At 73.5% G+C, this 103,436-nt stretch carries 85 protein-coding genes, 3 pseudogenes and 1 riboswitch; of the genes and pseudogenes, 41 read left to right on the top strand and 47 right to left on the bottom strand.

All coding sequences use genetic code 11. From position 1 onward, the window contains the following. Positions 1-67: 67 nt before the first annotated feature. The 5 genes from ACFWMZ_RS07415 to ACFWMZ_RS07395 form a co-directional block, all read right to left on the bottom strand. Complete coding sequence (locus ACFWMZ_RS07415) at positions 68-1,120, bottom strand: ribonucleotide-diphosphate reductase subunit beta (protein WP_383174789.1); 1,053 nt, start codon at positions 1,118-1,120, stop codon at positions 68-70. After that, positions 1,120-3,495 (bottom strand): ribonucleoside-diphosphate reductase subunit alpha, encoded by a 2,376-nt coding sequence (locus ACFWMZ_RS07410; RefSeq protein WP_383174792.1) that lies wholly within the window; start codon positions 3,493-3,495, stop codon positions 1,120-1,122. Before ACFWMZ_RS07410 ends, ACFWMZ_RS07415 begins: the two co-directional genes overlap by 1 nt. Positions 3,496-3,630: 135 nt before the next feature. Further along, a riboswitch (cobalamin riboswitch) is annotated at positions 3,631-3,772 on the bottom strand. 433 nt (positions 3,773-4,205) lie between these two features. Beyond that, complete coding sequence (locus ACFWMZ_RS07405) at positions 4,206-4,445, bottom strand: YbdD/YjiX family protein (protein WP_383174795.1); 240 nt, start codon at positions 4,443-4,445, stop codon at positions 4,206-4,208. Beyond that, positions 4,442-6,667, bottom strand: coding sequence for a carbon starvation CstA family protein (locus ACFWMZ_RS07400; protein ID WP_383199969.1), 2,226 nt, complete (start codon positions 6,665-6,667; stop codon positions 4,442-4,444). Before ACFWMZ_RS07400 ends, ACFWMZ_RS07405 begins: the two co-directional genes overlap by 4 nt. A gap of 538 nt (positions 6,668-7,205) precedes the next feature. Beyond that, positions 7,206-7,994: a GntR family transcriptional regulator gene (locus tag ACFWMZ_RS07395; protein WP_383174801.1), complete on the bottom strand. Its 789-nt coding sequence runs from the start codon at positions 7,992-7,994 to the stop codon at positions 7,206-7,208. 311 nt (positions 7,995-8,305) lie between these two features. Here ACFWMZ_RS07395 and ACFWMZ_RS07390 point away from each other — a divergent pair, with 311 nt between their 5' ends. The 4 genes from ACFWMZ_RS07390 (at position 8,306) to ACFWMZ_RS07375 (ending at position 13,107) form a co-directional block, all read left to right on the top strand. Further along, entirely contained in the window at positions 8,306-9,607 is a 1,302-nt protein-coding gene (locus ACFWMZ_RS07390) for a sugar ABC transporter substrate-binding protein (protein WP_383174804.1), read from the top strand. Between the two features lie 91 nt (positions 9,608-9,698). Then, complete coding sequence (locus ACFWMZ_RS07385; protein WP_383174807.1) at positions 9,699-10,706, top strand: carbohydrate ABC transporter permease; 1,008 nt, start codon at positions 9,699-9,701, stop codon at positions 10,704-10,706. Then, positions 10,703-11,602 (top strand): carbohydrate ABC transporter permease, encoded by a 900-nt coding sequence (locus tag ACFWMZ_RS07380; protein ID WP_383174810.1) that lies wholly within the window; start codon positions 10,703-10,705, stop codon positions 11,600-11,602. The genes ACFWMZ_RS07385 and ACFWMZ_RS07380 overlap by 4 nt, the downstream gene beginning before the upstream one ends. A 5-nt stretch (positions 11,603-11,607) precedes the next feature. After that, positions 11,608-13,107: a glycoside hydrolase family 3 protein gene (locus ACFWMZ_RS07375; RefSeq protein WP_383174812.1), complete on the top strand. Its 1,500-nt coding sequence runs from the start codon at positions 11,608-11,610 to the stop codon at positions 13,105-13,107. 138 nt (positions 13,108-13,245) lie between these two features. Here ACFWMZ_RS07375 and nagB read toward each other — a convergent pair whose 3' ends face one another. Next, positions 13,246-14,028 carry a glucosamine-6-phosphate deaminase gene (gene nagB, locus ACFWMZ_RS07370; protein WP_383174815.1) on the bottom strand — a complete coding sequence of 261 codons (783 nt, stop codon included), beginning with the start codon at positions 14,026-14,028 and terminating at the stop codon, positions 13,246-13,248. 808 nt (positions 14,029-14,836) lie between these two features. On the opposite strand from nagB, the gene ACFWMZ_RS07365 reads away from it, so the two are divergent. Beyond that, entirely contained in the window at positions 14,837-16,303 is a 1,467-nt protein-coding gene (locus ACFWMZ_RS07365; protein ID WP_383174986.1) for a sensor histidine kinase, read from the top strand. A 226-nt stretch (positions 16,304-16,529) separates the two neighbouring features. On the opposite strand, the gene ACFWMZ_RS07360 is transcribed toward ACFWMZ_RS07365, so the two are convergent. Together ACFWMZ_RS07360 and ACFWMZ_RS07355 are read right to left on the bottom strand one after the other, a co-directional pair. After that, the gene (locus tag ACFWMZ_RS07360; RefSeq protein ID WP_003950777.1) at positions 16,530-16,787 is read right to left on the bottom strand and encodes a WhiB family transcriptional regulator; all 258 of its coding nucleotides are present in this window, start codon (positions 16,785-16,787) and stop codon (positions 16,530-16,532) included. Between the two features lie 318 nt (positions 16,788-17,105). Next, positions 17,106-18,074 carry a diacylglycerol/lipid kinase family protein gene (locus ACFWMZ_RS07355; RefSeq protein WP_383174818.1) on the bottom strand — a complete coding sequence of 323 codons (969 nt, stop codon included), beginning with the start codon at positions 18,072-18,074 and terminating at the stop codon, positions 17,106-17,108. A gap of 102 nt (positions 18,075-18,176) precedes the next feature. On the opposite strand from ACFWMZ_RS07355, the gene ACFWMZ_RS07350 reads away from it, so the two are divergent. Then, the gene (locus ACFWMZ_RS07350) at positions 18,177-18,602 is read left to right on the top strand and encodes a hypothetical protein (RefSeq protein WP_383199966.1); all 426 of its coding nucleotides are present in this window, start codon (positions 18,177-18,179) and stop codon (positions 18,600-18,602) included. A 22-nt stretch (positions 18,603-18,624) separates the two neighbouring features. Here the strand turns inward: ACFWMZ_RS07350 and ACFWMZ_RS07345 are convergent, their stop codons facing one another. The 3 genes from ACFWMZ_RS07345 to ACFWMZ_RS07335 all read right to left on the bottom strand — a co-directional run bounded on the left by ACFWMZ_RS07345 (position 18,625) and on the right by ACFWMZ_RS07335 (position 20,621). Next, the gene (locus ACFWMZ_RS07345) at positions 18,625-19,713 is read right to left on the bottom strand and encodes an RNA polymerase sigma factor SigF (protein WP_383174824.1); all 1,089 of its coding nucleotides are present in this window, start codon (positions 19,711-19,713) and stop codon (positions 18,625-18,627) included. Between the two features lie 14 nt (positions 19,714-19,727). After that, on the bottom strand, positions 19,728-20,141 hold the full coding sequence (locus tag ACFWMZ_RS07340) for a hypothetical protein (protein ID WP_003950781.1): 414 nt from the start codon (positions 20,139-20,141) through the stop codon (positions 19,728-19,730). A gap of 219 nt (positions 20,142-20,360) precedes the next feature. Further along, a complete protein-coding gene (locus ACFWMZ_RS07335; RefSeq protein ID WP_383174827.1) occupies positions 20,361-20,621 on the bottom strand; it encodes a UBP-type zinc finger domain-containing protein in 261 nt (86 codons plus the stop codon). Positions 20,622-20,699: 78 nt separating this feature from the next. Here ACFWMZ_RS07335 and ACFWMZ_RS07330 point away from each other — a divergent pair, with 78 nt between their 5' ends. Beyond that, the gene (locus ACFWMZ_RS07330) at positions 20,700-22,295 is read left to right on the top strand and encodes a Na+/H+ antiporter (RefSeq protein WP_383174830.1); all 1,596 of its coding nucleotides are present in this window, start codon (positions 20,700-20,702) and stop codon (positions 22,293-22,295) included. 36 nt (positions 22,296-22,331) lie between these two features. Here the strand turns inward: ACFWMZ_RS07330 and ACFWMZ_RS07325 are convergent, their stop codons facing one another. From ACFWMZ_RS07325 to ACFWMZ_RS07315, 3 genes are all read right to left on the bottom strand, one after another. Further along, positions 22,332-23,306 carry a 1-aminocyclopropane-1-carboxylate deaminase/D-cysteine desulfhydrase gene (locus ACFWMZ_RS07325; protein ID WP_383199963.1) on the bottom strand — a complete coding sequence of 325 codons (975 nt, stop codon included), beginning with the start codon at positions 23,304-23,306 and terminating at the stop codon, positions 22,332-22,334. A gap of 31 nt (positions 23,307-23,337) precedes the next feature. Continuing rightward, positions 23,338-23,931 (bottom strand): N-acetylmuramoyl-L-alanine amidase, encoded by a 594-nt coding sequence (locus tag ACFWMZ_RS07320; RefSeq protein WP_383174835.1) that lies wholly within the window; start codon positions 23,929-23,931, stop codon positions 23,338-23,340. Positions 23,932-24,149: 218 nt separating this feature from the next. Further along, entirely contained in the window at positions 24,150-24,380 is a 231-nt protein-coding gene (locus tag ACFWMZ_RS07315; RefSeq protein WP_003950786.1) for a hypothetical protein, read from the bottom strand. A gap of 152 nt (positions 24,381-24,532) precedes the next feature. On the opposite strand from ACFWMZ_RS07315, the gene ACFWMZ_RS07310 reads away from it, so the two are divergent. Beyond that, positions 24,533-24,913, top strand: coding sequence for a hypothetical protein (locus ACFWMZ_RS07310; protein WP_383199984.1), 381 nt, complete (start codon positions 24,533-24,535; stop codon positions 24,911-24,913). Between the two features lie 153 nt (positions 24,914-25,066). Here ACFWMZ_RS07310 and ACFWMZ_RS07305 read toward each other — a convergent pair. Further along, positions 25,067-25,246: pseudogene (locus ACFWMZ_RS07305) on the bottom strand (transcriptional regulator); the annotation flags it as partial. A gap of 184 nt (positions 25,247-25,430) precedes the next feature. Between ACFWMZ_RS07305 and ACFWMZ_RS07300 the strand changes: the two are divergent. The 3 genes from ACFWMZ_RS07300 to ACFWMZ_RS07290 all read left to right on the top strand — a co-directional run bounded on the left by ACFWMZ_RS07300 (position 25,431) and on the right by ACFWMZ_RS07290 (position 29,996). After that, complete coding sequence (locus tag ACFWMZ_RS07300) at positions 25,431-26,837, top strand: family 2B encapsulin nanocompartment shell protein (protein ID WP_383174839.1); 1,407 nt, start codon at positions 25,431-25,433, stop codon at positions 26,835-26,837. A 1,314-nt stretch (positions 26,838-28,151) separates the two neighbouring features. Then, positions 28,152-29,195, top strand: coding sequence for a family 2 encapsulin nanocompartment cargo protein polyprenyl transferase (locus ACFWMZ_RS07295; protein WP_383199960.1), 1,044 nt, complete (start codon positions 28,152-28,154; stop codon positions 29,193-29,195). Between the two features lie 204 nt (positions 29,196-29,399). Then, positions 29,400-29,996, top strand: coding sequence for a GNAT family N-acetyltransferase (locus tag ACFWMZ_RS07290; RefSeq protein WP_383174845.1), 597 nt, complete (start codon positions 29,400-29,402; stop codon positions 29,994-29,996). A gap of 43 nt (positions 29,997-30,039) precedes the next feature. Here the strand turns inward: ACFWMZ_RS07290 and ACFWMZ_RS07285 are convergent. Both ACFWMZ_RS07285 and sodN read right to left on the bottom strand, forming a co-directional pair. After that, a pseudogene (locus ACFWMZ_RS07285) lies at positions 30,040-30,294 on the bottom strand (DUF5713 family protein); the annotation flags it as partial. 139 nt (positions 30,295-30,433) lie between these two features. Next, positions 30,434-30,829 carry a superoxide dismutase, Ni gene (sodN, locus tag ACFWMZ_RS07280; RefSeq protein ID WP_383174854.1) on the bottom strand — a complete coding sequence of 132 codons (396 nt, stop codon included), beginning with the start codon at positions 30,827-30,829 and terminating at the stop codon, positions 30,434-30,436. Positions 30,830-31,006: 177 nt separating this feature from the next. Between sodN and sodX the strand changes: the two genes are divergently transcribed. Beyond that, positions 31,007-31,477 (top strand): nickel-type superoxide dismutase maturation protease, encoded by a 471-nt coding sequence (gene sodX, locus ACFWMZ_RS07275; protein WP_383174857.1) that lies wholly within the window; start codon positions 31,007-31,009, stop codon positions 31,475-31,477. Here the strand turns inward: sodX and ACFWMZ_RS07270 are convergent. After that, positions 31,414-32,010 carry a CGNR zinc finger domain-containing protein gene (locus tag ACFWMZ_RS07270; RefSeq protein ID WP_383174859.1) on the bottom strand — a complete coding sequence of 199 codons (597 nt, stop codon included), beginning with the start codon at positions 32,008-32,010 and terminating at the stop codon, positions 31,414-31,416. The genes sodX and ACFWMZ_RS07270 overlap by 64 nt on opposite strands. Before the next feature lie 96 nt (positions 32,011-32,106). On the opposite strand from ACFWMZ_RS07270, the gene ACFWMZ_RS07265 reads away from it, so the two are divergent. Then, positions 32,107-32,919: a class I SAM-dependent methyltransferase gene (locus ACFWMZ_RS07265; protein ID WP_383174862.1), complete on the top strand. Its 813-nt coding sequence runs from the start codon at positions 32,107-32,109 to the stop codon at positions 32,917-32,919. Between the two features lie 101 nt (positions 32,920-33,020). Here ACFWMZ_RS07265 and ACFWMZ_RS07260 read toward each other — a convergent pair whose 3' ends face one another. From ACFWMZ_RS07260 to ACFWMZ_RS07250, 3 genes are read right to left on the bottom strand one after another with little or no spacing between them, the layout of a single operon-like run. Beyond that, positions 33,021-33,782 (bottom strand): amino acid ABC transporter ATP-binding protein, encoded by a 762-nt coding sequence (locus ACFWMZ_RS07260; RefSeq protein ID WP_383174865.1) that lies wholly within the window; start codon positions 33,780-33,782, stop codon positions 33,021-33,023. Then, positions 33,779-34,726, bottom strand: a complete 948-nt coding sequence (locus ACFWMZ_RS07255; protein ID WP_383174868.1) for an amino acid ABC transporter permease — start codon at positions 34,724-34,726, stop codon at positions 33,779-33,781. The genes ACFWMZ_RS07260 and ACFWMZ_RS07255 overlap by 4 nt, the downstream gene beginning before the upstream one ends. 30 nt (positions 34,727-34,756) lie before the next feature. Then, on the bottom strand, positions 34,757-35,710 hold the full coding sequence (locus ACFWMZ_RS07250) for an ABC transporter substrate-binding protein (protein ID WP_383199957.1): 954 nt from the start codon (positions 35,708-35,710) through the stop codon (positions 34,757-34,759). Positions 35,711-36,242: 532 nt separating this feature from the next. On the opposite strand from ACFWMZ_RS07250, the gene ACFWMZ_RS07245 reads away from it, so the two are divergent. From ACFWMZ_RS07245 to ACFWMZ_RS07235, 3 genes are all read left to right on the top strand, one after another. Beyond that, positions 36,243-37,466, top strand: coding sequence for an NADP-dependent malic enzyme (locus ACFWMZ_RS07245; RefSeq protein WP_383174874.1), 1,224 nt, complete (start codon positions 36,243-36,245; stop codon positions 37,464-37,466). A gap of 431 nt (positions 37,467-37,897) precedes the next feature. Beyond that, positions 37,898-38,863: a zinc-binding dehydrogenase gene (locus tag ACFWMZ_RS07240; RefSeq protein ID WP_383199954.1), complete on the top strand. Its 966-nt coding sequence runs from the start codon at positions 37,898-37,900 to the stop codon at positions 38,861-38,863. A 58-nt stretch (positions 38,864-38,921) separates the two neighbouring features. After that, the gene (locus ACFWMZ_RS07235; protein WP_383199951.1) at positions 38,922-39,572 is read left to right on the top strand and encodes a GNAT family N-acetyltransferase; all 651 of its coding nucleotides are present in this window, start codon (positions 38,922-38,924) and stop codon (positions 39,570-39,572) included. A gap of 111 nt (positions 39,573-39,683) precedes the next feature. Here the strand turns inward: ACFWMZ_RS07235 and ACFWMZ_RS07230 are convergent, their stop codons facing one another. Together ACFWMZ_RS07230 and ACFWMZ_RS07225 are read right to left on the bottom strand one after the other, a co-directional pair. After that, the gene (locus ACFWMZ_RS07230; RefSeq protein WP_383199948.1) at positions 39,684-40,793 is read right to left on the bottom strand and encodes a helix-turn-helix transcriptional regulator; all 1,110 of its coding nucleotides are present in this window, start codon (positions 40,791-40,793) and stop codon (positions 39,684-39,686) included. Position 40,794: 1 nt separating this feature from the next. Next, the gene (locus ACFWMZ_RS07225; protein WP_383199946.1) at positions 40,795-41,787 is read right to left on the bottom strand and encodes a DUF4097 domain-containing protein; all 993 of its coding nucleotides are present in this window, start codon (positions 41,785-41,787) and stop codon (positions 40,795-40,797) included. A 142-nt stretch (positions 41,788-41,929) separates the two neighbouring features. Here ACFWMZ_RS07225 and ACFWMZ_RS07220 point away from each other — a divergent pair, with 142 nt between their 5' ends. Further along, the gene (locus tag ACFWMZ_RS07220) at positions 41,930-42,769 is read left to right on the top strand and encodes a hypothetical protein (protein WP_383199943.1); all 840 of its coding nucleotides are present in this window, start codon (positions 41,930-41,932) and stop codon (positions 42,767-42,769) included. A 208-nt stretch (positions 42,770-42,977) separates the two neighbouring features. On the opposite strand, the gene ACFWMZ_RS07215 is transcribed toward ACFWMZ_RS07220, so the two are convergent. Beyond that, positions 42,978-43,160, bottom strand: coding sequence for a DUF6104 family protein (locus ACFWMZ_RS07215; RefSeq protein ID WP_003961784.1), 183 nt, complete (start codon positions 43,158-43,160; stop codon positions 42,978-42,980). 292 nt (positions 43,161-43,452) lie between these two features. Between ACFWMZ_RS07215 and ACFWMZ_RS07210 the strand changes: the two genes are divergently transcribed. The 5 genes from ACFWMZ_RS07210 to fxsA all read left to right on the top strand — a co-directional run bounded on the left by ACFWMZ_RS07210 (position 43,453) and on the right by fxsA (position 51,108). Next, the gene (locus ACFWMZ_RS07210) at positions 43,453-43,959 is read left to right on the top strand and encodes a CU044_2847 family protein (protein ID WP_383199941.1); all 507 of its coding nucleotides are present in this window, start codon (positions 43,453-43,455) and stop codon (positions 43,957-43,959) included. Further along, the gene (locus ACFWMZ_RS07205) at positions 43,956-46,244 is read left to right on the top strand and encodes a trypsin-like peptidase domain-containing protein (RefSeq protein WP_383199938.1); all 2,289 of its coding nucleotides are present in this window, start codon (positions 43,956-43,958) and stop codon (positions 46,242-46,244) included. The genes ACFWMZ_RS07210 and ACFWMZ_RS07205 overlap by 4 nt, the downstream gene beginning before the upstream one ends. Positions 46,245-46,365: 121 nt before the next feature. Next, entirely contained in the window at positions 46,366-47,388 is a 1,023-nt protein-coding gene (locus tag ACFWMZ_RS07200; protein WP_383174897.1) for an AAA family ATPase, read from the top strand. Between the two features lie 6 nt (positions 47,389-47,394). Further along, positions 47,395-50,820, top strand: coding sequence for an SAV_2336 N-terminal domain-related protein (locus tag ACFWMZ_RS07195; protein WP_383199935.1), 3,426 nt, complete (start codon positions 47,395-47,397; stop codon positions 50,818-50,820). Between the two features lie 36 nt (positions 50,821-50,856). Further along, a complete protein-coding gene (fxsA, locus tag ACFWMZ_RS07190) occupies positions 50,857-51,108 on the top strand; it encodes an FxSxx-COOH cyclophane-containing RiPP peptide (RefSeq protein WP_383174903.1) in 252 nt (83 codons plus the stop codon). Between the two features lie 339 nt (positions 51,109-51,447). Here the strand turns inward: fxsA and ACFWMZ_RS07185 are convergent, their stop codons facing one another. Continuing rightward, on the bottom strand, positions 51,448-52,197 hold the full coding sequence (locus ACFWMZ_RS07185) for a dienelactone hydrolase family protein (RefSeq protein ID WP_383174906.1): 750 nt from the start codon (positions 52,195-52,197) through the stop codon (positions 51,448-51,450). A gap of 711 nt (positions 52,198-52,908) precedes the next feature. Here ACFWMZ_RS07185 and ACFWMZ_RS07180 point away from each other — a divergent pair. The 3 genes from ACFWMZ_RS07180 (at position 52,909) to fxsT (ending at position 58,806) form a co-directional block, all read left to right on the top strand. Further along, positions 52,909-54,153, top strand: a complete 1,245-nt coding sequence (locus ACFWMZ_RS07180) for an FxsB family cyclophane-forming radical SAM/SPASM peptide maturase (RefSeq protein WP_383174909.1) — start codon at positions 52,909-52,911, stop codon at positions 54,151-54,153. After that, a complete protein-coding gene (locus ACFWMZ_RS07175) occupies positions 54,150-55,565 on the top strand; it encodes an aKG-HExxH-type peptide beta-hydroxylase (protein ID WP_383199932.1) in 1,416 nt (471 codons plus the stop codon). Before ACFWMZ_RS07180 ends, ACFWMZ_RS07175 begins: the two co-directional genes overlap by 4 nt. A gap of 235 nt (positions 55,566-55,800) precedes the next feature. Beyond that, positions 55,801-58,806, top strand: coding sequence for an FxSxx-COOH system tetratricopeptide repeat protein (gene fxsT / locus ACFWMZ_RS07170; RefSeq protein ID WP_383199929.1), 3,006 nt, complete (start codon positions 55,801-55,803; stop codon positions 58,804-58,806). An 87-nt stretch (positions 58,807-58,893) separates the two neighbouring features. Here fxsT and ACFWMZ_RS07165 read toward each other — a convergent pair whose 3' ends face one another. From ACFWMZ_RS07165 to ACFWMZ_RS07130, 8 genes are all read right to left on the bottom strand, one after another. After that, positions 58,894-62,670, bottom strand: coding sequence for a multifunctional oxoglutarate decarboxylase/oxoglutarate dehydrogenase thiamine pyrophosphate-binding subunit/dihydrolipoyllysine-residue succinyltransferase subunit (locus tag ACFWMZ_RS07165; RefSeq protein WP_383174918.1), 3,777 nt, complete (start codon positions 62,668-62,670; stop codon positions 58,894-58,896). A 270-nt stretch (positions 62,671-62,940) separates the two neighbouring features. Continuing rightward, positions 62,941-64,026, bottom strand: a complete 1,086-nt coding sequence (locus ACFWMZ_RS07160) for an ATP-binding protein (protein ID WP_383174921.1) — start codon at positions 64,024-64,026, stop codon at positions 62,941-62,943. Beyond that, positions 64,023-64,763, bottom strand: coding sequence for a response regulator transcription factor (locus ACFWMZ_RS07155; RefSeq protein ID WP_383174924.1), 741 nt, complete (start codon positions 64,761-64,763; stop codon positions 64,023-64,025). Before ACFWMZ_RS07155 ends, ACFWMZ_RS07160 begins: the two co-directional genes overlap by 4 nt. Before the next feature lie 95 nt (positions 64,764-64,858). Continuing rightward, positions 64,859-65,569 carry a spermidine synthase gene (locus tag ACFWMZ_RS07150; RefSeq protein ID WP_383174927.1) on the bottom strand — a complete coding sequence of 237 codons (711 nt, stop codon included), beginning with the start codon at positions 65,567-65,569 and terminating at the stop codon, positions 64,859-64,861. A 175-nt stretch (positions 65,570-65,744) separates the two neighbouring features. Next, positions 65,745-66,350, bottom strand: coding sequence for a hypothetical protein (locus tag ACFWMZ_RS07145; RefSeq protein WP_383199926.1), 606 nt, complete (start codon positions 66,348-66,350; stop codon positions 65,745-65,747). A 104-nt stretch (positions 66,351-66,454) separates the two neighbouring features. Beyond that, the gene (locus ACFWMZ_RS07140; protein WP_383199923.1) at positions 66,455-67,366 is read right to left on the bottom strand and encodes a hypothetical protein; all 912 of its coding nucleotides are present in this window, start codon (positions 67,364-67,366) and stop codon (positions 66,455-66,457) included. 462 nt (positions 67,367-67,828) lie between these two features. Beyond that, positions 67,829-68,602, bottom strand: coding sequence for an ATP-binding cassette domain-containing protein (locus tag ACFWMZ_RS07135; RefSeq protein ID WP_383199920.1), 774 nt, complete (start codon positions 68,600-68,602; stop codon positions 67,829-67,831). Beyond that, complete coding sequence (locus tag ACFWMZ_RS07130; RefSeq protein WP_383199916.1) at positions 68,599-69,333, bottom strand: hypothetical protein; 735 nt, start codon at positions 69,331-69,333, stop codon at positions 68,599-68,601. Before ACFWMZ_RS07130 ends, ACFWMZ_RS07135 begins: the two co-directional genes overlap by 4 nt. A 118-nt stretch (positions 69,334-69,451) precedes the next feature. On the opposite strand from ACFWMZ_RS07130, the gene argG reads away from it, so the two are divergent. Next, a complete protein-coding gene (argG, locus tag ACFWMZ_RS07125; RefSeq protein ID WP_383174941.1) occupies positions 69,452-70,897 on the top strand; it encodes an argininosuccinate synthase in 1,446 nt (481 codons plus the stop codon). A 64-nt stretch (positions 70,898-70,961) separates the two neighbouring features. On the opposite strand, the gene ACFWMZ_RS07120 is transcribed toward argG, so the two are convergent. Together ACFWMZ_RS07120 and ACFWMZ_RS07115 are read right to left on the bottom strand one after the other, a co-directional pair. Then, entirely contained in the window at positions 70,962-71,504 is a 543-nt protein-coding gene (locus tag ACFWMZ_RS07120) for a TetR/AcrR family transcriptional regulator (RefSeq protein ID WP_383174944.1), read from the bottom strand. Between the two features lie 27 nt (positions 71,505-71,531). Further along, positions 71,532-73,040 carry an MFS transporter gene (locus tag ACFWMZ_RS07115; RefSeq protein WP_383199914.1) on the bottom strand — a complete coding sequence of 503 codons (1,509 nt, stop codon included), beginning with the start codon at positions 73,038-73,040 and terminating at the stop codon, positions 71,532-71,534. 345 nt (positions 73,041-73,385) lie between these two features. Here ACFWMZ_RS07115 and lon point away from each other — a divergent pair, with 345 nt between their 5' ends. Together lon and ACFWMZ_RS07105 are read left to right on the top strand one after the other, a co-directional pair. Then, the gene (lon, locus tag ACFWMZ_RS07110; protein WP_383199911.1) at positions 73,386-75,797 is read left to right on the top strand and encodes an endopeptidase La; all 2,412 of its coding nucleotides are present in this window, start codon (positions 73,386-73,388) and stop codon (positions 75,795-75,797) included. 375 nt (positions 75,798-76,172) lie between these two features. Beyond that, positions 76,173-76,640, top strand: a complete 468-nt coding sequence (locus tag ACFWMZ_RS07105) for a MarR family winged helix-turn-helix transcriptional regulator (protein WP_383174953.1) — start codon at positions 76,173-76,175, stop codon at positions 76,638-76,640. 399 nt (positions 76,641-77,039) lie between these two features. Here ACFWMZ_RS07105 and ACFWMZ_RS07100 read toward each other — a convergent pair whose 3' ends face one another. Then, a complete protein-coding gene (locus tag ACFWMZ_RS07100) occupies positions 77,040-77,891 on the bottom strand; it encodes a hypothetical protein (protein ID WP_383199908.1) in 852 nt (283 codons plus the stop codon). A 332-nt stretch (positions 77,892-78,223) separates the two neighbouring features. On the opposite strand from ACFWMZ_RS07100, the gene ACFWMZ_RS07095 reads away from it, so the two are divergent. The 7 genes and pseudogenes from ACFWMZ_RS07095 (at position 78,224) to ACFWMZ_RS07065 (ending at position 84,991) form a co-directional block, all read left to right on the top strand. Continuing rightward, on the top strand, positions 78,224-81,166 hold the full coding sequence (locus ACFWMZ_RS07095) for a nitrate- and nitrite sensing domain-containing protein (RefSeq protein ID WP_383199905.1): 2,943 nt from the start codon (positions 78,224-78,226) through the stop codon (positions 81,164-81,166). Next, positions 81,163-81,663: a roadblock/LC7 domain-containing protein gene (locus ACFWMZ_RS07090; protein WP_383174962.1), complete on the top strand. Its 501-nt coding sequence runs from the start codon at positions 81,163-81,165 to the stop codon at positions 81,661-81,663. Before ACFWMZ_RS07095 ends, ACFWMZ_RS07090 begins: the two co-directional genes overlap by 4 nt. After that, complete coding sequence (locus tag ACFWMZ_RS07085) at positions 81,660-82,061, top strand: DUF742 domain-containing protein (RefSeq protein WP_383174965.1); 402 nt, start codon at positions 81,660-81,662, stop codon at positions 82,059-82,061. The genes ACFWMZ_RS07090 and ACFWMZ_RS07085 overlap by 4 nt, the downstream gene beginning before the upstream one ends. Beyond that, a complete protein-coding gene (locus ACFWMZ_RS07080; RefSeq protein WP_383174968.1) occupies positions 82,042-82,668 on the top strand; it encodes an ATP/GTP-binding protein in 627 nt (208 codons plus the stop codon). The genes ACFWMZ_RS07085 and ACFWMZ_RS07080 overlap by 20 nt, the downstream gene beginning before the upstream one ends. Positions 82,669-82,725: 57 nt before the next feature. Continuing rightward, on the top strand, positions 82,726-83,970 hold the full coding sequence (locus ACFWMZ_RS07075; RefSeq protein WP_383199903.1) for a styrene monooxygenase/indole monooxygenase family protein: 1,245 nt from the start codon (positions 82,726-82,728) through the stop codon (positions 83,968-83,970). Positions 83,971-84,107: 137 nt separating this feature from the next. Then, a pseudogene (locus ACFWMZ_RS07070) lies at positions 84,108-84,197 on the top strand (MBL fold metallo-hydrolase); the annotation flags it as partial. 557 nt (positions 84,198-84,754) lie between these two features. Beyond that, positions 84,755-84,991 (top strand): hypothetical protein, encoded by a 237-nt coding sequence (locus ACFWMZ_RS07065; RefSeq protein ID WP_383199900.1) that lies wholly within the window; start codon positions 84,755-84,757, stop codon positions 84,989-84,991. Between the two features lie 149 nt (positions 84,992-85,140). On the opposite strand, the gene ACFWMZ_RS07060 is transcribed toward ACFWMZ_RS07065, so the two are convergent. Both ACFWMZ_RS07060 and ACFWMZ_RS07055 read right to left on the bottom strand, forming a co-directional pair. Beyond that, complete coding sequence (locus ACFWMZ_RS07060; protein WP_383199981.1) at positions 85,141-86,226, bottom strand: NlpC/P60 family protein; 1,086 nt, start codon at positions 86,224-86,226, stop codon at positions 85,141-85,143. A 176-nt stretch (positions 86,227-86,402) separates the two neighbouring features. Beyond that, the gene (locus ACFWMZ_RS07055; protein ID WP_383174977.1) at positions 86,403-86,666 is read right to left on the bottom strand and encodes a hypothetical protein; all 264 of its coding nucleotides are present in this window, start codon (positions 86,664-86,666) and stop codon (positions 86,403-86,405) included. 159 nt (positions 86,667-86,825) lie between these two features. Between ACFWMZ_RS07055 and ACFWMZ_RS07050 the strand changes: the two genes are divergently transcribed. Together ACFWMZ_RS07050 and ACFWMZ_RS07045 are read left to right on the top strand one after the other, a co-directional pair. Then, the gene (locus tag ACFWMZ_RS07050) at positions 86,826-87,962 is read left to right on the top strand and encodes a hypothetical protein (RefSeq protein WP_383199897.1); all 1,137 of its coding nucleotides are present in this window, start codon (positions 86,826-86,828) and stop codon (positions 87,960-87,962) included. 384 nt (positions 87,963-88,346) lie between these two features. Further along, positions 88,347-89,453, top strand: coding sequence for a ferritin-like domain-containing protein (locus ACFWMZ_RS07045; protein ID WP_383178042.1), 1,107 nt, complete (start codon positions 88,347-88,349; stop codon positions 89,451-89,453). 39 nt (positions 89,454-89,492) lie between these two features. Here the strand turns inward: ACFWMZ_RS07045 and ACFWMZ_RS07040 are convergent, their stop codons facing one another. The 3 genes from ACFWMZ_RS07040 to ligD all read right to left on the bottom strand — a co-directional run bounded on the left by ACFWMZ_RS07040 (position 89,493) and on the right by ligD (position 93,444). Next, positions 89,493-90,950 carry a penicillin-binding transpeptidase domain-containing protein gene (locus tag ACFWMZ_RS07040; RefSeq protein ID WP_383199894.1) on the bottom strand — a complete coding sequence of 486 codons (1,458 nt, stop codon included), beginning with the start codon at positions 90,948-90,950 and terminating at the stop codon, positions 89,493-89,495. Then, positions 90,947-92,350 (bottom strand): FtsW/RodA/SpoVE family cell cycle protein, encoded by a 1,404-nt coding sequence (locus ACFWMZ_RS07035; protein WP_383199891.1) that lies wholly within the window; start codon positions 92,348-92,350, stop codon positions 90,947-90,949. Before ACFWMZ_RS07035 ends, ACFWMZ_RS07040 begins: the two co-directional genes overlap by 4 nt. 188 nt (positions 92,351-92,538) lie before the next feature. Next, positions 92,539-93,444, bottom strand: a complete 906-nt coding sequence (gene ligD, locus ACFWMZ_RS07030) for a non-homologous end-joining DNA ligase (protein ID WP_383199888.1) — start codon at positions 93,442-93,444, stop codon at positions 92,539-92,541. A 74-nt stretch (positions 93,445-93,518) separates the two neighbouring features. Here ligD and ACFWMZ_RS07025 point away from each other — a divergent pair, with 74 nt between their 5' ends. Beyond that, a complete protein-coding gene (locus tag ACFWMZ_RS07025; RefSeq protein WP_383199885.1) occupies positions 93,519-94,646 on the top strand; it encodes a Ku protein in 1,128 nt (375 codons plus the stop codon). Between the two features lie 54 nt (positions 94,647-94,700). On the opposite strand, the gene ACFWMZ_RS07020 is transcribed toward ACFWMZ_RS07025, so the two are convergent. The 3 genes from ACFWMZ_RS07020 to ACFWMZ_RS07010 form a co-directional block, all read right to left on the bottom strand. Next, a complete protein-coding gene (locus ACFWMZ_RS07020) occupies positions 94,701-95,495 on the bottom strand; it encodes a class I SAM-dependent methyltransferase family protein (protein WP_383178057.1) in 795 nt (264 codons plus the stop codon). A 103-nt stretch (positions 95,496-95,598) separates the two neighbouring features. After that, complete coding sequence (locus ACFWMZ_RS07015; RefSeq protein WP_383199882.1) at positions 95,599-96,501, bottom strand: cytochrome c biogenesis CcdA family protein; 903 nt, start codon at positions 96,499-96,501, stop codon at positions 95,599-95,601. Then, positions 96,498-97,304 (bottom strand): DsbA family protein, encoded by an 807-nt coding sequence (locus ACFWMZ_RS07010; RefSeq protein WP_383199879.1) that lies wholly within the window; start codon positions 97,302-97,304, stop codon positions 96,498-96,500. The genes ACFWMZ_RS07015 and ACFWMZ_RS07010 overlap by 4 nt, the downstream gene beginning before the upstream one ends. Positions 97,305-97,802: 498 nt before the next feature. Between ACFWMZ_RS07010 and ACFWMZ_RS07005 the strand changes: the two genes are divergently transcribed. Continuing rightward, positions 97,803-98,708: an RNA polymerase sigma factor SigF gene (locus ACFWMZ_RS07005; RefSeq protein WP_383178065.1), complete on the top strand. Its 906-nt coding sequence runs from the start codon at positions 97,803-97,805 to the stop codon at positions 98,706-98,708. Between the two features lie 77 nt (positions 98,709-98,785). On the opposite strand, the gene ACFWMZ_RS07000 is transcribed toward ACFWMZ_RS07005, so the two are convergent. Beyond that, positions 98,786-99,427, bottom strand: a complete 642-nt coding sequence (locus tag ACFWMZ_RS07000) for a hypothetical protein (RefSeq protein WP_383199876.1) — start codon at positions 99,425-99,427, stop codon at positions 98,786-98,788. Between the two features lie 346 nt (positions 99,428-99,773). Here ACFWMZ_RS07000 and ACFWMZ_RS06995 point away from each other — a divergent pair, with 346 nt between their 5' ends. Continuing rightward, positions 99,774-101,189, top strand: coding sequence for an NAD-dependent succinate-semialdehyde dehydrogenase (locus tag ACFWMZ_RS06995; protein WP_383199873.1), 1,416 nt, complete (start codon positions 99,774-99,776; stop codon positions 101,187-101,189). A 62-nt stretch (positions 101,190-101,251) separates the two neighbouring features. On the opposite strand, the gene ACFWMZ_RS06990 is transcribed toward ACFWMZ_RS06995, so the two are convergent. Then, entirely contained in the window at positions 101,252-101,719 is a 468-nt protein-coding gene (locus tag ACFWMZ_RS06990) for a peptidoglycan-binding protein (protein WP_383178074.1), read from the bottom strand. Between the two features lie 118 nt (positions 101,720-101,837). Then, complete coding sequence (locus tag ACFWMZ_RS06985; protein WP_383199870.1) at positions 101,838-102,230, bottom strand: peptidoglycan-binding protein; 393 nt, start codon at positions 102,228-102,230, stop codon at positions 101,838-101,840. Between the two features lie 301 nt (positions 102,231-102,531). Here ACFWMZ_RS06985 and ACFWMZ_RS06980 point away from each other — a divergent pair, with 301 nt between their 5' ends. Further along, positions 102,532-103,338 carry an SAM-dependent methyltransferase gene (locus tag ACFWMZ_RS06980; protein ID WP_383199867.1) on the top strand — a complete coding sequence of 269 codons (807 nt, stop codon included), beginning with the start codon at positions 102,532-102,534 and terminating at the stop codon, positions 103,336-103,338. The last annotated feature ends 98 nt before the right edge of the window (positions 103,339-103,436 follow it).

Genomic DNA, 103,436 nt, shown 5'->3' with positions numbered 1-103,436 from the left:
CCCGGCGCCCCGCCCTCAGGACGAGGGGCCGGGCGGCGGGCGTTCGTACGCGTGGGGCGCGGGCCGGTCAGAAGTCGTCGTCGAAGGAGACGGTGCCCTCGACCGCGACCTGGTAGGCCGAGACCCGGCGCTCGAAGAAGTTGGTCAGCTCCTGCACGCCCTGGAGCTCCATGAAGGAGAACGGGTTCTGCGAGCCGTACACCGGGGCGAAGCCCAGCCGGGTGAGCCGCTGGTCGGCGACGCACTCCAGGTACTCGCGCATCGACTCGGTGTTCATGCCGGGCAGGCCCTCGCCGCACAGGTCGCGGGCGAACTGCAGCTCGGCCTCGACGGCCTCCTTGAGCATCGCGACGACCTGCTCCTCCAGCTTGTCGTCGAAGAGTTCCGGCTCCTCCTTGCGGACCGTGTCGACCACGTCGAAGGCGAAGCTCATGTGCATCGTCTCGTCGCGGAAGACCCAGTTGGTGCCGGTCGCCAGGCCGTGCAGCAGCCCGCGCGAGCGGAACCAGTACACGTAGGCGAACGCCCCGTAGAAGAACAGCCCCTCGATGCAGGCGGCGAAGCAGATCAGGTTGAGGAGGAACTTGCGGCGGTCGGCCTGGGTCTCCAGCTGGTCGAGCCGGTCCACCGAGTCCATCCAGCGGAAGCAGAACTCCGCCTTCTCCCGGATCGAGGGGATGTTCTCCACCGCCGCGAAGGCGTCCGCGCGGTCGGCCGGGTCGGGCAGGTAGGTGTCGAGCAGCGTCAGATAGAACTGGACGTGCACGGCCTCCTCGAAGAGCTGACGGCTCAGGTAGAGCCGCGCCTCGGGGGAGTTGATGTGCTTGTACAGGGTCAGCACGAGGTTGTTGGCGACGATCGAGTCACCCGTGGCGAAGAAGGCGACCAGCCGTCCGATCAGGTGCTGCTCACCCGGGGAGAGCTTCGCCAGGTCGGCGACGTCGGAGTGGAGGTCGACCTCCTCGACGGTCCAGGTGTTCTTGATCGCGTCCCGGTAGCGCTCGTAGAAGTCCGGGTACCGCATCGGGCGCAGGGTCAGCTCGAAGCCGGGGTCAAGCAGGTTCTTCGCCGCGCCCACGGTGTGCGCGTTCGCTGCCGGGGTGGTGTCGGGGGTGGTCATTACTGGCATGCCTCGCAGGACTCGGGGTTCTCCAGGGAGCAGGCGACGGACTCCGCGTCGGGGGCCGCCTGCGCCGGGACGGACGCGGTGGTGGGTGCGGAGCTCCCGGCGGCACGCGCGATCCGCGTGGCCGGGCGCGACCGCAGGTAGTACGTGGTCTTCAGCCCCTTCTTCCAGGCGTACGCGTACATCGAGCTGAGCTTGCCGATGGTGGGCGTCTCCATGAACAGGTTGAGCGACTGGCTCTGGTCCAGGAACGGGGTCCGGGCCGCCGCCATGTCGATCAGGCCGCGCTGCGGCAGCTCCCAGGCGGTCCGGTACAGCGCGCGCAGCTCTTCGGGGACCCACGCGAAGCCCTGCACCGAGCCGCTCGCCTCGCGCAGCGCCTCGCGGGTCCGCGCGTCCCAGACGCCGAGCCGCTTCAAGTCCTCGACCAGGTAGGAGTTGACCTGGAGGAACTCCCCGCTGAGCGTCTCGCGCTTGAAGAGGTTGGAGACCTGCGGCTCGATGCACTCGTAGACGCCGGCGATCGAGGCGATGGTGGCCGTGGGGGCGATGGCGAGGAGCAGCGCGTTGCGCATGCCGCTCGCGGCGACCCGGGTACGCAGCGCCTCCCACCGCTCGGGCCAGGCCAGCTCGGTGTCGTAGTGGTCGGGGTGGAGGACGCCCTGCGCGGTGCGGGTCCGGTCCCAGTTCGGCAGCGGGCCGTTCTTCTCGGCGAGGTCGCACGAGGTCTCGTAGGCGGTGAGCATGATGCGCTCGGCGATCCGCGTGGAGAGCTGCCGGGCCTCGGCGGAGTCGAAGGGCAGCCGGAGCTGGAAGAAGACGTCCTGGAGCCCCATCGCGCCCAGACCCACCGGCCGCCAGCGGGAGTTGGAGCGCTCGGCCTGCTCGGTCGGGTAGAAGTTGATGTCCACCACGCGGTCGAGGAAGACCACGGCGGTGCGGACGGCCTCGTCCAGCCGCTCCCAGTCGACGGCGCCGTCGGTGACGAAGGCGCCGAGGTTGACCGAGCCGAGGTTGCAGACGGCGGTCTCGCCGTCGTCGGTGACCTCCAGGATCTCCGTGCACAGGTTGGAGGAGTGCACGGTGTGGCCCGGCAGCGCCGTCTGGTTGGCGGTGCGGTTGGAGGCGTCCTTGAAGGTCATCCAGCCGTTGCCGGTCTGCGCGAGGGTGCGCATCATCCGGCCGTACAGCTCGCGCGCCGGGATGGTCCGCTTGGCGAGCCCGGCCGCCTCCGCCGCGCGGTACGCCGCGTCGAAGGCGTCGCCCCACAGGTCGGTCAGCTCCGGCACGTCCGAGGGGGAGAAGAGCGACCAGTCGGCGTCGGCGTCGACCCGGCGCATGAACTCGTCCGGGATCCAGTGCGCCAGGTTGAGGTTGTGGGTACGCCGGGCGTCCTCGCCGGTGTTGTCCCGCAGCTCCAGGAACTCCTCGATGTCGGCGTGCCAGGTCTCCAGGTAGACCGCGGCGGCGCCCTTGCGCCGGCCGCCCTGGTTGACGGCGGCCACCGAGGCGTCGAGCGTGTTGAGGAACGGGACGATGCCGTTGGAGTGCCCGTTGGTGCCGCGGATCAGCGAACCGCGGGCGCGGATGCGGGAGTAGGCGAGGCCGATGCCGCCGGCGTGCTTGGAGAGCCGGGCGACCTGGTGGTAGCGGTCGTAGATCGACTCCAGCTCGTCCTTGGGGGAGTCCAGCAGGTAGCAGGAGGACATCTGCGGGTGCCGGGTGCCGGAGTTGAAGAGCGTGGGGGAGGAGGGCAGGTAGGAGAGGGCGCTCATCAGCCGGTAGAGCGAGGCGACCTCCTCGACGGCCTGGACCGAGTCGTCCTCGGCGAGGCCGCAGGCGACGCGCAGCATGAAGTGCTGGGGCGTCTCGATCACCTGGCGGGTGTGCGGGTGGCGCAGCAGGTAGCGGCTGTGCACGGTGCGCAGGCCGAAGTAGCCGAAGCGGTCGTCGGCGGCCGTGTCGACAAGCGCGTCGAGCCGCTCGGCGTGCCGGGTCACGAACGCGGCGGTGCGGTCCGCGATCAGGCCCTCGCGGTGGCCGGTGGCGACCGACTCGGTGAAGGTGCGCACGCCCTGGCCCGCGGCCTCTTCGGCGATGGTGCGGGTCAGCAGGCGGGCGGCGAGCCGGGAGTAGGCGGGGTCCTCGGAGATCAGACCGGCGGCGGCCTCCGTCGCGAGCGACCGCAGCTCGGCCTCGTCCGAGGTGGCGTTGCGGCCCCGGAGCGCGGCGGCGGCCACCCGGCCGGGGTCGGTGTCGGGGAGATCCGCGGTGAGGTCGGTGAGGGTACGCAGCAGCGCGCCCCCGGGGCCCTGGATCTCCTCGGCCCGCACCTCGGCCGTCGACGGATCGGCTGGCGCGATGGTCATGAAGCTCTCCCTCGCTCGGCTCGGAGCCTGCGGAGGGCAGCGGGTACGGGCGGACACCGGGCTCACTGCACACGGCACCGCACGCGTCCGCGAGCCCATTCCGCGAGGCCCGGACGACATCGGCACCCGGACCGGACGGCCGGGTGCACTGTCGGCAGGTCCTCGGACTCGCGGGCACGCAGAAGCGCACCAACACACCGTTGCGGGACAGTTCCGGACTTCCACCGGATTCCCCCTGCGACGACAGCGAGCATGAGCATACATCTTGTGCCGCGCTCGCCAAGCGGCCCCATATCTTGTGTCGGGTGTGCTGTGAGGTGGGTCATTCGACCCCACCCGCACCGGATGCCCGAACCCCGCGCGAAGCCCTCGGGGCGGGGTTGGAGCGGCTGCCAGGGCGGGCCGGGGAGCCGGTTCCTGAGGGACTTTCGGCGGGCCCGGAGAGGCTCCTGGGGACGGTCCCGGCGGCTCTCGCGGGAACGGTCCGGAGCGGCACAGCGACCTGGGAGAGCGTACGCGCCCGGGTCCGGGGACGAGGTGCCAGGGGGCACGCGAGGGGCGGGGCGGCTCGGCTGGACGCGGCCTCGCCGCAGGCGCGCACTGCGCTGCCCTGCCCTGCCGTGCCCCGCGCCCGCGCGCGGGCTGCGCCCGGCCCCGGGACACGGCGAGGCCGCCGACCCCCTGAGGGGGCCGGCGGCCTCGTCCCGCGGTCAGCAGCAGCGGAACCCGTCGCGCGGATCGGCCTCGCGGGCGTCCATGCGGCTGCGTTCGAACTGCCTGCGGGTCATCACCTCGGCGTCCGGGTCGTGGCGCCGGACGTGCGCGGCGTACTTCTCGTACGCCGTCTCGCCCGACACCTCCCGGACGTACCAGCCGATCCAGCGGACGCCCTCGCGCACGCGGTGGGCCAGGACGCCGAGGCGTCCGGGGTGGGCCGCCTCGCCGCTCATGCCCGGTCGCCGCCGCCCTGCCGGGCGGGGGCGTCGCCGTCACCGTCACCGGAGGAGCCCGGCGCTCCCGCGCCGACGAGGGCCAGTTCGGCCTTCTCCTCGGCGGTGGGGAACATCCCGGCCGGGGCGACGATCTTCGACTGCTCGAAGGGCGCCTCGGCGAGCTTGACCGACTCGGGCTTGCGGATCGCGTTGTAGCTGACGCGGCCCGCGTCGACCAGGACGATGATGATCAGCACCGCGAAGACGATGGACAGGACGCCGTCCACGGTGGAGTTGGTCACCACGGTGTGCATGTCGCTCATCGACTTGGCCGGGGCCAGCACCTCGCCCGCGTCGATGCCGTCCTGGTACTTGGCGCGCTGGGCGAAGAAGCCGATGGCCGGGTTGTCCGAGAAGACCTTCTGCCAGCTCGCGGTGAGCGTGACCGCCACGTCCCAGGCGAGCGGTATGCCCGTCACCCAGGCCCACTTGAGCCGGCCCGACTTGATCAGCAGCGTGGTGCAGACAGCGAGCGCGACGGCGGCCAGCAGCTGGTTGGCGATGCCGAAGAGCGGGAAGAGCTGGTTGATGCCGCCCAGCGGGTCGTGGACGCCGACCCAGAGGAAGTAGCCCCAGCAGCCGACCACGACCGCCGAGGTCAGCCAGACGCCCGGCCACCAGCTGACCCGGCGCATCGGCTTCCAGACGTTGCCCAGGGTGTCCTGGAGCATGAAGCGGCCGACCCGGGTACCGGCGTCGACGGTGGTGAGGATGAAGAGCGCCTCGAACATGATCGCGAAGTGGTACCAGAACGCCTTCATCCCGGCGCCGCCCAGCGCGGCCGCGAAGATCTCCGCCATACCGAGGGCGAAGGTGGGCGCGCCACCGGTCCGCGACAGCAGCGACTGCTCCTCGACGTCCTTCGCCGCCTGGGCCAGTTGGTCCGGGCTGATGGTGAAGCCGAGGTTGGCGACCGCCTCAGAGGCGCTGTTGACCGTGTCGCCGAGGACGCCGGCCGGGGAGTTGATCGCGAAGTAGAGACCCGGGTCGATGATGCACGCGGCGATCATCGCCATGATGGCGACGAACGACTCGGTGAGCATCGCGCCGTACCCGATCATCCGGATCTGGGTCTCCTTCTGGACCATCTTCGGGGTGGTGCCCGAGGAGACCAGGGAGTGGAAGCCGGAGAGCGCGCCGCAGGCGATGGTGATGAAGACGAACGGGAAGAGCGAGCCGGAGAAGACCGGGCCCGCGCCGCTGGTCGCGAAGGAGGTGACGCCGTCCATCTTCAGCGTCGGCATCGCGATGACGACGCAGACCGCCATCAGCACGATCGTGCCGACCTTCATGAAGGTGGAGAGGTAGTCACGCGGGGCGAGCAGCATCCAGACCGGCAGCACCGAGGCGAAGAAGCCGTAGACCACCATCCAGATGACCAGGGTGCCCGGCTCCAGAGTGAAGAAGTCCGCCATGGAGGACTCGGCGACCCAGCCGCCGCCCACGATCGCCAGCAGCAGCAGCGCCACACCGAGGACGGAGACCTCGGTGACCTTGCCCGGGCGCAGCGTGCGCAGGTAGACGCCCATGAAGAGGGCGATCGGGATCGTCATGCCGATGGAGAAGACACCCCACGGCGACCCGGCCAGCGCGTTGACGATGACGAGGGCCAGCACCGCCAGCAGGATGATCATGATCATGAAGACCGCGATCAGGGCGGCGACACCGCCGACCGGGCCGATCTCGTCCCGTGCCATCTGACCGAGCGAACGGCCGTTGCGGCGGGTGGAGAAGAAGAGCGTGACCATGTCCTGGACGGCGCCGGCGAAGATCACGCCCGCCACGATCCAGATGGTGCCCGGCAGGTATCCCATCTGGGCGGCCAGGATCGGGCCGACCAGCGGACCCGCGCCCGCGATCGCCGCGAAGTGGTGGCCGAAGAGCACCCGGCGGTCGGTCGGCTGGAAATCGACCCCGTTGTCCAGGCGCTCCGCAGGGGTCGCCCGGTTCTTGTCGACCTTGAGGACCTTGTTGGCGATGAACCGCGAGTAGAAGCGGTACGCGATGGCGTACGAGCCGAGGGCCGCCGCCAGCATCCAGATGGCGGAGATCTCCTCGCCCCGGGAGAGCGCCAGCACGCTCCAGGCGATGGCGCCGACCACGGCGACCAGCGACCAGATGGCGATGGATTTGGCGGACAGCTTCCGGTTTTCGGAAGCGGGTGGAGCCGGCTCGGCCATGATGGTCCCCTCACATGAGCGCAGATGGACCCACCCGCGCTGAACTCCTGTAATGCGTCGGAAATGTAGGCGACCAGTCCGGGCTTTGACACCCCCTGTCCGCGTATCGGAACGGCAACGACTTGCCGCCCGGCGCAACCCTCCGCCGGAACCTCCGCGTCCTCGCCCCTTACGCACGCCTCCCCCCGCATTTGTCCCCCCGCGAGGCGCCGCCCGCGCCCTCGCGATCCCTCCCGGACCGCTCCCCTGCCGGCACCGCCCGCTGCAGTCTGCGTACCCGCGGCGGACCGTCGGGCATGCGCGGAAAAGCACACACGTACGAGCGAATTCGCCGCCGGAGGCCGGGCTGGGGCGAGCGGGCGTAGTACCGGATGACGGAAGGACGGAGAGCTATTTCCCGCCATGCGACCCCTCTTCCTCCGTCGGCCCTTCTGCCGGACATGGGGAAGGGCGGCACCCGGTGAGGGGTACCGCCCGTCCGGCCGTCGGCGCGGGGGTCCGGCCCTGCTCCGCCACCGGCCCCGCTGCGCCGCCGGTCCTAATCCACCGGCCGCTTCAGCCGTGCCAAGAACTTGTACCGGTCGCCGCGGTAGACCGACCGCACCCATTCCACCGGCGCGCCCGTCTCGTCGCGGGAGTGGCGGGAGAGCATCAGCATGGGCAGGCCCACGTCGGTGGCGAGCAGGGCGGCCTCGCGCGGGGTGGCGAGCGAGGTCTCGATGGTCTCCTCGGCCTCGGCGGGGCGCACTCCGTAGACCTCGTAGAGCGCCGTGTAGAGAGAGGTGTACTTGACCAGGGAGCGGCGCAGGGCGGGGAAGCGCTTGGCGGAGAGGTGGGTGGTCTCGATCGCCATCGGCTCGCCGCTGGCCAGCCGCAGCCGCTCGATGCGCAGCACCCGGCCGCCGGCGGTGATGTCGAGCAGGGTGGCGAGGGAGTCGTCGGCGGTGATGTAGCCGACCTCCAGCAGCTGGGAGGTGGGCTCCAGGCCCTGGGCGCGCATGTCCTCGGTGTAGGAGGTGAGCTGGAGCGCCTGGGAGACCTTGGGCTTGGCGACGAAGGTGCCCTTGCCCTGGATGCGTTCGAGCCGGCCCTCGACGACCAGCTCCTGGAGGGCCTGGCGGACCGTGGTCCGCGAGGTGTCGAACTCGGCGGCCAGCGTACGCTCGGGGGGCACGGAGGTCCCCGGCGGCAGCGTCTGCGTCATGTCGAGCAAATGCCGCTTGAGACGGTAGTACTTGGGCACGCGCGTGGCTCGCACCGGACTGGTGGGTTCCGTGGCGGGCTCGTCGGCCGTCCGGGTCCTCGTACCGCCCGCGTCCGTCGTCATGCTCCGCCTCTCCGGCTCCTGTGCTGCTGCCGTCACCGGCTCCTCCGTCTGTCGCGGATCACATCGTGGCACGGCCGGTGATCGGCGGGCCTGACTCCCTCAGGTGTCGGTCCCGTAACGCGCCCTCAGGTGTCGGTCCGATAACGGACGTGACTGCCCTTCTTATACACCCTTGACACCCCTAAAGGTCTAGGCCAAGCTCCGGCTTACTGGTCTACACCATTAAAGACCAGTTCCCAGTCCCACGGCAGTACTCGTCTTCGATGTCATCGCTGCGGGTGGGGGGTAGAGGGTTCCCTGAGGAGGGTGACGTGAAGCGCAAGCTCATTGCGGCCATCGGTGTCGCTGGCATGATGGTCGGTCTCGCGGCGTGTGGCGGGGACTCGGAGACGGCGAGCAACGCCAAGCCCGAGGACCGCAAGGAAGACCTGACCGTCTGGCTGATGGTCGACGCCCAGAGCACCTGGCCGGAGCTGGTCAAGGACGTCAACGCGCAGTTCAAGAAGAAGTACCCCAACGTCAAGGTGAACGTCCAGTACCAGGGCTGGGCCGACAAGGCCAAGAAGCTCGACACCGCCCTCGGCGGGGACAAGTTCCCGGACGTCGTCGAGCTCGGCAACACCGAGACGATGCAGTACATCCTCAACGGCGCCCTCGCCGAGATCGACCCCGAGAAGTACGAGAACTCGGACTCCTGGATCCAGGGCCTCACCGACACCTGCACCTTCGAGGGCAAGCAGTACTGCGTGCCCTACTACGCGGGCGCCCGCGTCGCGGTCTACAACCAGGACATGCTGAAGAAGGCCGCCGGCACCGACACCCTGCCCGAGACCGAGGACGAGTTCCTCAAGGCGATGGACAAGGTCTCCAAGGAGTACGGCGAGAAGGACAAGCGGTACTCCTCCCTCTACCTCCCGGGCCGCTACTGGTACGCGGCGATGTCCTACGTCGCGGCGTACGGAGGCCAGATCGCCGAGTACGACGAGGGCACCAAGGAGTGGAAGGGCACCCTCTCCGCCCCCGAGGCGCAGAAGGGCATCCAGCACTTCGTCGACCTGGTCAAGAAGTACAACAAGGCGGACCTGACCAAGGACGAGCAGGACCACGCCAACGTCATGGCCAACGAGAAGGCCGGCGTCATCTACGGCAACGGCTGGGAGGCCGGCTCCGTCGTCGACGGCGAGAACAACGGCAACCCGAAGCTCGAAGGCAAGATCGCCACAGCGGGCATGCCCGGCCCCGAGGGCAAGGCGCTGCCCTCTTTCATCGGCGGCTCGGACCTCGGCATCGTCGAGAAGTCCAAGGCCAAGGACCTCGCGGAGGAGTGGGTCTCCCTCTTCACCAACGAGAAGTCCATGGAGGTTCTGGCGGGCAAGAACATCCTGCCGAACAACACCAAGCAGCTCGAGCCGCTGAAGGAGAAGCCGGAGACGGCCGCCGTCGCCAACGCGGTGCCGGACGCCTGGTTCACCCCGATCGCCCCCGGCTGGACCTCCATCGAGAAGGAGGAGGTCCTGAAGAACATGCTGCTGCAGATCATCAAGGGCGACTCCGTCGAGAAGGCCACCAAGGCGGCCGACGCCAAGATCGACGAGCTGATCAACAAGGGCTGACGGGCCCCGGATCACCAGCGGACGGGACCCGCCACGCGTGGGCCCCGTCCGCCCTCTTGCGGTGCAGAACAGGAAACGGAAGGTCAGCCACGTGACTGCCGCCGAGACTCAGGCCGCCGACCCGCCGGCCGCCATACCGAGCGCTCCCCTCGACAAGGGAACCCCACCACCGGCGGGCGTCCCGTCGAACGCCGGGCCGCCGAGACGGAAGAAGGGCGCGCTACTGCCCTACTTCCTGATCCTTCCGGCGATCATCGCGGTCGCGGCCGTGTACGCCTTCCCGCTCGTCAAGTCGGTCATCATGTCCTTCCAGGACATGGGCCGCCGTGAACTCTGGTCCGGGAACACCCCGCCGTGGGTCGGCCTCGACCAGTACACGAGCATCCTCAGCGACACCGAGTTCTGGTACGTCGTCGGCCGGACCGTGCTGTTCATGTTCGTCTGCGTCACCCTCACCATGGCGATCGGGCTGCTGCTCGCGCTGCTGATGATGCGGCTGACCACCTGGGTGCGGATCGTGCTGACCGTGGCGCTGATCGCCGCCTGGTCGATGCCGCTGATGGTCGCCGCCTCCATCTTCCGGTGGCTCTCCGACTCCGACTACGGCTTGATCAACACCCTGATCGCCAAGGTCGTCGGCGAGGACTTCCTCGGCCACAACTGGTTTCTCAACCCCTGGCAGGGCTTCGGCATCATCATCGCCCTCGTCGTCTGGGGTGCCATCCCCTTCGTGGTCGTCACCCTCTACGCCGCCCTCACCCAGGTCCCCAAGGAACTGGAGGAGGCCGCGGCCCTCGACGGCGCCACCGCCGGCGGCATCTTCCGCTACGTCACCTGGCCGGTGATCAAGCCGGTCTTCGTCATGGTCACCACCCTCTCGGTGATCTGGGACTTCAACGTCTTCGGCCAGATCTGGCTGCTGCGGGGCAACAAGCCGGAGCCCGAGTACGAGACCCTCGGCCTCTACTCCTTCTCCAAGGCGTTCTCCTCCACCTCGTTCAGCCAGGGCACCGCCATCGCCCTCATCACGGTCGTGCTGCTGTCGGGCGTGGCCGTCTACTACCTGCGCCAGCTGATGAAGACGGGAGAGGTCGAATGAGCACCGCGACCCAGACGCCCCGGACCGGGACCCCTGTGACCGAGGCCCCCGAGCCCCAGGTCATCCGCCCCGACCGGAAGAGGACCCGGCTCGGCTACAACATCATCGCGCTGGTCACCGCGGCCGTCATGGCCTTCCCGGTCTACTGGCTGATCATCAGCGCGCTCCGCCCCAACCACGAGATCCGGTCCTACGACCAGACCCTGTGGCCCTCCTCGCTGACCTTCGACAACTTCGCCCGCGCGGTGAAGCAGGACAACTTCGTCACCGCGATCCAGTCCAGCCTGATCGTCTCGATCACGGCCGTCGTCGGCGGCATGATCATCGCCACCCTGGCGGCGCTGGCCATCGGCCGCTTCCGCTTCTTCGGCCGCCGCGCCCTGCTGATGGTCCTCATCATGGTCCAGATGCTGCCGCCGACCGCGATGCTCATCCCCATCTACGCCCAGCTCAACGCCATGGGCGGACTGGACGAGTACTGGGGCCTGATCGTCGTCTACCTGGTCTCCACGCTGCCCTTCGCGGTGGTGATGATCCGCGGCTTCGTGGTCAACATCCCCGTCGAGCTGGAGGAGTCCGCGATGGTGGACGGATGCACCCGGATGGGAGCCTTCCGCCGGGTCATCTTCCCTCTGCTCGCCCCCGGCCTCGCCGCCGCGTCGATCTTCGCGCTGGTCAACGCCTGGAACGAGTACCTCTTCGCGTACATCCTGATCAACGACAACTCCAAGTACACGCTCAACGTGTGGCTGATGACCTTCACCACCGAGCGCGGTACGGACTACGGCGCGCTGATGGCCGCCTCCACGATGATCGCCCTCCCGGTCGTCATCTTCTTCATGATCATCCAGTCCAAGATGGCGGCCGGCCTCACCTCCGGTGCCGTGAAGGGATGAGGGCGATGACCACCCAGTCCACCGCCGTCTCCGGCGACCAGCTCACCCGGGACGCCCTCGCCGTCCTCCAGCCCGGCTTCATCGGCACCGAGGCCCCCGCGTGGCTGCTGCGGCAGATCCGTGACGGCCTCGCCTCGGTCGGCCTCTTCGGCCGCAACATCACCTCGCCCGGCCAGCTCTCCGCGCTCACCGCGCAACTGCGGGCCGAGCGCGAGGACATCCTCGTCGCCATCGACGAGGAGGGCGGCGACGTCACCCGCCTGGAGGTCACCGACGGCTCCTCCGTCCCGGGCAACCACGCCCTGGGCGCGATCGACGACGCCGACCTCACCCGGGCCGTCGCCCACGAGCTGGCCCGCCGGCTCGCCGACTGCGGTGTCCACCTCAACTGGGCACCGTCGGCCGACGTCAACTCCGATCCCGACAACCCGGTCATCGGCGTCCGCTCCTTCGGCTCCGACCCGGAGCTGGTCGCCCGGCACACCGCCGCCTACGTCGAGGGCATGCAGTCCGCCGGCGTAGCCGCCTGCACCAAGCACTTCCCCGGGCACGGCGACACCGCGGTCGACTCGCACCACGCGCTGCCGACCATCGCGGTCGGCGCCGACGTCCTCGCCGCCCGCGACCTCACCCCCTTCCGGTCCGCAGTCGCCGCCGGGTCCAAGGCGGTCATGAGCGCGCACATCCTGGTGCCCGCGCTCGACCCCGACAAGCCGGCCACCCTCAGCCGCCGCGTCCTCACCGGCCTGCTCCGCGAGGAACTCGGCTACGAGGGGCTGATCGTCACCGACGGCATGGAGATGCAGGCGATCTCCGCGACCTACGGCATCGAGCGCGGCAGCGTGCTGGCCATCGCCGCGGGCGCCGACGCGATCTGCGTCGGCGGCGGCCTCGCCGACGAGCAGACGGTGGTCCGGCTCCGCGACGCCCTGGTCGCCGCCGTCCGCTCCGGCGACCTCTCCGAGGAGCGGCTGGCCGACGCCGCCGCCCGGGTCCGCGCCCTGGCGGCGTGGACCACCTCGACGCCCCGCGCGACGGGGGAGCGCACCCCGGACATCGGCCTGGTCGCCGCGCGCCGGGCCCTGGAGATCACCCGTACCGAGGGGCACCGGGCGCTGACCGGCACCCCGCACGTGGTCTCCTTCGCCCCGGTCGCCAACATCGCGGTGGGCGACGAGACCCCCTGGGGCGTCGCCGCCGAGCTGGCGGCCCGGCTGCCCGGCACCACCTCCGCCACGTACACCAGGCCGGAGGAGGGCGACGGGGAGCTGGCTGCCCGCGTCCTCGCCGGGGCCGAGGGGCGGCGGCTGATCGCGGTGGTCCGCGACGAGCACCGTCACCCGTGGATGGCCCGGACGCTGGACGCGCTCCTCGCGGCCCGGCCGGACACCGTGGTGGTGGAGATGGGCATCCCGCAGTCCACCCCGCGCGGCTCGCTGTACGTCGCCACGCACGGCGCCTCCCGGGTCTGCGGCCAGGCCGCCGCCGAGGCCGTCACCACCTGACCCCGGGGCCGGGGCGCGCGCCGCCCCCTGCCCCGGAACGCGCCCGCCCCCACCACCCCGGGGGCGGGCGCGGTCGTCTCCGGGAACGGCGAAAGCCCGGCCGGAAGGGTCCGGCCGGGCTTCGTCGGTGCGCGTCGTCTAGAGCCCCTGCCACTTGGGCTTGGCGGCGTAGGTGTCGCGGAAGTACGAGGCGAGGCGGAGCTCGGAGGCGGCGGCCTCGTCCACCACCACGGTGGCGTGCGGGTGCAGCTGGAGCGCCGAGGCGGGCACCACCGAGGCGACCGGACCCTCCACGGTCTCCGCGACGGCCTGCGCCTTGCCCTCGCCGGTGGCGAGCAGCACCAGGTGGCGGGCGTCCAGGATGGTGCCGATGCCCTGGGTGATGACGTGGTGGGGAACGTCGTCCAGGCTGTCGAAGAACCGGGCGTTGTCGCGCCGGGTCTGCTCGGTCAGCGTCTTGATCCGGGTGCGCGAGGCGAGCGAGGAGCACGGCTCGTTGAACCCGATGTGGCCGTCGGTACCGATCCCGAGGATCTGCAGGTCCACGCCCCCGGCCGCGCCGAGCGCCGCGTCGTACGCCTCGCAGGCGGCCTGGACGTCCTCGGCGGAGCCGTCGGGCCCCATGAAGGACGAGGCCGGCAGCCCGAGCGGCTCGACCACCTCGCGCAGCACCACCGAGCGGTACGACTCGGGGTGACCGGGCGGCAGCCCCACGTACTCGTCCAGCTGGCAGATCCGGGCCCGCGAGGCGTCCACGGCACCGTCGGCGACCTTCGCCGCCAGCGCCTCGTAGACGGGGAGCGGAGTCGAGCCCGTGGCCACCCCGAGCAGGGCGTCGGGCTTGCGCCGCAGCAGGGCGGCGATGGCGTCGGCGATCAGCTCGCCGCCCGCCCTGGCGTCCGGAACGATGACAACTTCCACGCGTGGCCTGCCGATCTGAGGTGGGACAGCTGGTATAGACCAATCTAACAGAGCAGGGGATCTTTCCGGTGTGCGAATCGCGCCCCGCACCCTCCCGCGTCCCCGTTGCCCGCGCGTGGCCCGCACACGCGTCGGGCCCGGTACCGAGGAGGGTGAACCACCTCGGTAACGCGCCCGTGTTGAAGAAAGAGACGGCAGAGTGTGCTGTCGGCGCGCCTGGCGTGAACTACTGAACAAAACCTTGGTCGCACGCATGGACACGGGAGAATGGTCTAGTCCACAATGGCGACATCAGGCCTCCGCCCTTCCCGCACAGAAGGGCGGACCGGGGACCCGGAACTCTCTGCCCTGACTGTTCCGGCTCCCCCAGACCGGCCCACGGGACCGCACACCCGACGGCCGGTGGTTGCTCCGGGCTGCGGTGCCGGGCGGGTTGAGGGTCCCACCCAGGCGCCGCGGCCCGCGGGTGCTTCCGGGGCCCATGCTCCCCGCCCTCGTCCCAGACCTCAGCCCGGCCGGCATTTGAGACCACCTGTGACCGGCACCGTGGAGCCAGACAGCAACCAAACTCCAGCCCGGCCGGCGGTTGAGGCCATCGTGAAGCGGCACCGTGGAGCCGGACACCGAGCAAAAGCCAGCCCGGCCGGCGGTTAAGGCCATCTGTGACCGGCGCACCGGAGCCGGAGAGCAACCAATCCCCAGCCCGGCCGGCGCTTGAGGCCATCTTGAAGGGACAGCCCGGCGCCGAGCCGAAGCACCCACGACAAGGCCCCCGGCGCCAGCCGGTACGCTCGCCGGTGTGCCGTCCATGAACGAACTCGTCCGCCAGCACACCGCTCTCGGTGACACCGACCTGGAGTGGCTCCACCTGCTGGTCTCGGAGTGGCAGCTGCTCTCCGACCTCTCCTTCGCCGACCTCATCCTGTGGGTCCCCACCCGGGACGGCACCCGCTACGTCTCGGTCGCCCAGATGCGGCCCAACACCGGCCCCACCTCGTACCAGGACGACATGGTCGGCCACCTCGTCCCGCGCGGGCGGCGCCCCATGCTCGACCTCGCCCTCGACGAGGGGCGGATCGTGCGCGAGGGCGACCCGGAGTGGCGCGAGGAGGTGCCGGTCCGCGTCGAGTCCATCCCGGTCTGCCGCGAGGGCCGCATCCTCGGCGTCATCGCCCGCAACACCAACCTCCTCACGGTGCGCACCCCGAGCCGCCTGGAGCTGACCTACCTCCAGAGCGCCTCCGACCTCGCGCAGATGATCGCCGCCGGAACCTTTCCCTTCGCCGACCAGCAGGGCGACACCGACGTCTCCCCGCGCGCCGGCGACGGGCTGATCCGCCTGGACGCCGACGGCCTCGTCCAGTACGCCTCGCCGAACGCCCTCTCCGCGTACCACCGGCTCGGGCTCGCCGCCGACCTGGTCGGCCACCACCTCGGCCAGACCACGACCGAGCTGGCACCGGCCCGGGGCGCGGTGGACGAGGCGATGGTGAAGCTGGCCAGCGGGTGGGCGCCGCGGGAGGCCGAGGTCGAGGGGAGCGACGGCGTCATCCAGTTGCGGGCGATCCCGCTGCGGCCCAAGGGCACCCGCATCGGCTCCCTGGTCCTGCTCCGGGACGTCACGGAACTGCGCCGCCGTGAGCGCGAGTTGATGACCAAGGACGCCACCATCCGGGAGATCCACCACCGAGTGAAGAACAACCTCCAGACGGTGGCCGCCCTGCTCAGGCTCCAGGCCCGCCGCATCGACTCCGAACGCGGGCGCGAGGCGCTGGTGGAGGCGGTCCGCCGGGTCGGCTCGATCGCCATCGTCCACGAGACGCTCTCCCAGAACCTCGACGAGCGCGTGGAGTTCGACGAGATCGCCGACCGGGTCCTGGCGATGGTCGCCGAGATCTCCCCCGGCCGGGTCGAGGGCCGGCGCACCGGCCGGTTCGGCATCCTCGACGCCGAGGTGGCCACCCCGCTGTCGATGGTCCTCACCGAAGTCCTCCAGAACGCCCTGGAACACGGCTTCGGCCCCGGCGACACCGGCGAGGTCGAGGTCTCGGCGGTCCGCGGCGGCACCCGCAAGGACGCCCGCCTGCTCATCACCGTGCAGGACAACGGGGTGGGTCTGCCCGAGGGGTTCGACGCGCACACCGCGGGCAACCTCGGCCTCCAGATCGTGCGGACGCTGGTGGAGGGCGAATTGGGAGGCACCTTCGACATGAGCGGTGCCCCCGAGGGCGGCACCCGCGTCCTGCTGGACATCCCGGTACGCGGCGATCTCTGAGCGGCCGGGACCGGGGGCGCCTCGGGTCGCCGGGGGAGCGCGCGGGGCGGTCAACGGGCGTGAGGCGCCCGGCCGTTACGCGCCCCGAGACGCGCCGAGCCCCCGGACCCTGGTGGGGTCCGGGGGCTCGTTTCAGTCTTCGAGCGCATCCGGGGGTACTGCGCGCTGCGTTTCAAGGGCGGGGTGTGCGTACACGTCGTACGCGCCGCCGGCCAGGCTCTGGGTGTCAGGCGCTCGCGTTGCGCGCCCGGTTGCGGGCGGCGCGGCGCTTCATCGCACGGCGCTCGTCCTCGCTGAGGCCACCCCAGACGCCGGAGTCCTGACCGGACTCGAGCGCCCACTGCAGGCACTGCTCAGCGACGGGGCAGCGACGGCAGACGGCCTTGGCTTCCTCGATCTGCAGCAGCGCAGGACCGGTGTTGCCGATGGGGAAGAAGAGCTCGGGGTCTTCCTCGCGGCAAACGGCGTTGTGACGCCAGTCCATGGCTGCTACCTCTCCGTGGTGTTACATGCAAGTTGCTTGTGAATGTGAACGCTTTCACGAATCCCTCAACAAGTGAAGGGCCGACAACCAGGCGGACTGGTGTGGTCCAGACTTTGGGGAGGGGTTCTGGCTCTCAGCGGAGGCCGGTGTTGCGGGCCGTCCCGAGCGCCATGTAGAGATTCCCAAACCTCGGCAGCGGATACAACCCCTTCCGGAAACTTTTTTTGGATTCCTCGGTGTCGGCTAGGTCACAGCCGTACTTCTATGGGGTGGACCCTGGCCTAAACGTTCGAGTGAAAGGACTTTTGCCCCTTCCGCTCACACAATCACACGCAGTGCACGGCGAACGCCTGTGAACGTCACGCTGGTACGCAGTCCCAGGTGGTCGCCGTCCATCTGAAAGGGCAGCGGAGCCTTCGAATGCAAGGTGAACTCGGTCAGGTCATGCCGTGACAGGGCGTGACGACCGCGAGGTCCGCGCTCGGGGCTCGATGCCAGCAACTGCGTGCCGTAGCGGGCCACCGCCATAGTGGAGAGCCTGCTCAGGCCGAAGATGTCCAAACCCGTGTCGAAGGAGGCGCGGGGCGAGGCGTATATCGGGCGGTTGCCCAGGTAGGTCCAGGGCGCGGTGTTGCAGACCACCGAGAGGACCAGGTCGTCGACGGGTTCCTGGCCCGGCTGCTCCAGGGTGATCAGCCCGTGCCGGCGGTGCGGTTCGCCGATGAACTGGCGCAGCACCTGGCGGACGTAGAGCGGGTGGGTGGAGCGGCGGCCGCGTTCGCGGTGCTGTTCGACTCGGCCGATCACCCCGGCGTCGAACCCCAGTCCGGCGGTGAAGGTGAACCACCGGCCCGGGACCGCCTCGTCGTCGGAGCCGGGCGTACCGCTCGCCAGGCCGAGGCTCACCGTGCGCTCGCTGCCGGCGCGCAGGGCGTCCAGCAGAGCGCCGGTCGCCTCCACCGGGTCGTTGGGCAGGCCGAGCGCGCGGGCGAAGACGTTGGTGGAGCCGCCGGGGACCACGGCCAGGCCGGGCAGCCGCTCGGGGTCGGGGCCGTCGTGGAGGAGGCCGTTGACGACCTCGTTGACGGTGCCGTCACCGCCGAGGGCGACCACCATGTCGACGTCGGCGCTGGCCGCGGCGAGCCGCCCGATGTCCCGGGCGTGTCCGCGGTACTCGGTCGTCACCGCCTCCAGCTTGACCTCGCTGGCCAGCGCGTGGATCAGCACGTCCCGCGTACGGGCACTTGTGGTGGTGGCTGCCGGGTTGACCACGAGGAGTGCGCGCATGCGGTGCAGCGTACCCACCGACAGGCCGTCGGCTCATCCCGGTCCCGCCCGCGCGGCCCCCCGGGGAGCCGTCCGCGGGCCGGGCGGGGCTACCCTGCTGAGGTGAGTACTGAGCAGACCCCCACCGACCCGGGCCCCCGGCCCACCCGGCTCATCGTGGCCGCCGCCCTCGCGGCGGTGGAGGGTCTGGTGCTGGTCGTCGTCGGCCTCGTCCTCGCCGTCCGCGCCCTGCTCGGTGACGGGGAGCTGCGGTCGGCCCTGACCGGCGGCCTCACCCTGGTGGCGCTCGGCGTCATCCCGCTCGCCGCCGCCCGTGGGCTGCTGGCCCGCCGGAGCTGGAGCCGCGGCCCCGCGATCATCACGCAGATCCTGGCGCTGCCGGTGGCCTGGCAGTTCCTCCAGGCCGACAGCATCCTCATCCCCGGCGGCATCGCGCTCGCCGTGATCGCGGTCAGCGCGCTGGTGATGCTCGTCAATCCGGCCACGACCGTGGAGCTCGGCATCCGGCCGCCCGGCGCCGAGCGCTGACCGGCCCCGGCGTCCCCGCCGGCTACTCCTCGACCAGGAGCTTCTCCCGCAGCTGCGCGAGGGTCCTGGCGAGCAGCCGGGAGACGTGCATCTGGGAGATGCCGACCTCCTGGGCGATCTGCGACTGCGTCATGTTGCCGAAGAAGCGCAGCAGCAGGATGCGCTTCTCGCGCGGCGGGAGGTCCTCCAGCAGTGGCTTGAGCGACTCCCGGTACTCCACGCCCTCCAGCGCCTCGTCCTCCGAGCCGAGCGTGTCGGCGACCGCGGGGGACTCGTCGTCGGTGTCGGGGACGTCCAGGGAGAGCGTCGAGTAGGCGTTGGCCGACTCCAGGCCCTCCAGCACCTCCTCCTCGGAGATGCCCAGCTTCTCGGCCAGCTCGTGGACGGTCGGTGAGCGCCCGTGCCGCTGGGAGAGCTCGGCGGTGGCCGAGGTGAGGGAGAGCCGCAGCTCCTGCAGGCGGCGCGGCACCCGTACCGCCCAGCCCTTGTCGCGGAAGTGCCGCTTGATCTCGCCGACCACCGTCGGGGTGGCGTAGGTGGAGAACTCCACGCCGCGCTCCGGATCGAAGCGGTCCACCGACTTGATCAGGCCGATCGTCGCCACCTGGGTCAGGTCGTCGAGCGGCTCGCCGCGGTTGCGGAAGCGGCGGGCCAGGTGCTCGACCAGCGGCAGGTGCATCCGGACCAGCCGGTTGCGCAGCTCCGCGTACTCGGGGCCGCCGGCGGGCAGTGTCCGCAGCTCGATGAAGAGTGCGCGGGCCCCGCTGCGGTCGTGCGGGTCGGGTCGCTCCACGGGGGCGGCCCCCGCCGGAAGGGCCTGGTCCCTCTGGTGCTCCGGCTGCTCGTCCCGCTGCTCGCCCCGCCGCTCGTCCTGGTGCTCGTCCTCGGTCATCCGTCCCGCCCGCTCCGCGACATCCCAGGGGCCGTGGTCCGCAGCCCGTCCGTCCTTCCCGCCCGTGGCGCCGGGCGGCCGCCGCTCCGCGCCCTCGGGGTGCTGCCGGGCCTGCTGCTGCCCGGGGAGGCCCCCCGGGGCGGCGGCAGGCCCGGCGGCCGGTCGGTCCCCGCCGCCGGTCGCGGGGGGACTCCAGGTGCTGTGCGTCTCCTCAGGCACCGGCTCCCCGTCCCTCACGCCGGACCAGGGCCCGCGCCGCGTTGCTTGTGCAGGCTGATCGAGACGGTGTTGTCCTCGGCGACCGAGGAGTCGACCTTGCCCGCGAGGGCGGAGAGCACCGTCCAGGCGAACGTGTCCCGTTCGGGGGCCTTGCCGTCGGTGGTGGGTGCCGACACCGTCACCTCCAGTGAGTCGTCGATCAGCCGGAAGACGCAGCCGAGGACTGAGCCCGGCACGGCCTGCTGGAGCAGAATCGCGCATGCCTCGTCCACGGCGATGCGCAGGTCCTCGATCTCGTCGAGGGTGAAGTCCAAACGCGCCGCGAGGCCGGCCGTGGCCGTCCGCAGCACCGACAGGTAGGCACCCGCTGCCGGCAGCCGGACTTCCACGAAGTCCTGGGTCCCGGGCTCGCCTGCGATAGGGGACACCCTCACCTCCAAGGTGGTACAAGCACTTTCGGGGCTCCGGGGAGGAGTCCCCGGGTCGCGCCACCGTTCCAGCCGTGACGCTACCGCGCCGTCGAGGTCCGTGTCCCAGGACCCCCGCCCCTGTGCGTTACTCATAGTAAGCACAGATGCACGCAGGGTGGCTAGGGGTCTGCGGAGCTCAAATGGAAAGTCCGGGCGCCGGGTTGACGTACCCAGCGCTCAGACGATCGAACCGTCCGCGTAGCACCAGCGCCACGACTCGCCCGGCTCCGCGGTGCGCATCACCGGGTGGCCGCTCTCCCGGAAGTGCGCCGTCGCGTGCCGGTGCGGCGAGGAGTCGCAGCACGCCACCTGGCCGCAGTGCAGGCACTTCCGCAACTGCACCGGGTTGCTCCCGACCGCCAGGCACTCCAGGCAGGTGTCCGCCGACGGGGCGGGTTCGGGGTGCGGCAGCTCGGCGACATGGGCGCATTTGTTCATGATGGGCAGGTTAACGCGGTTCCGGCGGCGCATGTCGCGGTATGCCGCCCGCCGCCGGGAAGGACGGGGCCACCCGCCATGGACGTACTGCCGCTGCTGCTCCTCGTCGCGGGCAGCACCGCCGTCGCCGGAGCGGCCCGGCGCACGGCCGTCCCCGCCCCGCTGCTCCTGGTCACCGTCGGCCTGCTCGTCTCGTACGTCCCCGGTGTCCCTGACTACACGCTCGACCCGGAGATCGTGCTGCCGATGGTGCTGCCTCCGCTGCTCTACACGGCCGCCATGGACAGCTCCTACCTGGACCTGCGCGCCCAGCTCCGGTCCGTGGCCCTGCTCTCCGTCGGCTACACACTCTTCGCGACGCTCGTCGTCGGCTGGGCGGTCCACCTGATCGTGCCGGACCTGCCGCTGACCGCCGCCCTGGTCCTCGGTGCGGTCGTCGCGCCGCCGGACGCGGTGGCCGCCACCGCCGTCGCCCGGCGGGTCGGGCTGCCCTCCCGCATCACCACGATCCTCCAGGGCGAGTCCCTGGTGAACGACGCCACCGCCATCACCGCCTACCGGGTCGCGGTCGCCGCCGCCGTCGGGGAGAGCGCGGGACTGCTGCACGCCGGGGCCGAGTTCCTCGTCGCCTCGCTCGGCGGCGTCGCCGTCGGCCTGGTCCTCATGGTGCCGCTCCACTGGCTCCGCACCCACCTGCGCGAAGCCCTGCTCCAGAACACCCTCTCGCTGCTCATCCCGTTCGCCGCCTACGCCCTCGCCGAGTACGCCGACGCCTCCGGGGTGCTGGCCGTCGTGGTCGTCGCCCTCTACCTCGGCCACCGCTCCTGGCAGGTCGACTTCGCCACCCGGCTCCAGGAGGACGCCGTCTGGAAGATGGTCGCCTTCGTCCTGGAGTCGGCCGTCTTCGCGCTGATCGGCCTCCAGCTCCCGGTGGTCGTCGGCGAACTCGGCGACTACCACGCGGGCGAGGTCCTCTGGTACGCCCTCGCGGTCTTCCTGGTGGTCGTCGCCACCCGGTTCGTCTGGACCTACCCGGCCGTCCACCTGCCGCGGCTGCTCTCCCGCCGGATCCGCGCCCGGGAACCCGACCCCACCTGGAAGGGGCCGTTCGTCGTCGCCTGGGCCGGGATGCGCGGCGTCGTCTCGCTCGCCATCGCCTCCTCGATCCCGCACACGGTCCACGAGGGCGGCGCCTTCCCCTACCGCAACCTGATCCTCTTCCTGACCTTCACCACCGTCATCGGCACCCTCGTCGTGCAGGGCCTCACCCTGCCCGCCCTCATCCGGCTGCTCCGCCTGCCCGGCCGCGACGCCCGCGCCCAGACCCTGCTGGAGGCCCAGGCGCAGAACGCCGCCTCCGAGGCCGCCGAGAGGCGCCTCGACGCCCTGCTGACCGATCCGCGCAACGCCTTGCCGCCGCCGCTCGCCGACCGGCTGCGGGCCGTGCTGGAGCGCCGCCGCAACGCCGTCTGGGAGCGGCTGGGCACCGTCAACCCGGAGACCGGCGAGAGCGCCGACGACACCTACCGGCGGCTCGCCCGCGGCATGATCGCCTCCGAGCGCGAGGTTTTCGTCGCCCTGCGCGACCAGCGCCACATCGACGACGAGATGCTCCGCGACCTGCTGCGCCGTCTCGACCTGGAGGAGGCGGCGGCCTACCGGGAGGACGGGTGAGCGGCGGGTGCGCGGGGGAGCGGCGGCCGCGCGGTGTCAGGCCGTCGGGAAGGGGCGGCCCGTGATGACCGCCGCCACCGCCGTGCCCCGGCGGAACCGTCCCCCGGCCGTCAGTGACGCCAGGCCGTGGAGGAGCTTGGCGACGTAGGCCCGTTCCAGGGCCAGCCCGTGCCGCTCCTCGAAGGCGGCGGCGAAGGTTTCCAGCTCCGGGCTGGTCCGCGCGTAGCCGCCGTGGTGGAAGCCGTCCTCCACGGTCCACCGGCCGCGCGGCCCGCCGAACGCGCCGCGCTGGTGCGCCGCCACCTCCGCGCCGAGGAAGCCGCCCTTCAGCACCGCCACGCCCACCGCCTCCTGCTCCGGGGCGAGCCCCGCCGCCAGCCCGGCCAGGGTGCCGCCGGTGCCGCACGCGACGGCGGCCACCGGCGTGGTCTCCCGCAGCGCGGCCAGTTCCTCGCCGAGCACGGCGCAGGCGCGGACCGCCGCGTGGTCCGAGCCGCCCTCCGGCACCACCCGCGCCGGCCCGGACCCGGCGGCCTCGGCCACCAGCTCCGCTCCGACCCGCGGGTCGCCCTTCATCCGGTACCGGGCGCGGCTGATGAAGACCAGGCGCATGCCGTCCGCGCGGCACCGGGCGAGGGAGGCGTTGAGCGGCCGGCCGGCCAGCTCCTCGCCCCGGACGACGCCGACGGTGGGGAAGCCGAGGAGGCGCCCGGCCGCCGCCGTCGCCCGCAGGTGGTTGGACCAGGCCCCGCCGAACGTCACCACCGTCCGGCTGTCGGCCTCGGCGAGGACGGGCGCGAGTTTGCGCCACTTGTTCCCCGGGATGTCCGGGTGGATCAGGTCGTCCCGCTTCAGCAGCAGCCGGACCCCGTACCGCTCGAAGGCGGGCTCGCGCACCTCCTGGACCGGCGAGGGGAGGAGCGGCCGGAGCCCGTGCGGGGACCGCCCGTCCGCCGGGCGGGGGGCGGGCGGGACCGGAGGCGGCGGTACGGGGCCGTGGCGGGTGCTCACTCCTCCATTGTCGGCGCCGCCCGGCCGCGCCTCACTTGAGGCGGCCCTTGATGCGCTCGCGCATCGACGCCATGGTGAAGCCGCGCGGGTCGACCTTGCCGGGCTGCCACTCCAGGTGGCCGATGACGGAGCGCTCGTTCCAGTCGTGGAAACGGCAGACGGCGGCCGAGACGCGCTCGATCGCGTCGAGCTGGGCGTCCGGCCAGGGGTCCTTGCCGTCGCCCATGTTCTCGCACTCGAAGCCGTAGAAGCGGGCGTTGCCGTCGGTGTTGGCCTCGTTGACCGGGGGGTAGCCGGCGCGCTCGGCGATGACGGCGGCGAGCACGTCGTCGTCGCCGAGTCCGGCGTGGTTGGCCCGGCCGTAACCGACCAGGTGGACGCGGCCGTCCTTGGTGATGACGCCGTGGCAGAGGGGCCCTGGGAGCGAGGCGTGGCCGTTCCGGCAGATGTCGACCGTGCGGGCGCTGCCGGAGGTGACCGTGTGATGGAGCATCACGCCGTGCACGGGGCCCCAGGCGCCCTGGCCGTTGCGGTTGTGGCCGCGCCAGCCGCCCACCTCGACGACGGTGACCCCTTCGTCCTTGAGGGCCTTGAGGAATCTGTCCGCGGACATGGGTGGGGCCATGCCGCCTCCTTCGGGTGCGGAGCGGCGCCCGCCCGGTGCGCGGGCACCTCGTGTGGATCGCTTCGTACCCGCAATCGGCCTCCGTCAAGACCGTGAGTCGCCTACAGGACGGGTGTGCGACGCGATCCGGCCAGGCGGGCGGCCCCACGCGGGCGCCGACGGAGCGGCGGACCGGCCCTGACGGGGGCCGGCCGCCGCGGGGCCGCCCTGCCGGACCGTCAGCGCAGGCCCTGCTCCCCATGGGTGGCGATGTGCTGCTCCAGGGCGCGCAGGGCGTCCTGGGTGGCGCGGGGGTCGCCGCCACGGCGCTGCTCGGCGTAGTACGCGGAGCCCAGCTTCTTCAGCAGGTCGGCGCCGGCCCGCTGCACCTGTACCTCGTCGATCTTCTGCTTGCCCTGGGCGAGGCCGCGCTGGGCCTGCTCCTTGGCGCGGTCGAGGAATCCAGCCATGGTCCGTGCTCCTTCTGTGCTGGGTGCCCCGCTCGGGGCCCCGGTGTCCGCGAGGCGCGGGCCGCCGCCCGGGCCCCGTGGCCCGGTGACGGCTTCCGTCCCGCTCAACGGGCCGCGCGCACGGGTGGTTCCCGGCGGTTCGCCGGCATCGGCTGCCCCCGGTCGTCGCCCTCCTGCGCGAACTGGCCGACACCGCGTACGCGGGCCGCGTCACGGTCGTCCACGGCGACCGGAACCCCGGCTCCCACCCCCTGCGCGCCGCCCACCTCGGCCTCACCGCCCGGCTCCGGGAGGCCGACGCCCACTTCTGGTACGAGGAGTCCGACGCGGCCGGGCCCGGCGCCCTCACCGGCCGCGTCGGCCTCAAGCCGGTCACCGTGGACCCCGGCACCCGGGCCTACCTCTGCGGGCCGCTGCCGTTCATGCGGTCGGTCCGCGAACAGCTCCTGGAGCAGGGCGCGCGCGCCGCCGACACCCACTACGAGGTCTTCGGCCCGGATCTGTGGCCGGCCTCGGCGGAGCGGACCGGCTGAACCCTGCCCCGCCACCGGACACGCCGGCGGCGGAGGCGAGGAGGAGCGGGGCGGGGCGGCCGTCCGCGCCGGGCGGGCGGTCGAGGACGAGGTCGCCGTAGGGCGCGGAGAGTTCCAGCAGGTCGCCGGCGCGGGTGCGGGCGTGCAGGCGGGGGCCTCGACGAGGCCGAGGTGCTGCAGCCGGGCGACCGCCTTGGCGGTGTGGGTGTACGGGACGCGCATGCCTGCGGCCACCTCCCGGGTGGTGGGGAGGTCGTCGGTGGTGTCCGGGTCCTCGACGGCGAGCCGCATGAGGGCGCGCGGGGTCAGCTCGGTGAAGCGCGTGAGCCGCATGAGGGCGCGTAGAAAAGTTACCCCTGTGACGCAATCAAGGGCCCGGTCGGGGGCTGTTCGAAAGAGACATCAAGCTGCCCCGCCGGAGAGTCGATCATTCCCACTCGTTTGTGTAATGGCGTGAGTGCGCAGCGTGATGGAAGTCTGGGCGCCGAGTCCAGTGCTTGATCGGGAGGGCAATTTCATGTCGGTAGGCGAAGAGATCCGCGCGGAGCAGGCCACACCCCAGCAGAGTCTGGCCACCTCCGCCGCGCGGAACCTGGCCACCACGACCAAATCCGTGCCGCAGATGCAGGAGATCAGCTCGCGCTGGCTGCTGCGCACGCTGCCCTGGGTGGACGTGCAGGGCGGTACGTACCGGGTCAACCGCAGGCTCAGCTACTCGGTCGGCGACGGCCGGGTCACCTTTGTGAAGACCGGGGACCGGGTCCAGGTCATCCCCGCGGAGCTGGGCGAGCTGCCCGCGCTGCGCACGTTCGAGGAGCTGGACGTCCTGACCGAGCTGGCCTCGCGCTGCGAGCAGCGCGAGTTCGAGGCCGGTGAGACGCTCGCCTCCTTCGGCAGCCGCACCGACTCCGTCTTCCTCCTCGCGCACGGCCGTGTCGAGAAGATCGGCACGGGCCCCTACGGCGACGACTCCGTCCTCGGCGTCCTCGCCGACGGGTCGTACTTCGGCGAGCAGGCCCTCACCGACCCGGAGGCCATCTGGGAGTACACGGCCCGCGCCGCCACCCGCTGCACCGTCCTCGTCCTGCCCAGGGACCAGGTCGATCAGGTCGCCGAGCGCGCCGAGCCACTCGCCGCCCACCTGCGGCAGCTCCGCTCCCTGCCGCAGCAGCGGACCAACAAGTACGGCGAGGCCCCCATCGACCTCTCCGCCGGCCACGTCGGCGAGGCCGTGCTCCCCGGCACCTACGTGGACTACGAGGCGTCGCCCCGCGAGTACGAGCTGAGCGTCGCCCAGACCGTGCTGCGCATCCACAGCCGCGTCGCCGACCTCTACAACCAGCCGATGAACCAGACGGAGCACCAGCTCCGGCTGACCGTCGAGGCGCTCAAGGAGCGCCAGGAGCACGAGCTCGTCAACAACCGCGAGTTCGGCCTGCTCAACAACTGCGAGTACGACCAGCGGCTCCAGCCGCACGACGGCGTGCCCGGCCCGGACGACATGGACGAACTCCTCAGCCGCCGCCGGGGGTCGAAGCTCTTCCTCGCCCACCCCCGCGCCATCGCCGCCTTCGGCCGCGAGTGCAGCAGGCGCGGGATCTACCCGGAGTCGGTGGAGATCGCCGGGAACCGCCTGCCGGCCTGGCGCGGCGTCCCGATCTACCCGTGCAACAAGATCCCGGTCACCGAGGCCCGCACCAGCTCCATCATCTGCATGCGCACCGGTGAGGAGGACCAGGGCGTCATCGGCCTGCGCCAGAGCGGCATCCCGGACGAGATCGAGCCCAGCCTCTCGGTCCGCTTCATGGGGATCAGCGAGCAGGCGATCATCTCCTACCTGGTGACGACCTACTACTCCGCGGCCGTCCTCGTCCCGGACGCCCTCGGGGTCCTGGAGAACGTCGAAATCGGCCGCTGGCACTGAGCGGTCGCTGATGAACCGCACCCACCACGGTCCGCCCGGCCGGTCGTCCGCCCAGGGCGGCGGGCCGGGGGCCCCGGCTACGCCCGCCACCTCGGGCCCACCGGGCGGGCGGCTCAGGGCCACCGTCCTGCGGGCGGGGCGGTGGGCGTTGGCCGCACCGCTGCGGCTGCTGTGCACCACCCTCGCCCGTCTCCTGCCCGGCTCCCGGTCGGGCGGGGGCCGGGCAGGGCAGGACACCGAGGCAGCCTCGCTCGGCGATCTGCCCGCACCCCGGGGGCCGGCTCCCGCGGAGGGCGGCCGCGCCGCCTCGCCTCCGGCCCGGCGGAGACCGGCGCCCTCCCCCTACTGCGCGATGCCGCACGTCCCTCGCGTCGCCCGCTGCCCGCACCGCCCGCCACCGGCGCCTCGTCGACTGGGGCGCAGGTGAGGGTCGGACGGGCGGCCGGCCCGAGGGCGGCGCGTACCGGGCCGAGCCCTGAGGCGACGCGAGCACGTGGGGCGCCGGCTCGCCGGGCGGCTTCGTGGGCCGCGCCTGGGGACCCGGCCACGCCGGTCCATCCGGGGGGAGGGGGGGAGGAGCACGACAGAGCGGATCGAGGGGGAGCGGGGCACGGCGGCGCGTACGCCGGGGGCGGGCGAAGGCGGGCGGCCCGGAGCGGCGAGGCGGGCCGCGCCACGATGGTGGCCGCTGACCGAGTGAGGGCCGGGCGGGCAGGGCCTTCGGCGGGCTCGGGTTCCGCTGTCGCGGCGGGCATCGGGTGCGGGGGAAGTGGGGGACTCGGGAAGGTCGCCCGGCGGGAGGGCGGGATGGCGGACGCGGCGGCGCTCGGGGGCGCAAGGTGTGGGCGGTGAGGGCCCGGGCGCGCGGGCGTACCGGCGGCACGCGGGGGAGGGCGGTATCAGCGGCGGAGGAGATGGCGACGTCAGAACCAGATGCGAGGAGGCGGGGGGAAGCGGCAGATTCCCTGACGGGAGAGGCCGCCCGTCGCGGAGCCGGGAGGCGGACGCGAACTCCTGTCGTACGGAGACCGGTTCATGGGCAGGAACAGATCGCCGGTCGAGCAGGGCGTGCACACGTGCGGCCCGGCGCCGACGGGCGGCCACCCTGCTGACGCCGTGCCGACCGGCCCGGCGGGGCGGGTGGGAGGCGTGCGGCGAAAGGTGGAACGCGTGCCGTCGGCGGTCAGCGGTCGGCGTACGGACGGCCGCCGGAACGCCGGAGTGAGGGCGCGAGCCGACCGCGACCGCGGCGGCCGGGCGGTGGCACGGAGAGCACAGCATGACGGCGGGACCGGGGAGAAGGGGAGAACACCGATGACCAACACCACGCAGAGCAGGGCCGACAGCCACGAGGCCGCGGCGATCCTGGACGAGGCGAGGGCGGTGGTCGGGCCCGAGCTGCGCCGCGCCGTCGACACGCTGCCCGCGCCGGTACGCCGGGTCGCCCGCTACCACTTCGGCTGGGAGGACGCGGCGGGGACCGCCACCGGCGCCAACGGCGGGAAGGCGGTGCGTCCGGCACTCGTGCTCGCCGCCGTGCACGCGCTGGGCGGACGGCCCGAGCGCGCCCTGCGCAGCGCCGCCGCCGTCGAACTCACCCACAACTTCACCCTCCTCCACGACGACGTCATCGACCGCGACCGCACCCGGCGCCACCGGCCGACCGCCTGGACCGTCTTCGGCGACGCCGACGCGATCCTCGCCGGGGACGCCCTCCAGTCCCTCGCCCAGCAGTGGCTGGCGGAGGACCCGCATCCGCGGGCCGGAGCGGCCGTCGCCCGCCTCGCCCGCTGCGTGATCGAACTCTGCGCGGGCCAGCACACGGACTGCGCCCTGGAGGAGCGCTCGCCCACCGATGTCTCCCTCGACGAGTGCCTGACCATGGCCGAGTCGAAGACCGGCGCGCTGCTCGGCTGCGCCTGCGCGCTCGGCGCCCTGCACGCCGACGCCGAGCCGGACCAGGTCGCCGCCCTCGACGCCTTCGGACGCGAGGCCGGACTCGCCTTCCAGCTCATCGACGACATCATCGGCATCTGGGGCGATACCTCGCGCACCGGGAAACCCGCGGGCGCGGACCTGACGGCGCGCAAGAAGTCGCTGCCCGTGGTCGCCGCCCTCACCTCCGGCACCCCGGCCGGCGCCGAACTTGCGGAACGGTACGCCGGGCCGCCCGAGCCGGACGAACTGGCCCGCACCATCGACCTGGTGGAGAGGGCCGGCGGACGCGACTGGGCGCAGGCTGAGGCCGCCGACCGGATGGGGCGCGCCGTGCAGCAGCTCGCGCTGGCCGTCCCCGACCCGGCGCGGGCGGGCGGACTGCTCTCCCTGGCGGAGTTCGTCACACGCCGCACCCATTGATCCCCGGGCCGCCCCCGGGAGGCGGCTCGATCTCCACCCGCCCTGCTCGCGGATGCCCTACGCTGCAACGGGCCTGCGCCGGCAGGGAGTTGATCAGCTCACCGGTGTGGGGCCGTTCCGTGACCGCGGTGTGCGCCGGGTGGCAGCGGGCCGCCAGGGCAGCCGCCGGGCCGCCTGGGCAGGGCGGGGGAGAGAGGGGCGACTGTGGGAGTGGCGACGCGTACGGCGGAGGCGGCCGACCGGGACCGGGTGGCGGCCCTGCTCGACACCGCCTTCCACGACGACCCGGTGAGCAGTTGGGTCTTCCCCGACGTGGAGCGCCGCAGGGCCGCCCACGGCGTCTTCATGGGCGTCTTCCTCGACGCCGCGCTGGACGAGGGGCGCGTCGACCTCCTGGAGGACGGGTCGGCCGCGGCCCTGTGGCTCTCCGTCCCGGCCGGGGAGCCCGAGGAGGAGGACGACATGCCCGCCCGTATGCGGCGGATCGCCGACCCCGACAACGAGCGCACCGAACTGGTCGGCCGCCTCACCGGCGCCATCCACCCCACCGACCGCGCCCACGCCTACCTGCTGCTGATCGCCGTCGCCCCCGGCCGGCAGGGCGAAGGGCTGGGCACCGCCCTCCTCACCCCCGTCCTGGAGCAGTGCGACCGCGACGGCCTCCCCGCCTACCTGGAGGCGAGCAGCGCCCGCAGCCGCGACCTGTACCTCCGCCTCGGCTTCACCGACCACGGCGAACCGCTCCGGCTGCCGGACGGCCCCCTGATGTGGCCGATGTGGCGGGAGCCCGCGGCGCGTTAGCGGCTGGGCTCGGCGGCCCCGGCCCACCAGCCCGCCGGCCTCGCCACTCCCGAGCGGCCACGGGCCGCTCGTGGTCGGCCTCCGGGGAGCCGTACGCCGACGCGATGAACCAGAAGTCCTCACCGATCTTCTCGCGCGCCGTGGTCTCGATCTCACTGCGGGCCGCCTCGAACTCCGCTTCCAGCGCGTTGAACGCCTCCGTGGCGGCGCCGGTGAGTGCGTGGAGGGCGGCGAGGCCGGCCGGTCGCTCGGCCTCGACCCGTTCGCCCAGGGCGGTCAGGACCGCCGTCCCCTTGTCGGGGTCCCGGTCGTGCGGGCCATACGCGGGGCGAAAAAATCCGCACCCGGCCCATCAGGAACGCCATGTTCGGCGTTCTGCGGGCCGGGTGCGGGTGCGTGGGCGGTTCGGCCCGGGGAGGGCGGACCGCCGCACGGGATCACGCCTTCTTGGTCTCCCAGAAGATCGTGTCGATCTGGGCGATGTAGTCCAGCGCCTTCTGGCCGGTGGCCGGGTCCGACGAGTTCTTGGCGGCCGAGAGGGCCTTCAGGGTGTCGTTGACCAGCTGGTGCAGCTCCGGGTACTTCTCGAAGTGCGGCGGCTTGAAGTAGTCGCTCCACAGGACCGAGACGTGGTGCTTGGCCAGCTCGGCGCGCTGCTCCTTGATGACGATGGCGCGCGTCTGGTACTGCGGGTCGTCGTTGGCCTGCATCTTCTCCTGGACGGCCTTGACGGACTCCGCCTCGATGCGGGCCTGGGCCGGGTCGTACACGCCGCAGGGCAGGTCGCAGTGGGCGCTGGCCTTCACCTTGGGGGCAAACAGGCGGGAAAGCATGAGGTGCTGTCCTTCCTCGTGATCGTCTTCTCGCAGGTGACACTACTCCGTGAGAGGCGGGTTTTCTCGGTCGCCCCCGGGGGCCTAGGGCGAAAGGACGGGGTGAGACCGGGACCGGGGAGGTGCCGTCCGGCGCGCGGACGGGTAGGCGAGTGAGGCGGACGGAAAGGCGAGAAGGTGGCGAGGAGACGAGGCGAGACGGGGGCCGTCGAAGTGTCCGGCGGGCGGCGCGGCCGGGGGCGTTACGGGATGGTCGAGGTGGACGGGCCGTCCATGGTGCCGACGCTGGAGCACGGCGACTGGCTCCTGGTCCGGTACGGCGCCCGCGTCCGCCCGGGTGACGTGGTGATCCTGCGCCACCCCTTCCAGCAGGACCTGCTGGTGGTCAAACGCGCCGTGGAGCGCCGCGAGGGCGGCTGGTGGGTGCTGGGCGACAACGCCTTCGCGGGCGGCGACAGCACGGTGTACGGCGTGGTGCCGCGCGCCATGGTGCTGGCGCGGGTCACGGCCCGGCTGCGGCCGCGCGGGGCCGCCGGGCCGGGGCGCGAGCCGGTGCGCGGGGTGCGCGGAACGCTCGGCTGGGCCTACTCGGCGGTCCGCCCGGTCCGCTCCGACGTGTCGCTCTCGCGGCGCTTGCGGGCCCGGTAGGCGGCGACGTTGGCGCGGGTCGCGCAGCGGTCCGAGCAGTAGCGCCGGGAGCGGTTGGTGGAGGTGTCGAGGTAGGCGTTGCGGCAGGGCGCCGCCTCGCAGAGGCCGAGCCGGTCGGCGCCGAACTCGGTGAGGTGGAAGGCGAGCCCCATGGCGGCGATGGCGGCGTACCCGCTGGTGGCGTTGGACGGATGGTCGGCGAGGTGCATGTGCCAGTCGGGGCGGCCCTCCGCGTCGAGTTCGCCGTGGCCGGAGATCTGCGGGCTCACCGGGAACTCCAGCAGCAGGGCGTTGAGCAGGTGCACCGCCTGCGGCTGGTCCCCGGAGGCGGCCGCCTCGAAGACCGCGCGGAGCCGGCCGCGTACCGAGCGGAACCGGGTGACGTCCGCCTCGGTGGCACGGCGGGCCGCCTGGGTACTGGCTCCGAAGAGGGCGCGCACCGCGTCGACGGAGGTGAGGGTGTCGGTGCCCCGAGCCGGTTCCTCGCTGTTGACCAGGCGCAGGGCGTAATCCGAGTAAGAGGCGAGTTCCACTTGTAGTCCTTACGGGCTCAGTCTAGGGTCGGTCGTACAGGGCGGCTGTAATGACTAGGTCTGCCTTTAGGGTATTACGCTTACGGAGGAGTTCGGATGACGGACGCAGACACGGTGGCGGGCGGCGCCGCCGGCGCGGGTGCGGTGCAGACCGGAGCCACCCCGGGGGCCGACTGGGCCGCCTGGCAGATCAGCTGGGACCAGCAGCAGGAGTGGTACCTCCCCGACCGCGAGGAGCGGTTCCGCGTCATGCTCGACATGGTCGAGGCGGCGGTGGGCCCCGAGCCGCGCGTGCTCGACCTCGCCTGCGGTACGGGCAGTATCACGGACCGGCTCCTCAAGAGGTTCCCGAAGGCGCAGAGTACCGGCGTCGACCTCGACCCCGCGCTGCTCGCCATCGCCGAGGGCACCTTCGCCGGGGACGACCGGGTCACCTTCGTCACCGCCGACCTCAAGGACCCCGACTGGCCCGCGCTGCTGCCGCACGACAGCTACGACGCGGTCCTCACCGCCACCGCCCTGCACTGGCTGCACAGCGAACCGCTCGCCGCGCTCTACGGCCAGATCGCCGGGATCGTCCGCGACGGCGGCGTCTTCCTCAACGCCGACCACATGCCCGACCCGGCGACCCCGCGGATCAACGCCGCCGACCGCGAGCTGCGCCACCGCAGGATGGACGAGGCCAAGGCGGAGGGCGCCCTCGACTGGTCGGCCTGGTGGCAGCTGGCCGCCGCCGACCCGGTCCTCGCCGGTCCGACCGCCCGCCGCTTCGAGATCTACGGGGAGCACGCCGACGGCGACACGCCCCCCGCCGAGTGGCACGCCCGCACCCTGCGCGAGGCCGGGTTCGCCGAGGCCCGCACGGTCTGGCAGTCGCCGTCCGACGCGATGGTGCTCGGCCTGAAGTAACCGCCAGGCCGGTGCGCAACGCCGCGGGGGCGGTACGGAACACCAGGTTCCGTACCGCCCCCGTCCGCGTGCCGAGCCTGTCGGCTCCGGCCTCGCGAGGCTCAGAGCACCTTCGAGAGGAACGACTGCGTCCGCTCGTGCCGCGGGTTGGTCAGGACCTCACGCGGATCGCCCGCCTCCACGACCACGCCGCCGTCCATGAAGACCAGCGAGTCGCCGACCTCCCGGGCGAAGCCCATCTCGTGGGTGACGACGATCATCGTCATGCCCTCCTCGGCGAGCTGGCGCATCACGTCCAGCACCTCGCCGACCAGCTCCGGGTCGAGCGCCGAGGTCGGCTCGTCGAAGAGCATCAGCTTCGGGTCCATCGCCAGCGCGCGGGCGATCGCCACCCGCTGCTGCTGGCCGCCGGAGAGTTGCGAGGGGTAGTTCCCCGCCTTGTCGGAGAGGCCCACCCGCTCCAGGAGCTGGCCGGCCCGCTCCCGGGCCGCCGCCTTCGGGACTCCCCGGACCTGGACGGGCGCCTCCATCACGTTCTCCAGCGCCGTCTTGTGCGGGAAGAGGTTGAAGCGCTGGAAGACCATGCCGATGTCCCGGCGCTTCAGGGCGACCTCGGCGTCCTTCAGCTCGTAGAGCTTGTCGCCCTTCTGCCGGTAGCCGACCAGGTCGCCGTCGACGTAGAGCCGTCCGGCGTTGACCTTCTCCAGGTGGTTGATGCAGCGCAGGAAGGTCGACTTGCCGGAGCCGGAGGGGCCGATGAGGCAGAACACCTCGCCGGTGGCGACCTCCAGGTCGATGCCCTTGAGCACCTCGACCGGGCCGAAGGACTTGTGGACGCCCTCCGCCTTCACCATGGCGGTCATCGGGACACCTCCGAACGGCTGGAGAGCGAGGTCAGGTGCGCGCGCACCTTCTGCCAGGGGGTCTGCGGAAGCTGCCGCAGCGAGCCGCGGGCGTAGTACCGCTCGACGTAGTACTGGCCGACGCTGAGGATCGAGGTGAGGATCAGGTACCAGGTGGCGGCCAGGAAGAGGGCCTCCACGGTGGCACCGGAGGTCATGCCGATGTCCTGCGCGTGTTTGAACAACTCGTAGTACTGGACGGCCGCCACCAGGGAGGTCGTCTTCAGCATGTTGATGACCTCGTTGCCGGTGGGCGGCACGATCACGCGCATCGCCTGCGGCAGCACGATGCGGCGCAGCGTCTTGCCCTGGCTCATGCCCAGCGCGTGGGCCGCCTCGGACTGGCCCTCGTCGACCGAGAGCAGACCGGCCCGGCAGATCTCCGCCATGTACGCGGCCTCGTTGAGGCCGAGGCCGAGCAGCGCCGTCAGGAACGGCGTCATGAAGTCCGACCACTCGTCCTTGTAGAACGGGCCGAGGTTCACGTACTCGAAGACGAAGCCGAGGTTGAACCAGACGAAGAGCTGCACCAGGACCGGGGTGCCCCGGAAGAACCAGATGTAGAACCAGGCGATGGAGGAGACCACCGGGTTCTTCGACAGCCGCATCACCGCCAGCAGCACACCGCCGACCACGCCGATGACCATCGACAGGAAGGTCAGGATCAGCGTCTCGCGGACGCCGCTGAGGATGCGGTCGTTGAAGAAGTAGTCGGGGATGAAGCCCCAGTTGATGTCGCCCTGGGAGAACGCGTACACGACGGAGCCCAGCGCCGCGAGCGCGATCAGCGCCGAGACGTAGCGGCCGTAGTGGCGGACCGGGACGGCCTTGATAGGGGCCGCCTGGGTGGGCGCCGGACCGGGAGGGGTGGCCTCCGGGTCCTTCTTGTGGATGTCAGCAGACACAGGTGTTGCCTTTCAGCGACGCCGGAGGGGTCACTTGCCGCCGTTGACGACCGCCTCGGTGACCGCGCCGTCCTCGACGCCCCACTTCTTGACGATCTTCTCGTACTCGCCGTTCTCGATGATCGCGTCCAGCGCGGCCTTCAGCGCGTCGCGCAGCTCCGGGTTGGACTTGGCGATCGCGATGCCGTACGGCGCCGCCTCGACCTGGTCGCCGACCAGCTCGAAGTGCTTACCGCCGCCCGAGGTCTTCACCGCGTACGCGGCTACCGGGAAGTCCGAGGAGCCGGCGTCGGCGCCGCCGGACCGCAGCCGGGTCTGCGCCTGCTGGTCGTTGTCGAAGGTCTCCATCTTGATCTCGCCCTTCTCGCACTTCTTCGACTCGGCCTTGGCCAGGTCGTGCGAGACGGTGCCGCGCTGGACGACGATCTTCTTGCCGCAGAGGTCCTGCCAGGTCTTGATCCCCTGGTCGTCGCCCTTGTTGGTGTAGATGGAGACACCGGCGGTGAAGTAGTCGAGGAAGTCGACGCCCTCGCCGACCTTCTTGCCGGTCTCGGAGTCCAGGCCCTCCTGGCGCGCCTTGGTGTCGGTCATCGCCGACATCGCGATGTCGTACCGCTTGGAGCGCAGACCGCCCAGGAGCGTGTCGAAGGTGCCGTTCTCGAACTGCAGCTCCACCCCGAGCTGCTTCCCGAGGGCGGCGGCGAGGTCCACGTCCAGACCGACGGTCTTGCCGTCCTTGTCCTTGAACTCCACCGGCGGGTACGCGATGTCCGAGCCGACCTTGACGACACCGCTGTCCTGGTACTGCTTCGGCAGCTTGTCGGCGAGCGGGGCGGCCGTCTCCTTCTTCTCTCCGGAGTCCTTGGCGCCCGCGGTCTGGTCGCCGCAGCCGGTGAGGAGGAGCGCGCCCACGGCCGTGATCGCGCCGGCCGCGGCGAGACGGGAGCGAAGGGGCCGGGGGCGACGCGTGATGCTGGCGGTCATGGGGGATTCCTCCGACGGGTGAGCGGATGGCGAGGGTGGCCGACGGGTCGTTGGCACACACCTTCGGGTGTCGCGACCTCGTGCGATGGGTGGCATCTTGCCATTCGGACCGCGCGGAACGCGGTTCCGCCCATGTCAAAATCGGATAACGGGTCCCCGTGCGACCCCAACGGCCCTGCGCGCAAAGGGCTTCGGCCATGCCGTCCGAGGGCGTTACTTAGGTCACCCACATACGGCACATCTCGCCATGCGGGACAGAGATGCGGCACCGGGGGAGGTTCCCGGGAAGTCGGACATGTGAGCGGACCGCGTGGCCAATTCGGCTCGGCACGCGCACGCGCGATCAGGTAGAAAAGACGGTTACACCCCTCATCCGGGGCTCAGGACGCGTGTGCGGCGCGTCCGCGCGTGCGACCTCCCCCGTGTGGAGGCGGGCCCATCCGCCCGGACACGGAACGCACGCGGTGCCCGCCCACCCCCCATCCCGGGGGTGGCCAACCCTCGAACGCTCATGACTTAAGGGGTCACCAACGTGGCAGCGGAGATCGTCAATCCTCGCAGCGACAGCGCGCCGGAACCGGACGGGGAGAACTCTCCCCTCGACTCGTTCGACCCGGCCTTCGCTCTGCATCGCGGCGGCAAGATGGCCGTCCAGGCGACCGTCCCGGTCCGGGACCGGGACGACCTGTCCCTCGCCTACACGCCCGGCGTCGCCAAGGTGTGCAGCGCCATCGCCGAGCAGCCCGAGCTCGTCCACGACTACACCTGGAAGTCCCAGGTCGTCGCCGTCGTCACGGACGGCACCGCGGTGCTCGGCCTCGGCGACATCGGGCCGGAGGCCTCCCTCCCCGTGATGGAGGGCAAGGCCATCCTCTTCAAGCAGTTCGGCGGTGTCGACGCGGTGCCGATCGCGCTCGCCACCACCGACGCGGACGAGATCGTCGACACCGTCGTGCGGCTCGCCCCGTCCTTCGGCGGCGTCAACCTGGAGGACATCTCGGCGCCCCGCTGCTTCGAGATCGAGCGCAAGCTCCAGGAGCGCCTGGACATCCCCGTCTTCCACGACGACCAGCACGGCACCGCCATCGTCACCCTCGCCGCCCTGCGCAACGCCGCCAAGCTCACCGGCCGCGAACTGGGCGACCTGCGGGCCGTCATCTCCGGGGCGGGCGCCGCCGGTGTGGCCATCGCCAAGTTCCTCCTGGAGGCCGGGATCGGCGACGTCACCGTCACCGACCGCAAGGGCATCGTCAGCCAGGACCGTGACGACCTCACCGAGGTCAAGCGCGAACTGGCCGAGATCACCAACCGCGCCGGACTCGCCGGCTCCCTCGACCACGCCCTCGACGGCGCCGATGTCTTCATCGGCGTCTCCGGCGGTACGGTCCCCGAGCCCGCCGTCGCCTCGATGGCACCGGGCGCCTTCGTCTTCGCGATGGCCAACCCGGACCCCGAGGTCCACCCCGACATCGCCCACAAGTACGCGGCGGTCGTCGCCACGGGCCGCAGCGACTTCCCCAACCAGATCAACAACGTCCTCGCCTTCCCGGGCATCTTCGCGGGCGCCCTCCAGGTGCGGGCCTCCCGCATCACCGAGTCGATGAAGATCGCCGCGGCCGAGGCCCTGGCCGGGGTGGTCGGCGACGAGCTCTCCGCCGACTACGTCATCCCCTCGCCCTTCGACGAGCGCGTGGCCCCCGCCGTGACCGCCGCCGTCGCGGCAGCCGCCCGCGCCGCGGGAGTGGCCCGCCGCTGACCCTCCCCTGAGAGGAGTCGCCTCTCCGCTCCGCTCCTCCTCCCCGCCCGCCACTGCTCCGGTGTCGAGCACCACGCCGCGAACAGGCCGGGAACGACGAGCCTCACCCCCAGCCCCGTCCCCGGGGGCGTCCTCAGCGACTGCCCGGGGGCGGGGTTGGGGCGTGAGGTGGGGCGCGAGGAGCCGGCTTCGTCTCACTCTTGGCCGGTCCGCGGTCTGCCGGTTGCACGGGCCAGCCCCGGCTTTTCTCAGCCCGGCCGGCGCGTGAGGACGTCGGTGACAGGAACCGTCGGCGCCCGGGGCCGAAAAGCTGCCGCAGCCCAGCGCGAGAGCGCGCCCCTTCATCTACGGCGCCCCCGGCGCCGATGAGCGGTGCGGGTCACACCGCGTGGCGGTTCCGTCGCGCGGCGGCGCGTCCTAGGGTCAGGGGCATGTTCGCCGCCTACGCCGCACGCATCGACCGCGACCAGCCCCTCAACGGCCTTGAGTTGGGCGAGCGCCCCGCCCCCACCGCCCGACCCGGCTGGACCACGGTCCAGGTCAAGGCGGCCTCGCTCAACCACCATGACCTCTGGTCGCTGCGCGGCGTGGGCCTCGCCGAGGAGAAGCTGCCGATGATCCTCGGCTGCGACGCGGCGGGCGTCGACGAGGACGGCAACGAGGTCGTGCTCCACTCGGTCATCGGCCAGAGCGGCCACGGCGTCGGCCCGCGCGAGCAGCGCTCGATCCTCACCGAGAAGTACCAGGGCACCTTCGCCGAACAGGTCACCGTCCCCACCTGGAACGTCCTGCCCAAGCCCAAGGAGCTCTCCTTCGCCGAGGCCGCCTGCCTCCCCACGGCCTGGCTGACCGCCTACCGGATGCTCTTCACCAACGCCGGCGTCCGCCCAGGCGACTCCGTCCTCGTGCAGGGGGCGGGCGGCGGCGTCGCCACCGCCGCGATCGTCCTCGGCAGCGCCGCCGGACTGCGCGTGTACGCGGTCAGCCGCGACGAGGCCAAGCGGCGCCGGGCCGTCGAACTGGGCGCCACCGAGGCCTTCGAGCCGGGCGCCCGCCTGCCGCACAAGGTCGACGCCGTCATCGAGACGGTCGGCGCCGCCACCTGGTCGCACTCCGTCAAGTCCCTGCGGCCCGGCGGCTCCCTCGTCATCAGCGGCGCCACCAGCGGCGACCGCCCCTCGCACGCCGAACTGACCCGCATCTTCTTCCTGGAGCTAAAGATCGTCGGCTCCACCATGGGCTCCAAGGACGAGCTGGAAGACCTGCTCAGCTTCTGCGCCACCACCGGCGTACGCCCGGTGATCGACCAGGTCCTGCGGCTGGACCGGGCCCGCGACGCCTTCACCCGGCTGGCCGCGGGCGACCAGTTCGGCAAGATCGTCCTCACCACGGAGTGAGCCACCGGCCCGCGAGCCCGGGCCCGCAGCGCGGTTCCGGAACGAAAGGCGAGCAGGGATGCACTCTCGACCGGCGGAGACGGCGGCTCCCGCCACCCTGCCCGACGCGCGCGGGATACGGCTGCGGTTCTGGGAGCCCTCCGACGCCCCGGCCGTTCTCGGCGCCTTCGCCACGGCCGAGATGGCTCGCCAGAGCGGCCGCCCGGTCACCACCCTCGACGAGGCCGCCACCTGGATCACCGAGCGCCGCACCGCCCGGGAGGCGGGGCGCGAGTACTCCTTCGCGGTGCTGGCTCTCGGAACGCCGGCCGCGGCCAAGGGCGGCGGCGACCTCGGTCACCCGCCCGCCCCCGAGGGCCGCCTGCTGGGCAGCGTCACGGTCGGCGCGGTCGACCCCGTCCACCAGACGGGCTGGATCTCCTACTGGACGCTGGCCTCCGCCCGCGGCCGGGGCGTCGCCACGACGGGGCTGCTCGGCCTCGCCGACTGGGCCTTCACCGAGCTGGGCCTCTTCCGCCTGGAACTGGGCCACCGCACCAACAACCCCGCCTCCTGCACCGTGGCCCGCCGAGCCGGTTTCGCCGTGGAGGGCCTGGAACGAGCCCGCCTCCGCTACGGCGACCAGCGCTACGACGTGGAACGGCACGCGCGGCTGGCTACGGACGGGGTGGAGGAGGGTGGCGCCGGGGGCTCGGCGGGCCCGGACTGAGCCTGCCTGCGACTCCGATCGGGGCCGACGCTGCCGGAGCGGGCCCCGGCAGCGTGCCCGGCGCGGCTTATGGGGTCCCTGGTCGCGGCCACCAATGGCCCGGCTGGCCGCTCAGCCCTGCTCCTTCCCCCCTCCGCTCTCCTTCTCCCCGTCCGTCGCCCTGAGTGTCACTCCGATGTGGGCCGCTGCTGTGGAGAGGTGGCGGCGGGTTTCGCGGAGTTGGTGTTCGGTGACGCCGTTGTCGCGGGCGGCGTCTCGGATGTCGTCGCGGAAGCGGTCGAGGAGGCGGTCCAGGTCGCGGGCCGGGTCGCCGGAGGAGGGCTCGCGGGACCATTCCGGTTCATAGGCGAAGAGGTCGCCGGCCGGGTCGGGGGAGTCGAAGACAGGCGCCTGGACGGGGGGAGGGGTCTGGCCCTGCTTCTCGGTGCTCGGCTTCGTCGGGGCGTCGCCTGCTCCCGGGGCGGGCTGCTTCTCGGTGCCCCAGCCGAACCGGGCGAACTCCTTGCCGATCTCCGACAACCCTTCCCGCACCCCGGCGGGCCAGTCGCCGCGCGAGAAGTGGCCCTGGACCTGGTCCTGGACGCGCTTGGCCATCCGGCGCATCTCCTCCTGTGCCTGGCTGGCCTGCTCGCGGGCCCGGTCCTGGGCCTCCCGCGCCTGACTGCGGGCGCGCTCCGCCTCCTCGCGGGCGCGGCGGCTCTCGTCCTTGGCGCGGCGCGCCTGGTCCTTCCACTCCTGCTTGGCGCGGCGCAGCTCCTCCTTGGCGAGCTGCCACGCCTCCCGCTCCGTCGAGCCGGGGCCCGCCGCGGAACCGGACTCCTCGCCGGGGCCACCGCGGGTGCGGGAGGCGGCGGCCCGCATCTCGCGCCGCAGGTCGCCCGCGGCGCCCCGCACGTCGTCGCGGATCTCCGCCGCCAGCTCGGCGACCGAGTCGCGGATCTCGATCTCCAGGTCGGCCAGCTCGCCCTGGCGGTCGGCCAGTTCGGCGCGGCCCGCATCGGTGATGGAGTAGACCTTGCGGCCGCCCTCCGTGGTGTGGCGGACCAGGCCCTCGGCCTCCAGCTTGGCCAGGCGCGGGTAGACCGTGCCGGCCGAGGGGGCGTAAAGGCCCTGGAAGCGCTCTTCGAGGAGGCGGATCACCTCGTAACCGTGGCGGGGGGCCTCGTCGAGGAGCTTCAGGAGGTAGAGGCGCAGGCGGCCGTGGGCGAATACGGGGGGCATGTCAGAGCACCTTCTTGTCGTTCGGTCCGGCGGGGTCCGCGGGCGTGGTGGAGGTGGGGCCCTCGGACGGGGGGCGCCGCAGGAGGGCGATCGAGCCGGAGACGGTGCTCGCCTTCAGGCGGCCGCTGCCCGCGCCCAGCTTGCCGGTGATCTTCTTCATGCCGAACTGGCCGGTGACCCGCAGGTCCTCGAAGGCGTGGGAGAGGGAGCCGCTGGTGGTGTTGGCCTCGACGCGGGCGTCGGCCGGATGCGGGAGGCGGACCGCGATCTCGCCGGAGACGCTGGAGAGCTCGATGTCGGCGGGGGAGTCGGCCTGGTCGACGTCGACGATCATGTCGCCGTTCACCGAGTCGGCGCGGAGGGTGGGGCTGGTGCCGTCCACCACCGTGAGGTCGCCGGAGACCGCGGCGACGGTGAGGGCGCCGGTCACGGACTGTGCCTCGACGCGGCCGGTGACGGTGTCCGCCCGCACCGGGCCGGAGAGGCCGACCAGGGTGGTCTCGCCCGAGACCGCCTTGACGTCGGTGAAGCCCGCGACGTTGGAGACGACCGTGTCCGCGCCGACCGCCCGGACGTCCAGCCGGGCGGACTCGGGGACCGCGACGGAGACGACGGCGCGGTGGTCCAGGGTGCGCGCGTCGGGGAGCTTGCCGCGCTCGATCAGCCGGCGCAGGCCCTGCCAGCTGAACTCCTCGTACTCGACGGTCAGGGTCTCCCCCTCGCGCCGCACGGTGAGGGGGCGGCCGGACAGCTCGGAGATGTCCAGGTGGGTGGTGGGGTCGGGGGAACCCACGACGTTCACCGCGCCGTTGACCACGCGGATGCGGAGGGTTGTCAGTGGGCCCTCGAAGGACATGCGGCGCGGGGCGTCCACGGACCACGTGCCGTCGCCCGTCCCGCCGTCCGCGCCCTGGGAGGGTTCCGCCGCTCCGGGCACGGGCGACGAAAGGTGTGGGGACTCGGACATGGTGCTGACCTCCTCGGCCTGACGCACGGCGACGCGTCATATCGCATCACCTGTGACACACGATATATCGCGGTTGCGGGAAGTCAAGGGCTCGCCGGGAGGGGAGGCGACCGGAACGTGGAAGTGGCCGAAAAGGCACGATGGTCCTTCGTGTCCTAGCGTGTGCACCATGCCGACGGACGCCGCGCGGAAACGGGAACAGCCCCTGCGGGGCACCGGTGGGATCCTGCTCTGCCGGGCCGCCCCCGATGCCGTGGCACCTGCGGCCGGCCTGCTCAGGCGCCCCACCCTGCTGGCCCCCGCGGGCCGGGTCTGGAGCGTGCTGGTGCCCTGCGAACTCCCCTGGCAGGGCGAGGACGAACCCGTCGACCTGGTCCTCTCCGGCTGGGCGGCCGCTCTCGCGGTGGGGGCACCTTGGCCGGTTCTCGCCCTCTGGTGGGACGCCGACCGTGGAGGCTTCAGCCTGGCCTCCGGGGTCCGCCGGTCCGTGGGCTACGTGTGGCTCGCCGACGGGAGGCCGGCCGGGGAGGACGAGGCGATGCGGACCTTCGCCGCGCGTCTCGGGCTCGACCCGGTCTTCGCCGTCGAGGCGCTCGACGGGCTGACCCGCCCGGACCCTGACGCGGACGCCGCGGCGCGGCTGCGCGGGGTGCTCGCCGTGCTCGCCCATGACGGGCTCGCGCTGCCCACGGGGCTGGTGCCGGTCCGCCCGGCCGACGCACTGGCCGATGCCGCCGGGATGGCCGGCGGCGTGCGCCGGGCGGACTGGGCCGGGTGGCGGGAGGTGGTGCGGCCCGAGTTGGTCGAGGCCAGTGTGGTGGGGCCCCTGATGCGGGGGCGCCGGGCCCGGCTGCTCGCCACCGGGCAACTGGCCGCCGGGGTCGCCCTCGGGGCCTGGGGGCTCGGGCGCCGTAGTGGGGGGTGGGTCGCGGCCGGTGGGGTGCTGCTGGCGCAGGGCTTGGGTGGGCTGGCGTACGACTGGCTGCGGGGGGCTGCGCCGCGGGGCTGAGGGACGTGGCCTCAAGCGCCGGCCGGGCTGAGGGGGTGGCTGGGCTTCGGATGGCCCGCTTCGGTCAAAGATCGGCCTCAAACGCCGGCCGGGCTTGAGGCGCCCTGCGGACTCGCCGGGCTTGAGGCGCCCTGCGGACTCGCCGGGCTGAGGCGCCCCGCGGGCTCGCCGGTGCTTGAACGCGCCCAGGCTCCGAGGCGGGCGGGGTCTACTCGTCCTCGTCCTCGTCGTCCAGGCGGGCCAGCCAGGTGGCGAGGCGTTCTACGGGGACCTCGAAGTCGGGGTTGAGGTCGACGAAGGTGCGGAGTTGTTCGGCGAGCCACTCGAAGGTGACCTCCTCCTCGCCGCGCCGCTTCTCCAGCTCCTCGATGCCGCGGTCGGTGAAGTACATGGGCGTGCTCCGTCACAGGTCGCAAGGGGTACGAGTGGCCGCTGAGGGCCGACGGCCCATGATAGGCGCGCCCCCGAGCGGCATGCGGGGCCCTCGCCACCCCCGGTCACCCGGGGCTACCCTGCCACCACCCGCGGGCAGGCACAGGGGAGACGCGGGGGACGGGGGACCGGGGCATGACCGCAGAAGGAGAAGTGGCCGAGGTGGCCCCGCGCACGGTGCTCGCCGCGCGCTCGGGCGCACCCCGGCGTGAGGGGCGCGTACGCGCTACCGGAGCGGGGCGGTGGGCGGGATGAGCGGGGACTCGCGGGTCGCGTACGTGGAGCTGCCCGACGGGACGCCGGTCTGGGCGCGCATCTCGCAGGCCGACGAGTTGGAGTTGCCGGGGGAGACGCCGCTCTACACCGACGCCGGGTTCGCCGGGCGGGCGGGTGAGCGGGTCCAGGCGCAGGTCGCGGGGCTCGGCGGGCTGATCACCGGGGTCGCCCGGTCGGTCGCGCAGGGGCTGCGGGCGGTACGGCCCGACGAGGTCAGCGTGGAGTTCGGGATCGAGCTGACGGGCAAGGCGGGCAAGGTCGTCGGGCTGCTCGCCGACGGGGAGGCCAAGGCCGCGCTCACCGTCACCCTCACCTGGCAGAACGGCGGACCGCCGGAGCTCTCGGACGACGCGGAGCCGGAGGGGGCCGGGAGGGACGACGCCGCCGGGACCGGGACCTGTGGCCCGGACCAAGGGGGCGCGATCCCCGGCGCACGGCAGCAGTCCGGGGACGGGGGGAGCGACGCCGGGGCCGCGCCGTGACGGGGGAGGGCTCCCCCGGCGCGACCGGCGCGTTACCGGGGGACGAACCGCCCCTGGAACACCTCATCGCGGCGGCCACCGTACGCATCCATGGACGGCGGCCCGGGTATGACCCCAGCGGGCCGGACGAGGGCGTCCGGACTTTTCTCGGGAGCGGCTTCTTCGTCGCGCCGAACTGGGTGCTGACCTGTGCCCACGTGGCGCTGGCGGAGGGAGGGGGCCACGTGGACATCGTCCATGAGCCGGAGCCAGGCGGTCCGCCCGCCGTGGTGCCCGGCGAGGTCGCCGTCGCGCTGCCCGAGACCCCGCCCCGGCCGGGCGAGGGCTGGGCCGCGCCCGATCTCGCGCTGATCCGTCTCCAGAAGCCGACCGAGCACGCCTGCGTCCACCTCGCCGAGCAGCCGCTGACCGACTACGGCCGCCCCGCCGCGTCCTCCGGCGGCCGCTCCGGGGAACTGCTCGGGTTCGCCGGGTGGTTCCGCTCCGGGCGCCGCCTGAGCAGGTACGACGGCACGGTCACCGTCCTCGGCCGGATCGGCTGGGGCGCCGACGAGGAGCTGCGGCTCGGCGACGACGACCTGCCCGACGGCGTCTCCGGCGGCCCCGTCTTCGACCCGCACCGCGGCGAGGTGGTCGCCCTGGTCAAATCCCGCCGCACCCGCGAACAGGGCGGCACAGCCGTCCGTACCGGCCAGCTCCGCCACCTTCCCGTCATCGCCGCGCCGCCATCCGGCGCCGTGCGCGCCCCGGCCGGCGCGGGCGGCCACACCCCGGCGTACGCCCCGGGCGGCCCCGCGCCCCTGTCCGCCGAGGACGCCAGACGGTTCGGGCCACCGGAAGTCGCCCGCGACGCCCCCGGCGACCTCTACCAAGAAGTCCTGCGCGGCCACGACCGCTTCCACCGCGACCGCCTGCGCCACGCCGACCGGGACGGTGCGCCGCCCGCCTGGGCCGACACCCAGGCCGTGCTGGACGGCGCCCGCACCGTGCCGTTCGGCCCCCGCGAGCGGACCCGGCTCCTCGGCGCCCTCGGCGAACTGCCGCCGCCCGCCTCCACCGCCGACCTCGGTGCGCTGCTCCGCTCCGTGCCCGGCTGCGCCTCCGCCGCGCGCGCCGTCCCGCCGCCCCGCGCCTGGCGCGACGGACTCGGCGGGCTGTACGAGAGCCACGCCACCGACGAGGGCCGCCGGCTCTCCGTCCTGCGGTACGTGGTCGCCGTGCTGCACGCCCCCCGCGCCCGCCACGACCCGGGCGCCGCCGAGGCCGAGGCCGCCCTGCGCACCTGGCTGCACCGGACCACCGCCACCCTGGACCGCCCGGTGCGCGGTGAGATCACCGCCGAGCTGCGCCGCCACGCCGCGGCCCCGCCACCCCCGCCGCCCCCGCCCCCCGCCGCAGGCGCCCGCCACAGCGTCCTGCTGGAGCTGACCCGGCGCCCCTGGGAGCGGGACAGCTTCGACTGGCGGATCGGCCTGCTCCCCGCGCCGGGCGCGCCCCGCCCCGCCGGAGCGCCCGCCGCGGCCGACGGCGTACCCGAACCCCCGGAACCCGAGCCGCTCCACGACGACCACACCGGTACGGCCCTCTCCGAGCTCCCCGACCGCCTCGCCGGACCGCTCGCCCGGGCCTTCGGCCTCGCCGACGAGCCCGGCAGCCCCGCCCTGCTCCAGGTCGCCCTGGAGCGCGGCGCGCTCGGTCTGCCCGTCGACACCTGGCCGGTCCGTCCGGGCGGACCGCTGCTCGGGCAGGTCCGCCCGGTCGTCGTCCGGCCCGCCGAACCGCCGGGCGGGGCGGGTGAGCCCGACCCGGCCGCCGCCGACCGGTACGACCGCTGGCGGTGGACCCACGACGACGCCCCGCTCGCCCCCGGGGTCCGCGGCAGGGTCCTGGACTGCGACGCGGGAGCGCGGGTACCCGTACCGTCGACGGACCAACTGCGTTCCCTGGCCCACGCGTCGGTGCCCGTGCTCTGCCACTACCGGGAGCCCGGGGACCCCGGCTCCGCCGAGGCGCTCGCCCGGCTGGTCGACGGCGGGTTCGGGGTCGCGCTGTGGCGCCGGGACGTGGGCGCACCGGAGCGGATGTGCGCCGAGTTCCACCGTCGCGCCGAGGCCGAGCTGGCGCGCGCCCGTACCGCCCAGCGGCTTCCGCACCTCGTCCACGCCCTGCGCGCCGCCCTCGGCGAAGGGCGTACGGACAGCTTCTGGGCGGAGGGACTGGCCCTGCTGTACGACGATCCGCACCAGCCCCTGCCCGGCTCCGACGACCTGTTCGCCCCACTCTGAGCAACCACCTGACGACCCGCCGCGCGGCTCGCTACCGTGAGCCGCGAACCGGCGCCGACCGGCCGGGCCCCGCGGCCCGGCCGCCCGAGACCTGTGCGACCCAGCGACGACGAGGATTGCTATGAGCGCACCCAACGAGTCCGGCGAGTGGCTCATCTACCGAGGCGCCGGGGAGCCCCACGACGGCATCCTCCGGCTGCCCGACCCGCCGCCCTGGCGGGACTTCCGCCGCCGTGAGGGCACCGGCACCACCGAGACCCGCCGCCTGGGCGCCTACCGCGACCAGGCCGTGTCGCTGCGGCCCGACGCCGAGGAACTCGAAGTCATCAACGCCGCGCTCTACCTGCGCCGCCCCCTCCTCGTCACCGGCGGCCCCGGCGTCGGCAAGAGCAGCCTCGCCCACTCCGTCGCCGACGAACTCGGCCTCGGCGACGTGCTGCGCTGGCCGGTCGTCAGCCGCTCCACCCTCCAGGACGGGCTGTACCACTACGACGCCATCGCCCGGCTCCAGGACGCGCAGATCGCCGCCCACAGCGGCACCGCCACCGAACCCGGCGCCCCCGGCTCTGTGGAGTCCATCGGCGACTACCTGCGGCTGGGCCCGCTCGGCACCGCCCTGCTCCCCGGCGAACTGCCCCGGGTCCTGCTCATCGACGAACTCGACAAGAGCGACATCGACCTGCCCAACGACCTCCTGAACGTCCTGGAGGAGGGCGAGTTCACCATCCCCGAACTCCAGCGCATCGCCGACCGGCTGCCCGACAGGACCGCGCACGTCCTCACCCACGACGGCCGCCGCGTCCCCGTCCGGGACGGGCGCGTGCAGTGCACGGCCTTCCCCTTCACCGTCCTCACCAGCAACGAGGAGCGCGACTTCCCCGCGCCGCTGATGCGCCGCTGCATCCACCTGGAGCTGGGCCGCCCCGACCACGCCCGGCTCGCCAGCTTCGTCCGCGCCCACCTGGGCCGCGACCGCGAACGCGGCGGCAACGACCTCATCGTCCGCTTCCTGGAGCGCTCCCGCAGCGAACTCCTCGCCGCCGACCAGCTCCTCAACGCCATCCACCTCACCCAGACCGCCCCCGACCTGGACCGGGAGCGCCTCGCCGACCTGCTCATCCAGCGACTCGACCGGCCGAGGTGAGCGAGGGTGACCGGAGCATCCGCCCGCCACGGCCCGGACGGCCGCCCTGACCGGGCCCCCGCCCCGCCGCGGCGCCGGCCGTCCACCGACCCGCTCCCCGAGCTGGTGGCCCGGCTGCGCGGCGCCGGGCTCGACATCGACGCCGAACACCTCCTCGACGCCCTCTGGCTCGCCCACCGCACCGGCCGTGCCCCCGCGCCGGCCGACGCCCGGCCCGCCGGCGCCGAGGCGGAGCCGGAGCCCGGGCCCGACGCCGCCCAGGGCGGGGTGCGTACCGTCGAGGGCCGCGCCGGTGGCGGGCTCCCCCCGCCGGCCGAGCGGCGGACCGTGCCGTCCCGCCCCGCGCCCGCCCCCGTCGCCCGCGTCCCCCTCCACCCCCGCCCCGCCGACGGGGGCCCCGGCAGCGGCCCCGCCGCCGGCGCCCTGCCCGTCGGCGTCCCGGCCGCCCCGGTCCTCGCCTCGCCGCTCGGCCTGCAGCGCGCCCTGCGCCCGCTCCAGGCGTACCGCACCGGCGCCGCCCCGCGCCGCCAGGTGCTGGACGAGGCCGCCACCGCCGAACTCACCGCCCGGGCGGGCGGGTTGGTGCTGCCCGTCTTCCGGCCCGTCACCCGCCGCGACGCGCTGCTCCAACTGGTCCTGGACGCCTCCGGCTCGATGGGGGTCTGGCAGCGGCTCTTCGACGAGCTGCGAGAGGTCTTCGGCGGCCTCGGCGCCTTCCGCGACCTGCACGTCCGCTACCTCCACGCCACCGACGACGGCCGCGCCGCCGTCAGCCGCAGCCCGCGCCGCGACGGCGCGCCCCTGCACTCCACCGACCGCCTGGTGGACGCCACCGGACGCCGCGTCACCCTCCTCGTCAGCGACTGCGCCGGGCCCCTCTGGCACACCGGCGCCGCCCACCGCACCCTGCACCGTCTCGCCGGACAGGGCCCGGTCGCCGTCCTCCAGCCGCTGCCGCAGCGCCTGTGGCCGCGCACCCGCCTCCAGGTCACCTTCGGCGAACTCCGGCGCGGCCAGGGCGTCAGCGGCGCCGGCCTGCTCAAAGTCGTCTCCGACGGCCCGCCGCCCCCGCCGGGCGCCCGACCGGTCCCGGTCCTGCCGCCCACCGCCGCCGCCCTCGGCTCCTGGGCCCGGCTGCTCTCCGGCACCGGCCCCGCCCGCACCCCCGGCGCCGTCGGCTGGGTCAGCGCCGCGCAGGAACCGGCCCGGCCTGTCCGGCCCCGCCGCGCCCTCACCCCGCTCCAGCTCGTCAGCCGGTTCCGCTCCACCGCGTCACCCGCCGCCGGCCGGCTCGCCGTCTGCCTCGCCGCCGCCCCGCTCAACCTCCCCGTCATGCAGCTCGTCCAGCGCACGATGCTGCCCGACTCCGGCCCGGCCGAACTCGCCGAGGTCCTCCTCAGCGGCCTCCTCGTCCGTGCCGACGAGCCGGGGGCGGGGGACCAGGAGCAGTGGTACGACTTCGTGCCCGGCGTGCGCCAGGCGCTGCTCGGGCCACTCGGCCGCGACGAGGCGATGCTCGTCCTCAAGCACTGCTCCGAGTACGTCGAGCAGCGCTTCGGCAAGGGCGGCCCCAACTTCCCCGCCCTCGCCTACGCCCAGCTCGGCCGGGACACCGGCACCGGCCCGCTCCCCGCCTCCGCGCGCTCAGGCCGGGCGCCCGGCCGGGGCGGACCGGCCGACAGCGCCGGCGGTCCCGGCGAGTCCGGCGAGGAGAGCTCCGCCTCCTCCGTCCCGCAGCCCTTCGCCGAGGTCGCCGCCGACGTGCTGGAGCGCTTCATGACCGTCCCCCTGCGCCCCACGGCTTCCTCCCCGGGCCCCCTGGGCGAGGACCACCCCGCCCTAGCGGCCGCCGCCGACCTCGGGCGGCGGTACGAGGAACAGGGCATGGTCCAGTACCTGATGGACGCCGTCCAGCTCCTGCGCGGCGCCGCCGAGAACACCGCGGGCCCGCCCGCCGCCGCCCTCTGGGCCCGGTACGCCCGCGAGGTGCTGCGGCTGTGGCGCGTCCAGGGCGGCCGGGAGCTGCTCACCGAGGCGCGCGCGGCCGCCGAGCGGGCCGCCACCGACGACGAGGCCACCGGCCACGCCGGGCACCGCGACGTCCTCGCCGCCACCCTGCACGCCACCGCCGACGACCGCCGCCGCAGAGGCGAACGCCACGAGGCCCTCGACCTGCTGCGCCGCGCCGACCGCGAGTACGCCGTCGCCTGCGCCGCCCCCGGCCTCGGCCCCGACCAAGCGCTGCGGCTCACCCTGGAACGCGTCCGCGCCCTGGAGACCCAGTGGCGGCTGGGCGGCGACAGCTCGCTGCTCCAGGCCGCCGTCGGCATGCTCGAAGCCTTCACCGACATCTGGCCCGACCAGCACCGCCGCCCCCCGGCCCTGGCCCTGGCCCACGGCCGCACCCTGCTGCGCCTCGCCGGTACAGGCCCGCCCGGCGACCAGGCCCACGTCCACTCCCGGCAGGCCGCCCGCGCCCTGCGCACCGTCGTCGAGGCGGACGACCCCGCACCGGAGGCGGGCGGCCTCGCCCCCGCCGACCGGGAGGCGGCCCTCCTCGACCTCGCCGACGCCCTGTTGCGGGCGGGCCCCGAGTACCACCAGGAGGCCGCCGACCGCGTCGAGGCGGCCCTGCACGCCACCCCGCCGCCCTCCGCCCGACGCCGCTCCGCCCTGCTGACCCGCGCGGGCCGCGTCCACACCGCCCGGTACGAGGAGAGCGGCGATCCGGCCGAACTGACCCGGGCGGCGGCCCGGTTCGAGGAGGCGGCCCCCGGCATCCCGCGCGACGCCCCCGCCCACGCCGCGCTGCTCGCCGAATGGGGCGAGGCGCTGCTGCGGCGCGCCCTGCTCGGCGACGGCACCCGGCACGAGCGGCTGGAGCGGGTGGTGGCGGCGGTCCGGGTGCTGCGCGGCTGCCGCGTCGAGACCCCGCGCGGCGACCGGGCCTTCGCCCACCGCCTGGTGCTGCTGGGCCGCGGCCTGATGGCCCGCCACCGCCTCACCGGCGACCGGGTCGACCTGCGCGAGGGCGAGCACCTGCTGGGCCTCGCCGCCCAGGAGGCGGTGGGTGCGCTGGAGAGCGCGCGCTGCCTGCTGGAGCTGGGGCAGGCCCGGTTCGAGGCGGCGCAGACCCTCGCCCGGCCGACCCGCCTGGACGAGGCCGCGGACGCCTTCCGGGCGGCCGCCGACGCCGCCCGGCGGGCCCGCGCGGAGGCCGCATCCGAACGGGCCGCCGCGGAATCCGCGACGCTGGGGGCTCAGGCGGAGCACTGGCGGGGTATGACCTATGAGGCCGCGGGGCGTCCGCGCGCGGCGCGAGAGGCGTACGGGGCCGCCCACCGGGCCTGGGGCCAGCTCCCGCCCGGTACGCGCCCCACCGTCGAGCCGACGCCCCGGCAGACGGCGCAACGCCTGGCCGAGCTCGCCTGAACGGGCCCGGCCGCACCGGGAAAGGAAGGACCCGCCATGCCCGACCCCCGCCGCCAGGCCACGCCCTCCTGGCAGCCCGTCCCGGAGGCGCCCGGTCCGCCGCCGCAGGCCCCGGCCGGGCCGCCGGGCGCCGAGACGGGCGCCGCCGTCCTGCCCGACCTGCTCGGACTCGACCTGGAGTCCCTGCGGACCCTGGACCACCCCGTCCTCACCGAACTCCTCGACGACCTCCGCGGCCGGGCCTCCGGCCCGCGCGAGATGCTCTGGAACTTCAACAGCTCGTTCTGAGGGGGCGGCGGGACCGCCTCCTGTCGGCGGCGTTCACGGGGGCGGGGGGCGCTGGACCACGGGCGCGTCCGGCATCGGCGGTCCGTCGCGGCGCGAGCCACTTCGGCGTCGTACCGCACCGCGTCGAAAGGGAACTCCGCCGGGCGAGGCCGCCATGGTGACGCGCCCTTCCCTGTCCGACCACTTCACGCTCTCCCGGGACGGGGCCGCCACCCGGCGACGCGTCCGACACGTACGGTCCGCGGCCGCCCGCGCCGACAGCGGAGAGCCGTCCGGAAGCGTGACGCCCGGCCCCGGCCCCGGCGCAGACCGGGCCTACGGCTACCGTCGCCCGGTGCCTCAACTGCCGTTCAGCGCGCGGTCGAGCAGGGGGAGCAGCCGGTCCCAGTGGCGCCGCAGCCCGTCGGCGTCGAAGGCGTCGGTGTCGGACATGGTGAAGCCGTGGACGGTGCCCGGGTAGAGCTCGATGGCGCGGGTGACCCCTGCGTCGTCCAGGGCCTGGTCGAGCTCACCGAGGGCCTCGGGCGTCAGGTCGCCTTCGGCGAGCCCGAGGTGGAGCTCGGCGGTGAACTCGCCGAGTTGGCGGTGCGGGCTGTCCGGCGCGTCGGTGACCAGGAAGCCGGGGTGGAACCCGGCGACGGCCGCCACCCGGCCGGGGTGGGCCGCCGCGGTGCGCATCGCCAGGGCGGCGCCCACGCAGTAGCCGATCGCGCCCACCGGTCCCTCGCAGACCTCGGGCCGGCTGGTGAGGAACCGCAGGTAGGCGTCGGCGTCGCGCAGGATCCGTTCGGCGGTGTGCTCCTGGAGCAGCGGCATCAGCCGGGCGATGAGGGCGGAGCGGACGTCTTCCCCGATGTGCTCGGGAAGTTCGGTCACCGGCGCCGGACCGTACCGGTGATAGAGGTTGGGGACGAGTACGTAGTACCCGTGCCCCGCCAGTTCGCGGGCCTTCTCCTCGATCTCGGGCCGCAGCCCGAAGGCGTCCGTGTAGAGCAGCACCCCCGGGTGCCGCCCGTCCCCGTCGGGGAAGGCGGCGAAGGCGTCGGCCTGGCCGTCCTGGGTGGGAATCCGCAGGGTCTCGGTGGGCATGGGTCCTCCTGTCGTGGTCGGTGCGTGGAGCCTGTGCGCGACACGGCGGAGGCGGGGCGCGCGCGGTGGCTCGGGGCCCTCGGCCCGGCGGCGGCGCGGCGGCCCGTACGGTGCTCAGCGGAGCACCGGGGCGCCGAGGTGTGTGCGGCGCGAGGCCGTCGCGGTAGCCATCGCCGCACAAGGTAACTCACCTGGCGAAACCGATGCCCGCGTTCCGGCGCGCCCGCCCCGGGCCGGGCGCGCCGGAGCCGGGCGTTCCCTCCCTCCGCTCCCGCCCGGGGCCCGAGCGGTGCTCCCGGCTCCCGTGCCCGAGCCCCCTGCTCGCGGCCCGGCGCCGCCGTGTCGAGCAGACAGGCCGGCTCGGCCTCGGCAGGGATTCCTCCGCACCCGTCGCGACCGCCCGCCGGGAAGCTGATCCACCCAGGGTGCGGGCAACCCGGCGGTGAACCGGACGAGGTGCGCGGGCCCGTTGACGGCGGGCGGGCGCACCGGCCGGGCGGGGGCGTGTGAAAGCGGCAGTACGACCCGCCCCGACCCGCCCCCCACCTTTCAGCCACCTTTCCCCGCCCGAGCCGGGCCAACAGGACAGCGGTGCCGCCCCCGGTTTCGCTCCGGCCCGGGACCGGGCACCATCCGGGTCGGGCCGGCCGGAGAGGCGCGGGGAGACGGTCCGTGCCCGGGACGGGGCGGGCGGACGACACGGGGGTGCCGATGCCACGACCAGTGACCCCGTCGCGCCCGCACGCCACCGGCGGGCCACCCCACCCGTTCACCCAGTTCATCGTGAAGGTCCACGGGCGCTGCAATCTGGCCTGCCGCTACTGCTACCTCTACGAGGGCCCCGACACCGGATGGCGCGACCGGCCCGCCGCCGCCTCCGACGCGGTGCTCGCCCTGACCGCCGACCGCATCGCCGAGCACGCCGCCGCCCACCGCCTTCCCGCCGTCTCCCTCGTCCTGCACGGCGGTGAACCCCTGCTGGCCGGCACCGGCCGCCTGGCCGCCTTCGCCGACCTGGTCCGGCGCCGCGTCCCGGGCCCCACCCGGGTGCGGGTCACCCTCCAGACCAACGCGACCCTCCTGACCGCCGCCCGCGTCCGCGACCTGGCCCGGGCCCGCATCGCCGTCGGCGTCAGCCTCGACGGCGGCCGGGCCCGCCACAACACCGCCCGTGTCGACCACGCCGGACGCCCCTCCTGGCCCGCCGCCGTCCGGGGCGTACGGCTCCTCGCCGAGTACGCGCCCGAGGCGTACGCGGGCATCCTGCTCGTCGTCGACCCGGTGCTCGACCCCCTCGACGTGTACACCTCGCTGCTGGAGCTGCGCCCGCCCGCCGTCGACCTGCTGCTGCCGCACGGCAACTGGAGCGCCCCGCCGCCCGGCCTCCACCCGCCGCCGGGCGCCCCCGCCCGGGCCGCCGCCACCGCCCCCGCGCCGTACGGCGACTGGCTCAACGCCGTCTTCGACCGCTGGTGGGCGGCGGGCCGCCGGGAGACCCGGGTGCGGCTCTTCGAGGAGGCGGTGGCCGCCCTGCTCGGCCTGCCGGCCGGCACCGAGTCGCTCGGCCTCGACCCGTTCACCGCGGTCGTGGTCGAGACCGACGGCTCCCTCGAACAGGTCGACTCCCTCAAGTCGGCCTACCCCGGCGCCGCCGCCACCGGACTCGCCCTCGAGAGGAACACCTTCGACGACGCCCTGGCCCACCCCGGCATCGCCGCCCGTCAGTCCGGCGCCACCGCCCTTGCCGCCGACTGCCGCGCCTGCCCCCTCCTGCACGCCTGCGGCGGCGGCCACTACGCCCACCGCCACCGCGCCGGGAGAGGCTTCGGCCACCCCAGCGTCTACTGCGCCGACCAGCAGCGGTTCCTCCACCACGTGGCCGCCGCGCTGGCCCGCGCCACCGGCACCGGACCGGCCCGTGACCCCACCACGGCCGGGGAAGGAGGAACGCGGTGACCGACCCGATCCCCCACCACGTCCTGTACGAACTGGGGTGCACCGAGGGCTCCCCGGCCACCCTGCGGCTCCTCGCCCGCGACCAGGACCGGCGCCGGCTCCTGCTGCTGCGCGCCGTCCTGGACGCCGCCGGCGCCGCCCCCGCCGACCGCTGCCCACCGGACGCCCGCCGCGCCCTCGCCGAGAGCTGGGCCCTGCTGGAGGCCGCCGAGCGCACCGGCCCGGGCCCGGCCGCGACCGTCCGCTCCCTGCTGCTCGCCCCCCTCGTCGGCCCCTGGGCCGAGCGCGCCCTCGCCCTGCTCACCGGCGCCGGACCGCCCGACCCCGCCGCCACCGCCCGGTGCCTCGGCCACCTCGCCCCGCTCGCCGCCGCCGCGGCGGTCCGGGCCGGTCTGCCGTTCCGCCTGCGGCTCACCGCGGCCGGCGGGAGCCTCGCCCTGCCCACCCTCGGCGCCCTGCGGACCGGCCCCGGCACCACCCCGGTCGACGCGCACCACAGCGCCGGGAAGCTGGTCCTGCGGACGGCCGGGGAGCGGAGCGTCACCGTCCGCCCGCAGCGGGGACACGGCGCCTGGGCCGCCTCCCCGGCCTGGCGCGCCGCGCACGCCCTGCCGCCGCTCGTCCCCGGCGGCCACCTTGTGCCGCTGGACGACCTGGACCCGTACCGCGTACCGCACCACCCCCGCCAGCCGGGCTTCACCGGCATCACCGATCTCGACGACCTGGCCCGCAAACGCTGGGGCGCGGCCTGGTCCGCCACCGCCGCCCTGCTCGCCCCCGGCGGCCCCCACCGGATCGCCGAGGCGGTCACCCTGCTGCGCTGCCTGGTCCCGCTGGCGCCGCCCGGCGGCCCGGTGGCAGGCGAGCCGCCGCCGGGCAGTTGCAGCGGGACCCGGCGCGAGGCCTTCGGCGCCGTGCTGAGCAGCGAACCGGCCGACGCGACCGGCTTCGCCGAGACCCTCGTCCACGAGACGCAGCACATCAAACTCGCCGCGCTCGCCGCCCTCACCCCGCTCCACCACGCCGACCCCGCCCCCCTCCACTTCGCGCCCTGGCGGCCCGACCCGCGCCCCTTCGACGGGCTCTGGCACGGCGTCTACAGCCACCTCGCCCTCGCCGACTGGTGGCTGCGGTACGCGCGCGCCGTCCCGCCCGGCCCCGCCCGCGACCGGGCCTGGGCCGAACACGCGCGCCGCCGGGAGCAGGTCGGCGCCGCGCTGCCGGTCCTCGTCGGCTCCGACGCGCTGACGCCCGCCGGGCGCACGGTCGCCGAGGGCATGGTGACGGCGTACACCCGCCTCACCCACGCCGAGGTGCCCCCCGACCACCTGGCCCGCGCCGTCGCCTATGTCGCCACCACCCGGGCGCTCTGGCTCCAGCGGCAGGGCGGAGCGGGTCGGTCCGCCGGATGACGCCCGCCCGGCCGCCACCGGTCCGCCCGCCCACCGGCCGGAACGCGTCCCTCCTGATCTTCTTCCGTGAATCACCCGTGTGGGGCCGTGAACACTGCTCCAATTGTGGGAAGTTGAACGGAGGATGTCCGGCCCGCCAGGCCGGTCACCGGCCCAAGGGGGCCCGCGGGGGCGAGTTCGGCCGGACGCGCCCGCCGGACCCGTCGACGCATCAAGAGGAGCAGGAGAGGGCCCCATGAGTCAGCCCCTCACCCCGGAGGCGGGAACCACCGGGGGCGGCGCACCGCACCCCGTGACCATCAGCTTCGCCGGATTCGACCGCGCCTGGGCCGCCTGGATCGGCGGCCTGCTGGAGCGGCGCGGCCACGGCGTCGTCCTCCAGCGCTGGGACCCCTCCGTCCGCGAGCCGCTCGCCGACTCGCTCCGCGACCTGACCCTCGCCCCCGGCCCCGTCCTGATCGTCCTCTCCGGCTGGTACGTCCAGCTCGGACCCAGGACCCACGAGGAGTGGAACGCCGCGCTGCGCGAGGTCGCCGCCACCCACCCCGGCCGCTTCGCCGCCGTCTCCGTCACCACGGCCTCCCTGCCCACCGCCACCTCCGCCCTGGCCGCGGTCAACCTCACCGGCATCGGCGCCGACGAGGCCGAGCGGCGCGTCCTGGCCCGCCTCGGCCTGCCCGACACCCCCGTGCAGGCGCCCCGCGCCGAGGGCGCCCCCCGCTTCCCACTCGACACCTCCGAGGTCTGGGGCGGCGTCCCGCGGCGCAACACCCGCTTCACCGGCCGCGAGCGCGTCCTCACCGACGCCCACCAGATCCTCCAGGACGCCGCCCGCGGCACCGGCGTCGTCACCCTCCACGGCATGCCCGGCGTCGGCAAGACCCAGCTCGCCGCCGAGTACGTCTACCGCTTCGGCTCCGAGTACGACGTCGTCTGGTGGGTCGACGCCGAGAGCCGCGCCTCCTTCCGGCTGCGCGTCGCCGAACTGGCCACCGCGCTGCGCCTGGACACCGGACCCGAGTACGGCGAGCGGCTCCGCGCCGTCCGCGACTCCCTGCGCCGGGGCAGACCGTACGGCCGCTGGCTCCTGGTCCTCGACGGCGCCGACGAGCCGCACCAGATCTCCGACCTCGTCCCCACCGGACCGGGCCACGTCCTGATCACCTCCCGCAACCCGGAGTGGGGCGAGCACAACAGCCGCATGCTGGAGATCGGCGTCTACGACCGCGCCGAGTCCGTGGCCTTCGTCCGCCGCCGCGCCCCCCGGCTCGGCAGGGCCGACGCCCAGCAACTGGCCGAGGCCCTCGGCGACCTGCCGCTGCTGCTCGACCAGACGGCCGGCTGGCTCAACGACTCCGACCTCTCCGTCGACGACTACATCGCCCTCCTGGAGGGCGGCATCGACCAGGACATCGTCAAGGTCTCCCAGGACTTCCCGCTCGCCTTCCAGACCGCCTGGTCGATACTGCTCAACAAGCTCCGCGAGACCGTCCCGGAGTCCGTCGCCCTGCTCGGCCTGTGCACCTTCTTCGCCCCCGGCACGATCCCCGTCCGCATCCTGCGCGACCTCGACCACCAGGAGGCGCCCGAGCCGGTCGCCGGGCTGCTCCGCGACCCCCTGCTGTGGAACCGCGCCGTCAACCAGCTCCGCCAGTACTCCGTCGTCAGCCTCGACTCCCACGAGTTCTCCGGCGACGACACCGCCCTGCCCGGCGAGGCCTTCTACCTCCACCGCATGGTCCACCAGATCGTCCACCGCGACCTCTCCGAGGCCGACCGCGCCCCCTTCGCCCAGGTCGTCCGCGCCGCCCTCGCCGCCGCCGACCCCGGCCGCCCCACCGACACCCGCCTCTGGCCGCGCTACGCCGAGATCGTTCCCCACCTCGACCACGCCCAGGCGCTGGAGTCCACCGACCCGGCGGTGCAGAACCTCGTCCTCAACTGCCTGCGCTACCTCTACCTCTCCGGTGAGTACAAGACCGGCGTCGCCCTCGGCGAGCGCACCCTGGAGATCTGGCGGCGGCTCTTCGGCGACGAGCACCCGCGCATCTGGGACCTCGTCCACCACTACGCCAACCTCCTGCGCGCCGGCGGCGACTTCGCCGGCACCGAGGTCATCGAGCGCGCCGCGACCGAGCGCCTGCGCGCCCTGGAGGGCCCCCGCGACCTCGCCTACCTGCGGGCCTCCAGCGGACTCGCCGCCGACCTGCGGGGCCTGGGCCGATACCGGGAGGCGTACCAGCTCTCCACCGAGATCATGGACGCCTACGGGGAACTCCTCGGCGACCAGGACTCGCGCACCCTCAGCGCCCGCAACAACGTCGCCGTCTCCCTGCGCCTGCTCGGCCACTACCAGCAGGCCCTCGCCCTCGACAAGGACACCATGGAGCGCCGCCGCGAACTCCTGCGGCCGCGCCACAACTGGACGCTCTCCTCCGAGCACTCCTACGCCCTCGACCTGCGCCTGGTCGGCCGCTACAAGGACGCCGAGTCCCTCCAGGCCAGGAACGTCCGCGAACAGCGCCTGGTGATGGGCCGCGACAACCCGGTCACCCTCGACGCCGAGCACAACCTCGCCCTCTGCCACTACCGCCTCGGCGACCGCGAGGGCGCCGGGGTCCGCCTCGCCGACCTCCTGGAACGCTGCGAGCGCACCGTCGGCGAGGACCACCCGCTGACCCTGCGCCTGACCGTCTCGCAGAGCTGCCACGCCCGCGAGCACGGCGACGTCGACCAGGCCCGCGAGCTGAGCGACTCCCTGCTGCGGCGCTACACCGCGCTCCTCGGCCCCGACCACCCCTTCGTCGCCGGTGCCCGCGCCAACCACGCCCTGGTCCTGCGGAACGTCGGCGAGCGCCGCGACTACGCCCGCCACGCCGAGCAGGCCTACGCGGACATGGCCGGGGCCGTCGGCGAGCTCCACCCCTGGACGCTCGGCTGCGCCCTCAACGTCTCCGCCGTCCGCAACGTCGTCGGCGACCCCGAGGCCGCCGCCGAACTCTCCCGCGCCACCGTCGACCGCGCCACCGAGTCCCTCGGCCGCACCCACCCGCTGACCCTCTCGGCCCGCGTCGCGCACGCCGCCGACCTGCGGGGGCTGCGCCGCCGCAAGGACGCCGAGAAGATCGAGGACGAGGCGCTCCTGGACTTCGCCGCGGTCCTCGGCGCCCAGCACGTCCACACCATCTCGGCCCGCTCCCGCAACCGCCCGTACTGGGACTTCGAGCCGTACTCGACCTGACGCGGCGCCACCGGGGGCCGGCCCCGGAAAGCCCTGAGGCCCGCCCCGCCGAAGCGGGAGCGGGCCTCAGGCCGGTACGGGCCGGGGTCAGGCGTCGAAGACCTCAGCGACGAGCTGGGCCTGCTCCGCCTGGTGGCGCTTGGCCGAACCGACCGCCGGGGACGACGAGTGCGGACGCGAGATGCGCCGCAGCCGCTCGGCCGCCGGAAGGTCGGCGCCGACACCCAGGTCGAGGTGGTCGATCAGGTTGAGCGCGATGAACGGCCAGAAGCCCTGGTTGGCCGGCTCCTCCTGGGCCCACAGGAACTTCTCGGCGTTCGGGTACTTGGCGATCTCCGCCTGGAGCTCGGCACCCGGCAGCGGGTACAGCCGCTCGACGCGGACGATCGCGGTGTCCGTGACGCCGCGCTTCTGCCGCTCGGCCTCCAGGTCGTAGTAGACCTTGCCCGCGCACAGGACGACCTTGCGGACCTGTGCGGCGTCCACCGAGTCGTCGCCGATGACGGGGCGGAAGCCGCCCGTCGTGAACTCCTCCGCCTTGGACGAGGCGGCCTTCAGGCGCAGCATCGACTTCGGCGTGAAGACCACCAGCGGCTTGTGGTGCGGGTTGTGCACCTGCCACCGCAGGAGGTGGAAGTAGTTCGACGGGAGGGTCGGCATCGCGACCGTCATGTTGTTCTGCGCGCAGAGCTGCAGGAACCGCTCAGGGCGCGCCGAGGAGTGGTCCGGGCCCTGGCCCTCGTAGCCGTGCGGCAGGAGCAGCGTCACACCGGAGTGCTGGCTCCACTTCTGCTCGGCCGAGGAGATGAACTCGTCCATGACGATCTGCGCGCCGTTGACGAAGTCACCGAACTGGGCCTCCCACAGCACCAGCGACTCCGGGCGGGCCAGCGAGTAGCCGTACTCGAAGCCCATCGCCGCGTACTCGGAGAGCAGCGAGTCGTAGATGTTGTAGCGGGCCTGGTTGTCCGAGAGGTACAGCAGCGGCGTGTAGTCGTCGCCGGTCTCCCGGTCGATGAGGACCGCGTGGCGCTGGCCGAAGGTGCCGCGGCGCGAGTCCTGGCCGGAGAGGCGCACCGGGGTGCCCTCCATCAGCAGCGAGCCGATGGCCAGGGTCTCGCCCATGCCCCAGTCGATCGTGCCGTCCTCGACCATCGCCGCACGGCGCTGGAGCTGCGGCAGCAGACGGGGGTGGACGGTGACCCGCTCGGGGACGTTGACCTGCGACTCGGCGATCCGCTTGACGACCTCCGGCGAGACCGCGGTGTTGACCGCGACCGGGAACTCCGCCTCGGGGCCCTCGGGCTGGGGCTGCACCGGGTGCGACGTGGCCTCGCGGACCTCGGTGAAGACCTTCTCCAGCTGGCCCTGGAAGTCCTGGAGCGCCTGCTCCGCCTCTTCGAGGGTGATGTCGCCCCGGCCGATCAGCGACTCGGTGTAGAGCTTGCGCACCGAGCGCTTCTTGTCGATCAGGTCGTACATCAGCGGCTGGGTGAAGGCCGGGTTGTCCGACTCGTTGTGACCGCGGCGGCGGTAGCAGATCAGGTCGATGACGACGTCCTTGTTGAACGCCTGGCGGAACTCGAAGGCGAGCCGCCCGACGCGGACGACGGCCTCCGGGTCGTCACCGTTCACGTGGAAGATCGGCGCCTCGATCATGCGGGCCACGTCGGTGGCGTACATCGAGGAGCGCGAGGACTCCGGCGCGGCGGTGAAGCCGACCTGGTTGTTGATGACGATGTGGACCGTGCCGCCGGTGCGGTAGCCGCGCAGCTGCGACATGTTGAGCGTCTCGGCCACCACGCCCTGGCCCGCGAAGGCCGCGTCGCCGTGCAGGGCGACGGGCAGGACGGTGAAGTCCGTGCCGCCCTTGTTGATGATGTCCTGCTTGGCGCGGACCACGCCCTCCATCACGGGGTCGACCGCCTCCAGGTGGGAGGGGTTGGCGGTGAGCGAGACCTTGATCTGCTCGCCGTCCAGACCGGTGAAGGTGCCCTCGGCGCCCAGGTGGTACTTGACGTCGCCGGAGCCGTGCATCGACTTCGGGTCGAGGTTGCCCTCGAACTCCCGGAAGATCTGCGCGTACGACTTGCCGACGATGTTGGCGAGGACGTTCAGCCGGCCGCGGTGGGCCATGCCGACGACGACCTCGTCCAGCCGCGACTCGGCCGCCGAGTCCAGGACCGCGTCGAGCAGCGGGATGACGGACTCGCCGCCCTCCAGCGAGAACCGCTTCTGGCCGACGTACTTGGTCTGCAGGAAGGTCTCGAACGCCTCGGCGCTGTTGAGCCGGCGCAGGATGCGCAGCTGCTCCTCGCGCTCGGGCTTGCCCGGACCGCGCTCCACCCGGTCCTGGATCCACTTGCGCTGCTTCGGGTCCTGGATGTGCATGAACTCGATGCCGGTGGTGCGGCAGTACGAGTCGCGCAGGACGCCGAGGATGTCGCGCAGCTTCATCATCGACTTGCCGGCGAAGCCGCCGACCGCGAAGGTCCGCTCCAGGTCCCACAGCGTCAGCCCGTGCTCGTTGATGTCGAGGTCGGGGTGCTTGCGCTGGTGGTACTCGAGCGGGTCGGTGTCGGCCATGACGTGGCCGCGGACCCGGTAGGAGTGGATCAGCTCGAAGACGCGGGCGGCCTTGGTGACGTCGTCGTCGTGCGAGGCGTCGATGTCCTTGAGCCAGCGGACCGGCTCGTAGGGGATGCGGAGCGCCTTGAAGATGTCGTCGTAGAACTCGTTCTCACCGAGAAGGAGGTTGGCGACGATCCGCAGGAACTCGCCGGAGGCGGCACCCTGGATGACCCGGTGGTCGTAGGTCGAGGTCAGGGTCATGACCTTCGAGATGCCCAGCTTGTTCAGGGTGTCCTGGGAGGTGCCCTGGAACTCCGCCGGGTACTCCATGGCGCCCACGCCGAGGATGACCGACTGGCCGGGCATCAGCCGCGGCACCGAGTGGACGGTGCCGATGCCGCCGGGGTTGGTCAGCGAGACGGTGACGCCGGAGAAGTCGTCCATCGTCAGCTTGTTGTCCCGGGCGCGGCGGACGATGTCCTCGTACGCCTGCCAGAACTCGAAGAAGTTGAGGGTCTCGGCCTTCTTGATGGCAGCGACGACGAGCTGGCGGTCGCCGTTGGGCTTGACCAGGTCGATGGCGAGCCCGAGGTTGATGTGCTCGGGCTTGACCAGGGTCGGCTTGCCGTCCTTCTGCGTGAAGGAGTTGTTCATCGACGGCATGGCCTTGATGGCCTGCACCATGGCGTAGCCGATCAGGTGCGTGAAGGAGATCTTCCCGCCCCGGGCGCGCTTCAGGTGGTTGTTGATGACGATGCGGTTGTCGAAGAGGAGCTTGACCGGCACCGCGCGCACGGACGTGGCCGTGGGCAGTTCCAGGGAGGCGCTCATGTTCTTCGCGACCGCGGCCGACGGGCCACGCAGCGTGACGAACTCCGGGCCCTCCGCAGGGGCGGCCGGCTCGGCGGCCTTCGCGGCGGGCTTGGCCGGAGCGGCCTTGGCGGGAGCGGCCTTCTCGGCCGGGGCCTTGGCGGCCGGCTTCGCCGGTGCCGCGGCCGGGGCGGGGGCCTGCTTCGCCTCGGGGGCCTTGGCCTCCGGGGCGGGCTTCGCCGGGGCGACAGGGGCCGCGGCCGAGGGGGCCGCGGTCTCCGCGGGAGCCGTGCCACCCCCGCCGGGCTTGTAGTCGGCGAAGAAGTCCCACCAGGCTCGGTCTACCGAGTTCGGGTCCTGGAGGTACTGCTGGTAGATCTCGTCGACGAGCCACTCGTTCGACCCGAAAGCGGCGGCAGGACTCTTGCCCTGCCCCGCTTGGTCGGTCGAGACGCTCGAATTACTGGGGGACTGTGGCGACACGGCGGCAACCGCCCTCTTCCGCTTCACAAGGTGGTGGACAGCGGGAATAAAGGCTACGCCTTCGTCACCGAGAGGTGCAGGCCGGGCCGGGCATCCGTCGTGAAAGTCACACCAGATCCCGTGTTTCGGGGCTCTGATTGGCGGGAAACAAGCGGGATTTCCCTCCAGGCCGGACGCCTCGGCGCTCGGCTGCGGTCCCTCGGGCCCGCATCCCTGTCAGTTGGCACGTCGTTACTGCGTTACCGCTATGAACAGTACGCCACTCGGGCGTCAACCGTGCGCCTCGGGCGACCCCGGCAGGCTGACGCGAATACGGCAGCCACGTGCGGATTCGGCCACTCCGATGCGCCCGCCGTGCAGATCCACCGCCCACCGGGCGATGGCCAGGCCGAGCCCCGTCCCGCCGTCCGCGCCGGGCTCGTGCGGCTTGGCCGCGCTGCCCCGGTTGAACCGCTCGAAGACCCGGTGCCACTCCGACTCGGGGATGCCGGGACCCTCGTCCAGCACCTCCAGCTCCAGCGACTGCGGGCCCTGCCCCGGGCGGGCACGGACAGTGACGGCGCCGCTCGGCGGGGAGTGCTTCACCGCGTTGTCGATGAGGTTGGCCACCACCTGGTGGAGCCGCTCGATGTCCGCGTAGGCCGTCAGGTCGACCGGCTCCACGTCGAGGATCAGATGGACGTCGGTACGGCTGTGGTTGCCCGACCCGGAGGTGGTCCGGCGCTGGGAGGCGACCAGGTTGGCCTCCTTCAGCACCCCCGAGAGGTACGGCCACACCTCGAAGCGGTGGGCCTTCAGCGGGACGACACCGTTGTCGAGGCGGGAGAGGTCCAGCAGCGTGTCGACGAGCCGGCCCAGCCGCTCGGTCTGTTTCAGCGCCGTCCGCATCGTCTCCGGGTCGGCCGCCGAGACGCCGTCCACGACGTTCTCCAGCACCGCGCGGAGCGCCGCGATGGGGGTGCGCAACTCGTGCGAGACGTTGGCGACCAGCTCCTTGCGGTGCAGGTCCTGCGACTCCAGCTCGTCGGCCATCCGGTTGATGGTGTGCGCCAGGTCGCCCAGCTCGTCGCGCCGGTCCGCCCCGCGCGCCCGGCGGGTGTAGTCGCCGTGCGACACGGAGCGGGCCACCGAGTTCATCTCGTCCAGCGGCGCCGTCAGGCCGTGCGCCACGAACTGCGTGATCAGCAGCGTGGCGATCATCGAGAAGACGGTGATGAACCGCAGCTCCGTGTCGGTGCGCACGGCGACCATCAGCAGGCCCGTGGTGATCAGCACGGAGATGACGACCAGCGCGCCGAGCTTCGTCTTCACGGAGAAGGGCCGGTACCCGCCCTGGGGGGCCGCTGGGCCACTCATGGCGTCGGCGTCTCCAGGGCGTAGCCGACACCGTGCACCGTGCGGATGCGCTCCGCGCCGATCTTCCGCCGCAGCGCCTTGATGTGGCTGTCGACCGTCCGCGTGCCGGAGGCGTCGGCCCAGTCCCACACCTCCGCGAGCAGCTGCTCGCGGGAGAGGACGGCGCGCGGGGTGTTGGCCAGGCAGACCAGCAGGTCGAACTCGGTCGGCGTCAGGTGGACGTCCTCGGCCTGGACCCGCACCCGGCGCTGGGCGTGGTCGATCTCCAGTTCGCCCAGCCGCAGGATGCCGCTGCGGGGCGTGGCCGCGGCGAGCGCCGCCCGCTCGACGCGGCGCAGCAGGACGTGGACCCGGGCCGCCAGCTCCCGCATGGAGAACGGCTTGGTCATGTAGTCGTCCGCGCCGACGCCGAGCCCGACCAGCATGTCGGTCTCGTCGTCCCGCGCCGTGAGCATCATCACCGGCACCGGACGCTGGGCCTGGACTCTGCGGCAGACCTCCAGGCCGTCGAAGCCGGGCAGCATGATGTCGAGAATCAGCAGATCGGGCTGCCACGCCTCGGCGGTGTCGACCGCCGCGGGTCCGTCCGTCGCCGTCTGCACGAGGAAGCCCTCGGCCCGCAGTCGGGCGGAAATGGCTTCGACGATCGTGGTGTCGTCCTCGACCACCAGCACCCGGCGCTGTGCACCCGGCGTCGCCGCCGAATTGCCGTTGTGGGAGGTCTGTGTGTGCTCCATCGCCCGCCCCTGGAAGTGCGCCTGGTTGGTATGCCGGACCTCATGGGGAGATCCGGGGGATGGTGAGCAGCGTAAGGGCTGGACGGGGCTGGGGGCTACGCGGCCTTGACGGCGAGGTGCACAACGTCCGGGACGCCCCGGGCAACGGGGATTTCTTCGGTACGGACCGCCCGGAATCCGCATTTACGCAACGTTCTTTCGAAAACGGAGGACGGCTGGGCGGACCAGACGGCGAGCACGCCGCCGCCGGTCAGCCGCGCCGCGCAGGCCGCCAGACCGGTCGGCGCGTACAGCCCGTCGTTGTCCTCGGTCACCGTCCAGTCGGGCCCGTTGTCGATGTCGAGGCAGAGCGCGTCGTACGTCGCGGAGGTGGTGCGCAGGTGCGCCAGCAGGTCGGCGCGGACCACCTCGGTGCGCGGGTCGGCGAGGGCCGCACCGGAGATGCGGGCCAGCGGAGGCCGCTCTCCCGCGGTGTGCCAGTCGATGACGGCGGGCTCCCGCTCCACCACGGTGATCCGCCCCCACGCCGGGTCGGCCGCCGCGTGCGCCAGCGAGAAGCCGACGCCCAGCCCGCCGATGAGCACCCGCGGTGCGTCCCGTCCGTCCAGGGCGTCCCGCGCGGCGTCGACCAGCAGCCGCTCGGAGCGCCCGTCGGAGGTGTCCATCAGGAACGTCCCGTTGGCGATGATCTGGAGCAGCCCGCGATGCCGCCGCAGCACCACCTCCCCGTACGGGCCCTCCCGGCGGTCCAGCACCTCGGGCGCGGCGTCCTCGGCGCCGAAGGGGGCGGGGTGCGGGGCGGGCATGTCGGGGACCTCCGGGTGCGGGTCGGGCGGACGCGGGATGCGCGGTGGCGGCCCCATCCTGGCCGGGGCGCGGCCGGGCGGACAAGCGGATCGGTCGAGCGCCACCCCGGCGAGGTGCCGCCCGGCACGGGAGGACCGGCCGCCCGCCGCGCCGGGACCTTGCCGCGGCCGGGCCTCACCCCACTGCCGTCCGCTCCGCCCGCGGCCCGCGCACCAGCCACACCGCGACCCCGGCGGCCCCCACCGCCAGCGCCGCCGCCCAGGCCCATGGCGCCCCCGCCTCGGCCGCGGGCCAGGCCGGCACGTCGTACCGGCGGCCGTGCGCGGGCGGCGCCGCCAGCCACACCGCCGCCGCGTGGGCCACGCCGAGCAGCCCGCCGAGCGGAGCCCCGGCCACGACCGAGGCGCCGGCGGCCAGCCCGGCCGCGCCGACCGCGTTCCGCACGGTCACCGCCGCGTCGGCGCCCGGGGCGCACGCCACCAGGACGGTGGTCGGCACGGAAAGCGCCAGCAGCGGCCAGAGCCGCAGCCACCAGCGGGCCCGGACCGTGCCCGCCTCGACCTCCGGGCCGCGCGAGGCCGAGGCGCCGACGGCGAGCGCGGCCGCCAGCGCCGGGGCGAGGGCGGCGAGCGGGGCCCTGTCCGGGTCGCCGATGCCGACGGTCGCGCCGCCGGTCCACCAGACGGCGGCGACGAGCAGGGCGAGGCAGGCGGCGGCGGGGGCGAGTCCGTGGAGGCGGGCGTGGAGCAGGGGCGGGGCGGTTCCCGGGAGGGTTGTCATCAGAGGTCTGGTCCAATCTGGGCTCGGCGATCTCCGGGGAGGCGCTCGGGGTGGCGGTGCGGGGGGCGCCGCCCTCCCCTCGCGGGGCGGCGTTCCCCGCACGGTCAGAGGGTCGGCAGGGCCGAGGAGTCGCACCGCTGGGCGGCGGACAGGTACGCACCGAGCCAGGCGGCGCGCTCGGCCTCGGGCAGGGCCCGGAGCCGGTCGAGCTTCTTGAGCGCGGTACGGGTCCTGGCGACCTCTTCGGTACGGCCGTACCGGTTGGCCCGTTCCAGTGCGGCGGCCGGATCGGTCAGGTTCCGCTGATGGGCCGGGGCGAGGTGGCTCCACACCACCTCCTCCAGCTCGCCGCCGACGGGCTCGGGGCAGTCCGGGGAGAGCAGCGCGGCCGTCGCCTCCCACGCGAACACGGCGTGGTCGGTCAGCTCGCCGCGCACCACGGTGCGGCCGAGCGGGGTGAACATCGGCAGCTGGACCTCCCCGGAGCCCCGCCGGACGCGGTGGCCCCGCCGGTCCTCCACGAACCGCTCGGGCAGGCCCGGCGCTCCCGCCAGCCGCTCCCGCAGCCCCGCCAGCGCCTCCCCGGCCGGGGCGAGCATGTTCCGGTGGCGTTCGGTCACGCAGATCCGCGGCGCCCCGCCGTCGCAGACCAGGCGCTGGGCGCGGGGGTCGGTGCGCCATGCGTCGCCACCGGTCTGGACCAGTACCGTCCCGGCGAGGGCGGCCGCCACCAGCGGAGCCAGTGCGAGGAGCTTGCGCCGCGCCGTGTGGCCGGTCAGCGCCGTCAGGGCGAGGCCGCCGGTCCACACCGCGATCACGGGGGCCAGCCACAACGCGGGCACGTCCTCGCTCAGGCCCGGCTGCCGCGCCGGGGTGAGCCAGGTCAGCGGAGTCCCGACGTACGTGGAGATCGAGAAGAGCACGTAGCAGGCGAGCGCCACCAGCAGTCCGGCGCCCCGCCACCGCACCACGCGCCCGACCACGAAGCCGACCGCCGTGAGCCCGGCCAGCAGCACGGTGTCCGCCGCGTGCAGCAGCCCGTGCCCCCCGGGTGGGCCCGCCGCCCATGGAGTACGGCCACGTCGCCAGGTACACCCCGGCCGCGCCCACGAGCTGGGCCGCCACCACGCAGACCACCAGCGGACCCAGCGCCGCGAGCGTCCGGGCCGGGCGCCCGCGCACCGCCTGCCGCAGCAGGTCACCGGTGCCCCGGCGGGCCTCCCGGCCGCCCTGCAGGCAGCCGGCGGCGGCCACCAGCGGGCCGAGGACCAGCATGGTCGTCCACCGCAGCAGGCCGTGGGTCCCGGCCCAGTCGCCCTGCCACTCGGCCGCCTTCGCCCCCATCGTCACGGCACTCGTCAGCAGCACCGCGACCCCGGCCCAGGGCGCGATCCCGCGCCGCAGTTCGCTGCGCCAGGGGTGCGGTGCCGCCCCGGTGTGCGGCGCGGCCGGTGCCGGACGGGCCGTCGTGGGCGCGCTCATCGCACACCCCCGGCGGAGCGGTGGTCGCGCAGGGCCAGCGTGTAGCCGCGCTCCAGCGCGTTGCCGCCCAGTTCCTCCGGTGCCTTGGTGCCCTTGCGGGCCAGACCCGAGGGGGTGTCGCGCAGGGCGACCCGGCCCGCGTCGAGCAGGGTGACCGTGGAGCAGGCGTCGGCCACGTCCTCCACCAGGTGGGTGGAGACCAGCACCGTCGCCTCGTCGGCCAGCGAGCGCAGCAGCGCCCGGAATCCGACGCGCTGCTCGGGGTCGAGCCCGGCCGTGGGTTCGTCCAGCAGCAGCACCGCCGGATCGTTGACCAGGGCCTGGGCGATCCCGGCCCGCCGCACCATGCCGCCGGAGAGCCGCTTCAGCGGGGTCTCCGCGCTCGCGGTGAGCCCCACCCGGTCCAGCGCGCCTTCCACCGCCCGCGGCGCGGAGGCCGCCGGGACCTCCTTGAGCCACGCCATGTAGGAGACGAACTCCCGCACGGTGAACCCGGGGTAGTGGCCGAAGTGCTGCGGCAGGTAGCCGAGCCGCCGCCGCACCTCGGTGCGTCCGGCGCGCCCCGCCAGGTCGTGGCCGAGTATCTCCACCCGGCCCACCGCGGGCCCGGCGGCGGTTGCCAGCACCCGGATCAGCGAGGTCTTCCCGGCGCCGTTCGGCCCGAGCAACCCGTGGACACCGGTGGTGAACTCGAGGTCCACCCCGTCCAGGGCGGCGCTCCCGCGGTGGCGGACGCGCAGCCCGTCCACCCGGATCGTGGTCGCGTTCACGCGGTCTCCAGTCGGTCGAAGGAATGGCGGCGCACGGCGAGCAGCGCGGCACAGCACACGGCCGCGCCGGCCCAGCCGGCCTGCGCGGCGGGGGAGGAGAACCAGGGGGCGAGACTCTGGGCGAGGAGTTCCGCGGGGAGCGCGCCGTACCGCACCGCCACCGGTGCCAGCACGCCGAGTGACCAGAGGCCGCCGACCACCGCCACCGCGTTCCGGCACCCCAGGTACGACCCGAGGGCCAGCGCGCCGAGCGTCAGCGCCAGCGCCGGGAGCAGCCACGCCGCCGGTCCGGGCCCGCCCGCCACCGGTGGCAGCAGCGCCCCGGCCACGGTCAGCGGCGGTACGCAGACCGCGAGCACGGCGCCCCCGCGCACCAGCAGCAGCCGGAGCCCGCCGCCGGGCGAGGTCGCCACCAGCTCGTGCAGCGGATCGGTGTGCGGCCCGTACGACAGGGCCACCCCGGCCAGCGGCAGCAGTGGCGCCACCAGCAGCAGGGCGGGCCGCACGCCGGGGAACGCGCCGCCGTGCGCCAGGAGCAGCGCCACCAGCGCCCCCGCCCCGGCCGGCGCGCGGGGCCGGTGGCGGCGGCAGCGCCTGCTCAGCCGCGCCTGGAGCCACCCCGCGTGCCGGTCGTAGAGCCTGGCCAGGGCGGCCGAGTCGCCCGCGGCGACGGCGCGCAGCAGGGCCGCGTCGTTCTCCTCCGGTGCCCCCAGGGGGCGGAACAGTCTCACGTCCCCTCTATCGACGGGTGGGGCGCGTGTGGTTCACGGCGGTTCGCGGCGACGGCTCCGGCGGGGCCTCCGACCTGGCGACGTTGCATGAGCATGCGTTCTGTTGCATAGTCTTGCTATGTCCAAAGTCCTGACCTCCCTCCCCACCGGCGAGCGCGTCGGCATCGCCTTCTCCGGCGGGCTCGACACCTCGGTCGCCGTCGCCTGGATGCGCGACAAGGGCGCCGTCCCCTGCACGTACACCGCCGACATCGGCCAGTACGACGAGCCCGACATCGCCTCCGTGCCCGGCCGTGCCACCGCCTACGGCGCCGAGATCACCCGTCTCGTCGACTGCCGTGCCGCGCTGGTCGAGGAAGGGCTGGCGGCTCTGGCCTGCGGCGCGTTCCACATCCGCTCGGGTGGGCGGCCGTACTTCAACACCACGCCGCTGGGCCGCGCGGTCACCGGCACGCTGCTGGTGCGGGCGATGCTGGAGGACGGGGTCCAGATCTGGGGCGACGGCTCCACCTTCAAGGGCAACGACATCGAGCGGTTCTACCGCTACGGTCTCCTCGCCAACCCGCACCTGCGGATCTACAAGCCCTGGCTCGACGCGGACTTCGTCTCCGAGCTCGGCGGCCGCAAGGAGATGTCGGAGTGGCTGCTCGCCCACGGGCTGCCCTACCGGGACTCGACCGAGAAGGCGTACTCCACCGACGCCAACATCTGGGGCGCCACCCACGAGGCCAAGACACTGGAGCACCTGGACACCGGGATCGAGACGGTCGACCCGATCATGGGCGTGAAGTTCTGGGACCCCGAGGTCCAGATCGACACCGAGGACGTGACGATCGGCTTCGAGCAGGGCCGCCCGGTCACCATCAACGGCAAGGAGTTCGCCTCCGCCGTCGACCTCGTCATGGAGGCCAACGCGATCGGCGGCCGCCACGGTCTCGGCATGTCCGACCAGATCGAGAACCGGGTCATCGAGGCCAAGAGCCGCGGCATCTACGAGGCCCCGGCCATGGCGCTGCTGCACATCGCCTACGAGCGCCTGGTCAACGCCATCCACAACGAGGACACCGTCGCCGCCTACCACAACGAGGGCCGCCGCCTCGGCCGGCTGCTCTACGAGGGCCGCTGGCTGGACCCGCAGGCGCTGATGATCCGCGAGTCGCTCCAGCGCTGGGTCGGCTCGGCCGTCACCGGCGAGGTCACCGTGCGGCTGCGGCGCGGCGAGGACTACTCGGTCCTCGACACCCAGGGCCCGGCGCTCAGCTACCACCCGGACAAGCTCTCCATGGAGCGCACCGAGGACTCGGCCTTCGGCCCCGTCGACCGCATCGGCCAGCTCACCATGCGGAACCTGGACATCGCCGACTCCCGCTCCCGCCTGGAGCAGTACGCGGGCATCGGCATCGTCGGCACCGAGCACCCCACGCTGATCGGCGCCGCCCAGGCCGCGTCGACCGGCCTGATCGGCGCCATGGACCAGGGCGGCGCCGAGGCCATCGCCTCACGCGGCGAGACCACCGAGGAGACGGCGCTCGACCGCGCCGCCATCGAGTCCGGCACGGACTGACCCCGGCGCGTACGCACCGCCGCCCGGCGGGCTCGGCCACCACGGCCGGGCCCGCCGTCGCGCGTCACCCCTCGCCGTCGGCGGCCTCCCCCGCGATCCGCTCGGCCACGGCCCGCCGCAGCCCCGGGTCGAGCCGCTCCCCGGTCAGCGACTCGTACAGCCACAGCCCGTCGGCGGCGAGCCGGGCCACGAACCGGTCGAGCGCGACCGGGTCCGCCGAACCCGCCGCGGGCGGCGCCCACCGCTCCAGGACCGCGTCCCACGAGGCGGCGTGCTCGGGGGTGGTCGACCCTTCGAGCATGAAGAGCAGCTCGGCCCGGGTCGCGCTCTGCGTGGTGACCCGCGCGTACGCCGCCAGCCGCTCGGCGGCGGTCGCCTCGGCGGCCGGTTTCCCCGCGGCCGCCGCCATGTCCGCCTCCCACCGGTCGGCCAGGTGCTGGTGGATCGCCCGGACCAGCTCCTCGCGGGTCGCGAAGTGGTACAGCAGCCCGCCCTTGGTCAGCCCCGACTCGGCGGCCACCGACTCGAAGGTGACGCTCTTGACCCCCTCGCGCTGGACGAGGCGGGCGGCCGCGTCGAGGATCTGGGTCCGCTTGCTGGTGCGCATGGTGCTCCCGGGCCGTGAGGGTGAGGGTCAGGGGGACACGGGGCCGGTCAGTGCCGAGCCCGGGCCGTGGCGGCGTAGCAGCACGCCGGTGGCGACCGTACCGACCGCCAGCACCCCGGCCACCACCAGCATCACCGCCCCGTACGCCCCGTCGAACGCCCTTGAGGCGGCGGCGATCAGCGAAGCGTCGGACCGCGCGCCCTCCCCGGCCAGCGCCAGCGCGGCGTCCAGGCTGTCGCGCGCGCCCTCCGGAGCGCCGGCGGGCAGCTGGAGCGTCGCCGAGTAGACGGCGGTCAGCAGACTCCCGAGCAGCGCCACCGCGACCAGGCTGCCGAACTCGTACGACACCTCCTCGACCGAGGAGGCCATTCCCGCCCGGCGGGCCGGGACGTTGCCCATGATCGCGCTGGAGGCGACGGACATGGCCGCGCCCAGACCGGCGCCGGTGACCAGCAGCCCGGTGACGAGCAGGGCCATGCTGGTGTCGAAGTGGAGCAGGACCAGCACGGCGCCGACCGTGCTGAGGGCGAGCCCGCCCGCGACGATCGGCAGCAGGCCGACCCGGTGCAGAGTGGCGCCCCCGGCCACGGCGGTCGGCAGCGCGCCCAGCGCGACGGCGGCGACGAGGACACCGGCGCGCAGCGGCGTGAACCCCTCCACCAGCTGGAAGCGCTGGGTGGTGATCAACTGGACGCCCGCGATGGCGAACATGGAGAACCCGGCGGCCAGCACTCCGGCGAGGAAGGCCCGGTTCCGGAAGATCGCGAAGTCGAGCAGCGGATCCGGCAGGCGGCGCTGCCGCCGGGTGAAGGCCCACCCGCCGACGGCGGCCGCCAGCAGGGCGACGGCGGCGGCCACGAGCGAGGGGGACGCCTTCGCCGTCTCCTTGATCGCGACGACCAGGCCGACCAGCGCGACCAGCGCCAGCAGCGACGACGGCAGGTCCCAGTGCTTGCCCGGGTCCGCGCCGCCCGCGGGCGCAAGCACCAGCGTGGCGATGAGCGCCACCACGACCACGGGGACGTTGACCAGGAAGACCGATCCCCACCAGAAGCTCTGGAGGAGCACCCCGCTGACGATCGGCCCCAGTGCGCTGCCCACGATCGCCAGGCTGCCCCAGACGGCGATGGCGACGTTCCGCTCCCGCTCGTCGGCGAAGGTGACGCGGATCAGGGCCAGCGTGGCGGGCATCATCGCCGCCGCGCCGACCGCCAGGAAGGCCCGCGCCGCGATCAGCGCCTCCGGCGCCGGGGAAAGGGCGGCGGCCAGCGAGGCCGCCCCGAAGACCACCAGCCCGATCAGGAACATCCGCCGGTGCCCCACCCGGTCGCCCAGCGTCCCGCTGCCCAGCAGCAGCCCCGCCATGACCACCGGATAGGCGTTGATGATCCACAGGCTCTGCGCGCTGCTCGCCCCCAGCTCCTCCACCAGCGTCGGCAGCGCCGCGTACAGGATCGAGTTGTCCAGCGTGATGAGCAGCAGCCCCGCACTCACCACCGCCAGCAGCAGCCACCGCCGCCGCGCACTCAGCACCATCCCGCACCCGCACCCTTCCGCCGACCCGTCCGCCGAGCGGCGTAACTGTACCGTACGGAAGGTACAGTTACGGCGCCCGGTGCGGGTCCGTTGAGGCTCTGACCTGCGACGATCCCTCGTTCTGCGACTTCAGGCGAGCTCGTGCACCCCTCCGGCGGCGCGCCCTCCGGCCGACAGGAATCCATCCGGGCCCCGTGCTGTTGCCCCGAGTGAGGCCGGCCCTCGAACGGGGGCCTCGGTCGGCATTGATCCCCGTTCGCCCACAGCGAACGCCCTTGGGGGAACATCCCGGAGCGCAGAAGCATTGAGTCGGTATAGCTCAACTTGACTGCCGAAGGGGAGATCATGGCTGCTGAGTCCCAGGCCTTCACACCGCTGACTCTTCCGGTGCTGCCGCTCGATGACGAAGTGGTGCTGCCCGGGATGGTCGTGCCACTGGACCTCAACGAAACCGATGTACGGGCCGCCGTCGAAGCCGCGCAGGCCGCGGCCGGGCCCGACGGGGGCAAGCCGCAGGTGCTGCTCGTCCCGCGCGTCGACGGCACGTACGCCGCGGTCGGCGTCCTCGCCACCGTGGAGCAGGTCGGGCGCCTGTCCGACGGAGACCCGGGCGCGCTGGTGCGCGGCCGGAGCCGGGTGCGGATCGGCGCCGGGACGACCGGTCCCGGTGCCGCGCTCTGGGTCGAGGGGACGCCCGTCGAGGAGTCCGTGCCCTCGCCGCTGCCCGGCTCGGTGACCGAGCTGATGACGGCGTACAAGGCGCTGGCCGCCTCCTGGCTGCAGAAGCGCGGCGCCTGGCAGGTGGTCGACCGCATCCAGCAGATCGACACGCCGGGCACGCTGGCGGACAACTCCGGGTACTCGCCCTTCCTGACCACCGCGCAGAAGGTGGCCCTGCTGGAGACCGGCGACCCGGTCGCCCGGCTGAAGCTCGCCACCGAGCACCTCAGCGAGCACCTCGCCGAGCAGGACGTGGCCGAGACCATCGCCAAGGACGTCCAGGAGGGCGTCGACAAGCAGCAGCGTGAGTTCCTGCTCCGCCGCCAGCTCGACGCCGTCCGCAAGGAACTCCGCGAGCTGAACGGCGAGGGCGAGGAGGACGAGAGCGACGACTACCGCGCCCGCGTCGAGGCCGCCGACCTCCCCGAGAAGGTCCGCGAGGCCGCCCTCAAGGAGGTCGAGAAGCTGGAGCGGGCCTCCGACCAGAGCCCCGAAGGCTCCTGGATCCGCACCTGGCTCGACACCGTCCTCGAACTGCCCTGGAGCGAGCGCACCGAGGACGCGTACGACATCCCCGGCGCGCAGGCCGTGCTCGACGCCGAGCACGCGGGTCTTGAGGACGTGAAGGAGCGCATCACCGAGTACCTCGCCGTACGCAAGCGCCGTGCCGACCGCGGCCTCGGCGTCGTCGGCGGGCGGCGCGGCGGTGCCGTGCTGGCCCTCGTCGGCCCGCCCGGCGTCGGCAAGACCTCGCTCGGCGAGAGCGTCGCCCACGCGATGGGCCGCAAGTTCGTCCGGGTCGCCCTCGGCGGCGTGCGTGACGAGGCGGAGATCCGGGGCCACCGGCGGACCTACGTCGGCGCGCTCCCCGGCCGCATCGTGCGGGCGATCAAGGAGGCCGGGTCGATGAACCCGGTGGTCCTGCTCGACGAGATCGACAAGGTCGGCTCCGACTTCCGGGGCGACCCGGCGGCGGCGCTGCTGGAGGTCCTCGACCCCGCGCAGAACCACACCTTCCGCGACCACTACCTGGAGGTCGAGCTCGACCTCAGCGACGTGGTCTTCCTCGCCACCGCCAACGTCCTCGAATCCATCCCCGAGGCGCTCCTGGACCGCATGGAACTGGTCCGCCTCGACGGCTACACCGAGGACGAGAAGGTCGTCATCGCCCGCGACCACCTGCTCCCGCGCCAGCTGGAGCGGGCGGGCCTGGAGCCCGGCGAGGTGGAACTGGCCGACTCGGCGCTGCGCAAGCTCGCCGGCGAGTACACCCGTGAGGCCGGTGTGCGGAACCTGGAGCGTTCCGTGGCCCGGCTGCTGCGCAAGGTCGCGGCCCAGCACGAACTGCGGGAGCGGGAGCTTCCGTTCACCGTGACCGACGCCGACCTGCGCGGCCTGATCGGCCGGCCGCACCACGTGCCGGAGTCCGCCCAGGACCCGTCCGAGCGCCGCACGTCGGTGCCGGGCGTGGCCACCGGGCTCGCGGTGACCGGCGCGGGTGGTGACGTGCTCTACGTCGAGGCGTCGCTGGCCGACCCGGAGACCGGCGCGTCCGGACTGACCCTGACCGGTCAGCTCGGTGACGTCATGAAGGAGTCGGCGCAGATCGCGCTGAGCTTCCTCCGCTCGCACGGCGCCGAACTGGAGCTGCCCGTCGCGGACCTGAAGGACCGGGGCGCGCACATCCACTTCCCGGCCGGAGCGGTCCCGAAGGACGGGCCGAGCGCGGGTGTCACCATGACCACCGCTCTCGCCTCGCTCCTCTCCGGACGGCTGGTCCGCACCGACGTGGCGATGACCGGCGAGGTCTCGCTGACCGGCCGGGTGCTGCCGATCGGCGGCGTCAAGCAGAAGCTGCTGGCGGCGCACCGCGCGGGGATCACCACCGTGGTCATCCCCAAGCGGAACGAGGCCGACCTGGACGACGTCCCCGCCGAGATCCTCGAAGGGCTCGACGTCCACCCGGTGAGCGACGTCCGGCAGGTGCTGGAGATCGCGCTCACCCCGGCCGGAGTGGCGGTTCCGGTCGCCGCCTGACCGGACGGGCCGCCCCACGGCCCGCCCGCACGGAAGCCCGGGCCGGGCCCCTCCCCGAGGGGCCCGGCCCGGGCTTCGTCCTGCGCGGCGCCCGCGCGGCCGGGCCCACGGTGACCAGCAGGGAGAGGGCGGCGAGGAGGACCCCGGCCGCGGTGAGGCGGGAGCGGGCACGGCGGGCTCCGGATCTGGGGACGGGCGTGACGGGCCTCCATGGACGCGGGGGGAGAGGTGCTGTGGCGTGTGCATGCCGCACGAAAGCTACGCACGTGGAAGGGGGCCGAGGGGCCGCCGGTGGTCTACTCCTGCGGAGAACTGCGCCAAGCTGGAGGGAGCCGGCCCCGGCGCGGGGAATCTTTCAGAGACGGAAATCGGTACATGGGTGTTGACGACGGCTCCCCCGGCGAGGCGGACGCGGAATTCCTGGCCCTGGAGCGCGAACTCTCCCTGCTCTTCCGGCGGGCCCGGGCCGGACAGGCGGAGCTGGCACGGGCGGTCCACCCCCAACTGGAGCCCGCCGCCTACGGACTCCTCGTACGCCTCATCGAGGGCGGGCCCCAGCGGGCCACCGACCTCGCCGCCTACATGGGCGTCGGGAAGGCCACCATCAGCCGACAGCTCGGGGGGCTGGAGGAACTCGGCCTCATCGACCGGGCGGTCGACCCCGGGGACCGGCGCGCGTCCCTCTTGCGGGTGACGCCGCTCGGCGCCGAGCGGGTGGCGGCGGTGAGCGCTGCGCGGCGGGGGGTCTATGTGCGGAGGCTTGCCGATTGGGATCGGCGGGATGTGGGGGAGCTTGCCCGGCTTCTCCGTCAGCTCAACGGGGTGCTGACGGAGGGCAAGTAGGTGTATTGATCACGAGCGTTGTCGACGCCGACCGGGCTCCGGGGGTGGCCTCAAGCGCCGGCCGGGCTGGATTCGTGGTGCGTCCGGGAGTCGTCACGGCCGACGGGTCTGTCGGCATCCGTCACAGATGGCCTCAAGCGCCGACCGGGCTGAGAGGTGGTCGGCCGGGCTGAGAGGTGGTCGGTTGGGCCGGGAGCTGCCGGTACCGCGCCGCAGTCGAGATTCGACCGCACCCCTTGCAGCCCGGCCGGCGGTTGGGGCCGCAGTTGAGCCTGGCCGGCGTTTGAGGCCATCTTGTGCAGCCCGGCCGGCGTTTGGGGCCACATCGAGGCCGGTCGGCGTTTGAGGCCATCTTGGTCAGCCTGACCGGCGCTTGAGGTCACCCCGCCGTAGCCCGGTTCACAGGGCGATGTGTGCCGCTGTCGCGTCGTCGTGGCGTTTGCCGCGGGGGGAGGGGACGGCGTGTTCGAGGTCGCGGACGGCCTGGAGGAGGTGGGCCGTGCCCTGGGTGCGGATGAGGTCGAGGGTGCCCGCCCAGGTGCCGCCGAAGCGGTCGACCCAGCGGGTCGCGCCGTCGGTGAGCGCGGTCAGGGAGCGCAGCTCCGTCCGGGGCGTGCTCCCGGTGACGGCGAGGCGGGCGACGCCAGGATCGGCCGCGGCCGTGTGAAACCCGCCCTCGGCGTTGCGCAGCGCCTCGACCGCGTCGACGTAGGCCCGTACCGCGGCCTCGCGCTGCGGCAGCGGTGTGTGGTCGGGCAGCGCCCGCACCGCGTCCCGCAGTTCGGGAACGGGTGAGGGAAGCACGTCGAGCCGCGTGTCCTGGACGGGCACGAGCGTCCCGTCGGCCCGCTCCAGCAGCAGCGTGGAGTCGGACAGGACCAGGTGTTCGACCGCCTCGTCCCCCCAACGCGCCAGCACCACCGTCGCCTGAGGCGTCCGGGCGTGAGAAAGGTCACAGGTTGAACTGTGCGCTTCGGCGGTACGCGCGACACCCTCCGCCAGGATCTCCCCGAGCGTCATGTCCCGCCGGGAAACGGACAGTTCGCCCAGCGCCCCGCCGAGCCGCGCGGTGAACCAGTGCACCGAGTGCGTACACCCGTCGTTCCCGGCCGGAGGCGTGACCCCGTCCAGCAGGACGAGGCAACCTCCTTGCCCGTGCGCGGGAAGCGCGACCGAGCAGTAGTCCTCGTTCGGGTGATCCGGGGCCCCGGCTTCCGTGGTCAGGTCGATGTGCACCGGCTCAGTCTGCATGATGGGCTCTGGCTGCGGCAGCATGTGACGGGCGCTCGGCCACGCCGCCGGGTTTTACCTGGAATGATCAACTCCGGCTCTGTGGCGGCGGGGCATCCTGCCAAAGCGGACGGGTAACGTCCAACCGGCGCTCCGCGCACGTCCTCAGCGGGGGAGGGGAAGACTTGCCCGCCAACTCCCGGTCGATGTTCACTCCTTCGGGTGGCCCGGCACACGATGCGCGACCACTGCTCACACGCACTGGGAGGGTCGAGAGCCGTTCCGGAAGGGAGCTCGTGCTGACAGGACGTCACCCGGGCCCTTGGGTAGACGAGTCAAGAATGCGAGCACCGGTGCAGAAGAAGAGGCCTCGGGGCAAGGACGACCGGACGGTCAACCAGTCGGACGCGTCCGCCCCGACCCCCGAACCCGCCGCCCCTCCCGCACGCAAGGCCCGCGTGCGCAACCGCCTGATCATCGCCGTCGCGGTCGTCGCCGCCGCCGTCGCGGGCGCGGGCGTCCCCTCGGTCGTCGCCGCCTCCGGACAGGCGACCGACGCCCAGGAGCTGGTGGAGTTCTCCGAACTGACCCAGCAGGCGGTGACGCTCTCCCACTCGCTGGCCGACGAACGCGACGAGGTCACCGCCTACATCGCGGCCGGACGGCCCGAGGGCAGCGGCCTCTCGGAGAAGCGCAGCGCCCGGGTCGACCGGCAGGTCGAGGAGCTCCGCGAGGGCGCCCCGCACACCCTGCGGGAGACCCTCGACACCATCGGCGCGGTCCGCCGCCAGGCGCTGACCGGCAAGGGCGACGCCCTCGACGCCCACAACGCGTACGCGACCGCCATCGGCGAACTCCACGGCACAGCCCAGGAACTGGTCGCCAAGCTCCCCACCCGCAGCGGCGCCGGCCGGCTCGCCCTCACCGACCTCGACCGGGCCGTCGAGCAGGCCACCGCCACCCGCGGTCTGCTGCTGGCCGCGCTCGCGGTGCCGAGCAGCGCCCCGCAGACGACGATCGACCCGGTCACCGGCCTGCCCGTGCAGAGCCAGGGCGGCACCGCCGAGGAGAGCCGTACCCGTAACGCGCTCAGCGCCGCCGCCCAGCAGGCGCAGGTCGCCGAGCGGGCCGCGCTGGCGGCGTTCGAGCGGGGTGCCTCCCCGGAGAACAAGGCCTCGTACCGGAACACGGTCAGCGGCCCCGAGGTGACGACCGCCGAGAAGTACCTGGCGCGGCTCACCGGCGCGCCGACCCTCTCCGCCGAGGACACCGCGCTCGAGCCCGACAAGGTCGACGCGGCCCTCACCGCCAGGATCGAGCAGATGCGCGGGGTGGAGAACGCCCTGGCGGCGGCCCGTACCGGCCAGCTCGCCGAGCAGCGCGACGACGACGTGCTGGCGCTGGAGATCCAGATCGGCCTGGTCGGTCTCTGCCTGCTGCTGGCGGTCGGCATGAGCATGGGCATGGCCCGTTCGCTGACCCGGCCGCTGGCCGTGCTGCGGCTGGGCACCGCCCGGCTCGCCGCCGACCCGGCGGGCGAGGAGCCCATCAAGTTCACCGGGCGCGACGACGAGTTCGCCGAGGTCGTCCGCTCCGTCAACGCCCTGCACGCCCATCTCACCGGTCTGCACGAGCGGCTCACCGGCCTGGAGGCCGACCGCAAGCACCTGGTCGGCGAGCGGGTCTCGATGGCCGAGGAGCGCGACGCCCTCCGCAAGGAGCTGGCCGCCTCCACCGCCCACCTGGAGCGGGCCCGCCAGTCCATCCACGGCACCTTCGTCAACCTGGCGCTGCGCTCCCTCGGCCTGGTCGAGCGCCAGCTGACCGTCATCGAGAACCTGGAGGAGAGCGAGCAGGACCCCGACCGCCTCGCCACCCTCTTCAAGCTCGACCACTTCGCCACCGTGATGCGCCGCCACAGCGAGAACCTGCTGGTCCTCGCGGGCGCCGAGCACGGCCACAGCCACGCGGGACCGGTGCCGCTGGTCGACGTCGCGCGCGCCGCCGTCAGCGAGACCGAGCGGTACGAGCGCATCCGCATCTCCACGCTGCCCCCGCACTCGCACCTCGCGGGCTTCGCCGCGGACGACCTCAGCCACCTGCTCGCCGAACTGATGGAGAACGCCACCTCGTTCTCCCCGCCGGACGCCCACGTCGAGGTCTCCGGCTGGCTGCTGGAGAGCGGCGAGGTGATGCTCTCCGTGCAGGACGAGGGCATCGGCATGGCCGAGGAGCGCCTGGGCGACCTCAACAAGCGTCTCGCCCGCGTCGGCACCGACGGCCTCTACGAGCCGGACGGCGACGGCGGACTGGGGCTCGGCCTGTACGTGGTGGCCCGTATCGCCGCCCGGCACGGCATCCGCGTCCGGCTCCGCACCCAGCAGCAGGGCGGCGTCACCAGCGTCGTGGTGCTGCCGAAGTCGATCCTGGCCGCCGCACCCTCGGGCACCCTGCCCGCCTCCGCCGACGCGGCGGGCGGCTCGGCCCCGGTCCAGCTGCCCGGCGCGGACGCCGAGGCCAACTCCAACGTCCTGCCCGCCCCGCGCCGCGACGGCCAGGACGACGGCGCCCTGGCCCGCGACACCGCCGACCCGGTCATCGCCGCCGCCGAGAAGGCGGTACGCGAGCGGGGCACCGAGGACCCGGCCGACGCCACGGAAGGTGCCGACTCCGCCGAGGCGGGCCCCCGCGACACCGCCGCGCCGGCCGCCGGGGAGGCCCCCGGCAAGGACACCCCGGCCGAAGCCGCGGCCCCGGACGCCTCCGAGGCCGATGCCGCTCCGGAGCCCGCCCGGGAGTCCTCTCCCGAGACGACGATGGAGCTCCACCTCCCGTCCCCGCGCCGCGAGCAGCCCGCCGCCCCCGCCGAGGACCGGGCCGCCGAGGAGGAGGCCCCCTCGCCCGAGGAGCCGCGGGAGGCCGACGAGCCCGCCGCCCCGGGCCCGTACGCGATAGGACCCGACGCGCACGAGCGCACCCGGGACGAGGCCGCGGCCCCGTCCGACTCCGTGCCGGCCCCCAGGCCGGCTCTCGACCAGCAGCCCGCCGAGCCCGCCGAGCGGGTCACGGTCAAGGGGCTGCCCAAGCGCACCCCGAAGCTGACCGCCCCGACCACCGCGCCGAAGAAGCGCACCGGCGGCGTCGACGCCGAGAAACTCCGGCGCCGGCTCGGCGGTTTCCACTCGGGGGCCCAGGCCGGCCGCCGCGATGTCGAAGCCGAGATCGCGGAGCAGCCGGGCCTGGGAGGAACAACCGGTGAAGCTCAGGGGGACTCAGCCGAGGAGGCTCGCAGTTGACTGCGTCCAGTCCAACATCCGCTACTTCCCGTCAGAACGGACTCAGCTCAGAGGCACGGAACCTGCACTGGCTGCTGACCAACCTCGTGGAGGAGGTGCCGGGCCTGAAGTCGGTCGCGGTGGTCTCCTCCGACGGGCTGATGCTGCTCTCCTCCGACCCGGGGAGGAACGAGCCGCAGGAGAGAGAGGCTCCGCACGGACCGAAGGGCTCCAGCGCCGACCTCGCCACCATCGTCTCGGGCGTCGGCAGCCTCACCATCGGGGCGTCGAAGCTCATGGAGGCGGGCAACGTCAAGCAGACGATGGTCGCCATGGAAGAGGGCAGCCTCTTCGTCATGTCCATCAGTGACGGCTCGCTGCTCGGTGTCCACGCCACCCCCGACTGCGACATGAGCGTCGTCGCCTACCACATGGCGCTGTTCGTGGGCCGGGCCGGGCACGTGCTCACCCCCGAACTCCGCAGTGAACTTCGCCAGTCGATGGAGAGCACCAAGTGAGCACCACCAAGCTGCCCCGCAGGGGAGGCGACCGCAAACCCGCCCGCGTCCGCCCGTACTCGCTGACGGGCGGCCGGACCCGGTTCGGGCACGTCCTGCTGGTGGAGACCTTCGTCGCCGCCCTGGAGGCACCCGAGGAGCGCAAGGAACTGCCCAACGGCACGTTCGGCGCGGCCCGGATCATGCCCGAGATGCAGGCGATCGTGGAACTCTGCCGCCGCATGCGCACCGTCGCCGAGATCGCCGCACTGCTGAAGATGCCGCTCGGCGTGGTGAGGGTGCTCCTGAGCGACCTCGCCGACCAGGGAAAGATCCGCGTGTACGGCAACGGGCACGGCCCGGGGCAGCCCGATCGCGCACTGCTCGAAAGGGTGCTGAATGGACTCCGCCGTCTCTGACCTCCTCCCCGCCGCCGAGTCGGAGGAGACGCTCCAGCCCTGGCAGCGGGACAAGACCCGGGCCCCCATAGCCACCAAGATCGTGGTGGCGGGCGGCTTCGGCGTCGGCAAGACGACGCTCGTCACCACGGTCTCGGAGATCACCCCGCTGCAGACCGAGGCGCTGATGACGCAGGCCAGCGAGGAGACCGACGACCTCACCGAGACGCCGGGCAAGACGACGACCACCGTCGCCATGGACTTCGGCCGCATCACCCTCGACGACGACCTGGTCCTGTACCTGTTCGGCACGCCGGGCCAGCAGCGGTTCTGGTTCATGTGGGACGACCTGGTGCGCGGAGCCATCGGCGCCGTCGTCCTCGCCGACACCCGGCGGCTCTCCGACTGCTTCCCCGCCCTCGACTACTTCGAGAGCTGCGGGCTGCCGTACGTCGTCGCCGTCAACCATTTCGACGGGAGTACCAAGTTCGAGCCCGAGGACGTACGGGAGGCCTTGACAGTGCCGCCGCACATCCCTGTGATCGTCATGGACGCCCGCATGCGGGTCTCGGCCATCGAGACGCTGCTCGCGCTGGTCGGCCACGCGCTCGACGTCACCCCCGAATAGCAGCAGGCGCGCCGCGGCGGACCGGCCGCGGCGCGCGCAACGCAAGGAGAACCCGCCATGCGGAGAATACTGATCGTCGGAGCCGGCCAGTCCGGGCTCCAGCTCGCCCTCGGGCTCCAGGCGAACGGCTATGAGGTCACCCTCATGTCCAACCGCACCGCGGACGAGATCCGGACCGGACGGGTCATGTCGACCCAGTGCATGTTCCACACCGCCCTCCAGCACGAGCGGGACATACAGGCCAACTTCTGGGAGTCCCAGGCCCCGAAGATCAAGGGGCTCGGCGTCTCCGTCGCCGCCCCCGACTCCTCGCGCGCCGTGGACTGGGTCGGCATGCTCGACGGCTACGCCCAGTCCGTCGACCAGCGGGTGAAGATGGCCGGCTGGATGGAGACCTTCGCCGAGCGCGGCGGCCAGGTCGTCATCCACGGCGCCGCCGTCTCCGACCTCGACTACTTCGCCCGCACCTACGACCTGGTGATGGTCTCCGCGGGCAAGGGCGAACTGGTCTCCATGTTCGAACGCGACGCCTCGCGCTCGCCGTTCACCACCCCGCAGCGCGCCCTCTCCGTCGCCTACGTGCACGGCATGGGCCCGCGCCCCGAGCACCCCGAGTTCGACGCGGTCCGCTGCAACCTGGTGCCCGGCGTCGGCGAGCTCTTCGTCATGCCGACGTACACCACCTCCGGCCGCGCCGACATCCTCTTCTGGGAGGGCATACCCGGCGGCCCGCTCGACGCCTTCCAGGGCGTCAAGGACCCCTCCGAGCACCTGGCGCTGACCCTGGAGCTGATGGAGAAGTTCACGCCCTGGGAGTACGCGCGCTCCACCCAGGTCGAGCTGACCGACGCGGGCGGCACGCTGGCCGGGCGGTACGCCCCGACGGTCCGCAAGCCCATCGGCCGGCTCCCCTCGGGCGGCCTGGTCCTCGGCGTCGCCGACGTGGTCGTGGCCAACGACCCGATCACCGGGCAGGGCTCCAACTCCGCCTCCAAGTGCGCCGCCTCCTACCTCTCCTCGATCCTCGGACACGGCGACCGCCCGTTCGACGAGGAGTGGATGCAGGCCACCTTCGACGGCTACTGGAACACCGCCCAGCACGTCGTGAAGTGGACCAACGCCATGCTCGGTGTCCCGCCGGAGCACGTGCTGAAGCTGATCGGCTCCGGCATGCGGTACCAGCGGGTCGCCGACCGCTTCGCCAACGGCTTCGACGACCCGGCCGACTTCGAGAACTTCTTCTTCGACCCGGAGAAGACCGAGGCGTACCTGGCCGAGGTGGCCCAGGCGGACGCTGCCTGACCCGCACCTCGGACGTCCGGCCGCCCCCGGTGAGACCGCGGGCTTGCCGACGCGCGACGGCCCACGAGCCGCCCACCGCGAACATCCGGTGGGCGGCTCACGCCGTTCCCGGTGTCCGGTTGCTCTAACATCCCGGGATGAGCGACGATCCCCTGCGCCTCACCGTCCTCGGGTCCGCGACGCCGTACCCGAGCGCGGACAACCCTTGTTCGGGCTACCTGGTGTCGGGGCGCGAGGCGGTGGCCCGCGCCTCGACCCGGTACGCGGGGCCGGTCGAACACGCCTTTCCGGGCGCGGTGTTCACCGTCGGCCGGGCTCCGGTCGGCCCTCCGGTCGGCCCCTCCGAGGTCTAGGGAAGCCTGTGTCCCCGGCGGGCGAGAGCCTTGGCGCGCCCCTCGGAGCATCGCCGCCGGCCTTCGGTGCGGGGGCCTCCACCCCGCCCACCCCGGACATACGGGAAACCGCTGGGCGCGAGCGAAGTGACAGGCCATCATGGCCGACGCGCCCGCCCGTCCGGGCGCCCTCCGTCGCCGATCGTCCGAAGGGCCTCCCTTGCGCAAGCTCGTCTACTGTGTCGCCTCCACCCTCGACGGCTTCGTCACCGGGCCGGACGGCGGCAACCCGACCGGTCCGGACGGTTTCTGAACCCCCGTCGACGAGGACAGCCTCGCGCACCTGATCGCCGGGTACCCGGAGACCCTGCCCGGCCCCGCCCGCGACGCCCTCTCCGTGACCGCCCGGCACCCGGTTCGACACGGTCCTCGAAGGCCGCGCCTCCTACCAGGTGGGGCTGGCGGGCGGCGTCGACGACGCCTACCCGCACCTGCGCCACCTGGTCTTCTCGCGCACGCTGGAGAAGGGGCCGGGCCCCGCCGTGGAACTGGTCCGCGGCGACGCGGTCGAGCGGGTCCGCGCCCTCAAGCAGGAGGAGGGCAAGGCATCTGGCTGGTCGGCGGCGGCAAGCTGGCCGGTTCCCTCTACGGCGAGATCGACCGGGTCATCCTCAAGCTGGCCCCCCTGACCGCCGGTACCGGCACCCCGCTGTTCGGCGCCGGTGCCGCCTTCGAGCCCCGGCACTGGGAACTGACCGGCCACACGGTGCTGAAGGCCGGCTTCGTCCACCTGACGTACGACCGGAGGCAGCCACCCGGGAGGGGGAGCCCGCAGGCCTCACTCCGCCGGCGCCTCCTCGTCCCGGTACCCGGTGTCCGCCCCTTCCCGCGCCCCCTCCGGCAGCTCCGGCGGCTCGTACACCGGGACCGGCGCCCCGTCCGGGTCCGGGCGGACCGCGCCGAGGACCGGGTTGGCGGCGAGCGGGGAGACCTTGACCTTGGCGCCGGGGCGGGGGGCCTGCACCACCAGGCCGTCGCCCAGGTAGAGGGCGACGTGGGTCGCCTTCGGGAAGTAGACCACCAGGTCTCCGGGGCGCAGGTCGCGCAGCGGCACCCGCGGCAGCTCGGCCCACTGCTCCTGGCTGGTGCGCGGGACCTGGGCCCCCGCCGTCTGCCACGCCTGCGAGGTCAGCCCGGAGCAGTCGTACGAGTCGGGGCCCTCGGCGCCCCAGACGTACGGCTTGCCGATCTGCTCCACCGCGAACCGGACCGCGCGCTCGCCGCGCCGGGTCGGCACCGCGCCCGTCGTGCTGAGGCCGCCCGCCGCCACCAGCTCGCGCTGCGCCTCCTCGCCGCGCTCCGCCTCCACCCCCTCGACCTCGGCGAGCTGCTCCGGCGAGAGCGCGGAGATCAGCGACTCCACCTCGTCCAGCTTGCCGCGCGCCGCCTCCCGCTCCGTACGCTGCCGCGCGGCCAGCACCTGCTCCCGGTCGAGCGCCGCCCGCGATTCCCGGGCCAGCTGCGAGGCACGCCGCTCGGCGGAGGTCAGCCGCGCCACCGTCGCGACCCGGTCGCGGGCGGCCCGGCGCAGCACGTGCTCCTGGTCGAGGGCGCCCTGCGCGTCGGCGGCCAGCAGCAGCCGCAGTGTGGGGGAGACCTCCACCACGCCCTGGTACTGCCGCCGGGCGAACTGCCCCGCCGCGTCCCGGCCCTCGGCCAGCGCGATCCGCGCCTTGACCAGACCGGCCCCCAGCCGCCGGTTGCGGTCGCGCTGCTCCGTCAGGGAGCGGCTGGTCGCCTGGTACGTCTCGGTCGCCTCGCCCAGCTCGCGGTGGAGCCGCTGAAGCTCCGTCAGCAGCTCGGCCGCGCCGCCCCCGCGTGGATCGGGGGCCGCCGGGGCCCCCGGTGCCGCGCCCAGCGCCATCGCCGCCAGCGCGGCGGTCGCCGCGGCCCTCCATCTGCCCGACACCCGCGCACCTCCCGGAACGGGGCGGGCCGTCCACCCCGTACCGCTGAGCCTGGTGCCGCGGGGGCCGGCCCGCGCCCGGTGCTGCGCCACCTCGGGGGCGCTGTCACCCGTTCCGCCGCACCGGCCCCGGGTCAGTCGCGGCCGGGCCGCTTCGACCAGGGCCAGCGCACGCGGCGCCCGCCGGGCGGGGCGTCGGGCGCGTACACGTACATCCAGCCGCGCACGATGCCGGTGCGGCGGCCCCGGGCGGCCGGTTCCCGGAGGTAGACGAGGGTCTCGCCCTCCGGCACGGGCACCTCGTAACGGGCCGGGACCTGGCCGGTCAGCCCGGTCACCACGGGCAGTACGCGGCCGTCCAGCGGCCCTCCGACGAAGGCGGTGTCCTCGGTTCTCACCCGCCCAGTGTCGCCCACGCGCCGGGCGCCGCCACCGGCGGACGGGCCGGACCGGCGGCAGGTTTTCCGGAGGGGCACCCGGGCACGCGAGTCGCGGGATCACCTTGCCGGTGTTCCCCTGGAGTGGACCTTTCGCCGATAGCGCACTGGGAGCCGTCGATGCACACCAGCGAACTGACCCCGGCCGTGCTGAAGGAGTTGCGCAGGCCCCGGCCCTATCCGGCGGTCTCGCTGCTCATGCCGACGCACCGCACCCGACCCGAGCGCGACCAGGACTTCATCAGGCTGCGCAACCTCCTCTCCGAGGCTCGCAAGCGCCTCCAGGAGGACCCCCAGGTGGAACGGGACGCCCGGCTGGAGCTGGAGAACGTCCTGCGCGAGGAGTCCTTCCGCGAGTTCGACGACATCGTCTACGCCGGGGACGGCCTGCTGCTCCTCGCGGCTCCCGGCGAGCAGCTCCAGACCTGGCAGCTCACCACCTCCGTGGACCTCCCCACCCGGGTCGAGTTCTCCGACACCTACCTCACCCGGGCCCTGGTCTCCGCCCGTCTGCACGCCCGCCCGTACTACGTCCTCGTCCTGGACCAGGAGATGTCCCGGCTGTGGATCGGGGAGGGCGAGCGGCTGACCGAGGTCGAGGACCACGGCTTCCCGGCCCCGCCGGAGATCCCGGACCCGGAGGACGCCATCCCGGGCCCGATCTACGGCCGCAACCCCAGCTCCATCCGCGACGAGCGGATCCGCCAGTACGTGACCGACGTGGACGAGCGGCTGACCCGCGCGCTGGACGCCCAGCCGTTGCCGCTCTTCGTGGTCGGGGGCGTGGAGGTCCTCTCCCGCTTCGAGCAGATCTCCCGGCACGCGGCGAAGCTGGCCGGGCGCGTCGAGGCGGCCGGACAGGACACGGACAGCTGGCCGAAGCTGTCCGAGCGGATCGCCCCGGCCCGCGAGGAGTACGCCAGGGAACTGGTCCGCCAGGACCTGGCCGCGCTGGACGACGCCCGGAGCGCCAAGCGGTTCAGCGGCGGCCTGGCCGAGGTCTGGAGCGTCGTCGCCGACCGCCGGGCGTCGCTGCTGCTGGTCGAGGAGAACTTCGCCGCGGCCGGCCGGATCGACGCCGAGCGCCAGTTGCACCCGGTGGAGCTGCCCGACGAGGGGCCGCCGCCGGAGGGGGTGGAGACCGACATCGTCGACACGCTGGTCGAGACGGCGCTCGACGGGGACGCCGAGGTCCGGTTCGTCCCCGACGGCACCCTCACCGAGGACGGCCGGGTGGCCGCCGTCGTCCGGTACTGACCGTCGGTGACCGACGCCGCGTGCCCCGGGCCGGGACTCCTGGCCCGGGGCACGCGGCGCTCACGCCCGGCCTCACAGCCGGCCGGGCCGAGGCTTGCCGCAGGCGACGCCAGGACCGAGCCCGGCCGGCGTGTGAGGCCACCCGTCCGGGCCGGGCGACGGCCGAGGCTACGGGACACCACCGCATCCGGGGCCCGAGCGACAGCACATCCCTGACCTGGGTGTAACCAAGGGTTACGGCACCCCGCCCGCCCGGGGGCCCACCCCGCGGATTCCCCCCGTACGGACGGTTGACCGTGTCAGGCGGCCGTGTGAGCCTGCGAGCGGGCGCCGCTGCCCGGCCCGGTGCGCGGTGCGCCCCGGACCGAGTGGAGGAGTGCCACCGTGTCGACCCGTGATCTGTACACCGAACCCCCCGCCGACCCCCTGTGGAAGGTCCCCGCCACCGGCGCGGCCCGCTTCAGCTGGGAGTACGACGAAGGCCGCGACCGCCTGCTCTCCCTGTACCAGAAGGGCAAGGACAAGCAGTGGGACGGCGCCCGCCGCATCGACTGGGAGCTGGAGGTCGACCCGTACGACCCGCTCGGCACCCCGGACGAGGCGCTGACCCTGCACGGCACCCGCCACTGGGCGCGGATGACCGAGCGTGACAAGGCCGAGCTGCGGCGGCACTACGCCTCCTGGCAGTTCAGCCAGTTCCTCCACGGCGAGCAGGGCGCGATGATCTGCGCCGCCCGCATCGTGGAATCCGTCCCCGACATGGACGCCAAGTTCTACTCCGCCACCCAGACCATGGACGAGGCCCGGCACGCCGAGATCTACGGGCGCTTCCTCCACGAGAAGATCGGGATGCTCTACCCGGTCAACGACAACCTCCAGTCGCTCCTCGGCGACACCCTGCGCGACTCCCGCTGGGACATGCCCTACCTCGGCATGCAGGTCCTCATCGAGGGGCTGGCGCTGGCCGCCTTCGGGATGATCCGCGACACCACCGACAAGCCGCTGCCCAAGCAGATCCTCGCCTACGTCATGCAGGACGAGGCCCGGCACGTCGCCTTCGGCCGGATGGCGCTGCGCGACTACTACCGCCAGCTCACCGACGCCGAACTCCGCGAGCGCGAGGAGTTCGTCATCGAGGGCTGCTACCTGATGCGCGACCGGCTGCGCGGTGTCGAGGTGCTGGAGAACTTCGGCATCCCCAAGGCCGAGGCCCGCGAGTACAGCGAGCAGTCCGAGTTCCTCCACCTCTTCCGCAAACTGCTCTTCAGCCGGATCGTCCCCTGCGTCAAGGACATCGGCCTGTGGGGCGAACGCCTCCAGCGGGCCTACGTCGACATGGGCGTCTTCGACCTCGGCGACCACAACCTCGACCTGCTGATGGCCCAGGACGAGGAGATCGCCGAGAAGCTCGACGCCGAGCGGTTCGCCGCCGAGGAGCAGGAGCGGGTCAGCGAGGTCACCGACGCCATCCGCGAGGGCGCCGGGAGCTGACCGCCCGGGCGGGCGGGGACGGCGGCGCGGGGCGCGGGCTCACCGCGCGAGCGCCGCCTCCATCACCGCCTTGGCGATCGGCGCGGCCGTCCCCCCGCCGCTGATCGCCTCCCGGCGCGCCCCTTCGTCCTCCACCACCACGGCCACCGCCACCGCCGGTTCGATCGCGTCCTCGGCGCGCGCCCAGGAGATGAACCAGGCGTACGGGACGCCCGCGTTGCCCACCCCGTGCTGGGCGGTGCCGGTCTTCCCCCCGACCTCGGCGCCCCTGATCGCCGCGTTCTTGCCGGTGCCGTCCTCCACGACGTCCCGCATCATCTCCCGCAGCACCGCGGCCGTCCCGGCGTTCATCACCTGCCGGTAGCCGGGCGGGCCGCCCGCCCAGACCGGGGATCCGTCCCCCGTCGTGGTCCCCTCCACCAGCCGCGGCGGCCGCACCGAACCGCCCGCCGCCACGGCCGCCGCCACCGACGCCATCTGGAGCGGCGTGGCCCGGGTGTCGTACTGGCCGATCGAGGAGAGGGCCAGCTGCGCGTCGTCCATCCCGGTGGCGAAGGTGCTTGGCGCCACCCGCGAGGGAATGCGCAGCCCCCGGTCGTTGAAGCCGAACCGCTCGGCGGCGGCCACCATGTCGGACGGCCCGACGCGCACCCCGAGCCCCGCGAAGACCGTGTTGCACGACCACTGGAAGGCGTACCGCAGCGAGGCGTCCGCGCACCCCTCCACCTCGTTGCTGAGCCGCGTCCCGCTCCCCGGCAGGGTGTACGGGTCGGGGGAGCGGGTCGGCGCGTCCGGGTCGGTGACCGTGCCCGAGTCGAGCGCGGCGGCCGCCGTCACCACCTTGAACGCCGACCCGGGCGGATAGGTCTGCCGGATCGCCCGGTTGAGCATCGGCTCGTCGGGGGCGCGGGTCAGCTCCCGCCACGCGCCGACCGCCGCCGGGCCGGTGCCGGAGAGGCGGCCCGGGTCGTAGGACGGCGAGGAGACCAGGGCGAGGACGCGGCCGCTGGACGGCTCCAGCGCCGCCACCGCGCCCTTGCGCCCGGCCAGCCCCTCGTACGCCGCCTTCTGCACCGCCGCCTTGACGGTGGTGGCGACCCGGCCGCCGGGGTTGCGGCTGTTGGTCAGGTCGTTCCAGAGCGGCAGCGGGGCCAGCGCCGGGTCGGTGCCGGCGAGGACGCCGTCCTCGGCCTCCTCCAGCAGGCTGGTGCCGTACTGCTGGGAGGCGAAGCCGGTCACCGGGGCGAAGAGCGGGCCGTCGGTGTAGGTCCGCTCGTAGCGCAGGAGTTCGCCGGTGTCCCGGGAGCCGGTGACCGGGCGGCCGTCGACCAGGATCTCGCCGCGCGGCTGGGCGTAGCGGGTGATGGCGGCCCGCCGGTTGGCGGAGCTGTCGGCGACTTCGGCGCCGGTGAAGAGCTGGAGGCGGGCGGTGTGGACCAGCAGGGCCAGCAGCAGGAGCAGGCAGAGCACGCCCGCGCGGCGGATGCAGCGGGTCACCGGAGTTCCTCCGCGAGGGCGGGCGCCTGGCGGCGGGCCGAGTCGCTCAGCCGGATCAGCAGCGCCACGATCACCCAGTTGGTCACCACCGAGGAGCCCCCCTGCGCGAGGAAGGGCATCGCCATGCCGGTCAGCGGGATGAGCCCGGTCACGCCGCCCGCGATGACGAAGACCTGGAGCGCCACGATCGAGGCGAGCCCCGTCGCCAGCAGCCGTCCGAACGGGTCCCCCAGCGCCAGGCCGCACCGGAAGCCCCGCTCCACCAGCAGGCCGTACAGCACGAAGAGCGCGGCGAGGCCGGTCCACCCCAGTTCCTCGCCGGCGGTCGCGAGGATGAAGTCCGACTTGGCGGCGAAGCCGATGAGGACCGAGTGCCCGGCGCCCAGCCCGGTGCCGAAGAGGCCGCCGGAGGCGAAGGCGAAGAGCGACTGGGCGAGCTGGTTGGAGCCCTCGCCGGCCTCGATCGACGCGAACGGGTGCAGCCAGTCGGTGACCCGGGCACGCACGTGCGGCTCCAGCCGCCCCACCGCCCACGCCCCGGCGCCCGCCAGCACCAGCCCGACGGTGATCCATCCGGTCCAGCCGGTCGCCACGTAGAGCATCACCACGAAGAGGCCGAAGAAGAGCAGGGAGGTGCCGAGGTCCCGCTCCAGCACCAGGACGCCGACGCTCAGCAGCCACACCGCCACCACCGGACCCAGCGCCCGCCCGGTCGGCAGCCGTACCCCCCAGACCTTGCGGCCGGTGTCGCGCAGCACGGCGAGCCCGGCCGCCAGGTGTCCGGCGAAGAAGACGGCGAGCAGGACCTTGGCGAACTCGGCGGGCTGGAAGGAGAATCCACCGAGCCTGATCCAGATGCGGGCGCCGTTGACCGGCGGGAAGAGGGCGGGCAGCACCATCAGGGTGAGCGCGGCCGCCACCGACAGGAAGGTGTACCGCTGGAGCGCCCGGTGGTCGCGGACCAGCAGCACCACCAGGATGAAGAGGGCCACCCCGGCGGTCGACCAGATGAGCTGGGCCCCGGCCGCCTGGTCGCGCGGGGTCTCCTGGTCCAGACGGTGGATCAGCACCAGGCCCATGCCGTTGAGCAGCACCGCGATGGGCAGCAGCAGCGGGTCGGCGTACGGGGCGGTGAGCCGGATCGCGCCGTGCGCCAGCAGGGCCAGCGCGCCGAGCCCGGCGCCGTACCGCAGGGTGTCCGGCGGGGGCGCGCCGTGCAGGGTCAGGCCCACCACCAGGTAGCCGGAGACGGAGAGCAGGACGGCCACCAGGATCAGGAGGAACTCGGTGCCGCGCCGCCGGGGGGCGTCCGCCGCGGGCCCGGCCGGGCCGGGGCCGGGGCCGGGGGCGACCGGTCGCGGCGGGGGATCGGTGGTCGTGCCGGTCGTCGTTCCGGTCATGGCGGGAACGTAGCAAGTATCGGACGGGATGTCCGCTGGATGATGGTATGTCCGGACGGTTGTGTCCCGGGGCCGGGCAGGCCGGCCCGGTCCGGCGCCCCCGCGGGTCGGGGCCTCCCGCAGGTGCCCGCCAGGGCGCGCACACCCGGGCGGACGAGTGCGCGCCACCCGGGACCGCGCGTCGGCCGTCAGCCCCCCGGCAGCGGCGCCGCCGCCTCCCCGGTGACGAGGGCCGCCAGCAGGTCCCCGTACCGCTCCATCCGTGCGACGGCCTCGTCCGCCTCGATCCGCAGGCCGGGCAGTGGCGGGCCCTCGCCCCGGGTGGCGACCTCGTCCCAGGTCAGGGGTGCGGAGACGGCCGGGTGCGGCCGGGCGCGCAGGGTGTAGGGGGTGGCCGTGGTCTTCGACGCCGAGTTCTGGCTGAAGTCCACGAAGACCTTCCCGCCCCGCAGCCGCTTCGCCATCCGGTGCACCACCAGCCGGGGCGCCGCCTGCTCGGCGGCGACCGCCAGTTCCTTCGCGTACGCCGTCACCTCGCGCGAGGGCGCGCCGGTCAGCGGGACCAGCAGGTGGAGCCCCTTCGAGCCGGAGGTCTTGGCGAAGGCGGTGAGTCCGTCGGCGGTCAGCCGCTCCCGCAGCAGCAGCGCCACCTCGCAGCACTGGGCGATCCCGGCCGGCGCGCCCGGGTCGAGGTCCAGGACGAGCCGGTCGGCGAGGCCGGGTTCCTCGGTCCGCCACTGCGGCGTGTGGAACTCGGTCACCAGGTTGGCCGCCCACATCAGGGAGGGCAGGTCGTCCACGACCACCTGCCGGGCGCTGGTGGTGTCCCGCGCCGAGCGCGGCACCGTCGCCACCCGCACCCAGTCGGGCGTACCGGGCGGCACGTTCTTGGCGAAGAAGGCCTCGCCCCGGGCGCCGTCCGGGTAGCGCAGGAAGGAGAGCGGGCGGTCGCGCAGATGCGGCAGGAGGACCGGCGCCACGGAGGCGTAGTAGTGCAGCACCTCGCCCTTGGTGAAGCCGGTGGCCGGATAAAGGATCTTGTCGAGGTTGCTGAGCGCGAGCCGCCGCCCCTCCACGTGGGTGATGGGCGTCATACGATGAGAATCGCACGAAAACACCGCACAATGCCGATACCTCACCAGAACCGACTTCCGGGAAGGTGCTCAGCGTGCAGTCGATATGGAACGGCGCGATCTCGTTCGGACTGGTCAGCATCCCCGTGAAGCTGGCGAACGCCACCGTCAACCACGCCATCTCGTTCCGCCAGATCCACCTGGAGGACGGCGGCCGCATCCGCTACCGCAAGGTCTGCGAGGTGGAGGAGAAGGAGGTGCCCTCCACCGAGATCGGCAAGGGGTACGAGGACGCGGACGGCTCCATCGTCCCGATCACCGAGGAGGACCTGGCGAGCCTCCCCCTCCCGACCACCCGCACCATCGACATCGTCGCCTTCGTGGATTCCGAGCGGATCGACCCGCTCCAGATGGGCAACGCCTACTACCTCATGGTCAACGGCGCCCCCGCCGCCAAGCCGTACGCCCTCCTCCGCGAGGCCCTGAAGCGCAGCCAACGGGTCGCCATCGCCAAGTTCGCCCTGCGCGGCCGCGAGCGGCTCGGCATGCTCCGGGTGGTGGACGACGTGATCGCCATGCACACCCTGCACTGGCCGGACGAGATCCGCTCGCCCCAGGAGGCGGCCCCCGAGGCCGACGTCACCGTGCGCGACGCCGAGCTGGACCTGGCCGACGCGCTGATGGACACCCTCGGCGACGTCGACCTCGACTCGCTCCACGACGACTACCGCGAGGCGGTCGAGGAGATGGTCGCCGCCAAGGTCGAGGGCCGCGAACCGGCCCACGAGGAGGAGCCCGCCGAGGGCAAGGGCACCGTCATCGACCTCATGTCCGCCCTGGAGAGCAGCGTCCGCGAGGCCAGGCGCTCCCGGGGCGAGGACGGGGAGGAGACCGAGGACGAGGGCGAGGGCGAGGGCGAGGGCGAGGAGAAGGGCAAGGACGCCGAGGTGACCTCGCTCAGCTCGCGCCGCAAGAAGGGTACGACGGCGAAGTCCGGGTCCGGCTCGGGCTCCGGCGGCGGTGCGAAGAAGAAGTCCGCCCCCGCCAAGAAGACAGCGTCGAGCAGCTCCGGCTCCGGCAAGTCCTCCGCCTCCTCCTCCCGTGCCAAGAGCGGCTCCGGCCGCTCCACGGCGAAGAAGACGGCCTCCTCCGGCACGAAGAAGACCGCCTCCTCCTCGGGGGCCAAGAAGAAGACGGCCTCCTCACGCAAGCGCTCCGCCTGAGGGGCCCGACCGGCCCGCCCGCGCCCGCCCCGGCCCCCGCGCCGGGGCGGCGGCTCACGTCCGGCAGAGCGTCACCGTGAACAGCCCGACCCGCTCCCGCCTGCTGCTGACCTCCTTGAACCCGGCCTGCGCCGCCCAGTCCTCGGCCTGCCCCATGTCCCGGCAGGTCATCACCCACGGCTCGCCGTCCCGGTTGGTCAGCACGCCCGCGATCAGCTCCAGCTGCGGGTGGCGGGTCTGCGTGGTGAAGACCAGCACCCCGTCCTCGGCCAGCAGCCCCCGCAGCCGCTCGATCGACCCCCGCACCCGCGCGTCGTCGAGCAGCAGCTCGTACAGCCCCGACACCACGATGACGTCCGGCGCCCGCCCCTCGGGCGGTACGGGGGCGAGCGCGTCCCCCGTCTCGTACGTGATGCCGGCCAGCCCCCGCTCCCGCGCCATCGCCTCGCCCTTGCGCAGCCCCGCCGGGGCGAGGTCGCGGCAGACCACCCTGAGGCGGCCCGGCGGCGTCTGCTCGACCAGGTCCTGGAGGTAGCGGCCGGGACCCGCGGCCACGTCCAGGACGAAGACCTCGCCCTCGCGGCGGCCGATCTCCTCACGCAGCACCCGGCCGAGCAGCTCGCGGCGGGCCCGGATCGCCCGCCAGCCGACGGCGTCCAGGAAGACGCGGTCGATGAGACGGCCCACGCCGAGCACACCCCGGGCCCGGTTCTCGTACACGTGGTCCAGCATCACGCCGCTGTCGAAACCGAAGCGGTAGCCGATCCGGATACCGCGGCCGGCCCGGCCGACGGTCCGCAGGACGCACCGCGCCGCCGTCCACTTGAGGGTCGTCCACACTCTCTTCATGCGCCCAGCCTGTGCCGGGCCCCGTGGCCGGGACATCCGCGCAAGTACCTGAGTACGGCGTGAGCCCCGGTACGGTCCCGGGCCCCGCGCCTCGCGCCGGGTCTCAGCCCCGCTCGGCGGGCGGCGCGGTCTTTCGCACTCCCTCGGCCTCCGGTGCCGCCGCGTCCCCGGTGTCCGGGGCCGTCCCGGGCCGCCCGGGCCGGAGCAGGACCGCCAGCGCGCCCGCCGCCGCCACCGCGCAGACCGTCAGCACCACGGTCCGGTCGGAGACCAGCGCGCCCACCCGGGCAAGCCGCTCCTCCCAGGCGAACTCGGTCTCCAGGTCCACCACCGAACCGAGCGACGCCATCCCGTCGAAGGCGAGGAAGGCGAGGCCGGTCAGGACGAAGAGCAGCCCGCCCACCGCCGAGGTGGAGTGCACGGTCAGCGGCCCGAGCCGCACCGCCCGGCCGCGCAGCCAGCGCCTGCGCCCCAGCTCCCAGCGGTCCCACGCCAGCGCCAGCAGGAAGAGCGGCACCGCCATCCCCAGCGCGTACACCGCCAGCAGCAGCCCGCCTCGCACCGGGTCGCCGCCCACCGCCGAGACGGTCAGCACCGAGCCGAGGATCGGGCCCGCGCAGAACCCGGCCAGCCCGTAGACCGCGCCCAGCGCCACCACCGACAGTGCCGAGCCGTCCCGGCGGGCCCCGGCCGCGCGCTGCATCCGGCGCGAACCGAAGCCGAGCCCGGCGATCTGCGCCAGACCCAGCGCGACCAGCGCCCACCCGCCGACCGCCACCAGCGCCTCCCGGTGGCCGACGAGCAGCCGCCCCGCGAAGGCCCCGGCGGCGCCGAGCGGGACCAGCGTGGCGCAGAGCCCCGCGTAGAAGAACAGGGTGCGCAGCAGCAGCTTGGTGGGACCGGTGAAGGAGTAGGCGAAGAAGGCGGGCAGCAGCAGCGCCCCGCACGGGCTGAGCAGCGCCAGCAGCCCGCCGAGGAAGGCCATCAGCAGTCCGGCCTCGGTCACTTGGCGGATTCCTCGGCGCCGGGCCCGGCCGCCTCGCTGTTGCGCCGGGCGTCGGCCTCGGCGGCCTCGATGGCCTCGGTGAAGACGGAGCCGGGCTGGGCGCCGAGGATGGGCCGGCCGTTGACGAGGAAGGCGGGGGTGCTGCTGACGCCGAGGCCGGACCCCTCCTGCTGGTCGCGTTCGAGCGCGGCGCGCCCCTCGGCCCCGCCGAGGTCCTTCCGGAACTGTTCGATGTCGGCCACCCCGGCCTTCTCGGCCATCGCCTCGACGGCCTCCTCGGAGAAGGCGCCGGAGTTCCGCTTGCGCGGCTCGGCGTAGGCCAGGTCGTGGAACTCCCAGAACTTGCCCTGCCGCCCGGCGGCCCAGGCGGCCAGCGCGGCCCGCTCCGACTCCTCCCCGAAGAGCGGGAAGTTGCGCCACTCGATGCGCAGCACGCCCTCCTCGACCTGCTCGCGCAGGAGCGCCGGCTTGGTCTCCCGCGCGAAGCGGCCGCAGTACGGGCACTGGAAGTCGGAGTACTCGATCATCACCACCGGCGCGTCGACGTCCCCGACCGCCAGCGGGTCGCCCTTCTCGCGCCGGGCCAGCCGCAGCAGCGACTCGTCACGTTCGCCTGGCCCCGAGCTGGCCTCGGTGGCGACCCGCTCCGACCGTTCGCGCTCCCGGTCGCGGCTCCCGTCGAGGGTGAGCGCGAAGGTTCCGCCGACCAGCGCGGCGACCAGCACCAGCGCGGCGACGACGGTGCGTCGGCGATGCCCTCGGGCACCGGACGGAGGGCGGGCGGCGGGCGGCGCGGAGGTCATGGTGCGGGGGCTCCTGGCTCGGTCGGCTCGGCGGTGCGGGGAGCCGGTGGCCGTCCCGGGCGGGGGCCCGGAGGCGTGCGGCCCGGCCTGCCCGCGACCACGATAGGACACCGCTGGTGCCCCGCCCGGGGCGACACCGGCGGGCCCCGGCGGGGTGGGGCCGGAGGGGTGACGGGCGGGCGCCTCGCGGGTGACCGGGCGTCAGGAGTGCGGGGGCAGGCCGCGAAAAGGATGATTCGCCTAGGGGTGGGAAGAAGGGGGCCCTGTGTGCGAGGGTGGCCGGGAAGCGGCGCTTCCTGGCCGGAATGGGTAGTTCCCGGCGACGGAGTTGCGTATCGCACAGAGAAGTCGTGTGAAGCCGTGCATGCACGGCTCCGGCTGGGGAAGGCGCCGTTATCTAACAGTGATGTCAAGGTCGCTGGTTTCTGGGCACGTTGACCGGGCAAGCGGGTCGCAGGCCCACCGGTGGCCGGCCACGCGCAATTTGGAGGGGTGCTGATGACGGCGATGTCCGCACAGACTGAAGCGGGACGACAGGTCAAGGGGACTGAGGCCGCCCCGGCCGGCGGCCCCGCCGCGGCCGCGGACCTGCCCTGGGTGGAGGACGGCGGCAAGATCGCCCCCCAGGACGCCCGGGACCTGTCGAAGCTCTTCTTCGACCGGCTCCAGACGCTCGAGGAGGGTACGCCCGAGCACCAGTACACCCGCAACACGCTCATCGAGATGAACCTCTCCCTGGTCCGTTACGCCGCCGGTCGCTTCCGGCACCGCGGTCCCGGTGAGATGGAGGACATCGTCCAGGTCGGCACCATCGGCCTGATCAAGGCGATCGACCGCTTCGACCTCTCCCGCGAGGTGGAGTTCACCACCTTCGCCGTGCCGTACATCGTCGGCGAGATCAAGCGCTTCTTCCGCGACACCAGCTGGGCCGTGCACGTCCCGCGCCGGCTCCAGGAGCTGCGGGTCGACATGGCCAAGGCCAAGGAGTCGCTCGCCGCCGAGCTGGACCGCGAGCCCACCGTCAAGGAGCTCGCCACCAAGCTCGACCGCACCGAGGAAGAGGTCGTCGAAGGCCTCGTCGCCGCCAACGGCTACACGGCCGGCTCGCTCGACGTGCCGACCGAGTCCGGCGACGACAACCGCGCCGGCGGCAGTCCCCGCTCGCTGGCCGACACCCTCGGCGCCCCCGACCCGGCCCAGGAACTGGTCGAGGACCTGCACGCGCTGGCCCCCCTCCTGGAGACCCTCGACGACCGTGAACGCCGCATCGTGGAGATGCGGTTCGGTGAGGAGCTGACCCAGTCGCAGATCGGCGCCGAGCTCGGCATCTCGCAGATGCACGTCTCCCGGCTGCTGTCGCGCATCCTCACCCGACTGCGTTCGGGGATGCTCGCCGAAGAGTGAGCGGACCCACCCAGTACGGTGGGCGACTGCACCGCCGCTCGTCGGCACGACCGCACAAGGGAAGATCCACCGAAGTGTCACCGAATCCTCCGATCTACGACCAACTGGTACGCGAGCACGGCGACGTTCTCACCGAGACGCGCCGAGTCGCCGACCAGGCCCGTCTGGAGGCTCAGAGCGCCCTCGACTGGAGCAGCATCCTCCCGCCGCGGCGCCCCGAGCAGCAGCACCGCCCGGGACAGCAGCAGGGCCCCGGCCAGCAGCACGGCCCGGGACCGCAGCAGGGTCCCGGCCCCGCCGGGATGCCCGCCCCGGGCCCGGCGGCCCCGGTCGGCGGGGTGCCCTCGCCCCGGCGCCAGCCCGGCCCTCCCGGACAGGGGGCGCCCGGCCAGGGTGCTCCCGAGGGGCAGCAGGGGTCCGGTCCGCAGCGGCCCGCTCCCGTACAGCCCACCGGCCCCTCGGCGCAGGGTCTCGCCGCGGCACAGGGCGGCTCGGCTCCGCAGGGCGGTGGCCCGCAGGGGGCTTCGGCGCAGCAGGGTCCGCACGCCCCGCAGGGCTACGCGCCCCAGCAGGGCGGCCCGGCCGTGACGCCGGGCCCGGGCGCCTCGCGGGGCCCGGCTTCCCCGCAGGGCGGTGCGCCCGGCGAGGGCGGGCACGCCCCGCAGGCGTCCGCCGCCGGTGAGGCCCAGGGCGGGCCCCGGCACCCTGAATCCGGCCAAGCCCACGCCTGAACCGACGCCCACGGGGTTCCCCGTACCGTCGTGGCCGCCCCGGCTCCCCCTGCTCGGCAGGCGGGAGCCGGGGCGTTTCCCGTCCCGGGAGCGGCGGCGGATCGGCTCCCTTTCCGATTGGACCGGCATTGGTCCGGTTTACTGCTTTTGCGTACGGGTACACCGTGTGGCGGGTGCGGAGTGAGAGGCACCGGTTGCACCTGAGGCGCCTCCGGCTCCCCGTGGACACCGGCCGGACCCGGCCGAGGCATGGCATCGGACGGGCCCGGCGGAGCCAAGGCATGTCCGCGGCGGAGGGCCCGCGCCCCACCCATCAGCCGACGCGAGGTCACCCATGACGGAGCAGAGCAAGAGCACGTTCGCCACGGTCAACCCGGCCACCGGGAGGACCGTCGCGGAGTTCCCGCAGATCGAGGGCAAGGAGGTGGACGTCCGTGTCGAAGCGGCCCACCAGGCCTTCGGCGAGTGGCGTGCCCGCAGCATCGAGGACCGCGCGGCGGCCGTCGGACGCGCCGGCGAGCTGATGCTGGAGCGCAGGGAGGCGCTCGCCCAGATCATCACCGAGGAGATGGGCAAGCTGATCTCCGAGGCGCGCGGCGAGGTCGACCTGGCCGCCTCGATCCTCACGTACTACGCGAAGAACGGCCCAGAGTTCGCCGCCCCCGAGCCGCTGGACGTGGAGGAGGGCGAGGCGTACCTGGTCAGCGAGCCGCTGGGGGTGCTGCTCGGCGTGATGCCGTGGAACTTCCCGCTCTACCAGGTCGTCCGCTTCGCCGGGCCCAACCTCGTCCTCGGCAACACCGTCCTGGTCAAGCACGCCGGGATCTGCGCCCAGTCCGCGCTGGCCCTGGAGAAGATCTTCCAGGACGCCGGACTGCCGCCGGGCACGTACACCAACCTCTTCGTCGGCCACGAAGAGATCTCCCGCATCATCGACCACCGCGTGGTGCGCGGCACCTCCCTCACCGGAAGCGAGGGCGCGGGCGCCAAGGTCGCCGAACGCGCCGGGGGCAACATGAAGCCCAGCCTGCTGGAGCTGGGCGGCAGCGACGTCTTCATCGTCCTCGACGGGGAGAACCTGGAGCACACCGTCAAGGCCGCCGCCGCGGGCCGCCTGGCCAACACCGGCCAGAGCTGCGTCGCCGCCAAGCGCTTCATCGTCCTCGACGCGCACTACGACGCCTTCCTGGACGGCCTGAAGTCCGCCTTCGCCCAGCTGGAGCCCGGCGACCCGGCCGACGAGTCGACCACGCTCGGTCCGCTCTCCTCCGAGGGCGCCGCCCAGACCCTGGTCGAGCAGATCGAGGAGACCGTCCGGCAGGGCGCCGAACTGGTCATGGGCGGCAAGCGGATCGACCGCCCCGGCGCGTACGTCGAGCCGACCATCCTCACCGGCGTCGAGCCCGGCATGCGGGCCTACGCCGAGGAGCTCTTCGGCCCGGCCGCGGTCGTCTACCGCGTCGCCGACGAGGACGAGGCCATCGCCCTGGCCAACGACAGCGAGTACGGCCTCGGCGGCACCGTCTTCTGCGCCGACACCGACCGGGCCCGCCGCGTCGCCGAGCGCATCGAGACCGGCATGGTCTGGATCAACCACCCGACCTCCACCCAGGCCGACCTGCCCTTCGGCGGCGTCAAGCGCTCCGGTTACGGCCGCGAGCTCGGCCACCTCGGCATGCGCGAGTTCGTCAACAAGAAGCTCGTCCGCGTCCTCCCGCCGGGCACCGAACTCCACGGCATCGCGGGCTGACCCCTGCGGCCAGGGCGCGCCGCCCCCTCCGCACGGGAGGGAGCGGCGCGCCCTGGGGCGTGTCAGGGGGTCACGTAGATGTTCCCGCAGAACCGCTGGCCACCGCCCTGGAAGTCCCAGAGCATCGACCGCTGGGTCTGGAGCCCGTAGACCCCGTCCTGGGCGATCCCGGCCGCCCGCTGCACCGCGAGGACGCCGGCCCGGGTGCGCTCCCCGTAGATGCCGTCGACGCCGCCCGCGCCCAGATTGACCTTGTGGCAGCGTTCCAGCGCGTGCTGGAGCGCCTTGACCGCGCTGCCCGAGGAGCCGGGGCCGAGCAGGCAGTTGACCGAGCCGCCCGAGCTGACCGGGAGCGAGGCCGCCGGCGTTCCCCAGTACACCTTCTTCGTCTTGGCGCAGCTCGCCGCCGCCACCCCGGCCTCGCTCCCGGCCGGGGCCTCGGCCGCGACCGCCGGACCCGCGGTCGCCACCCCCGCCATCAGCAGCGCCGACACCCCCGCGACCGCCCATCCCCGCACGCGCCTGGTCATCGTCTCCCTCTCCCCGTCCCGTCCTGCCTTCTCCTGCCGTGTCACGTGGTCTCCCCTCCTTGTGTCCCGGTGTCCCGGTGTCCCGGTGTCGTGTGGTCCGACGGCCGGCCGCCGGGGCTCAGACCTTCCGCAGCCGGTTCCAGGTGTCGGGGCCGACGACGCCGTCGACATGGCCCGACCCCATGTAGTGCCCCTGGAACCAGCGGACCGCGGCCCGCGTGGCCGGCCCGAACTCCCCGTCCACGTTCAGCGGCGTGCTGTGGTACGCGTAGTACGCCGTGGTGTTGGCGATCAGCGCCTGCACCTCGCGCACCGCCGCCCCCTTGCTGCCCTGTGCGAGGACGACGGTCCGCCCCGCGTGGTGGCCGCAGTACCAGCCGACCGTCTGCGTCTTGCGGCAGTTCTCCGCCGCGGCGGCCGGAGCCGCCGCGGCCGTCGACGCGAGCGCGACCGAGCCGCTGAACAGCGCCGCGGCGGCCGTGAGCACCGCGAGGGATTTCCGTACGTTCATGGACCTACCGCTCTTCCCTGTATCCCGGTCTCCCGGGCCCTGGACCTCCTCGGCCTGCCCGTGCGGCCACCGTGGGCCGCCCGGTGCCACCACCCTCGCGGCGCCGCCCGGCCGCCACCACCCCTGCCCGCCGCTCTGGGACCGATATGGGTCGTCCCACGCCCTGACCTGCTCCGACACCACCCCACGCGGGACGCCGCGGAGCACCCTGGGACGCCACCACGCCTCGACCCGGCCTGCCGGCCGGAAGCGGAGGCGCAACTACCGCCACACATACGCGGATTGTGTGATGATCGGCCGCATGACGATCCCTGGGGACAACCTGTCCGCCCGCCTCCAGACCGACCGCCCGCACTCCGCCCGCGTCTGGAACTACCTCCTCGGCGGCAAGGACCACTACCCCCCGGACGCCGCCGTCGGCGAGCAGATCCTCACGACCTTCCCGGACTTCGCCGCCGTCGCCCGCCTCCAGCGCCACTTCCTCGCCCGCGCCGTACGCCACCTCGCCGGCGAGGCGGGCATCCGCCAGTTCCTCGACGTCGGCACCGGCCTGCCCACCGCTGACAACACCCACGAACTGGCCCAGCGCATCGCCCCCGAGAGCCGCGTCGTCTACGTCGACAACGACCCCCTGGTCCTCGTCCACGCCCGCGCCCTGCTCACCAGCACCCCCGAGGGCGCCTGCGCCTACGTCGACGCCGACGTCCGCGACCCCGCGCGCATCATCGCCGAGGCCCGCCGCACCCTCGACTTCGACCAGCCGATCGCCCTCACCCTGCTGGGCATCATGGGCCAGCTCTCCGACGACGAGAGCCCCGCCGCCGTCGTCGCCGACATCCTCGACGCCCTCCCCTCAGGCAGCTACCTCGCCCTCAGCGACGGCACCGACACCAGCGAGGCCCTCAACACCGCCGTCGCCGCCTACAACTCCCAGTCGGCCCACACGTACCACCTTCGGAACCCGGACCACATCGCCACGTTCTTCGAAGGCCTCGACCTGATCGCCCCCGGCGTCGTCCCCACTCCCGACTGGCACCCGGAACTCTCGACCTATCCGGGGCCGGCGGTCCGGGGGCACGCGGTTTGCGGGGTGGGGCGGAAGGGGTGAGGGGGTGAGTGGTAGGGCCGCGGGCAGCCGCCCCGCCACGGCCTCGGCATCAGACTGCCGCGCGCTGTTTACGACTTTGGAGTGGAACAGTGTCATCG

The organism is Streptomyces sp. NPDC058373 (assembly GCF_042723275.1).
Lineage (GTDB): Bacteria > Actinomycetota > Actinomycetes > Streptomycetales > Streptomycetaceae > Streptomyces.
This window is presented reverse-complemented; position numbering and strand designations above follow the sequence as displayed.

Coding starts and splice junctions, on each gene's coding strand:
- ACFWMZ_RS07315 (WP_003950786.1), bottom strand. CDS start 24,380: ATGGCTGGATTCCTCGACCGCGCCAAGGAGCAGGCCCAGCGCGGCCTC.
- ACFWMZ_RS07220 (WP_383199943.1), top strand. CDS start 41,930: ATGCCGACGGACGCCGCGCGGAAACGGGAACAGCCCCTGCGGGGCACC.
- ACFWMZ_RS07035 (WP_383199891.1), bottom strand. CDS start 92,350: ATGACCGGAACGACGACCGGCACGACCACCGATCCCCCGCCGCGACCG.
- ACFWMZ_RS07230 (WP_383199948.1), bottom strand. CDS start 40,793: ATGCCCCCCGTATTCGCCCACGGCCGCCTGCGCCTCTACCTCCTGAAG.
- ACFWMZ_RS07395 (WP_383174801.1), bottom strand. CDS start 7,994: ATGACGACGGACGCGGGCGGTACGAGGACCCGGACGGCCGACGAGCCC.
- ACFWMZ_RS07100 (WP_383199908.1), bottom strand. CDS start 77,891: ATGCAGACTGAGCCGGTGCACATCGACCTGACCACGGAAGCCGGGGCC.
- ACFWMZ_RS07155 (WP_383174924.1), bottom strand. CDS start 64,763: ATGGAGCACACACAGACCTCCCACAACGGCAATTCGGCGGCGACGCCG.
- ACFWMZ_RS07210 (WP_383199941.1), top strand. CDS start 43,453: ATGAGCGGGGACTCGCGGGTCGCGTACGTGGAGCTGCCCGACGGGACG.
- ACFWMZ_RS07145 (WP_383199926.1), bottom strand. CDS start 66,350: ATGACAACCCTCCCGGGAACCGCCCCGCCCCTGCTCCACGCCCGCCTC.
- ACFWMZ_RS07260 (WP_383174865.1), bottom strand. CDS start 33,782: ATGACCGCCATGGTGAAGGCGGAGGGCGTCCACAAGTCCTTCGGCCCG.
- ACFWMZ_RS07060 (WP_383199981.1), bottom strand. CDS start 86,226: ATGGCGCTGGGCGCGGCACCGGGGGCCCCGGCGGCCCCCGATCCACGC.
- ACFWMZ_RS07415 (WP_383174789.1), bottom strand. CDS start 1,120: ATGACCACCCCCGACACCACCCCGGCAGCGAACGCGCACACCGTGGGC.
- ACFWMZ_RS07365 (WP_383174986.1), top strand. CDS start 14,837: ATGAACGAACTCGTCCGCCAGCACACCGCTCTCGGTGACACCGACCTG.
- ACFWMZ_RS07180 (WP_383174909.1), top strand. CDS start 52,909: ATGCCACGACCAGTGACCCCGTCGCGCCCGCACGCCACCGGCGGGCCA.
- ACFWMZ_RS07300 (WP_383174839.1), top strand. CDS start 25,431: ATGTCGGTAGGCGAAGAGATCCGCGCGGAGCAGGCCACACCCCAGCAG.
- ACFWMZ_RS07240 (WP_383199954.1), top strand. CDS start 37,898: ATGTTCGCCGCCTACGCCGCACGCATCGACCGCGACCAGCCCCTCAAC.
- ACFWMZ_RS07405 (WP_383174795.1), bottom strand. CDS start 4,445: ATGAGCGGCGAGGCGGCCCACCCCGGACGCCTCGGCGTCCTGGCCCAC.
- fxsT (WP_383199929.1), top strand. CDS start 55,801: ATGAGTCAGCCCCTCACCCCGGAGGCGGGAACCACCGGGGGCGGCGCA.
- ACFWMZ_RS07235 (WP_383199951.1), top strand. CDS start 38,922: ATGCACTCTCGACCGGCGGAGACGGCGGCTCCCGCCACCCTGCCCGAC.
- ACFWMZ_RS07075 (WP_383199903.1), top strand. CDS start 82,726: ATGCGGAGAATACTGATCGTCGGAGCCGGCCAGTCCGGGCTCCAGCTC.
- ACFWMZ_RS07330 (WP_383174830.1), top strand. CDS start 20,700: ATGGACGTACTGCCGCTGCTGCTCCTCGTCGCGGGCAGCACCGCCGTC.
- ACFWMZ_RS07020 (WP_383178057.1), bottom strand. CDS start 95,495: ATGAAGAGAGTGTGGACGACCCTCAAGTGGACGGCGGCGCGGTGCGTC.
- ACFWMZ_RS07160 (WP_383174921.1), bottom strand. CDS start 64,026: ATGAGTGGCCCAGCGGCCCCCCAGGGCGGGTACCGGCCCTTCTCCGTG.
- ACFWMZ_RS07410 (WP_383174792.1), bottom strand. CDS start 3,495: ATGACCATCGCGCCAGCCGATCCGTCGACGGCCGAGGTGCGGGCCGAG.
- ACFWMZ_RS07010 (WP_383199879.1), bottom strand. CDS start 97,304: ATGACCTCCGCGCCGCCCGCCGCCCGCCCTCCGTCCGGTGCCCGAGGG.
- ligD (WP_383199888.1), bottom strand. CDS start 93,444: ATGACGCCCATCACCCACGTGGAGGGGCGGCGGCTCGCGCTCAGCAAC.
- fxsA (WP_383174903.1), top strand. CDS start 50,857: ATGCCCGACCCCCGCCGCCAGGCCACGCCCTCCTGGCAGCCCGTCCCG.
- ACFWMZ_RS07250 (WP_383199957.1), bottom strand. CDS start 35,710: ATGACCGCCAGCATCACGCGTCGCCCCCGGCCCCTTCGCTCCCGTCTC.
- ACFWMZ_RS07185 (WP_383174906.1), bottom strand. CDS start 52,197: ATGCCCACCGAGACCCTGCGGATTCCCACCCAGGACGGCCAGGCCGAC.
- ACFWMZ_RS07050 (WP_383199897.1), top strand. CDS start 86,826: ATGCACACCAGCGAACTGACCCCGGCCGTGCTGAAGGAGTTGCGCAGG.
- ACFWMZ_RS07120 (WP_383174944.1), bottom strand. CDS start 71,504: ATGCGCACCAGCAAGCGGACCCAGATCCTCGACGCGGCCGCCCGCCTC.
- ACFWMZ_RS06995 (WP_383199873.1), top strand. CDS start 99,774: ATGACGGAGCAGAGCAAGAGCACGTTCGCCACGGTCAACCCGGCCACC.
- ACFWMZ_RS07265 (WP_383174862.1), top strand. CDS start 32,107: ATGACGGACGCAGACACGGTGGCGGGCGGCGCCGCCGGCGCGGGTGCG.
- ACFWMZ_RS07400 (WP_383199969.1), bottom strand. CDS start 6,667: ATGGCCGAGCCGGCTCCACCCGCTTCCGAAAACCGGAAGCTGTCCGCC.
- ACFWMZ_RS07200 (WP_383174897.1), top strand. CDS start 46,366: ATGAGCGCACCCAACGAGTCCGGCGAGTGGCTCATCTACCGAGGCGCC.
- ACFWMZ_RS07320 (WP_383174835.1), bottom strand. CDS start 23,931: ATGGCCCCACCCATGTCCGCGGACAGATTCCTCAAGGCCCTCAAGGAC.
- ACFWMZ_RS07380 (WP_383174810.1), top strand. CDS start 10,703: ATGAGCACCGCGACCCAGACGCCCCGGACCGGGACCCCTGTGACCGAG.
- ACFWMZ_RS07355 (WP_383174818.1), bottom strand. CDS start 18,074: ATGCGCGCACTCCTCGTGGTCAACCCGGCAGCCACCACCACAAGTGCC.
- ACFWMZ_RS07115 (WP_383199914.1), bottom strand. CDS start 73,040: ATGGTGCTGAGTGCGCGGCGGCGGTGGCTGCTGCTGGCGGTGGTGAGT.
- ACFWMZ_RS07335 (WP_383174827.1), bottom strand. CDS start 20,621: ATGAACAAATGCGCCCATGTCGCCGAGCTGCCGCACCCCGAACCCGCC.
- ACFWMZ_RS07360 (WP_003950777.1), bottom strand. CDS start 16,787: ATGGACTGGCGTCACAACGCCGTTTGCCGCGAGGAAGACCCCGAGCTC.
- ACFWMZ_RS06985 (WP_383199870.1), bottom strand. CDS start 102,230: ATGAACGTACGGAAATCCCTCGCGGTGCTCACGGCCGCCGCGGCGCTG.
- ACFWMZ_RS07375 (WP_383174812.1), top strand. CDS start 11,608: ATGACCACCCAGTCCACCGCCGTCTCCGGCGACCAGCTCACCCGGGAC.
- argG (WP_383174941.1), top strand. CDS start 69,452: ATGTCCAAAGTCCTGACCTCCCTCCCCACCGGCGAGCGCGTCGGCATC.
- ACFWMZ_RS06990 (WP_383178074.1), bottom strand. CDS start 101,719: ATGACCAGGCGCGTGCGGGGATGGGCGGTCGCGGGGGTGTCGGCGCTG.
- ACFWMZ_RS07080 (WP_383174968.1), top strand. CDS start 82,042: ATGGACTCCGCCGTCTCTGACCTCCTCCCCGCCGCCGAGTCGGAGGAG.
- ACFWMZ_RS07150 (WP_383174927.1), bottom strand. CDS start 65,569: ATGCCCGCCCCGCACCCCGCCCCCTTCGGCGCCGAGGACGCCGCGCCC.
- ACFWMZ_RS07105 (WP_383174953.1), top strand. CDS start 76,173: ATGGGTGTTGACGACGGCTCCCCCGGCGAGGCGGACGCGGAATTCCTG.
- ACFWMZ_RS06980 (WP_383199867.1), top strand. CDS start 102,532: ATGACGATCCCTGGGGACAACCTGTCCGCCCGCCTCCAGACCGACCGC.
- ACFWMZ_RS07215 (WP_003961784.1), bottom strand. CDS start 43,160: ATGTACTTCACCGACCGCGGCATCGAGGAGCTGGAGAAGCGGCGCGGC.
- lon (WP_383199911.1), top strand. CDS start 73,386: ATGGCTGCTGAGTCCCAGGCCTTCACACCGCTGACTCTTCCGGTGCTG.
- ACFWMZ_RS07295 (WP_383199960.1), top strand. CDS start 28,152: ATGACCAACACCACGCAGAGCAGGGCCGACAGCCACGAGGCCGCGGCG.
- sodN (WP_383174854.1), bottom strand. CDS start 30,829: ATGCTTTCCCGCCTGTTTGCCCCCAAGGTGAAGGCCAGCGCCCACTGC.
- ACFWMZ_RS07005 (WP_383178065.1), top strand. CDS start 97,803: ATGACGGCGATGTCCGCACAGACTGAAGCGGGACGACAGGTCAAGGGG.